Consider the following 112,876-nt stretch of genomic DNA (forward strand, 5'->3'; position numbering starts at 1 on the left):
GTCGCCGGGCGGGACCACGGAGGACGACTACGTCGACATGCTCATGGACCACGCGGTCGACGGCATCGTCTTCGTCTCCGGCCTGCACGCGGACACCCAGGCGAGCCACGAGCGCTACGAGCGCCTGCGCAGCCGGGGCATCCCGATCGTCCTGGTCAACGGCTTCGCCGAGGGCATCGACGCCCCGTTCGTCTCGCCCGACGACGTGGCGAGCGTCGAGCTGTCCGTGCGCCACCTGGTCTCGCTCGGGCACCGCAGCGTCGGCCTCGCGATCGGCCCGGACCGCTTCGTCCCGGCGCAGCGCAAGCTCGCGAGCTTCGCCGAGTCGCTCGTGCGGCACGGGCTCGTGGCCGACGAGGCGGAGGCGGCGCAGCACGTCGTCGTGACGCTCTACACGGTCGAGGGCGGCCAGGCCGCGGGCGGCGAGCTCATCGACTCGGGTCACACCGCGATCGTCTGCGGCTCCGACCTCATGGCGCTCGGCGCCATCCGCGCGGCACGCTCGCGCGGGCTGCGCGTGCCGCAGGACGTCTCGGTGCTCGGCTACGACGACTCGCCCCTCATCGCCTTCACCGACCCGCCGCTCACCACCGTGCGCCAGCCGGTGAGCGCCATGGCGCACGCCGCCGTGAGCGCGCTGCTCACGGAGATCGCGGGCGAGCGGGCGCCGCGGACGGAGCTCCTGTTCCAGCCGGAGCTCATCGTCCGCGACTCGACCGGGGCCGCACCGGCCCGCGCGACGTCCGCCCCGGACGCGAGCACGGCCGCCGCGGCGGGCTCGCCGACCGCCTGAGACCGGCACCCGCCCACCTCGCTGCGGGTGGCCGTCGACCCTTGTCGGCACCGCACCGCAAGCGCTTACACTCGACGAAGGGTCGGCGACACCCCGCTCCGCCAGCCGAGTGTTCATCACCGGAAGATCCCCTGAAAACCCCAGCACCACGTACGTGAGGACCGACAGCTCGATGACTCGTATCGATTCGACGCCGACCGCCACCGCGCCCAGCACCGGACTGGCAACGGCCACCGCCCCGGCTCCCTTCAGCACGGGCGCGCTCGTGCACACCGGGCCGGGCGAGGCCCCCGAGTGGTGGCGCGACGCCGTCATCTACCAGGTCTACCCGCGCTCCTTCGCGGACGGCGACGGCGACGGCGTCGGCGACCTGCCCGGCATCACCTCGAAGCTCGACCACCTCGCCGAGCTCGGGGTCGACGCCGTCTGGCTGAGCCCGTTCTACCGCTCGCCCCAGAAGGACGCGGGCTACGACGTCGCCGACTACCGCGACGTCGACCCCCTGTTCGGCACGCTCGCCGACTTCGACGAGCTCCTCGCCCAGGCGCACGCCCGCGGCATCCGCATCATCGTCGACCTCGTCCCGAACCACACGTCGGACCAGCACGCCTGGTTCCAGGCGGCGCTCGCGTCGCCCGAGGGCTCGCCGGAGCGCGCGCGCTACATCTTCCGCGAGGGCGAGGGAGAGCACGGCGAGCTGCCCCCGAACAACTGGCAGTCGATCTTCGGCGGCCCCGCGTGGACCCGCGTGACGGCCGGCGCGAACGCGCGCCCCGTGACCGGCGCCGAGGGCGAGACGCCCGGGCAGTGGTACCTGCACCTCTTCGACTCGACCCAGCCGGACCTCGCGTGGGACAACCCCGAGGTGCGCGAGGAGTTCGAGCAGGTCCTGCGCTTCTGGCTCGACAAGGGCGTGGACGGGTTCCGCGTCGATGTCGCGCACGGCATGATCAAGGCCGACGGGCTGCCCGACTGGGACGGCACCGTCTCGATGGTCGAGGGCACCGAGGCCGGCGAGGAGGGCACCGACCCGGGCGCCCCCGAGGACGGCTCGACGGGCGCCGGGAACTCCGGCCCGATGTTCGACCAGGACGGCGTCCACGAGATCTACCGCGCGTGGCACCGCGTGCTCGCCGAGTACGACGGCGACCGCGCCCTCGTCGCCGAGGCCTGGGTCGAGCCCCTCTCGCGCCTCGCGCGCTACGTCCGCCCGGACGAGATGCACCAGGCGTTCAACTTCTCGTTCCTCACCACCGGGTGGGCGGCCGCGCCGCTGCGCACCGTGATCGCGGCGTCGCTGCACGCGAACGACGAGGTCGGCGCCCCCACGACGTGGGTCCTGTCGAACCACGATGTCGTGCGGCACGCGTCGCGCCTCGGCCTGGCCGACCCGGGCCTGCGCCCCAACGGCATCTTCGCCCACGACCCGCAGCCCGACGAGGAGCTCGGCCTGCGCCGCGCCCGTGCCGCCTCTCTGCTCATGCTCGGCCTGCCCGGGTCGTCGTACCTCTACCAGGGCGAGGAGCTCGGCCTCCCCGAGCACACCGCCCTGCCCGACGACGTCCGCGAGGACCCGGCGTTCTTCCGCACCCAGGGCGCCGAGGCGGGCCGCGACGGCTGCCGCACCCCGCTCCCCTGGACCGCGGACGCCGAGGGCTTCGGGTTCGGCCCGTCCGGGAAGACGTGGCTCCCCCAGCCGGAGTCGTACGGGCGCTACGCCGCGGACGTCCAGCGCGGCGTCGAGGGCTCGACCTACGAGACGTACCGCACGGCCCTCGCGACGCGTCGCGCGGAGCGCCTCGGCGCGGGCACGCTCGCGTGGGTCGAGGAGTTCGCCGGCTCGGCGGACGTCGTCGCCTTCCGCAACCGCGACGTCGTCGTGCTCGCCAACCTGGGCACCGAGCCCGTGCTGCTGCCGCGCGGCGCGGAGGTTCTCGTGGCCTCCGGCCCGGTGCTGACCGACCGCTCCGCGGACCCGCAGGTCCGCGTCCCGTCGGACACGACGGTCTGGCTGCGCGCGCACTGACCGACGCCGCCGCGTCCACGACGGCCGGGACCCCCACGGGGGTCCCGGCCGTCGTGCTTCTCGTCCGGTCGGCGCAGGGCCGGGGTCGGGCGGAGGAGGAGGAAGCGGCTGCGGTCAGCCGCCGGAGACGCTCAGCTCGGCCTCGCGCAGCCGCTCCTCGTGCTCGGCGTCGAGCTCGCGCGAGTCGAGCCAGCCGTAGGGCAGGTGCGGCGTCTTGGGCGAACCCGCCCGGCCGCGCTGGCCCTCGGCTGCCTCGCCGGGGTAGGGGGCGTCCTGGTCGAGGTCGTCGAGCAGCGCGCGCAGCTCCGCGAGCGTCGAGACCATCGCGAGCGCGCGGCGCGCGTCCCCGCCCACGGCGTAGCCCTTGAGGTACCAGGCCATGTGCTTGCGCAGGTCGCGCACGCCCTTGCCCTCGTCGCCGTCGAAGTACTCGATCATGAGCTCGCCGTGGCGGTAGATCGTGCCCGCCACCTCGCGCAGGCCCGGGCGCACGCGCTCGGGGCGGCCCGCGAACGCCGCGGCGAGGTCGGCGAACAGCCAGGGCCGGCCCTGGCAGCCACGCCCGACGACGACGCCGTCGCACCCGGTCTCACGGACCATGCGGACGGCGTCCTCGGCCGACCAGATGTCGCCGTTGCCGAGCACCGGGACGCTCGTCACGGCCTCCTTGAGACGCGCGATCGCGGACCAGTCGGCCGTGCCGGAGTAGTGCTCGGCGGCGGTGCGGGCGTGCAGCGCGACCGCCGCGACGCCCAGGCCCTCGGCGATGCGACCCGCCTCGAGGTAGGTGAGGTGGTCGTCGTCGATGCCCTTGCGCATCTTCACGGTGACGGGCACCCCGTACGGGCGGGCGGCCTCGACCGCGCCCTGCACGATGGCGGTGAACAGGTCGCGCTTCCAGGGCAGCGCCGCTCCCCCGCCCTTGCGCGTGACCTTGGGCACCGGGCAGCCGAAGTTCAGGTCGACGTGGTCGGCACGGTCCTCGGCGACGATGATGCGCACGGCCTCGCGGACGGTCGCCGGGTCCACGCCGTACACCTGCGCGGACCGAGGGGTCTCGTCGGCACCGAACGTCACGATGCGCAGCGCCTCGGGGTTGCGCTCGACGAGCGCGCGGCTCGTGACCATCTCGGCGACGTAGAGGCCGGGGTCGTCGCCGCCGGACGCGCCGGCCTCGCGGCACAGCGTGCGGAACGCGCGGTTCGTGACGCCGGCCATCGGGGCGAGGACCACCGGGGTCCGGACGACGATCGGGCCGATCCGCAGCGGCGCCACGAGCGGACCGGTCCCCGGGTCGGGGCGGTCGGTCGTCGCGCTGAGGGCAGGAGCGGGTGCAGTCACGCGCTCCATTGTCCCACCCGGCACGCGCTGCACGGCGAGCCCCGTTTCGACGAGCGAGCAGCGGACGGTCGTGGCAGTGTTGAGGAGGTCCGGCAATACAGGCCGGACACGGACGAAAGGGACGACATGCCTCTCTGGCTCATCCTGGTCATCGTCGGCGCCGTGCTCCTCATCCTCGGCGTCGCCATCGAGGCCGCGAAGATCCTCATCTGGATCGGCATCATCGTGCTCGTCGTGAGCCTGGTGATCGGCCTGCTCAACAGGGCTAAGGGGGCGGCCCGCTAGCGCGAGGCCGCCGGGGGCGACGCGTCCCGACGAGACGCGACAGGAGGGGCGGGACCGTACGGTCCCGCCCCTCCTGCGTGCCCGGCACCGGCGCGCCGGGCGGTGACGCGTCAGGCGCCGAGCAGGTGCCCGGCGAGGTACTCGGTGACCTTGTCGAGCGCGACGCGCTCCTGGCTCATCGAGTCGCGGTGGCGGATCGTCACGGCCTGGTCGTCGAGCGTGTCGAAGTCGACCGTGATGCAGAACGGCGTGCCGATCTCGTCCTGGCGGCGGTACCGGCGGCCGATGGCGCCCGCGTCGTCGAAGTCGACGTTCCAGTACTTGCGGAGCTCGGTCGCGAGGTCCTTCGCCTTGGGCGAGAGCTGCTCGTTGCGGCTCAGCGGGAGCACGGCGGCCTTGACCGGCGCGAGCCGGTGGTCGAGGCGCAGGACCGTGCGCGTGTCCACGCCGCCCTTCGCGTTCGGCGCCTCGTCCTCGGTGTACGCCTCGACGAGGAACGCCATGAGGGAGCGCGTGAGGCCCGCGGCCGGCTCGATGACGTAGGGCACCCAGCGCTCGTTCTTCGTCTGGTCGAAGTACGACAGGTCCTTGCCGGAGTGCTCGGCGTGCGTCTTGAGGTCGAAGTCGGTGCGGTTCGCGATGCCCTCGAGCTCGCCCCACTCCGAGCCCGAGAAGCCGAAGCGGTACTCGATGTCGACCGTGCGGGTCGAGTAGTGCGAGAGCTTCTCCTGCGGGTGCTCGTACAGGCGCAGGTTGTCGCGCTGGATGCCGAGGTCGACGTACCAGTCGGTGCGCGTGTCGATCCAGTACTGGTGCCACTCGGCGTCCGTGCCCGGCTCGACGAAGAACTCCATCTCCATCTGCTCGAACTCGCGCGTGCGGAAGATGAAGTTGCCCGGCGTGATCTCGTTGCGGAACGACTTGCCGATCTGGCCGATGCCGAACGGCGGCTTCTTGCGGCTCGCACCCATGACGTTGGCGAAGTTCACGAAGATGCCCTGCGCGGTCTCGGGGCGCAGGTAGTGCAGGCCCGACTCGTCCTCGACGGGGCCGAGGTGCGTCTTGAGCATCATGTTGAAGTCGCGCGGCTCGGTCCACTGCCCGCGCGTGCCGCAGTTCGGGCAGACGATCTCGGCGAGGCCGCCCTCGGGCGCACGGCCCTTCTTCTCCTCGAACTCCTCGATCATCTGGTCCTCGCGGAACCGCTTGTGGCAGTGCAGGCACTCCGTCAGCGGGTCGGTGAAGACGCCCACGTGACCCGACGCGACCCACACCTGGCGCGGCAGGATCACGGACGAGTCGAGGCCCACGACGTCGTCACGACTCGTGACCATCGCGCGCCACCACTGCTTCTTGATGTTCTCCTTGAGCTCGGTGCCCAGGGGCCCGTAGTCCCACGCGGAGCGGGTGCCGCCGTAGATCTCGCCCGAGGGGAAGACGAACCCGCGCCGCTTGGCGAGGGAGACGACGGCGTCGAGACGGGCGGTGGGTGAGGGCGCTGCGGCCACGGACATCACTCCTGGTGCTCACGGCCCCGCACGTGGCTCGTGGGGGCTGGACGGGTGGGCGACGCCCGCACGGGCGCCGACCGACCAGCGTACCCGGCCGTGACCCGGCTCACCGGGAACGGTTTTGACATTCATTCTCAAGAAGGCGGAGACTGGTGGTCATGCACCGCTCCCCCGCCCGGCGCCGTCGCGCCCTCGCCACCACCGCCGCCCTCGCCACGGCCGCGCTCGTCGCGGCGTGCTCCCCCGGTGCCGGCGGCTCGGGAGGGGGCGGCGACGACGGCCGGCTCCAGGTGCTCGCGTCGTTCTACCCGCTCCAGTACGTCGTCGAGCAGGTCGGCGGGGAGCACGTCGACGTCTCGAACCTCACGCCGCCCGCGGCCGAGCCGCACGACCTGGAGCTCGCGCCCGCGCAGGTCCGCGCGATCGGCGACGCCGACCTCGTCGTCTACCTCTCGGGGTTCCAGCCCGCGGTGGACGAGGGCATCGAGCAGCGGGCGCCCGAGCACGTGGTCGACGCCGCGGCGTCGGCCGGGCTCGAGGAGCACCCCGGCGGCGAGGGCGACCACGCCGACGAGACCGCGGAGGAGCACGCCGAGCACGCGGACGAGTCCGGGGACGGCCACGACCACGGCCCCACGGACCCGCACTTCTGGCTCGACCCGACGCGCCTGGCCGCCGTGGGCGACGCCGTCGCCGACGAGCTCTCCGCGATCGACCCCGACCACGCGGACGACTACGCGGCCGGCGCCGCCGCCCTCACCGCGGACCTCGACGACCTGGACGCGGAGTTCGCCGCGGCGCTCGCGCCGTGCGCGGGCGCGACGCTCGTCACCTCGCACGAGGCCTTCGGCTACCTCGCCGAGCGCTACGACCTGCACCAGGTCGGGATCTCCGGGATCGACCCCGAGGCGGAGCCCTCCCCCGCGCGCCTGCGCGAGGTCGGCGAGGTCGTCCGGGAGAACGGCGTGGCCACGCTCTTCTTCGAGACGCTCGTCAGCCCGAAGGTGACCCAGACGCTCGCCGACGACCTCGGCGTCCGGACCGCTCTGCTCGACCCGCTCGAGAGCCTCGCGGAGGGCGCGACGGACTACCGTGAGGTCATGGAGTCCAACCTCGAGGCGCTCACGGCCGGCCTCGCGTGCGCATGACCGGCGCACCGGAGCTGATCGCCGCGCGCGACGTCCACGTGACGCTCGGCGCGAGCGAGATCCTGCGCGGCATCGACCTCTCGGTCCGCGCGGGCGAGGTCGTCTCGCTCCTCGGCGCGAACGGCTCGGGCAAGTCGACCCTGGTCCGCGCGCTCGTCGGGATCGTGCCGCTCTCCCGCGGCTCCGTCGACCTCTTCGGCACGCCGCTCGGTCCGCGGCTGCCGTGGCGGCGGCTCGGGTACGTGCCGCAGCGCGTGAGCGCGCCGTCGGGGATGCCGTCCACCGCGTCGGAGGTCGTCGCGTCCGGGCTCCTCGGCGGGGGCCGCCTCCGGCTCCCGCGCGGCTGGCGCGACCGCACGGTCGAGGCGCTCGAGCTCGTGGGCCTCGCGGACCGCGCCGACGACTCGACGGCCGAGCTCTCGGGAGGGCAGCAGCAGCGCGTGCTCATCGCGCGCGCCCTCGTCCGTCGGCCCGACCTGCTCGTCCTCGACGAGCCCGTCGCGGGCGTCGACAAGCCGAGCCAGGAGGCGTTCGCCGCGACGATGACGCGGCTCGTGGACGACGGCCTCACCGTCCTCGTGGTGCTCCACGAGCTCGGGGCGCTCGCCCCGCTCGTCGAGCGCGCGGTCGTCCTGCGGCACGGGCGCGTCGTGCACGACGGCGCCCCGCCCCGCGCGTCGTCCACGCACGCGGGCGCGACGCACCAGCACCTGCACCCGCACGAGCCCGTGGACGGCGACAACCGCCCCGCGGGCCCGGAGACGGGCCTCACCGACACCCTGAACCCCGACCTCTCCGCAGGCCACGCACCCAGGACGGCCTCATGACCACCCTGTTCTCCGAGATCTCCCTGCTGCTCACCGACCCGCTCATGCAGCGCGCCCTCCTCGCGGCGCTGCTCGTCGGCGTCAGCGCCCCCGTCGTCGGCACGTACCTCGTGCAGCGCAAGCTCTCGCTGCTCGGCGACGGCATCGGGCACGTCGCGCTCACCGGTGTCGCGCTCGGGTGGCTCGTCGGCGCGGCGATGGGTGTCGTGCCGAACGACGCGCTCGCGATCCCCGGCGCGGTCGTCGCGGCGGTGCTCGGCGCCGTCGCGATCGAGGTCGTGCGCGAGCGCGGCCGGACCAGCGGCGACCTCGCGCTCGCGCTCCTCTTCTACGGCGGCATCGCGGGCGGCGTCCTGCTCATCGGCCTCGCGGGCGGCTCGTCCGGCAGCCTCATGCAGTACCTGTTCGGCTCGATCTCGACGGTGACGTCGTCGGACCTCGTCCTCACGGTCGTGCTCAGCGCGGTGATCCTGCTCGTCGGCGTCGGCCTGCGGGCCGCGCTGTTCTCGGTGAGCCACGACGAGGAGTTCGCGCGCGCGTCGGGCCTGCCGGTGCGCACGCTGAACATCGCCGTCGCCGTCGTCGCCGCGCTCACCGTGACCGTGTCGATGCGGGTCGTCGGGCTGCTGCTCGTCAGCGCCCTCATGATCGTGCCCGTCGCGGTCGCCCAGCTCGTCACGCGCTCGTTCCGCCGCACGATGCTCGTCGCATCGGTCGTCGGGGTGGTCGTGTGCGTCGTCGGGCTGTCCTTCACGTACTGGAACAACGTCTCGCCGGGTGCGACGATCGTCGTCCTCGCGATCGCGACGTACCTCGTCGTGGCCGCGCTGCGACCCCTCTGGGTCCGACGGCGGCCGCGCGTCGCCCGGGACCCCCACCCGGACATCCCCGACGACGTCGAGCTCGACCTCGTACCCTCGGGGTCGACCCACCGCACCACCGGAGGTGACCCGTGCAGCGCATGACCCGCCAGCGCGCCGCCGTCTCGGACGCGCTGGAGGACCTGGAGGACTTCCGCAGCGCCCAGCAGCTCCACGAGATCCTGCGCACGCGCGGCGACAACGTGGGGCTCGCGACCGTCTACCGCACGCTGCAGAGCCTCGCGGACGGCGGCGACGTGGACGTCCTGCGCACCGAGGAGGGCGAGAACCTCTACCGCCGGTGCGAGCGCCGCGAGCACCACCACCACCTCGTGTGCCGGGCGTGCGGCCGGACCGTCGAGATCGACGGCCCGACGGTCGAGGCCTGGGCCAACCAGGTCGGCACCTCGCACGGGTTCGTCGACATCCAGCACACCATCGAGCTGTTCGGCACGTGCGCGGTCTGCGCGCGGGCCACCGCCGTCCAGGGCTGAGCCGTGCCCGACGCGCTGGACGGCGCCCCGTTCGCCGCGCTCTTCGCCTTCTTCTTCGCGATCGCGTTCGTCCGGACGCAGGCGACCTACTGGATCGCGCGCCTCGTCACGACGTGGACGCTCGACCGCACGCGCCCCGTCAAGCCCTGGGTCGCGCGCGTCCACGCCTGGCTGTCCGGCCGCTCGGCCGCGCGCGGGATCGAGACCGTGCGGCGGTGGGGCGTCCTCGCGGTGCCCGCGTCGTTCCTCGCGACCGGGACGAAGACCGTGATCAACGCCGCGGCGGGCGTCGTGCGCATGCCGTTCGGGCGCTACCTCGCGGCCATGACCCTCGGATGCATGGTGCACGCGACGATCTACGCGACCGTCGGGTGGGCGGTGTGGACGGCCGCGTTCGCCGCCGCGACGGGCTCGCCGACGGGGGTCGCGGTGCTCGTCGCGATCGTGGTCGCGGTCGTCGTGGCGGTGGTCCTCACGGTCCGGCGTCGGGCTGCCCGCCCGGGCGGTGGCCCCGCGGTCGTGCCGACCGCCGCCTCCGTCGGGGACGGCCCCGGGGAGGGCGCCGGGCCAGGCCTCTCCCGCGACGAGGACACGCCGCGCGCCGACCGATGAGATGACGGGCGCCCGGCCGTCCGAACCCCCATGACGACCTTCCTCCTGCTGCCCGGCGCCGGCGGCGACCCCGCGTACTGGGACCTGCTCGTGCCGGAGCTCGACCGGCTCGGTCACCGAGCCGTCGCGGTCGACCTCCCCCAGCACGACGAGGGCCACGGCTGGGCGGACCTCACCGACGTCGCGGTCACGACGCTGCACCGGGCGGCGGCCCCCGCCGAACGGGGCGACCTCGTCGTCGTCGCCCAGTCCATGGGCGCGTACGTCGGGCCGCTCGTGTGCGAGCGCGAGCCGGTCCGCCTGCTCGTGCTGCTCAACCCGATGATCCCGCGCCCGGGCGAGAGCGGCGGCGACTGGTGGCGCGCGACCGACCACGCCGCGCGTCGTACCGCCACCGGCCTGGGCCCGTTCGACCCCGTGGACGACTTCTTCCACGACGTGCCGGAGCACGTCGCGGCCGTCGCGCAGCGCAGCGACCGGCAGCCGTCCGAGCGGTCCTTCGCCGAGCCGTGGCCCGCCCGCGCCTGGCCGGGCGTGCCCACGGTCGTGCTCCAGGGCGACGACGACCGGCTCTTCCCGCTGCCCTTCCAGCGCGCCGTCGCGCGCGAGCGGCTCGGCGCCGAGGTCGAGACGATGCCGGGGGGACACCTCGTGGCGCTCAGCCGCCCGGCCGAGCTCGCCGCCCGCCTCGACGCGCTGGCGCGCTGAGGGGCCGCCCTGACGGGACGGCCACCGCCTCAGCCGACGGTCGTCGCCGACGCCTCGGGCGCCCCCACGCAGAACTGGTTGCCCTGCGGGTCGGCGAGCACGGTCCAGCCGAAGCCCGGCATCGTGTGCTCCCCGACGACCGTCGCGCCGTCCGCCACGAGCGCCGCGACGTCCGCCGTGCGGTCGGACGTGCCGAGGTCGAGGTGCAGCCGGTTCTTGCCCGGCGTCGGGTCCTCGACGCGCTGGAACCCCAGGACCGGAGCCGTCACCCCGTCGGCGGGAACCACCTCGAGGAACCAGCCGTCCGCCTCGTCGACGACCCGCCCGCCGAGGTGGCGCGCCCACCACTGGGCGAGCGGTCGCGGGTCGGTGGAGTCGACGGTCACCATGCCGATGCTCAGAGTCATGCCGCGCACGCTACCGGCCGCCTCCCACGGCGTCCCGGCGGCAGGCGCGCGCCGCCCCGCGCCGGGTGTCAGGCAGTGCCGCCCGCCGTCCCGCCGGCGTCGCCCACCGCGTCGACCGCACCTCCGTAGCGGCGGTCGCGGCGCGCGTACTCCTCGACGGCGCGCCACAGCGAGCGGCGGTCCACGTCGGGCCAGGGCTCCGGGAGGAACACGAGCTCCGCGTACGCCGCCTGCCACAGCATGAAGTTCGACGTGCGCTGCTCGCCCGAGCTGCGCAGGAACAGGTCGACGTCCGGCAGGTCGGGCTCGTCGAGGTGCTGCTGGACGGTCCGCTCCGTGACCTTGCGCGGGTCGAGCCGCCCGGCGGCGACCTCGCGCGCGATGGCGGCCGCGGCGTCGGCGATCTCGGCCCGACCCCCGTAGTTGACGCACATCGTCAGCGTGCAGACGTCGTTCTGCCTCGTCTGCTCCTCCGCGACCTCGAGCTCCTTGATCACGGACGCCCACAGCCGCGGACGGCGCCCCGCCCACCGCACGCGCACGCCCCACGAGTCCATCTCGTCGCGGCGACGCCGGATGACGTCGCGGTTGAAGCCCATGAGGAAGCGGACCTCGTCGGGCGAGCGCTTCCAGTTCTCGGTCGAGAACGCGTACGCGGACACGTGCTTGACGCCGATCTCGATCGCGCCCGCGACGACGTCGAGCAGCGCCGCCTCGCCGGCCTCGTGACCCGCGGTGCGCGGCAGCCCGCGCGCGTTGGCCCAGCGGCCGTTGCCGTCCATGACGACGGCCACGTGGTTCGGCACGAACTGCGCCGGGATCGCCGGGGGCCGGGCACCGCTGGGGTGCGGGAACGGCGGCTGGTACGTGCGCCGCGCCATCAGGCGTCCGCCCCGGCACCGGCGCGCGGGTCCGCGGAGGCAGCGGCCTCGTCGGCGTGCGGGGCGGCGGGGACGTGCGGAGCGGGGGCGTCCCGCTCCACCATGCGCAGTGATCGCAACGTTCTCTCCAGGTGGTATTGGCTGTAGGCGGCCACGAGGCCGCTCGCTTCCTTGCGGTGCCGGGCGTCCGACGCGTCGGCCGCGTCCCACTCCCCCGCGAGCAGCGCGGCGAGCAGGGCGAAGGTCTGGGGGGCGGGCGCCGTCGAGCCCGGCGGGCGGCAGCGCGAGCACACGGCCCCGCCCTGCGCGACGGCGAAGGCGTGGTGCGGGCCCGGCTCCCCGCAGCGCGCGCAGTCGACGAACGACGGCGCCCAGCCCGCGACGGCGAGCGCGCGCAGGAGGTAGGAGTCGAGCACGAGCCCCGGCGCGTGCGCGTGCTCGGACAGCGCCCGCAGCGCGCCCGCGAGCAGCCAGTACTGCTGCACGGCAGGCTCGCGCTCGTCGGCGACGAGGCGCTCCGCGGTCTCGAGCATCGCGGCGCCCGCCGTGTACAGGCCGTAGTCCTCGCAGATCCGGCGCGCGTAGGGGCCGATCGTCTCCGCCTGCGTCACCGTGTCCAGCGACCGGCCCGCGTAGAGCTGGACGTCCACGACCATGAACGGCTCGAGCCGCGCGCCGAACCGGGACGACGTGCGGCGCACGCCCTTGCCGACGGCGCGCACCTTCCCGTGCTCGCGCGTCAGGAGGGTGACGATGCGGTCCGCCTCGCCCAGCTTCTGGGCGCGCAGCACGATCGCGTCGTCTCGGTACAGCACCACGCCCCTATTGTCCGTCACGCCGCCGACACGGCGCGCACCACCCGCCGACGGCGGTGGTCACGCCGGCGCGAGGCACCCGAGGACGGCGCGCACCCGGGCCAGCGTCGTCTCCGCGTCCTCGCCGGCCTCCACCTGGCGCGCCGCGGCGAGCACCACCGCGTTGACGAGCTCCGCGGAGCGCGCGGCGTCGGGGACGCCGAGCTGCTCCAGCGCCTCGACGAGCGGGACGAGGATCGTCGCGTGCATCGCCGCGCTCTGCTCGGCGAGCGCCTCCCGGCTCGCCTCGGCGCGCAGCGCGGCGACGACCGCGTGCTCGCCCTCGGCGACGAGGAGCAGGTTCTCGCGCGCGTAGGCGACGATCGCGCCCTCCGGGGACGCGGCCGTCGCGACGGCCGCCGTGATGCGCGCCGACCAGCGCGGCACGACGTCCGCGACCACCGCGTCGAGGAGCTCCTCGCGCGACCGGAAGTACTGGTAGACGCTCGACCGGGCGAGCCCGGCACGCGCCGCGACGGCGGCGAGGGTGAGCCCGCTCCCGTCCTCGCGGATGAGGTCGCGCGCGGCGTCGAGCAGGGCCCGGAGCTGCGCGGCGCGGTGCTCGGCCACCGTCGGGGCGGCGATCTTGGGCACGATGGTCCTCCTTCCCGGAGCGCTCTCGGAGCACTCCCCCGGGAGCACGACGGCCCCGGCCGGACCATCATGCCCGACCGGGGGCGCGTGGGCGGCTCTCCCGGAGCCGCCCACCGGCGTCAGCCCGTGACGGCGGGCAGGCCGAGCCGGCCGTCGACCATCTCGACGACCCGGTGGCAGTGCTCGAGCACGTCGTGGTCGTGCGTGACCATGAGCGCCGCGGCACCGTAGGCCTCGACCTCGCGGGCCAGGAGGCTCACGACCTCGTGGCTGCGCGCCCGGTCCAGCGCGGCCGTGGGCTCGTCGACGAGCAGGAGCGCCGGGCTCGCGACCAGCGCGCGGGCGATGCCCACGCGCTGCCGCTCGCCGCCCGAGAGCTGGTCCGGACGACGGTCGGCACGGTGGCTCATGGACACGGACTCCAGGAGCTCTCGGGGGTCGCGGGCGCGCGCGTCGCGCTCGTCGATGCCCGCGATCCGCAGCGCGAGCCGGAGCTGGTCGACGCTCGTGAGCGCCGGCAGGAGGTTGCCGGACTGGAAGACGAACCCGATGCGCTCGCGCCGCAGGCGCGCACGCTCACGCTCGCTCGTCGCGCCGAGGTCGACCCCTTCGAGGCGGACGGTCCCGGACTCCGGCGCCGTGAGCGCACCGGCCACCGCGAGCAGGCTCGACTTGCCGGAGCCCGACGGCCCGACGACACCGACGAGCTCGCCCGCGGCGACGCTCAGGCTGACCTCGTCGAGCGCGACGACCGTGGTGTCGCCGTCGCCGTGGCGGACGGTGGCGCGGTCGATCTCGAGCACGGGCGTGGCGGGGGTGGTGGTGCTCATCGCTGCCCTCCCAGGGCGGTCAGGGGGTCGACGGAGGTGATGCGCGCGACGGCGACGGCCGCTCCGGCCATCCCGAGGACGAAGAGCAGGACGCCGGCCAGGACGAGGTCGGGCGCCTGGAGCGCGAACGGCATCGGGGTGGCACCGAGGCCCGCGCCCGCCGCGATGCCGAGGGCGAAGCCCAGGCCGATCGAGGCGAGCAGGAGCACGGCCGCCTGGCCGAGCGAGTCGGCGAGCAGGAAGCGACGCCGCGCCCCCATGGCGCGCATGACGGCGATCTCGTGCCGCCGCTGGATGACCCACACGGTGAAGAACGCGCCCACGACGAGCGCGGAGATCGCGTAGAGGAACACCTGGATGAGCAGGAGGGTGGCGGTCTCGGCCGTGTATCCGGGCGACGCGTCGAAGGACTCGGTGAGCGTGCGCGTCACCGTGCCCGACGCCGCGTCGGCGGCCTCGCGGTCGAACGAGCCGGGGTCGGTGCGCAGCGCGACCGCGGTCGCGACGTCCGGGACGTCGGCTCCCGGCTCCTCGGCACCGGCGAGCAGCTCCTGCCACGTGCCGAGCGGGAGGTACGCGACGTCGACGTGGCCGAACGTGTGCTGGTCCTCGAGGACGCCCACGACCGTGAGCGTGCGCTCGGGCCGCGCGAGGGTCACGGTGTCCCCGACGGCGAGCCCGTCGTCGGCGGCGGTCGCGGAGACGACGATCCCGTCCTCCGCACCGACCAGGCTCCCCTCCGCCACGGCGGTGGGCGCGACGAACGAGCCGGGCTCGACGCCGACGAGGGTGAGGTCGACAGGTGAGCCGTCCTCCTGGTGCGCGTTCGCCAGGAGCAGGCCGTACGGCGCGGCCTCGAGCACGCCCGGCTGCTCGGCCATGGTGCCGACCTGGTCCGTCTCGATGACGGACCGGGTGAACGCGGCGTCGGTCCCGGTGCCCTCGTCGAACGCGAAGTCGGTGACGGGCGTGCGCTTGAGGCCGGAGACGCCGTCGTTGACGAGGCCGGCGGACAGCCCGGAGAGCAGGACGACGAGGACCGCGACGAGCGCGACGACACCGCCCATGAGCAGGAAGCGGGTGCGCGCGAAGACGAGCTCGCGCAACGCGAGGAACATGAGGAGCCTTCCAATGTTGTCGACAGTGCGTCGGTATCTTACCAACACTGCGTCGACAAAACGCCGACGGCCCGGACGACGAGGTCGTCCGGGCCGTCGGCGAGGTCGGCGTGGCAGCGGTCAGCCCTGGGCGCGCTCCGCGCGGTTCACGGCGGACACGATGGCCTTGAGCGAGGCCGTCGTGATCGACGGGTCGATCCCGACGCCCCACAGGACGTCGTCGCCCACCTGGCACTCGACGTACGCCGCAGCCGTCGCGTCACCGCCCTCCGAGAGCGCGTGCTCCGCGTAGTCCAGGACGCGGACGTCGACCCCCACCTGGGCGATCGCGTCGACGAAAGCGGCGACCGGGCCGTTGCCCGTGCCCTCGAGCGTCAGCTCCTCGCCGCGGTCGACGACGTCGACGCTCAGGGTGTCCGGGCCGTCCTCGCTCGACGACGCGCGCGTGGAGCGCAGCTTGAGCCGGCCCCACGGCTCCAGGCCGGAACCGGGCTCGACGGGCAGGTACTCGTCCGAGAAGATGCGCCAGATGTCCTCGCCCGTCACCTCGGTGCCGTGCGCGTCGGTGTGCTGCTGCACGGACTGCGAGAACTCGATCTGCAGGCGACGCGGCAGGTCGAGGTGGCGCTCCGACTTCAGCAGGTAGGAGATGCCGCCCTTCCCGGACTGCGAGTTGACGCGGATCACGGCCTCGTACGAGCGGCCGACGTCCTTGGGGTCGATCGGCAGGTACGGGACGGCCCACGTGATGTCGTCCACCGTGGCGCCCTCCGCCTCCGCTCGGACGGCCATCGCGTCGAAGCCCTTCTTGATGGCGTCCTGGTGCGAGCCGGAGAACGCCGTGAAGACCAGGTCGCCCGCGTAGGGGTGCCGCTCGGGGACGCCGAGCTGGTTGCAGTACTCCACCGTGCGGCGCACGTGGTCGATGTCGGAGAAGTCGATCTGCGGGTCCACGCCCTGGCTGAACAGGTTCATGCCGAGGGTGACGAGGCAGACGTTGCCGGTGCGCTCGCCGTTGCCGAACAGGCAGCCCTCGATGCGGTCGGCCCCGGCCTGGTAGCCGAGCTCGGCGGCCGCGACCGCCGTGCCGCGGTCGTTGTGCGGGTGCAGCGACAGCACGACGTTCTCGCGGTGGTGCAGGTGCCGGTTCATCCACTCGATCGAGTCGGCGTAGACGTTCGGCGTCGCCATCTCGACCGTGGCGGGCAGGTTGATGATGACCTTGCGGTCGGGGCGGGGCTCGAAGACCTCGAGCACCTCGTTGCAGATGCGGGCCGCGAACTCGAGCTCCGTGCCGGTGTACGACTCGGGCGAGTACTCGTAGTAGACCGTCGTCTCGGGGACCGTCTCCTCGAACTTCTTGCACAGCCGCGCGCCGTCGACGGCGATCGCGATGATGCCGTCCTCGTCCGAGCGGAACACGACCTCGCGCTGCAGGACGGACGTCGAGTTGTAGAGGTGGACGATCGCCTGCTTCGCGCCCTTGATCGCCTCGTACGTGCGCGCGATGAGGTGCTCGCGGGACTGCGTGAGGACCTGGATGACGACGTCGTCCGGGATGCGGTCCTCCTCGATGAGCATCCGCACGAAGTCGAAGTCGGTCTGCGAGGCCGAGGGGAAACCGACCTCGATCTCCTTGTAGCCCATCTCGACGAGCAGCTCGAACATGCGCAGCTTCCGCTCCGCGTTCATGGGCTCGATGAGGGCCTGGTTGCCGTCGCGCAGGTCGACGGCGCACCAGCGGGGCGCGGTCTCGATGCGCTTGTCCGGCCACGTGCGGTCGGGCAGAGAGACGTCGATCTGCCGGTGGAACGGCAGGTACTTGTGGATCGGCATGCCCGACGGCTGCTGCGGGTTCGGGTCCGTAGCGGTGGGCGTCGAGGCGGGGGCGGAGGCGTTCATCGTCGGTCCTTCGGGGTCGTCCTGATCGGTGTCAGCCGGCACACCAACCACCGCGACGAGGAACCGGCTAGAGGGCCTCGCCGCGGCAACGAAGGAGGAGCTGCCGCATCAGGTGCACGACGCCACTGTACTCCTCCGTCGCCGGCGCGCCCGGGACGTCCGCTCCTCGGGCACGCCGTCCGGGGCACCCGGCCGCGCCGCGGGCGAGGAACGCCCGGCCGGCCCTCGCGCGGAGGACCGGCCGGGCGTCGGGGTGCGTCAGCCGCGCCGCGAGCGCAGCGCCGCGTCGACCGCGGGGTCGCCGAGGTTGCCGAGCCACTCGAGCAGCGCCGGGTACGTCGACGGGTTGGCCGCGACCTGGGGCCGCAGGTGCGGGGCGTCCTGGACGATCTGCGCCAGGACCTCGAGCGGCGTGCCCGGGTCGAGCGCCTGCGCCGCGGTGAAGCCCGCCGGCTGGGCCGGGGGCGCGTACGACGGCTGCTGCGCCGCGGGCTGCTGGGCGTACCCCTGCTGACCGTAGCCCTGCTGGTCGTAGCCCTGCGGCGCGTAGCCCTGCTGGCCAGCCCCGGAGGTCGGGTACCCCTGCTGCTGGCCGTAGCCCTGCTGCTGGTACCCCTGTCCGGGCTGCTGGGCGGTCGGCTGCGGGCCGGTGCCCGGCTGCTCCTCCTGGTAGGCGGGCAGCACCGCGGTCGACGGGCCCTCGTCGGGCGTGAGACCGGGACGCGCGGCGTACCCGCTGCGCTCCGGCTCGACCGGCTGGACCGGCAGCACCTCGGTCGCGTCGGACCCCGCGGCGAACCGGCGGTCCGGGGCCTGCTGCGTCGGGACCGGCCCGGTGTGCCCGGCCGGCGGGTAGGCGCCCGTCGGTCCGGTGGCCGGGTAGGCGCCCGCGCCCGGGTAGGGACCCGTGTGCCCGGTCGTCGGGTGCGCGCCGGTCGGCGGACCCGACGGGGCGGGCGCGGGCCGGGCCGGCTTGGGCGGCTTCGGCGCGGGCGGCTGCCACACGTAGGCGCGTGCCGCCTCGGCACCGGTCGCCGCAGGCACGGGACGGTGCTCGGCGAAGTACGCACGGACCTCGCGCGGGACGGTCAGTGCCCCGACGACGAGCAGCGGGAGGCCGAACGCGAGCAGCACGTGCTCCACGCCGCCGCCCAGCACGACACGGTTCGACGTCACGACGAGCAGGACGATACCGAGCAGCGCGACGACGCCGGCGCCGCCGAGCGCGAGCGGACGCCCGGTCGCGGCGTCGCGCACGAGCGAGCGGCGGGCGACGAACGCGACGGCCGCGGCGAGGACCCCGACGATCACGGCGAGGACGACCGGGACGCCGCGTGCGCCGTCGGCCAGGGTGAGCACGGCGCTCACGGCGACGTAGCCCGCGACGACGAGCACGAGGTCGAGAGCGTTGACGGCCACGCGCACCCAGGTGGTCACCGGGTCCGCCGCGGCCATCGCGCGGTGCACGGCGGGCGCCGCGGCGACGGCCGCGAGCGCCGGGACGAGCACGAGCCCGAACCGGCCGCCGTGCGTGCTCTCGATCGTCACGAGCCCGTTGTTGCCCGAGCCGAGGACGAACCCGACGGCGAGCATGACGCCCAGCCCGACGAGCGTGAGGCGCGCGGCCTCGGACCGGCGCCACGTGCCGTACGTCGGCAGCCCGGCGAGCGCGAGGACGAACACCGCGGCCACGATCACCAGCAGCACGAACAGGGCGCCGCCGAGGCGCGTGCCGGTAGCGGTGAGGATCACCGTGAGCAGCACGGTGAGGGCGAGGAGCGCCGCGAGCGCGAGGAGCGCCTGGAGCCACCGGTCGGTGACCGCGCGGTCCTGGTCCTGCGGCCCGAGCTCGCTCTCGCGCGGCTGCGCCGCGAGGAGCGCGCCCGCGAGCCCGAGCGCGGCGGCGGAGCCGATCCCGCCCCAGCCGTCGGCGAGGTCGCCGCCGCCCACGACGTCGACGACGAGGTAGACGAGCACGAGCAGCACGTACGGCGCGTTGGCGAGCAGGCGGACCTTGCGGGTGGTGTGCACGGTCCACGTCGTCGGGAGCACGCCCGTGCGTGCGAGGTACGGCAGCGCGAGCGTCAGCAGCGAGAGGATCGTCAGCAGGACGACCTCGATCTTGTCCGACGCGCGGCTCGACACGTCCCACGGCAGCGCCAGGGAGACGAGAAGGAGCAGCGCGGCGACGCCGTCGCGCACGTAGTCGCTCACGGGGATCCCGGCGAAGGGCGACGCCGTGGCGGTCGCGGTCGTGGCGCCGGCGGTCTCGCGCGCGGAACCCTGGTCGCTCTCCCCGGCCCGCGCGGCGCCCGCCGCGTCCGGGTCCGACCCTGCCGAGCCCGTCGCACCGTGCGGTGCGCGCTCGGCCGTGGAGTCCCCGTCACCCGCCGCGGCGCCCTGGGGCGCCGGGGTCGGCCCGGTGCCCGCAGCACCGGGCTGCGGGTCCTCGGCCGGCTCTGTCTGGTTGGTCATCGTGCACTCCCTACGCTGTCGCGCGGTGCCGGTCGCACGCACGCCGGGCCGAGGGGCCCCGACCGTTTCTACCGGTTCATCACGTGCGGCTCAAGCGCCCACGCGGCCCGGCACCACCATCCGGACGGTGCCGACGGCGGCGCAGGGCGTCGCGCCCCCACCGCCTCACGAGACGGCCGTCAGCCCGCCGGTCCCGAGGAGGAAGAGCCGGCCCTCGACCGCGAGCACGTCGTACGTGCCCTCCGGCAGCGTCCACCGCCACTCGACCGCCCCGTCGTCGAGCGCGATCGACACGAGCCCCGGCTGGCGGCGCTGCCGCTCCGTGACGAACAGGGACCGGCCGTCGGTGAGCACCGGCCCAGGCCCACCGTCCTCGAGCGTGACCGCCCACGCCTCCGCGCCCGTGCGGGCGTCGACGCTGCGGTAGGCCGAGTCCGTCTGGACGACGACGCGCCCGTCGACGCGCGCGACGGCGCGGATCCCGGTGCCCGGCAGCGACCAGAGCTCCGAGCCGGTCGCGGCGTCCACGCCCACGATGCTCCCGAACGTGTTGGTGACGATCACGCCCGGCGCAGACCCGTCCGACAGGGGCGCCTCGAGCACGCGGCCGGAGATCCGGAACGCAGGCTCGCCCGTGGCGGTGAACACGGTGGCGGTGCCGCGGCCGTACTCGTTGCCGACGTAGCGCCCGTCCTGCAGCCGGACGATGGTCCACACGTCGTCCTCGACGAGCGACAGGCCGTCCTCCGTGAGCGCCGCCGCCACGCCCGGCGCGAGGACGTCCACGACGCCGCGGCGCACGTCGAGCACGACGTCGCCGCCGCTCCCGAGACCGTCGTGCGCGAGCGACCGCTCCCACCGGACCTCTCCCGTCGCGGCGTCCTCGCGCACGACCACCACCTCGTCGCCTCGCCACCACGCCCGCACGACGTCCGTCGCGCCGACCGGCACCACGGACAGACGCCCGGCCGTCTCGGCCGTGCGCTCCCCCACGACCTCGCCGGTCGTCGCGCGCACGGTCGTGAGCCGGGCCACCTGCTCGCGCCACCCCGTCGGGACGGCGCACACGACCACCTCGCGCGCGGGCTCGCCCGAGGCCGGCAGGCACGTGGCGCGGTCGCCGAGGCGCTCGGACCGCCAGAGGACCGTCCCGTCCGCGACGGAGTACGCGGTGAGCGCCCCGTCGACGGTCACGACGGCGCCGACCGCGGGGACGACCTCGGTGCCGGGCTCGACGGGGACCGTCCAGCGCGGCTCCGGCGAGTCGTCGAGCGGGCGCAGCCCTCCCGCGAGCGCGGTGACGTCGACGGGTCGCGCGTCCTCCGTCGACGCGGTGAAGGCGACGGAGCCGGCGAACGCGACGGCGACCGCGAGCGCCACCCACGGGACCGGGTGCAGGTACCAGGGTCGCCGCGTCGCGCGCCCGTCCGGGGGCTCGCCGACCTCGGCGGACCGGGGCGGCCGGCGGACGTCGGACCGCGGCGGACGGGGCGCGGCGGACGCCGCGGGCGTGCCTCGGCTCGCGCGCTCTCCGCGCGGCAGCGGCAGCACGTCGCGGGCCGCCCGGCCGGGGTGCCGTCCCCGGACGGCGGTCGTCGTGGCGTCGTCCCGGGGTCGTGGCTCGTCGCGCGCAGGACGGGAGGGGGCCTCGGCGGAGCCGCCGAGCGCGGCATCGAGGGCGGCGTCGAACCGGTCGTCGGTCCGTAGCTCGGCCGGCAGGAGCTCGAAGCCGCCGGTCGGCGTCCCGGCACCGTCCGTCGTCGGCTCGTGGGTGGCGTGCCCGGCACGAGCCGCCCGGTCCTGCGCGAGCCGACGGCGCCTCACCCGTCCACGATACGCACGCCCACCGGGCCGCGCCGGGCGAGCGGCGGCACGACCGCCTCGGCCCGGACGACGGCGCACCGGCGCGGTCAGATGCCGAGCTGGTAGACGCCCCAGTACGCGAGGATGACGAGCAGGACCGTGGCGCCCGCGACGACGCACCACAGCATGACGCGCGGGGTCACGCCCCGCGCGACCTGCAGCGCGCTCGCGCCCTCCTCCGCGGCGACCACCTGGTCGGTGCCCCGGCGCTCGTCGTGCGCGCGGCGTGCGGAGCGGACCTCGGCCGCCCGGTTCACCAGCAGAGCGCCCGCGACGAGCGTCGCGAGACCGACGAGCCGCACCCCGATCCAGCCGCCCTGCACGACCCACGCGTCCTTCTCGTAGTCGAGCGCGAGCCGCGCCGTCGCCACGAGGTACACGACGAGCGCGACCGTCGTCGCGAACGCGCCGACCCCGAGGCCCAGCAGCGGTACCCGGAAGCCCGGGGCGAGGCCGGCGGGGGCGCCCGGCCGGCCCGCCACCCGCCGCAGCCGGCGCACGAGACCGCCGACGAGGCCGACGAGCGGGCCGAGCACGAGCAGCCCGACGGCGGCGAGGACGAGGCCGACGAACAGGTCGCCGTTGCCCAGCCAGCGCGGCGACGGGACCGGCCCGGCGAGGTACTGCTGCGTGGGCTCCGCGCCCGCGACCTGCGGCAGCGCGGTCGCGCTCGCGGGCAGGGACGTCACCCAGGCGCTCACGTCCCGCGGGAAGTCGGGAACGAGCACGTCGTCGATCTTGATCCCGTGGTTCGCGTCCGCGTAGTAGCGCACGGTGACGTCCGCCCCGCCCGGCACCTGCGACGACGGCCCGGTGGCGTCGAGGATCTGCCGCGCCCCCTGCTCGACGGGCATCGACGGGTCCGCCGTGCCGTACACGACGAGCACCGGCTGCGTGAGCCGCTCGAGGAACGGCTCGACGTCGAAGTCCGCGTACTCGAACCCGCCGCCGGGGATCGCCATCCCGACGGCTCGCGGGATCGCCCGGAACACCCCGTGGGGCACGTCGGTGTTGCGCAGGTAGCTGTCGACCGCGAACGCGGCCTGCTGGCGCGGCGGCACGACGGGCGCAGACACCAGGACGGTGAACGCGATGGTCGGGTCGTCGGCCGCCATCACGGGCACGATCCACGTGCCCTCGGACTCCCCGTACAGCCCCACGCGTCCCGGGTCCACTCCCGGGCGGGCGCGCAGGAGGTCCACGGAGTGGGCGTAGTCGCGCGCCATCGCCTCGTAGTCACGGTGACGCGTGGTGTAGGTGTCCAGGCGCTTGTCCGGGACGAGGGTCACGACGCCCGCGCTCGCGAGGTCGGTCGCGACGTCCACGAACGCCTCCGACGCCAGGCCGGTCCCTGCCCCGTGCACGAACACCATGCCCGGGAGGTCGTCGCCCGCGTCGACGGGCTCGCGCAGCACGCCCCCGACCGTCGCGCCGTCGAGCCGGACCGTCACGTCCGTCTCGCGCACGTCGTAGGTGCCGACCGGGGCGGCCCCGCCGGGCGGCTGCCCGCCGACGGTCGTGTCGGGCGTCTCGGGGACGAGGTGCTCGGTCACGGGCACCGGGTCCCACTGCGGCCCGGTGACCGCTCCGACGATCGCGAGGACGATCGCGAGGGCTGCCGTCGTCGCGGCGGTCCGGAAGATCACCGAGGAATCGTACGTCGCGGGCCGCCGGCCGGTCCCTGATGCCGTCCCGACGACGGCACGGGGGACGTCCCCCCGCGTCAGAAGCCGAGCCGGTGGAGCTGCTTGGGGTCGCGCTGCCAGTCCTTGGCGACCTTCACGTGCAGGTCGAGGTAGACCCTCGCCCCCAGCAGCGCCTCGATGCCGTGCCGTGCGCGCGTCCCGACCTCGCGCAGCCGCGACCCGCCCCGGCCGATGACGATCGCCTTCTGCGAGTCGCGCTCGACGAAGAGGTTGACGCGCACGTCGAGCAGCGGCGGGCGCCCCGCGGTCTCGTCGCCGCTGCCCTCGCGGGGCACGATCTCCTCGACCTGGACCGCGAGCGAGTGCGGCAGCTCGTCGCGCACGCCCTCGAGCGCCGCCTCGCGCACGAGCTCGGCGACCATGACGGCCTCCGGCTCGTCCGTGAGCTCGCCGCCCGGGTAGAGCTCGGGGCCCTCGGGCAGGTGGGAGACGAGGACGTCGGTGAGCACGTCGACCTGGTAGCCGTCCTGGGCGGAGACGGGCACGATGTCGGCCCAGCCGCCCGCCGCCTCCCCCAGCCGGTCGACCGCCAGCAGGTGCGCGGCGAGCGTGCCGCGGTCCACGAGGTCGGCCTTCGTCACGACCGCGACCACGGGCGTGCCGCGGCGACCGCGCATGAGCTCCGCGAGCTCGTTCGCGATGAAGCGGTCGCCCGGGCCGATCTTCTGGTCGGCGGGCAGGCAGAACGCGATGACGTCGACCTGGGTGAGGGTCTCGCGCACGAGGTCGTTGAGACGCTCCCCGAGCAGCGTGCGGGGGCGGTGCAGCCCCGGGGTGTCCACGAGGACGAGCTGCGCGTCGGGGCGGTGCACGATCCCGCGGATCGTGTGGCGCGTCGTCTGGGGGCGCCCGGAGGTGATCGCCACCTTCTGGCCGACCAGCGCGTTCGTCAGGGTCGACTTGCCCGCGTTGGGCCGCCCGACGAGGCAGGCGAAGCCGGAGCGGTGCTCGGGGGTGGTCGTGCTCACGGGGTGTCCTTCACGGTGGGGAGGGGCTGACGGGTGTCGGCCGCGGGGTGGGGATCGTCCGGCTCGGCGTCCGGGGCGTCGGGCGAGGTCGCGGCGGAGACGAGGACGGTCGCGAGCTGCTTGCGGCGGCCCTGGACGCGGTCGGCCTCGAGGCGCACACCGTGGACCTCCGCCACGGAGCCGGGCAGCGGGACCTTGCCGAGCGCCTTGGCGAGCAGGCCGCCCACGGTGTCCACGTCGTCGTCGTCCAGGCCGAGGCCGAAGAGCTCGCCGAGCTCCTCGACGCCGAGGCGGGCGGGCACGCGCAGGACGCCGTCGCCCAGGTCCTCGACCTCGGGCTCCGGGCGGTCGTGCTCGTCCGTGAGCTCGCCCACGATCTCCTCGAGCGCGTCCTCGATCGTCACGAGACCCGCGACGCCGCCGTACTCGTCGACGACCATCGCGATGTGCGACGACGACGCCTGCATCTCGCGCAGCAGGTCGTCCACCGGCTTGGACTCGGGCACGAAGATCGCGGGGCGCGCGACCTCGCCCACGGGCCGCGCGTCGGTCCCGGGGCCGCCCTGCAGGACGCGCACGACGTCCTTGAAGTAGGCGACGCCCACGAGGTCGTCCGCGGAGGTGCCCGTCACCGGGATGCGGGAGAAGCCGGAGCGCAGGAAGAGCGAGAGGGTCTTGCGCAGGGGCGTGTCGCGCGACGTCGTGACCATGTCGGTGCGGGGCACCATGACCTCGCGCGTGAGGGTGCTCCCGAGCTCGAACACGGAGCGGATGAGCTCACGCTCCTCCTCCTCGATGACCTCGGACTCGTTGACGCGGTCCACCATGTCCTGGAGCTCGCGCTGGTGCGCCCCCTCGTCGGGCGCCGGGGCGAGCCGCGTGAGCCAGCGCGTGGCCCCGACGACGACCGCGAGCAGGCGCGACAGGCTCAGCAGGACGCGCACGGCGTGCCGACGACCCAGCGACCGCGGGCTCACGCGCACCACGAGGAGCCCGACGACGACGCTCACCGCGAGCGCGACGAGCAGGACCTGCCACCACGGCTCGAGCCACGCCGCGACGAGCAGCGTGAGGCACGTGACCGCCGCGACCTCCGCGACGACGCGCACGAAGCCGACGGAGCGCACGGTCGCCGCCGGGTCCGCGAGCAGCGCGAGCGCCCGACGGCCCTCCGGGCGGGCGGGCACGGACGCGTCGTCGCCCAGGGCTGCCTCCGTGACGGCGGCCCGCGTCACGCGCAGCACCGCGGCCTCGCCCGCGCTCAGCGCGGCCGCGAGCACGACCGTCAGGACGGTCAGGGCCGCCAGGAGCGCGACGGGTTCGCCGCTCACCGGCCTGCGAGGAAGGTCAGGAGCAGCTTGCGCTGCAGCGCGAACATCTCCTTCTCCTCCTCCGGCTCGGCGTGGTCGTAGCCGAGCAGGTGCAGGATGCCGTGCGTCGTGAGCAGGAGCATCTCCTCCGCGGTCGAGTGGCCCGCCGTCACCGCCTGCTGGGCGGCGACCTCCGGGCACAGCACGACGTCGCCGAGCTGGCCGGGGCCGGCGACCTCGCCGTCGCGCCCGGGCCGCAGCTCGTCCATGGGGAACGACAGCACGTCCGTCGGGCCGGGCTCGTCCATCCAGCGCACGTGCAGCTCGCTCATGACGTCCGTGTCGACGAAGAGGATCGACAGCTCGCTCTGCGGGTGCACGCGCATCGCGTCGAGCACGTACCGTGCCAGCGCCGCGAACTCGGCCTCGTCGACCTCGGCCTCGGTCTCGTTGTTGACCTCGATGCTCACGCGTCGTCCCTCGTCCGTCGGTCTCGTGCCGCGGGGCGTCCGCGGCGGTCGTCGTCGCGGCGGCGGGCGCCGCCGCTCGTCCCCTGTCGCGACGCCGGCGCCGTCGCGAGGTCCCAGCGCGCGTACGCGTCGATGATGTCGCTCACCAGCCGGTGCCGCACCACGTCGGAGGACGTGAGGCGACAGAACTCGACGTCGTCGACACCGGTGAGGACGTCCTCGATGACGCGCAGCCCCGACTGTGTGCCGCCCGGCAGGTCGACCTGCGTCGCGTCGCCCGTGATGACCATGCGGGACCCGAAGCCGAGGCGCGTGAGGAACATCTTCATCTGCTCGGTGGTCGTGTTCTGCGCCTCGTCGAGGATGATGAACGAGTCGTTGAGGCTGCGCCCGCGCATGAACGCGAGCGGCGCGACCTCGATCGTCCCGGCCTCGATGAGCTTGGGGATCGAGTCGGGGTCGATCATGTCGTGCAGCGCGTCGTACAGCGGGCGCAGGTACGGGTCGATCTTCTCCGTCAGCGAGCCGGGCAGGAACCCGAGCCGCTCCCCCGCCTCGACGGCCGGGCGCGTGAGGATGATGCGGTTGACCTGCTTCGACTGCAGCGCCTGCACGGCCTTCGCCATCGCGAGGTACGTCTTGCCCGTTCCCGCGGGGCCGATCCCGAACGTGATGGTGCTCGCGTCGATCGCCTCGACGTAGCGCTTCTGCCCCACGGTCTTCGGCCGGATGGTGCGGCCACGGCTCGACAGGATGTTGAGCGTCAGCACCTCGGCCGGCCGCGACACCGTCGCGGCGGTGAGCATCGCGATGGACCGCGAGACGACGTCGGCCGTGAGCTGGGTGCCGGCCTCCACGACCTCGACGAGCTCGTCGAGCAGGCGCGCGGCGAGCGCGACGTCCCCCGGGGGCCCGCCGACCGCGATCTCGTTGCCCCGCACGTGCACGTCGACGGCGGGGAACCCCTCCTCGACGGCCCGGAGCACGGAGTCGTGGCTACCGAGGAGCGCCACCATCGGCACGTGGTTCGGGATGACGATGCGGTGCTCGACCCGGTGCGACGAGGGGTCGGGTTCTCGGGACAGAGAGGTCATGAGCCGGCTTGCGCCGCTGCGCTCCTTCGGTCGGGCAGTGGGTCCGGGACGGCCACCGCCCCGCAGATCGCTTCCATCGTACCGAGAGCGGCCGGGCGTCACACGCGCTTTCGCGCAGGGCTCAGGCGGGCGACCAGCCGAGCTCGGCGCCCGCGATGACGTGGCCGTGCACGTGGAACACGCTCTGGCCGGCGCGCGGCCCCGAGTTGAAGATGAGCCGGAACTGGCCGTCGGCCAGGTCGCCCGCCACCTCGTCCGCGAGCGCGACGACGTCGCCGAGCAGCTCCGGGTCCGCCGCCGCGAGCTGCGCGATGTCGCCGTGGTGGTCGCGCGGGACCACGAGCACGTGCACGGGAGCCTGCGGGTCGATGTCGCGGAACGCGATCGAGCGCTCGCTCGTCGCCACGACGTCGGCGGGCACCTCCCCCGCGACGATGCGGCAGAAGAGGCAGTCCGGGTCGGTGCGCAGGTCGGTGCTCGTCATGACCCCGAGGCTAGACCACGCGTCCCGGCCACGCCCCAGCGGCCGAGCCGCTCGGCGAGCAGCGCCACGGCCACCGGACCGGCGGTCGAGGTGCGCAGGACGTGGGGCCCGAGCCGCGCCGCGACCGCGCCGGCCTCCGTGAGGTCGGCGAGCTCGCGGTCGGAGATCCCGCCCTCCGGGCCGACGACGACCAGCACCTCGGGCGCGGGCGCGCCGTCCGTGGCCGGACCGGCGGGCAGGGCGACGTCGGCGAGCGGCGTCGTCGCCTCCTCGTGCAGGACGATCGCGCGACCGCCCGCGGCGACGACGTCGACGACCCGCGCCGCGAGGCCGCGCGAGTCGAGCGCGACCTCGACGCGGGGCAGGCGCGCGCGCCGGGCCTGCTTGGTCGCCGTGCGGACCGTCGCGAGCCACCGCGCGCGGGACTTCGCCGCGCGCTCGCCGCGCCACACGACGACGGAGCGCTCCGCCTGCCACGGCACGACCACGTCGACGCCGATCTCCGTCGCCGCCTCGATCGCCATCTCGTCGCGGTCGCCCTTGGCGAGCGCCTGGACGAGCGTCACGACGACGTCCGGCGCCGGCTCGCGGTCCACCTCCTGCACGAGGAGCGTCACGCGGCCCGACTCGGCGTGCTCGACGACGCACCGCAGCCGGAGCCCGTCGCCGTCGACGACGTCCACGCGCTCGCCCGCGCCGCGGCGCTGCACGACGCCCGCGTGCCGGCCCTCCGCGCCGTCGAGCACGTACCGGTCGCCGGGCGCGACGCCGTCGGTCCCCGTCTCGGCGAGGAACACCGGAGCACTCATGCGCGCGCCCCGCTCAGCGGCCGGACAGCTTGTCGCGCAGGCGCGAGAAGACGCCCGGGTGCGCGGCGGCGAGCCGGGGCTCGGGGCGCTCCTCGCCGCGCAGCGCGGCGAGCGAGCGCAGGAGCTGCTCCTGCTCGGGGTCGAGGGCCGTCGGCACCTGGACCTCGATGTGGACGTTGAGGTCGCCGCGCCCGCTGCCGTGCAGGTGCCCGACGCCGAGGTTCTTCAGCGTGACGATCTGGTTCGGCTGCGTGCCGGGGCGCAGGTCGATCTCCTGGAGCCCGTCGAGCGTCTCCAGCTCGAGCACGGTGCCGAGGGCGGCCGCCGTCATCGGCACCTGGAGGGTGCAGTGCAGGTCGTCGCCGCGGCGCACGAACGTGTCGTGGTTGCGCTCGCGGATCTCGACGTACAGGTCGCCCGCGGGGCCGCCGGCCGGGCCGACCTCGCCCTGCGCGGTGAGCTTGATGCGCGTGCCCGTGTCGACGCCCGCCGGGACGTTGACCGTGATGCTGCGGCGGCTGCGCACGCGGCCCTCGCCCGAGCACTCCGCGCACGGCTCGGGGATGACCGTGCCGAAGCCCTGGCACGCGGCGCACGGCGCGCTCGTCATGACCTGGCCGAGGAACGAGCGCGCGACGCGCTGGACCGTGCCGCGGCCGTGGCACACCTCGCACGTGCGCGGCGAGGTGCCCGGGCGGCAGCAGGTGCCGCCGCACGTGCCGCACACGACCGCCGTGTCGACCTGGAGCTCGCGCTGCGCGCCGAACGTGGCCTCGGAGAGGTCGATGTCGAGCCGCACGAGCGCGTCCTGGCCGCGGCGGGCGCGCGGGATCGGGCCCTGCTGCGCCTGGGCGCCGCCGAAGAACGTCTCGAAGATGTCCTGGAAGCCGAACCCGCCGCCCATGGGGCCGCCGCCTCCGCCACCGGGGGCGCTGGGGTCGACGCCGAGGTCGTACTGCTGGCGCTTCTCCGGGTTGGACAGCACCTCGTACGCGCGCGCGACGTCCTTGAAGCGGTCGCCCGCCTCCTCGCCCGCGACGTCCGGGTGCAGCTCGCGCGCGAGCTTGCGGTACGCCTTCTTGATCTGGTCCTGGCTGGCGTCACGGGCCACGCCGAGGATCTCGTAGTAGTCGCTCACACGTCACTCTCTGCTGGTGCGGGTCGTGAGGCCGGCGCGGGGCCGGTCGGGAGGGGTCGGGGGTGGTCGTCGAGCGGGCCCGCCGCGGGCGGGGAGACCGCGGGGCTCACGTGCCGAGCACCCGTGACAGGTAGCGCGCGACCGCGCGCACCGCCGCGATGGTGCCGGGGTAGTCCATGCGGGTCGGCCCGATCGAGCCGACGAGCGCTACCGTGTCACCGTCGTTACCGTAACCGGTCGTCACGACGGAGGTCTCCGCGAGGCCCTCGAGCTGGGTCTCGCGACCGATCCGGACGCTCACGCCCGACTCGGCGGCCATCTCGGTGAGCAGCCCGAGCAGGACGACCTGCTCCTCGAGCGCCTCGAGGACGGGGCGCAGCGCGTGCTCGAACCGCATGCCCGCGCGGGCGAGGTTCGCCGTGCCTGCGAGGACGAGGCGCTCCTCGCTCTCCTCCGCGAGCGTCTGGGCGACGAGGTCGCCCACCGCGCGGACGAGCGGGGCGTCGTCGGGGTGGAAGCTCTCGGTCACGGCGGCCAGACCGGGCGCGAGGTCCGAGAGGCGCTTGCCCGCGGCCGCGGCGTTGAGCCGTGCGCGCACCTCGACGAGGGTCCCCTCGTCCGGCAGGCTCGCGACCTCGAGCGTGCGCTGCTCGACGCGGCCCGTGTCCGTGATGATGACGACCAGGAGGCGCGACTCGCCGACGGGCACGAGCTCGAGGTGGCGCAGGCCCGACCGGCTCAGCGAGGGGTACTGCACGACGGCGACCTGCCCGGTGAGCTGCGCGAGCAGCCGCCCGGCGCGCGCGATGACGTCGTCGAGGTCCACGCCCTCGGACAGGAAGGTCTCGATGGCGCGCTTCTCCGGTGCGGACAGCGGCTTGACGCCCGAGAGGCGGTCCACGAAGAGCCGGTAGCCCTTGTCCGTCGGGATGCGGCCCGCGGACGTGTGCGGCTGCGCGATGTACCCCGCGTCCTCGAGGGCGGCCATGTCGTTGCGGATCGTGGCGGGCGAGACGCCGAGGCTGTGGCGCTCGGTGAGCACGCGCGACCCCACGGGCTCACGCGTCAGGACGTAGTCCTCGACGATGGCCCGCAGCACCTCGAGCCGGCGCTCCTCGCTCACGTCCACCTCCCGCGTGCCGCACCGTCGCCGCCCGGGCGGGCGGGCGGGCGTCGGCACTCTCGACCTCCGAGTGCCAATCCTACGCGTCCGCGCGGCCCGTCCGGCGGTCCTCCGCTCGTCGCGAACGCAGGTCGAGGAGCCCGACGGCGAGCGCGACCGTGACGAGGCCGATCGTTACCAGGAGGGCGCGCCCGGTCGCGTCCGCCGCCGAGTCGCCGCCCGCGAGGCCGCCGTAGTACACGGACAGGACGACGGAGATCCCGACGGCCGACCCGATGCGCTGGCCGAGCTGCAGCATGCTGCCCGCCACCCCGGCCCGGCTCACCGGCACCTCGGACAGCGTGAGCGTCTGGTTCGGCGCGATGACCGTCCCGCTGCCCGCACCGGCGACCAGCAGCGCGACCGCGAGCGCCGGGCCGACGGCGCCCGGGTCGTTCCCGAGCGTGCGCACGACGACCTCCGCGGCGACCACCCCGACGAGCACGAGCACCACGCCGACGACGACGAGCTCGCGCCCCCAGCGCGCGACCCAGCGGCCCGAGAACCACGCCGACACGCCCGACGCGACCGCGAACGGCGTGCCGACGAGTCCCGCCTGCAGCGGCGTGTACCCGAGCTCGTCCTGGAGGTAGAGCGTGACGACGAGGAAGATGCCCGTGAACCCCGCGAAGTACGCGAGGCCGAGCAGCGCGCCGTTGCGGAAGGACCCGAGCCCCACGACCTGCGGGTCGAGCACGGCCTCGCCCGTGCGGCGCTGGTAGCGCCGCTCCCACGCGACGGCGGCCACGAGCGCGCCGACGGCCGGCACGAGCCACCACCAGCGGGACGCGTCGTCGCCGCGGCCCGTCGTCGTGACGAACGGCATCATCACGCCGAGGGTCGCGGCGCCGAGCAGGCCGAGCCCGACGAGGTCGAGCCGGCGCGGCCCGCGCGCAGCGCCCGAGCCGGTGCGCGGCGGCCCGGGCACGAGGCGCCACGCGAACGGCAGGAGCACGGCGACGACGGGGATGTTGACGAGGAACACCCAGCGCCATCCCGTCTCGGGGCCGGCGGCCGCGATGATGAGGCCGCCCAGCAGGGGCCCGAGCGCGGTCGAGACACCGATCGTCGCACCGAACATGCCGAACGCGCGCCCGCGCTCGTACCCGCGGAACTCCTGCTGGATCAGGCCGACGACCTGCGGGTTGAGCACCCCGGCGCTCACGCCCTGGAGCAGGCGCGCGACTCCCAGCCACGTGTCGGTGGGCGCGAGCCCGCACGCGAGGCTCATGAGCGCGAAGCCCACGAGCCCGGCGATGAACAGCCCGCGCCGAGCGCCGGCGTCGCCCAGGCGCCCGGCGGGCACCAGGGCGAGCCCGAAGGCGAGCGTGTAGCCCGCGACGACGAGCTGCAGCTCCGTGGGACCCGCGTCGAGCGACGACTCGATCGACGGCAGGGCCACGTTGACGATCGACACGTCGAGCGTCGTGATGAAGCCGACCGCGAGGCAGACCGGCAGCACGCGCCAGCGGTTCGGGTCCGGCTCGGCGCGCTCCTGGCTCATCGGTCCGTGGTACCACCCCGCCCCGGGAGCGCGCGCGCCGGGAGCCGTCGCCCGAGGTCGGCCCGAGGGTCCGAGGTCGGCCCGAGGGTCCGAGGTCGACCCTCGAGAGGCCGATCCGGCGACGCACGGGGCGATCTCGGCGGCGCACGGCGGACGCTGGCCTAGGGTGACGCCGTGTCCTTCGACCGCTACGGCTCCGACGTCCTCGGCGGCACGCCCGCCCCCTCCCACCACCGCGCGCGACCCTTGTCGCGCCCGCAGCCCGCGGAGCGCGGCCTCGTCGTCGAGGAGGTGCAGACCGGGTGGGTCGGCGCCGTCGTACGGGTCGAGAAGTCGGGCGGGATGCACGTCGTCGTGCTGGAGGACCGTGCGGGCCGGACCCGCACGTTCCCGCTCGGGCCCGGGTTCTGGGTCGACGGCGCGCCCGTCGAGCTCACCCCGCCCGTCACCTCCCGCGCCCCCGCCGCCCCGACGCGCACCGCGTCGGGCTCGCGGGCCGTCGTCGGGCAGCGGGCGCGCGTCGCGCGCGGGAGCCGCATCTGGGTCGAGGGCAAGCACGACGCCGAGCTCGTCGAGAAGGTGTGGGGCGACGACCTGCGCGTGGAGGGGGTCGTCGTCGAGCCGCTGCACGGCGTCGACGACCTCGCGGCCGCGCTCGCCGGCTTCGGCCCGACGCCGCAGCGGCGCGTGGGCGTGCTCGTGGACCACCTCGTGCCCGGCAGCAAGGAGCGACGGATCGCCGACGAGGCGCTGCGGCGCTCGCCCGCGGGCACGGTGCTCGTGCTCGGGCACCCGTACGTCGACGTCTGGCAGGCGGTGAAGCCGGCCCGGATCGGCCTGGAGCGGTGGCCCGTGATCGAGCGCGGCACCGAGTGGAAGCGCGGGATCCTGCGCGAGCTCGGCTGGCCCGCGGAGACCCCGGAGGACGTCGGCCGCGCGTGGCAGCGCATCCTCGGCACGGTGCGCACGTACGCCGACCTGGAGCCGTCGCTGCTCGGGCGCGTCGAGGAGCTCATCGACTTCGTCACCGCGCCCTGACCGGTCGCCCGGCGCCCGGGACGCACCCCGCCCGAGACGCACCGCGCCCCGGCACCGACGGGCGGCACCGGGGCGCGGCGAGGGCTGCGGCCGGGTGTCAGGCGGCCGGCGCCCCACCCGTGAGACGGCGATAGGCGTAGCCGACGGCGACGTAGCTCAGCGGGATCGTCACGAAGAGCCCGAGCCCGCACGGGATCGCGCCGAGGATGTTGATCCCGACGAGAGCGAGCAGGAGCAGGAACACCTGCCCGAAGTTCTTCGCGACGAGCGAGAAGCTCGTGCGGATCGCCGTGATCGCGTCGACGCCCTGGTCGAGCGCGACGTAGTACACGAACGCCGAGAACAGCAGCATCGCGAGCCCGGGCAGGACGCACAGGAAGAACCCGATCCCGGACAGGACGCCGACGATGAGGGCGGCGAGCAGCACGTTGAGCACGTTGCCGATGCGGAAGAACGCGGCGACGTCGGGCCGACGCCCGTCCACCTCGTCGAGCGCGCCGCGCGTGAAGAACGCGGTGATGAGATAGCCGATGGCGGTGCCGACGATCCCGAGCAGCACGCTCGTGAAGGTGAGCCCGCCGAGGGCGGCGAAGTTCGTGTCGGAGTAGTCGAACTGGTCCTGGAACTGGTCGAACCCGCCCGTGATCCAGCTCCACGCGACGTTGACCGCGAGGAAGATCAGCGCGACGAGGATCCACGGCCCCAGGTTCGACGTGACGCGGCGCCACCCGTAGGAGATCGCGTCGCCGACGCCGAACGCCGGGCCCGTGTAGCCCGGTTGGCCGCCGTACCCTCCGGCGGCGCCCGGGTACGACCCGGGCGGCGGCGGGTACCCCCCGGCCGGGGGCGGGTATCCGCCGGCGGGCGGCGGGTACGCGCCGGACGGGGGCGGGGACGCGCCCGGCGGGGGTGCGGTCGGTCCCCCGGTCGCGCCGCCCGGCGCACCGGACGGGGCGCCGTAGGCACCCGGTGCCCCGTACGCGGGCGGGCCCGACGGCGGGGCGGCCGGGTCGTGCGGGGCGGCCGGGTCGCGCGGGGCTCCACCGCCCGGGCCGTACGGCGAGGCGGGTGGCACGTCGCCCCCGGACGGGGCGGCGTCGGGCCGGTCGGGGCCCGGGCCCGACGGCGGCGTGGCGTCCGGCGGCGGGCCGCCCGCTCCGTCGGCGGGGGTGTGCTCGTCGTCGCGGGGCGGCTCGCCGCCCGGGTTCGTGGGGTCGGTCATCGTGCACCTCGTTCCTCGTCGTCACGTGCTGCGGGCCGCACGCTCCGTCGACGTGCTGGGTCCACCTTGGCGGTTCGTGGCCAGGACCGCGCGGCGAGAGCCGGCAGCACGGCACGACGCCGGGCCCGCCGCCGCCGTCGCGCACCGGTGGTCGCCGAGCGCGTGCCGGGTCGAGGCGGCCCCCGCACCGACGTCACTCGTCCGTGATCGCGCGCACCACCGTGTCGGCGAGCAGCCGCCCCCGCAGGGTCAGCACGGCACGGCCGGTGACCGCCGCGCGGCCGTCGAGGAGCCCGTTCGCGACGAGCCCGGCGACCGCACGCCGGCCGGACGGGGAGAGGACCGCGAGGTCGAGACCCTCGCGCAGCCGCACGCCGAGCATCGCCTGCTCGAGCCGGCCCTCCGCCCGCGTGAGGAGCTCCCGTCCCGCCGCCGGGCTCGTGCCCGCCTCGAGCAGCGCCGCGTACCGGCGCGGGTGCTTGACGTTCCACCAGCGCACCCCGACCCGGGCGTCCTCGGGCGACGTCACCGCGGACCCGGCACCGGTCGCCGCGACGTAGGAGTGCGCGCCGGGACCGATCCCCCACCAGTCGTCGCCGCGCCAGTAGGCGAGGTTGTGGCGGCAGCGGTCGGCGTCGGTGCGCGCCCAGTTGCTCACCTCGTACCAGGTGAGGCCCGCCGCCGTGAGCAGCTCGTCGGCGAGCTCGTACTTCGTGGCCTGGTCGTCCTCGCTCGGGAGCGCGACCTCGCCGCGCCGCACCTGGGCGGCCATCTTCGTCCCTGCCTCCACGACGAGCGCGTACGCGGACACGTGGTCGACGCCGGTCGCGAGCGCGGCCTCGAGGCTGGCCCGCCAGTCGTCGAGGCTCTCCCCCGGCGTGCCGTAGATGAGGTCGAGCGAGACCTGGAGGCCGGCGTCGCGCGCCCAGCGCACGACGTCCGGGATGCGGCGCGGGTCGTGCGTGCGCTCGAGCGTCGCGAGCACGTGCGGCACGGCGGACTGCATGCCGAACGACACGCGCGTGAACCCGGCCGCAGCGAGCTCGGCGAGCGACTCGGGCGTCACGGAGTCCGGGTTCGCCTCCGTCGTCACCTCGGCGTCCGCGGCGAGCCCCCACGCCTCGCGGACGCCGTCGAGCAGGCGGACGAGGTCGCCCGCAGGCAGGAGCGTGGGCGTGCCGCCGCCGACGAAGACCGTCGAGACCGGACGCGCGGGCAGCCCGGCGTCGTGCAGCACGCGCGCGGCGAGGTCGATCTCGCGCAGCGCCGTGCTCGCGTACGACGCCTGGCTCGCACCCCCGCCGAGCTCGGACGCCGTGTAGGTGTTGAAGTCGCAGTACCCGCACCGCACCGAGCAGAACGGGACGTGCAGGTAGACCCCGAACCCGCGGGCCGCGGGCTCCGTGCCGCCCGTGCCTCCCCCGACCCAGGAGGGCAGCGAGCCGTCGGGCGGGACCGGCTCGCCCTCGGGCAGCGCCGGGCTCACTTCTTCGACTTGTCCTTGGCGTCCTTGCCGCCCGCGGCGTCGGAGGAGAGCGCGGCGATGAAGGCGTCCTTCGGGACCTCGACGGACCCGATGTTCTTCATGCGCTTCTTGCCCTCCTTCTGCTTCTCGAGCAGCTTGCGCTTGCGGCTGATGTCGCCGCCGTAGCACTTCGCGAGGACGTCCTTGCGCATCGCGCGCACCGTCTCGCGCGCGATGACGCGCGCGCCGACGGCCGCCTGGATCGGCACCTCGAACTGCTGGCGCGGGATGATCTCCTTGAGCTTCGCCGTCATCATGACGCCGTAGTCGTACGCCTTGTCCTTGTGCACGATCGCGCTGAACGCGTCCACCTGCTCGCCCTGGAGCAGGATGTCGACCTTGACGAGGTCGGCCACCTGGTCGCCCGAGGGCTCGTAGTCGAGCGACGCGTACCCGCGCGTGCGGGACTTGAGCTGGTCGAAGAAGTCGAACACGATCTCGGCGAGCGGGAGCGTGAAGCGCAGCTCGACGCGGTCCTCGGACAGGTAGTCCATGCCGAGCATCTGGCCGCGACGGTCGTTGCACAGGCCCATCACGGTGCCTACGAACTCGCTCGGCGCGAGGATCGTCGCCCGCACGACCGGCTCGCTGACCTGCTTGATCTTGCCGCCCGGGAACTCCGACGGGTTCGTCACGTTGACGAGCGTCCCGTCCTCGAGCGTCACGTCGTAGACGACGTTCGGCGCGGTCGAGATGAGGTCGAGGTCGAACTCGCGCTCGAGCCGCTCGCGCACGATCTCCAGGTGCAGCAGGCCGAGGAACCCGACGCGGAAGCCGAAGCCGAGCGCGACCGACGTCTCCGGCTCGTAGTTGAGCGCGGCGTCGTTGAGCTTGAGCTTGTCGAGCGCGTCGCGCAGGACCGGGTAGTCGGTCCCGTCGATCGGGTACAGGCCCGAGAAGACCATGGGCTTCGGGTCCGAGTAGCCGCCGAGCGCGTCCGCGGCGGGCTTCGCCGCGTTCGTCACCGTGTCGCCGACCTTCGACTGGCGCACGTCCTTCACTCCCGTGATGAGGTAGCCGACCTCACCGACGCCGAGGCCCTTCGTGACGATCGGCTCCGGCGAGATGACGCCGATCTCGAGCAGCTCGTGGGTCGCGCGCGTCGACATCATGACGATGCGCTCGCGCGGGTTGAGGTTGCCGTCGACGACGCGCACGTACGTCACGACGCCGCGGTAGGTGTCGTAGACCGAGTCGAAGATCATGGCGCGCGCCGGGGCGTCGGCGTCGCCGACCGGCGCGGGCACGCGCTCGACGATGCGGTCGAGCAGCACCTCGACGCCCGCGCCCGTCTTGCCGGAGACCTTGAGCACGTCGTCCGGGTCGCCGCCCACGAGGTTCGCGAGCTCCTCCGCGTACTTCTCGGGCTGCGCCGCCGGGAGGTCGATCTTGTTGAGCACGGGGATGATCTCGAGCTCGTTCTCCATCGCGAGGTACAGGTTCGCGAGGGTCTGCGCCTCGATGCCCTGCGCGGCGTCGACGAGCAGCACCGCGCCCTCGCACGCCGCGAGCGACCGCGAGACCTCGTACGTGAAGTCGACGTGCCCCGGGGTGTCGATCATGTTCAGCGCGTGCGGTGTCTCCACGCCGTCCGCCACGACGGCCCACGGCATGCGGACGGCCTGCGACTTGATCGTGATGCCGCGCTCGCGCTCGATGTCCATGCGGTCGAGGTACTGCGCGCGCATGGCGCGCGGCTCGACGACACCGGTGAGCTGCAGCATGCGGTCGGCCAGGGTCGACTTGCCGTGGTCGATGTGCGCGATGATGCAGAAGTTCCGGATCAGCTCGGGCGGCGTGGCCGCGGGCTGGATGCGGGTGCTCAGCTGGGCACTGGGGATCGGGGACAACGCGGGTGCGCTCCTGGGAGTGGCGTGCGGGTCGGGGCCGCGCGCTCGGGGGCGGCGCGCCGACGGTCGCTCTCGGGCGGGCGGGAACGACCATTGTCCCACGTCCGGCGTCGGGCACCCGCCCGCCCTGCGGGGCGCCGCGAGCCGACCTAGCGTGGAGGACCGGCCGGCCGCACCGGGTCGACCGGCGACGAGAGGAGCGCTCATGGCCCAGGACACCGAGCACCGCACCTCCGGCCGCCCCGGCGGGCGCCGCGTGCTGGCGATCGTGACGAACTACGGCGTCGAGCAGGACGAGCTCGTGGTCCCGCTCGAGCACCTGCGCGGCGAGGGGGTGGAGGTCGACGTCGCGGCCACGTCCGCCGACGACGTGCAGACCCTCGTGGGCGACAAGGACCCCGGCCGCACCGTGACCCCGAACCTCACGCACGCCGAGGCCGACCCCGCCGAGTACGACCTGCTGCTCGTGCCGGGCGGGACGATCAACGCCGACGCGCTGCGCCTCCAGGACGACGCGGTGAGCCTCGTGCGCGCGTTCACGGCCGCGGGCAAGCCGGTCGCGGCGATCTGCCACGGCCCGTGGGCGCTCGTGGAGGCGGCCGCCGTCGAGGGCAAGACCCTGACGAGCTACGCGTCCCTCGAGACGGACGTGCTCAACGCGGGCGGCGCCTGGGTCGACCGGTCCGTCGTGCGCGACGACGAGGGGTACACGCTCGTCACGTCGCGCGACCCCGGGGACCTCGACGACTTCCTGCGCGAGGTGGACGCGGTCCTGGCCGGGTGACGCGCACCGTCCGCGCCGGGTGACCCGCACCGGCGGGTCATCCGCCGCGCGCCGCCCAGGTAGAGCCCCGGCCCCGCGAGGTGGAGCCCTGGTTCCGCGAGGCAGAGCCCTGGTCCGGCGAGGTGGGGTGACCACGGCTCTACCTCGGCGCGCCAAGGTCCGGCCGGCCGGGCGTCCGGGGCACCCGGGCGGACGCGCGTCTGCCCGGTAGGGTGCGCGCGTGGCACGCAACCGATGGCTGGGACTTCTGACCGACGCGGCGCGCGCCGTGGTCTCCGGGCTCACGCGCTCGCAGGGCGCGGGGCAGGGTGGCGCGAGCCAGGGCACCGCGGCGACGCGGGCCCCGGGGCGCGAGCGGACGCCGTCGGGCCGCGGCCGCGGCCGCGGCGACCGCACGCCCTCTCCGCGGCCCGGGCCGCGCCCCGGTGCTGCACCAGGTCCTCGCCCCCGCCCCGCGGCGGGCGGGCGACCGGGGTCGACCGGCGGCCGGGGCGCCGCCGCGGGCGCCTATCCGGGCGACTTCGAGGGCGTGGTGCGCGCGCGGTACGCGCCGCGGCCCGACGGCGACCCGGACCCCGGTGAGATCGTCTGGACGTGGGTCCCGTTCGAGGAGGACCACTCGCAGGGCAAGGACAGGCCGGTGCTGCTCGTCGGATCGGACGGCGCATGGCTCCTCGGCGTGATGCTCACGAGCAAGGACCACTCGCGCGACGCCCAGGACGAGGCGCGCTGGGGACGGTACTGGCTGGACATCGGGTCGGGACCGTGGGACGCGAAGGGGCGCGACAGCGAGGTCCGGCTGGACCGCGTGGTGCGCGTCGACCCGGACGCGGTGCGCCGCGAGGGGGCCGTCGTCGGGCGCGACGTCTTCGACCGCGTGGTCGACGGGATCTCGCGACACCGCTGAGGCGGTGGCCCCGGCTCTTGAGGTGGTAGCCCCGGCTCTCGCGCCGGCCTCCGGGCCTCGCGCGGGGCCGCACGGCGACGGCGCGGCGGCCGCGCGGGACGATTAGGGTCCCGACCAGACCGCTGGTATTCTTGATGGCTGCGTGTCCGCCCAGGTCGGCGGGCACAGCTCCAGCACCTCTCCACGGGTTCCCCACCCCAGTCCCGGAGCTGGAGTCGCCCTCTACGACCTATCCGCTCGCTCCGGCGAACAGAACCAGAAAGTCCACACGTGGCCAACATCAAGTCCCAGATCAAGCGCATCCGCACGAACGAGAAGGCTCGTCTGCGCAACAAGGCAGTCAAGTCCGAGCTCAAGACGTACGTGCGCCGCGTGCGCGAGGCCGTCGCGGCGGGCGACAAGGACGCGGCGACCACCGCGCTCCAGGCGGCGTCCCGCAAGCTCGACAAGGCCGTCTCGAAGGGCGTCATCCACGCGAACCAGGCCGCGAACCGCAAGTCGGCCATCGCGAAGTCCGTCAACGCTCTCTGAGCGCACGGTTCGCCCGCGGTGTCGTGACACGCTGATCGTCGCGACGCTCGCACAGGTTTCCCACGAGGGGCGCCGACCCGCACGGGTCGGCGCCCCTCGTGCGTCCGGCGCCGGGTGTCCGGCCCGGGCCGACGCCGTCGTTGGGCGTGACGACGGTCGCGAGCGGGAGCGAAGCCGGGCGCCTCGTCGGATCCCCGACGCCGCGCGGCGCCGGGGGCTCGAGCCCGGTACCCGGTCGCGCGGCTGCTGGGTCAGCGGCCGTGGGCCCGCGCGATCGTCAGCACCGCGCGCTCGACGGCGAACACCGGGTCACGCCCCGCGCCCTTGACCTCGGCGTCGGCCTGCGCGACGGCGCTGATCGCGGTCGCGAGCCCCTCCGGGGTCCAGCCCGCGAGCTCGCGGCGCGCGCGGTCGACCTGCCAGGGTGCGAGCCCGAGGTCCTTCGCCGCGACCCCGCCACGGCCGCGCATCGCGCCGACCTTCGCGAGGGCGCGGAGCTTCATCGCCAGCGCCGCGACGAGCGGCACCGGGTCCGCGCCCGTCGCGAGCGCGTGCCGCAGGAGCGCCACGGCCTCCCCCGCGTTCCCGGCGACGGCGGCGTCCGCGACCCGGAACCCGGTCGCCTCGACCCGGCCGCCGTAGTACCGGTCCACCACGGCCTCGCTCACGGTGCCGTCGGTGTCCGTGACGAGCTGGCTGCAGGCGGCCGCCAGCTCCCGCAGGTCGTTGCCGAGGGCCTCGACGAGGGCTCGGACGCCCGACGCGTCGATGCGGCGACGGGCCCTGCGGAACTCGGCGTTGACGAACGCCACCTTGTCGGAGTCCTTCTTGATCGCCTCGACCGTGACGACGGGCGCGCCGCTGCCCTTGATCGCGTCGAGCATGCGCTTGCCCCGCACTCCTCCCCCGTGCACGACGACGACCGTCGTCGCCGGGTCGGCGACCGGCACGTAGTCCACGACGTCGGCGACGAGCGCGTCGGTCGCCGACTCGGCGCCCTCGACGACGACGACCTTCGCCTCGCCGAACAGCGACGGGCTGGCCGCCACCGTGAGCATCCCGGCCTGGTACGTCGCGGCCTCGATCGTCACCTTCTCGACCTCGGGGTCGCGCTCCCGCGCGAGGTCGGCTATCGCGTCGACGGCGCGCTCCGCGAGGAGCGACTCGGGCCCCTGGACGAGCACCACGGGCGCGAGCCGGACGTCGTCCCAGGCGAGGGACGAGCCGGCGGACGGACGGGCGGTGCGGGTCGGCGCGGGCATGGCACCAGCCTGCCACGAGCCGCCCACCCGCCGTGCCGTCCGACGCGCACGGCACCGTCACGCGCACCCCGCGGCGGAGAGGACGCCGTCACGCACGACGAGCGCCACGGTGCCGCACGCGTCGGTCCGCAGCACGGTGGCCCCCACCCCGCGGTAGAGGTCGAGCGCCCGGTCGGTGGGGTGCCCGTAGGTGTTCTCGCCCGAGCTGACGAGCGCGACCGTCGGTGCCAGGAGCTCCGCGAGGCGGTCCGACTGCGTGGCCGAGCCGTGGTGCGCGACCTTGACGACGTCGACCGGGCCCGTGCCCTGCCCGTCCAGGGTGCGCGCGAGCGAGGCCTGCCCTGCGTCCTCCAGGTCGCCGAGCGCGACGACGTCCAGTCCCGCCACCCGGACGAGGAGCGCCACGCTCGCGTCGTTCGCGTCGCCCGGTCCAGCCTGCAGCACCTCCCACGAGACGCCGTCGTCGAAGGTACCGCCGCCGTCCGCCCGGCCCGCCGCACCGGCGTCGCCCGGTCGCGCGACCTGCACCGGGACGCCCGCGTCCGCGAGGTCCCCCAGCACGCGCTCGGCCTGCGCCTCGGGCTCCGCGGCCGGGCTCACGAGCGCGCGCTCGACCTCTCGGCCGCGGAGCGCCGCCTCCAGACCGCCGACGTGGTCCGCGTGGAAGTGGCTGAGGACGAGCAGGTCGACCCGCTCGACCCCGAGGTCGTCGAGGCACGATCCCGCCGCAGCACCGGCGGGGCCTACGTCCACGACCACCGCAGCGCGCGGCCCGGAGCGGATGACGAGCGCGTCGCCCTGCCCCACGTCGCACGCCACGACCGCCCAGTCCGCAGGGACCGGGCCTGCGGCCACGCCGAGCGGCCGGAGCACCACGACGAGGAGGACGCACATGGCGACGACCGCGACGACCACGGCCACGACGCGGACACGAGCGTGCGGTCGTCCCTGTCCCTGTCCCTGTCCCTGTCCCTGTCCCTGTCCCTGTCCCTGGGGCGACCGGACCTGACGCGAACCCGCAGCCTGTCCGACGCGACCGTCCCCGACGCCGGACGACCGGGTGGCGCGACGCCACTGCCCGGTGAGGCGCGCCCGCAGCGGCGGCGACGTGGCGCGGCGCAGCGTGCGACGCTCCCCCGCGTCCTGCAGGGCGCGCGAGCGGAGGACCACGGCGAGCCCGACGGCGGTCAGCGCGGCGAGCAGCGCGGCTCCTCCGACACCTCCCGGCCAGGGCGCCCGCGCGCCGGGCGTGGCCGCGAAGACCTGGGCGACACCCGCGATCCAGCCCGTGAAGAGACCCGCCGTCCAGGCGAGCGCGGTCGCGGCACCGGGCCACCACGGCGCGACGAGGGTCGCGAGGACGCCGAGCACCGTCGCCGGCCCCAGTGCCGGCGCCGCCACGAGGTTCGCCGGGACGGCCCACGTGCTCACGCTCGGGTCGAGCAGCACGACGATCGGGGCGCACGCCGCCTGCGCTGCCACCGGTACCGCGACGACGTGCGCGGCCGCCCGCCCGCACCACGGCGCCAGACGCCGGGCGATCGGCGCCGTGAGCAGCGCCAGCCCGGCCGTCGCGGCGACGGAGAGGACGAAGCCGTACGACCGCGCCAGCCACGGGTCGACGACGAGGAGCACGACCACGGCCGCACCGAGAGCCGCCACCGCGCGGGACGGGCGCCCGAGCGCGATGCCCACCACCCCGACCACCCCCATGGCCGCCGCCCGCAGCACGCTCGGTTCCGGGTGGACCAGCGCCACGAACCCGACCATCACCGCGCCCGTCACGACGACGCGGACGGCTCGCGGCGCGCGCAGCAGGACGCACAGCGCCGCGACGCACGCGACGACGATGACGAAGTGGCCGCCGGACACGGCCGTGACGTGCGTGAGCGACGTCGTGCGCATCGCCTCGTCGAGCTCCGGGTCGAGCCGCGAGGTGTCCCCCACCGCCACCCCCGGCACGAGCCCGCGTGCCTGCGGGCTGAGCCCGTCCGTCGCGTCGAGCAGGCTCTGCCGCATGGTGTGCACGCCCTCGAGGAACCGGTCGGGGTCGTCGACGACGCGCGGCGCGGCGTCCGCGCGCAGGAACGTCCGGTCCCCCTGCACGTCGAGCCGACCGGTGACCACGACGTCCGCCCCGTAGGCGAGGTCGGTCCAACCGTCCCCCGCCCCCGCCACGACGACCGGCCCCGCTGCCGGGACGGTGGCACCGCGTGCGGTGAGGTGATCGACCGTGACGCGCACCTCGTGCCGGTCGGTCGATCCCGACCACGGGTCGGTCCGCGGCTCGACGGCGGAGCGCACCGTCCCGACGAGGGTCGCCGTCGCGCGCTCGTCAGCCAGCGCCCCGAGCGGGGCCCGCGCGGCGAGCTGGACCCCGCCCGAGAGGAGGACGGCGGTCACGCACGCCAGGACGACCACCACCTGCCCGACCACGCGCACGCCGATCGGTGACCCGGCCCGTGACCCGACCGGCCCTCCGGCCCGCGGCCGGACGGGTGGGCCGAGCCGCGGTCCGTCCGCTCTCCGGGTGCTCGAACCGGGCTCCGGGCCGCAGGGCGCGGCGACGACGTCTGCGCCGGACATCCCGGAGAAGGCCGCAGCGCGGCGCAGCGCGACGAGGCCTGCGACGAGCACGACGCCCAGCACGACGGCCGTGGCACGGGCCACGAGCAGCGTGTCCGCCGCCGAGGCCCCGACGGCGACGAACCCAGTGGCCCACGCCGCGAGCGCCGCCGGGACGAGCCGGAGGTCGGTCACACGCGGACGAGGTCGCGCACGTCCTCGAGCACGGCGGGGCCGATGCCGCTGACCTCGCCGAGCTCGTCGACGGCGGTGAACGGCCCGTTCTCGTCGCGCCACGCGACGATGCGCTCGGCGAGCACGGGGCCGATACCGGGCAGCGTGTCGAGCGCGGCGGCGTCGGCGGCGTTGAGGTCGACCACCGCGCCACCCGCGCCCCCGGTACCCGCGGAGGCCGCCCCCGGGGCGGCGGACGGCGGTGCGGCGACCGCCTCGCCCGGCCGAGGGACGTGGATCTGCTCGCCGTCGGTCACGGCGCGCGCGAGGTTGAGCGCTGCGAGGTCGGCGTCGGGGGTCGCTCCCCCGGCCGCGTCGAGCGCGTCGGCGACGCGGGCGTCCGTCGCGACGGTCACCAGGCCGGGCGCCGCCACCTGCCCGACGACGTGCACGACCACCCCGCCCGGCGCCGCGGCCGCCCCGCCAGGACCGGGCGCGGGCTGGGCCTCGACGCCGTCGGCGGCCGACGCACCCGCCGCGCCGGGCGACGCGTCGGCGTCGGCCGCGACCCCATCGCCCGATGCCGCCGCGGCGGGAGAGGCAGCGGCGCCCACGCGCGCCACGGGCTCGACGCCCCCGGCCGGCGCCCGCAGCACGACGACACCGGCCGCGAGGAGCAGCACGACGACGAGCGTGACGACCGCGGTCCGCGGTCGTAGCGCCCACCGCCTGCCGCCCTCCTCAGCGAGGTCACCGAACCCGGAGTGGGCCGTCGGGTGCCCGTGCGCGGCCGTGTACGCGCTCGCCGCGGTCTGCGCCGCGCGCCGCCGGAGGCGATCCACCTCCCCCTCCACGTCGGCGTCCGCCACGGTGTCGAGCGCCTCGTCGTCGGACCACGCCGTACCCCCGCTGGGGGCGAGACCGGCGGCCTCGTCCGCCTTCGGCACCTCGGACGGCAGGGACGGCGCACGCTCCTCCGGCTCCGGCCGCGACGGCAGCCAGCCGTGGGCGCCGGGCGAGCCGGGGTCGCTCGGCGCTCCGGGGCGCCGGTGCCAGGACGGGACGGCGTCCGGCGCGGGGCCGTCCACCACCTCCGGCTGTTCCCACGACCATCGCTCGTCTCGCGTCGGTGTCGCGCCCGGCGGGTCGACCCGGGGCAGCGCGGCGGTCGCCGGGTGCCACGCGAGGGCGGGCCGCCCGGACCCGGCCACCGCCCGCAGGCGTTGCCGGACGACGGCGCCGTCCCTCCCGGGGTCGCGGCCGGGGCGGGCGTGCTGTCGGGGCTCGTGCCGAGGTGTGCTCACGCCGTGGACGCTAGGGCGCGGCCGGTGCACCCTGCCGACGCCGCTGCCCGGCCTGTGGAGGAGGCGACCAGGTGCGCGGCTGTGCACGGCCACGCACCGGCGCCCCTGGCGTCGGGGACCTCAGATCGTCGCCGAGAGGTCTCCCACCCCGGAGCCGCGGTCGGCGAGGTCCGCCACCACGACGGCGAGCACCCCCGGGCCGACGTGCGCCCCGAGCACGGCGCTCACGGGCGTCGCGACGACGTCCAGGCCGGTGCGCTCGGTGAGCGTCACCGCCAGACGGTCGGCGCCGTCGTCGTCCCCCACGTGGTGGACCGCGAGCGCGGGCCGCGCGCGGCGGGCCGCGGACTCCACGGCGACCGCCGTGAGCCGCTCGACGGCGGCGGACCGGGTCCGGACCTTCTGCACGACCTCGATCCTGCCGTCACGCACCGTCAGCAGCGGACGGACGCCCAGCACCGTCCCGAGCGCGGCCGAGGCCGCGCTGAGCCGGCCGCCCCGGCGCAGGTGGTCGAGCGAGTCGACGAGGAAGACGGCACGGCTCGCGTCGGCCACCTCGATCGCCCGCCGCGCGACCACGTCCGTCCCGGCCCCGGCTGCCGCTGCCGCCGCGGCCTCGCGCGCGGCGAAGCCGAGCCCCATCGCGACGGTCCGCGAGTCCACGACCCGCACGGGGACCGGCGCGTCGGCGGCTGCGAGCGCCGCCGCGTGCACCGTGCCCGACAGCTCGCCCGAGAGGTGGACGGAGACGATCTCGCGCGCGCCTGCGGCGGCCGCCGCAGCGTACGCCTCGCCGAACGCCCGCGGCGTCGGCTGCGAGGTGGTCACCCGGTGACCGGCCTGGAGGTGCGCCGCGACGTCCTCGGCGGTGAGGCCGACGCCCTCCAGGTACGACTCGTCGTCGACGACGACGTGCAGGGGGACGGCACGCAGCCGCTCGTCGGATCCTGCGGGCAGGGAGGCCGTGGAGTCGGTGACGACGTGCACGCGGTGGTCGGTCATGGCCGCGCCACCTTACGGCGACCACGCGTCGTCGCGCACCCCGGCCACGCAGGGACGCGACCGGCCCGCGACGCCGGAGCGGCGCCGCGGGCCGGTGGCCGGTGCGTCAGGCCGAGGTGGCCGCGACGCCCGCGGGCACGGCCTGCTCCGCAGGACGCGGCGCAGGCCGCTCCGCGGCGAGCCGACGGTAGGACGCGTGGTCGACGTACAGCTCGTCGCGCAGCGGGTTGCGACGCCGCGAGACGATCACGTACGCCTGGTAGACCGCGACGGCGACGTTCGCGAGGAGCGAGACGAGGCTCACCACGAAGAGCGCCGTCGGGTCGTGGGAGGACTGCACCGCGAACGGCGAGTCGGAGACGAACGCCGGGACGGCCATGGTGAACATCATCCAGAACGCGAGGGTGTGGGCACGGTGCTGGAGCCAGGCACCCTTGCGCAGGAAGAAGGCGGGGATGGTGCACGAGATCAGCAGGGCGGCACCGGCGTAGAACGCGTGGTCACCGACGCAGTTGTAGACGTAGGCGAAGTTCCAGAGGTCGTAGGCGATGATCCAGAACCACATCATGTCGGGCCAGATCATGTCCTGGAACCGGTCACGGGTCACGAAGATCCCGACCCACCCGCAGATGGTGACGAGGTTGAGGATGCCGGCGACCCCGTTCATGACGTTCCACGGGCCGCCCACCATGACGACGCCGTCGACCACGCCGTCCATCCCCGTGACCTGGAAGTCCCGGATGACGGCCTCGAGGATGTTGAGCCCGAGGATCGCGGGCGGGAACAGCAGGGCGTACCGCATGGCGCGCAGCCGAGGGCTGTAGCGCAGGAGCATGAAGCCGATGCAGCCCGCGAGGGCCGAGTAGACCTTGACCCAGTGGAACCACGTGCCGGTCGAGGAGCCGGCGCCCGCCGTCTGCGGCCAGACGAAGATCGTCAGCACCACGGGCAGGACCACGAAGATCCCGACGGCCGCGGTCTTCGACCAGCGCACGAGCTCGTTGAGCGCGATGAGCGCGGCCAGCACGACGAACCACATGACGGCTGCCTGCCACGGGATCGAGTCGAACAAGAACATGTCGTCTTCTCCTGGGGGACGACCGGGCGGTCCCACGCCGCCCGGGGACGGTGCGCGCTCGGAGGGCTTCCGGGTCCCGGCGCGCCGGAGGACCCGGGATCACCCGTCCGAGGAGCTCTCCTCGTCCAGGTGCAGCGTCTGACGCACGATCGTCGCGAGGACCGCGTCGTCCACGTCCGGGGAGCTCCGGACGAGTCCGACGAGCCCGTAGACGAGCACGTAGAACGTCTCCGCGACGTGCGTGATCCGGACGCGGTGCCGTGCCGCGTAGGCCTCGACCGTGGTGGCCTCCAGGCTCGCGACGACCGCGCGGACGGCGCGGTCGAGGAACCGGTCGTAGAGCCCACCGTTCTCGGGGCGCCGGAGGTCGTCGCGCAGCGGGTCGATCGCGCGCAGGTAGGTGCGGAACATCGCCACGCAGTCGACGAGCGCGGTGTCGATGTCGCCCGTCTCGCGAGCGGCGTCCCAGGCGCGGACCGCCGTGGTGAACTCCTCGACGTACTCGTCGAGCACGGCGTCGACGAGCGCGTCCTTGTCCGCGAAGTAGTAGTAGACGAGCCCGCGCGCCACGCCGGCGCGCTCCGCCACGTCCGTGGTGGACGTCTTCGCGATGCCTCGCTCGACGAAGAGCTCACGGGCGGCGCGGACGATCTCCTCGGCCCGCACCTCGGGTGCGGACCGACGTCGCCGCGTCGGTGTCGTGGCGCTCATGGAAGCTCCTTCGTCAGGGGGACGTCTTCACGCTAGGACCGCTATTGACACATCGTCAATAAAGCCGGGCGCCTCGGGGACGAAGGTCCCCGAGGGTCGTGACGACCGTCCGGGCGCGGCCGGGCGGCCGCCCGCGCCGCGCCCTAGGATCCGAGGCATGGGCGACGACGCACCGACCGACCCGGAGATCCTGGCCCTGCGCGCGGCCGCCGCGCAGGCCGCCGCGGAGGCCGCCGAGGCCCGCGCCGCCGCGGCGCGGGCGGCGCTCGAGGCCGCCGAGGCGGCGGCGCGCGGCGACGCCCCCGAGCGGGACGCCCCCGCTCCCCCGGCCTCCGCTCCCCCGACCGACGCGACCCCTGCCGACGCGACGCCCGGGGACGCTCCCGCGGCCGAGCCGTCCCCGACGGACGCACCGCCGGAGCCGGCGCCGACCGGCCCCGCCCAGGACGCGCCGTCGTCCCCCGGCGACGGGTACGCCGCGCAGGTGGCGGCGGGCTACGCGTACGCCGGTGGCACGCTCCCGCTCGGCGCGCTGCTGGAGGGCGCGGAGGGTGGCGACCCGTCCCCCCGCGCCGACGTCCAGGTGGGGTTCGCGCTCTCGATGCTCAACCGGCACGGGCTGGTGGCGGGCGCGACGGGGACCGGCAAGACGAAGACGCTGCAGGGCATGGCGGAGGGCCTGTCGGCGGCGGGCGTCCCGGTGTTCCTCGCCGACGTCAAGGGCGACCTGTCGGGGCTCGCCGTCGCGGGGACGTCGTCCGCGAAGATCGTGGAGCGCTCGGCGTCGATCGGCCAGGACTGGAGCCCGACGGCGTACCCCGTCGAGGTGTACTCGCTCGGCGGCCTCGGCACCGGGGTGCCGATCCGGACCACCGTGACGGACTTCGGCCCGCTCCTGCTCGCCAAGGTGCTCGGCCTCAACGAGACGCAGGAGTCGAGCCTCGGCCTCGTCTTCCACTGGGCGGACGCGCAGGGTCTCGCGCTGCTCGACCTCAAGGACCTCCAGGCGACGCTCGCGTACCTGACGTCCGACGAGGGCAAGGCCGAGCTCCGGGGCATCGGCGGCGTGTCGACCGCGACGGCCGGCGTGATCCTGCGCGAGATCGTCGCGCTCCAGGCGCAGGGCGCGGACGTGTTCTTCGGCGAGCCGGCGTTCGCGACGTCGGAGCTGCTGCGGACGACGGCCGACGGGCGGGGCGTCGTCTCCGTGCTCGAGCTCCCCGCGGTGCAGGACCGCCCGGCGCTGTTCTCCACGTTCCTCATGTGGCTGCTCGCCGACCTCTTCCAGGAGCTGCCCGAGGTGGGCGACGTCGAGAAGCCGCGGCTCGTGTTCTTCTTCGACGAGGCGCACCTGCTGTTCACGGGCGCGTCGAAGGAGTTCCTCCAGCAGGTCGTGCAGACGGTGCGCCTGGTGCGGTCCAAGGGCGTCGGCGTGTTCTTCGTGACGCAGAGCCCGAAGGACGTCCCCGCCGACGTGCTCGCGCAGCTCGGGAACCGCGTCCAGCACGCGCTGCGCGCCTTCACGCCCGACGACGCCGCGGCCCTGCGGGCGGCCGTACGCACCTATCCCACGTCGCCGTACGACCTCGAGCGGCTGCTGCAGTCGCTCGGGACGGGCGAGGCCGTCGTCACGGTGCTCACCGAGAAGGGCGCGCCGGCCCCGGTGGCGTGGACGCGGGTCCGCGCGCCGCAGTCGTCGATGGACCCCGCGCCGGCGTCCGTGCTCGAGGGCATCGTGGCGGCGTCGCCCGCGACGGCCCGGTACGGCACCGCCGTCGACGCCGAGTCCGCGTTCGAGCTCCTCCAGGTGCGCGTCCAGGAGCAGGCGGCGGCGCGCGCCGCCGCGGAGGCCGCCGAGGTCGAGGCCGCCGCGCAGGAGAGGGCGGCGAAGGAGGCCGCCAAGGAGGCCGAGCGCGCGGCGAAGAAGGAGCAGGCGGAGCTCGAGAAGATGCGGGCGAAGCTCGAGCGCGAGGCCGCGACGGGGCGCCCGCCGTCGTCGGGGTCGTCACGCTCGCGGTCGTCGAGCCCGCTCGACTCGTTCCTCCGCTCGGCGGGCACCCAGCTCGGCCGCGAGCTCACCCGCACCATCTTCGGCACCCGCCGCCGCTGACCCCGCACCGCGGGCACCCGCTGAGTGCACGAGATCGTCGCGCCTGAGGGCCTCGGACGCGACGATCTCCCGCAGTCAGCGTGTCGGGTCGTCAGACGACGATGTTGACCAGCTTCGGGGCGCGGACGATCACCTTGCGGACCTCGGCGCCGTCGATCGCGCGCACGACGTTCGGCTCGGCGAGCGCGGCGGCCGTGAGGTCCTCCTCCGAGATCGACGGCGGCACTTCGACCCGCCCGCGGACCTTGCCCTTGACCTGCACGATGCACGTCACGGTGTCCTCGACGAGGTAGCGCTCGTCCGCCGTCGGGAAGGGCTCGTGCGCGAGCGAGCGGTCGTGCCCCAGGCGCTCCCACAGCTCCTCCGCGATGTGCGGCGCGACGGGCGCGGTCATGAGCACGAGCGGCTCGACGGCCTCGCGCGGCACGCGGTCGAGCGACGTGAGGTGGTTGTTCAGCGTGATGAGCTTCGCGATGGCCGTGTTCGGGCGCATGTGCTCCATCTCGACGCGCACGTCCGCGATCGCACGGTGCACGGCGCGCAGGGTCTCGGGCGACGCCGGCTCGTCGACGACCGTCACCTCGCCCGTCTCCTCGGAGACGACGTTGCGCCACAGGCGCTGCAGGAAGCGCTGCGACCCGACGACGGCGCGCGTCTCCCACGGGCGCGACAGGTCCAGCGGGCCCATCGACATCTCGTAGACGCGGAACGTGTCGGCACCGTACTCGGCGTACATCTCGTCGGGCGTGACGACGTTCTTGAGCGACTTGCCCATCTTCCCGTACTCGCGCTGCACGACCTCGCCGTTCCAGCGGTACACGACCTCGCCCGAGCCGTCGGGCGCGGGCTCCTCCGTGACCTCCGTGGCGGGCACGTACTGGCCGCGCGCGTCGGTGAACGCGTACGCCTGGACGTAGCCCTGGTTGAACAGCTTGTGGAACGGCTCGACGCTCGACACGTGGCCCAGGTCGTAGAGGACCTTGTGCCAGAACCGCGCGTAGAGCAGGTGCAGCACGGCGTGCTCGACACCGCCCACGTACAGGTCCACGCCGCCGGCGCGGCCCGCGCTCGGGTTGTGCTCCGGGCCCATCCAGTAGCGCTCGAGCTCCGCGTCGACGACCGTGTCCTGCTCGCCGCCGTCCCACTGCGGGTCGAGGTAGCGCAGGTAGTACCAGCACGACCCGGCCCAGTTGGGCATCGTGTTCGTGTCGCGGCGGTACTGCTTCGGCCCGTCGCCGAGGTCGAGCGTGACGTTGACCCACTCGTCGTTGCGGCCCAGCGGCGCCTCGGGCGACGAGTCGGCGTCGTCCGCGTCGAACGTGCGGGGCGCGTAGTCGGGGACGTCCGGCAGGTCGACGGGCAGCAGCGCGTCGGGGATCGCGACGGGCTGGTCGTTCTCGTCCCACACGATGGGGAACGGCTCGCCCCAGTAGCGCTGGCGGCTGAACAGCCAGTCGCGCAGGCGGTACGTCGTGGTGCCCGCGCCGATGCCCTTGCCCACGAGCCACTCGGTGATGCGGCGCTTCGCCTCGGGCACGTCGAGCCCGTCGAGCGAGATCTCGTCGTTGGCCGAGCCGACGACCACGCCGTCGCCCGTGTACGGGCCGGTGAAGTCCTCCGGCAGCCCGTCCGCGGGCTCGACCGTGCGCACGACCGGCAGCCCGAACGCCTCGGCGAACGCGAAGTCGCGCTCGTCGCCGCCGGGGACTGCCATGATCGCGCCCGTGCCGTAGCCCATGAGCACGTAGTCGGCGGTGAAGACCGGGATCGCCTGGCCGTTCACCGGGTTCACCGCGAGGTGCCCCGTGAACATGCCCGTCTTCTTGCCCGCGTCGGCCTGCCGCTCGACGGCGGTCTTCGCGGCGGCCTCGCGCCGGTACGCCGCGACGGCCTCGACCGGCGAGCGGTGCCCGCCCGTCCACGCGCTCGACGTGCCGTCCGGCCAGTGCGCCGGGACCTCGTCGAGCAGCGGGTGCTCGGGCGAGACGACCATGAACGTCGCGCCGAACAGCGTGTCGGGGCGCGTCGTGAAGACCTCGACCTCGGCGCCGGACTCCGCCGCGGCGTCGTTCGCGCCGTCGGGCGTGCCGAGCACGGGGAACCGCACGAGCGCGCCCTCGCTGCGCCCGATCCAGTTGCGCTGCATCGCGGTGACCTTCTCGGGCCAGTCGATGAGGTCCAGGTCGTCCGCGAGGCGGTCGGCGTACGCCGTGATGCGCATCTTCCACTGGCGCAGGCTGCGCTGGAACACGGGGAAGTTGCCGCGCTCGGAGCGGCCGTCGGCGGTGACCTCCTCGTTCGCGAGGACCGTGCCCAGGCCGGGGGCCCAGTTCACCGGCGACTCGTCCACGTACGCGAGACGCTGCGAGTCGACGACGGCCCGGCGCTGCTGGGGCGTGAGCGTCGCCCAGTCCGCACCCTCCTCGACGTCCTCGACGCCGCCCGGCACCGGCCGCGCGCCCGACGCGAGCTCGGCCTCGAGCTCGGCGATGCGGCGCGCGCGACCACGACCGCCGTCGGGACGCAGGGCCTCCGGGTCGTACCAGGAGTCGAAGATCTGCAGGAAGATCCACTGCGTCCAGCGCACGTACTCGGGGTCGATCGTCGCGAACGAGCGGCGCGAGTCGTGCGCGAGCCCGAGGCGGCGCAGCTGCCGACGCATGTTGGCGATGTTCGCCTCGGTGGTCACGCGGGGGTGCTGTCCCGTCTGCACCGCGTACTGCTCGGCGGGCAGGCCGAACGCGTCGTAGCCGAGGGCGTGCAGCACGTTCTCGCCGCGCATGCGCCGGAACCGGCCCACGACGTCCGTCGCGATGTACCCCAGGGGGTGCCCGACGTGCAGGCCCGCGCCCGACGGGTACGGGAACATGTCCATGATGAAGTAGGGGCTCGCGCCCTGGGGCCGGTCGCCGTCGCCGTCCGTGAGGTCGCCGGTGGGGTTCGCGGCCCAGAACGTGCCGCGCTGCTCCCAGAGCTCCTGCCACTTGAGCTCGATCTGCTCCGCGAGCGCCGGCGTGTAGCGGTGGGCGGGGCCGCCCGCGGCGGGGGCGTCCGGGGCGTGCGGGATCGAGGTCGTGTCAGGCGTGGTCACCCGGCCGAGTTTACCGGCCGCCGCGCGGCCCGACGGCGGCCGTCCGCCCCGTGCGAGGATGTGCGGCGTGATCATCGTGACGACCAACGACGTGCCCGGCTACCGCATCGACGCGGTGCTCGGCGAGGTCATGGGCATGACCGTGCGCAGCGCCAACCTCGGGGCGAACTTCGTCGCGTCCTTCCGCTCGATCGGCGGCGGGGAGGTCAAGGAGTACACGCAGCTCGTCTACGAGTCGCGGCAGGAGGTCATGCACCGCATGGTGCAGGAGGCGCAGCGCCGCGGGGCCAACGCCGTCGTCGGGATGCGCTTCGACACGGGCGAGATCGCGGCGTCCTTCTCGGAGGTGTGCGCGTACGGCACGGCCGTCGTCGTCAGCCCGCTCGCCGCGGGCCAGCCCGGCGCGACGGCGCAGTCCGCCCACCAGGCCCAGGGCGCGCCGTCCGCCCCGCAGCCGGGCGGCCAGGCCTTCCCGCAGGACGCCGCGCCGGACCAGCCCGCCTGGCGCTGACGCGACCCGACACCCCGGCCCGGCACCACCGGCCGAGGGACGCCCGTCAGAACAACGAGACGATGATGGGGCCCTTGACCAGCAGGATCCACGCGACGAGCGCGACGTAGCCGATCGCCAGGAACAGGTGCCGGTTGCCCACGAGCGTGCGGCGCACGCCGGCCCCGGCGGGCAGGTAGCCCTCCTGCACCGCGTGGACCACCTGGTACCAGAACAGCGGGATCATGGCGAACCACACGACCATGCAGTAGGGGCACATCGCGGAGATCGCGTACATCGTCGTCCACATGAGGAAGACGATCAGGCCCATGCCGAGCGTCGTCCCCGCGAGGAGCGCGAGCCAGTACCAGCGCGGCAGGCGGGCGCCCGCGAGCAGGACGACGCCCGTGGTGATGACCACGGGGAACGCCGCGATGCCGAGCAGCGGGTTGGGGAAGCCCAGGAGCGCGCCCTGCCACGAGTCCATCGCGTCGCCGCAGTCGAGCAGGGCGTTGACGCTGCACGAGGCGACGTGGCTCGGGTCGGCGAGCTTGAGGTACTTCTCGATCGCGAGCGCCGCCGAGCCGGCGAGGCCGATCGCGCCCAGCACGACGAGCAGCCAGCCCATCGTGCGCGGGCTGATCGGGCGAGGGCCGGACGCGGGCAGCAGCTCGTCGTCGGGCTCGGCGGACACGTTCGCACCGGCGGTGGCGCTCTTGCTCACGGGGACGCTCCTCGTGGGTCACCGGCTCGCGCCGGACGTGACGGCGCGCACGGCGGTGCACGCACGGCACAACCTACCGCGCCGCGCTGGGACCCGGCTGGGAGCCGCCGGACCTCCGCACGCGCGCGACCTGGAGCGAGGCGGGGACTACCGCGGCGGCGCGGCGGCCGCGGAGGGCGAGCGCGCGCCGTCGGGCAGCGTGGCGACGACGACGCCCGCGGGGCGGCGCCCGACGACGAGGATGATGGCCAGGCCGGCCACCGTGAGCACGACCCCCGTCCAGGCGGGGGCGAGGTAGCCCCAGCCGGCGGCGATGACGAGCCCGCCGAGGAACGCCCCGTTGGCGTTGCCGACGTTGAGCGCGGAGTGGCACAGCGCCGCGCCGAGCGACGGCGCGGACGGCGACAGGTCCATGAGCCGCGTCTGGAGCGACAGGCCGAGGATCTGCGACGTCACGCCGAGGAGGAACAGCGACAGCACCGCCGGGACGGGGTGCTGCCCCGTGAGCGCGAAGAGCGCGAGCATCGCCCCGGTCGACACGAACCCGAGGTACACGGTGCGCATCACCGAGCGGTCGGCGAGCCGGCCGCCGATCACCGTCCCGACGGTCATGCCGACGCCGAAGATCGCGAGCACGAGCGGCACCGCACCGGACGCGAGCCCGGTGACGCGCGTGACGGTCGGCTCGACGTAGGAGTACACGGCGAACATGCCGCCGAACCCGATCGCGGCCCCCACGAAACCGGTCCACAGCGGGCCGTTGCGCAGGGCGCCGAGCTCGCGCCGCACGCTCGTGTCCTCGTTGCCCGCCCCGGCGGGGATCAGCCGCCACAGCGCGAGGAGCGTCACGAGCCCGAGCGCGCCGACCACGACGAACGCGGCCCGCCAGCCGAGCTGCTGCCCGGCGAACGTGGAGAGGGGCACGCCGACGACGTTGGCGATCGTCAGGCCGGCCATCATCGTCGCGACGGCGCGGCCGCGGCGGCCGGGACCGGCGACGGCCGCGCCCACCGCCGCCCCGACGCCGAAGAACGCGCCGTGGGGCAGCCCGGCGAGGAAGCGACCGGCGACGAGGGTCTCGATGCTCCCCGCGGTGGCGGAGAAGAGGTTCCCGAGCGTGTAGAACGCCATGAGCGCGACGAGGAGCGTCTTGCGCGGCACGCGTGCCGCGGCGACGGTGAGGAGCGGCGCGCCCACGACGACCCCGACGGCGTACGCCGTGATCGCGTGACCCGCGGTCGGGATGGACGTGCCGAGGTCGGTCGCGATGTCGGACAGGAGCCCCATGGTCGCGAACTCGGTCGTCCCGATGGTGAAGCCGCCCATCGCGAGCGCGAGCAGCGCGGGCCCGGCGCCGCGCAGGCGGCCGGTGTCGCGGGGCGTGGGGTCGTCCGACGGCGGTGCGGGCGGGGTGGCGTCGGTCATGGTGTCCTCGTGCGTCGGTCGGGCGGGGCGGTCGAGCGGCTCGGACCGGGTGTCGAATCGATTCGAGCCAGGTCGGCGACATCGGCGACGAGAAGTCGGGGCAGGCGGCCAGTCTAGGCGGAGACGGGCTCCGCGCGCACGACCCACACGTGGTCCGCAGCGCGCAGGCCGAGCTGGGCGGGCGGCGCCGGGCGAGCGTCCGGCGCCGGTGCGACACCCTCCGCGGGCGGCGACCAGACGACCGAGAGGATGCCCGCGTACTCGCGGCGCTCGCGGACCTCGACCCCCGTGTCGAGGCCGACGCCGATCTCGGCGAGGTAGCGCAGCACGTCCGGGTCGGCGTCGGAGATCCGCACCACGGTGCCGCGGTCCCCCACGACGAGCTCCGCGAGCGGGACCGCGGGCGGGCGGACGACGGTCCCGTCGGCGCCGGGGATCGGGTCGCCGTGCGGGTCGCGCGTGGGGTGCCCGAGGCGCGCGTCGATGCGCTCGATGAGCAGGTCGGAGACCGCGTGCTCGAGCACCTCCGCCTCGTCGTGGACCTCGTCCCACCCGAAGCCGAGCTCGGACACCAGGTACGTCTCGAGGAGCCGGTGGCGGCGCACCATCGCGAGCGCGAGGCTGCGGCCGCGCTCGGTGAGCGTGATCGCGCCGTACGGCGCGTGCTCCAGCAGGCCCTGCGCGCTGAGCCGCCGGACCGTCTCGGAGACCGTGGACGCCCCGACGCCGATCCGCTCGGCGAGGAGCTTCGTCGTCACGCGCTCGTCCGCCCACTCCTGAGCGGCCCAGACGACCTTGAGGTAGTCCTGGGCGACGGGCGTCAGGTCGGTCGGGTGGTCCACCCGACCACCCTAGGTCACCAGGTCAGGCGGGGGCTCAGGGGGTCGCGGACCGGACGAGCTCGAGCCGCACCTCCACCGCGCCCTGGTCGCGCACCTGCACGGGGGCGTCGGGCGGCACCGCGATCCCGAAGTCGGAGAAGCGCACACCGATCGCCCCGGTCGCGAGCACCCCCTGGCCCGACCGGCGGACGTCGAGCGCGACCGTCACGGGCTGGGTCTCGTCGCGGATCGTCAGCGCCCCTGCGGCCTGGAGCCGGACCGCCTCCCGGGTGGACGCCAGCTCGCTCACGTCGAGCGGCGACGTGAGGGAGAAGAGCGTGGTCGGGTACAGGTCCGCCTCGAGCGCCTGCTGGAGCTGGCGGTCCGCCACGGACGACCCGGTGCGGAGCGCGGTCGTCGCGACGGTCACCGTCGCGGTCTCCAGCTCGCCGTCCACGACGCGCAGCGTGCCGGTGACGTCCGGCGTGGTGCCGAGGAGCACCGCCTCCTCCGCCGGGACGTCGAGGACGTCCGCGCGGAAGCCCGCCTCGGAGCCCGGCGCGACGACCCACTCCCCGTCCACGTCGAAGGGCCCCGGCTCGGCGGGAGCGGCGGACGCCGTCTCCTCCCCCGGCGACTGCAGACCCAGCGGGGGCGGCGTGCGACCCTCCTGCACCTCGGAGTACACGAACGGGGCGAGGAGCACCACGACGAGCGCGAGGACCACCGACACGACGATCCAGCGCGTCGACCTGCTCATACGCCCATCCTGCCGTGCCGGGCAGCGCGCGGCGAGCACCGACGCGCAGCGGCTCAGCCCTCGCCCTCGGGCTCGTCCCCGACCGAGGCGCCCGCGGGTGCGTCGCCGCCGGGCAGGTCGCCCTCGGTGCCGTCCTCGGTACCGACCTCGTCGGGCTCCTCGACGACCGGCTCCCCGGACGGCGTGGGCCACGCGATCCGCGGCCAGACCTTCGCGGACTCGTCCGTCCCGATCTGCACGAGCTGCCAGTCGACGATGCGCCGTCGCTCGGGCTCGAAGCGCAGCACCGTCATCTCCGCGGTGCCCTTGAGGGGGCCGATGCGGAGCTGGTCCTTGACCGCGCCCGCGGTGCTCCCGCTCACGTACCGGACGCCGCCGCCCGTGCGCTCCGGCCCGGACCGGGTGTGCATGTGCCCCGAGACCTGGTTCGGGACGCAGCCGGAGTCGAGCGCCTCGTTCCCCATGCGGGGCGTGTGGATGAGGAGGAGGTCGATGCCGTCCCCGTCCTCCTGCTCGGTGCACGCGACCTCGGCGAGCCGGGCCGCGTACTCCTCCGGCGTCTCCTCGCGGGGCGGCTGGCTGCCGAGCCCGAGCCGCGTCTCGAGCGGGTCGCGGTCGCCGAGGATGCGGATCCCCTCGACCTCCACGACCTTGCCGTCCAGCACGGTCTGGCCGTTCGCGCGCTCCTGCGCCGAGGTCTCGACGCTGTCGTGGTTCCCGTCGGCGACGACCATCGTCACGCCCTTCGGCACCGCGGACGCGAACGAGTCGACGCAGAACGACTCGACGGCCGTGCCGTTCATCGTCGTGTCGCCGGCGTTGAGGACGACCGACGCACCCGACCGCTCCACCGCGGTCCGGATGAGCGGGGACATGCCGGTGTTGCAGTGCAGGTCGCTCACCACGAGGAGCGTGACGAGGTCCTCCTCTGCCGCGGGGGCGGGCTGCGGCGTCGGCGCGTCGCGCGCCTCGTCGCCGTCCTCGGTGTCGGACGCGCCGTCGGGCGCGCCGGGCTCCTCGGCGCCCGCGTCGGGCGCGTCGTCGGCGCCCGACGACGGCGCGTCCGTCGCGTCCGGGGCGTCACCCGTCGCGTCGGGGGCGTCGGGCGACGCACCGTCGGACGGCTCGCCGGACGGCCGGTCGTCGGACGTGGCCGCCGCGGCGGGCCGCGGTGCGGTGAGGCGCTGGATCCGGTCGCGCCGGTCCCAGGCTGCGACGAGGTTGGCGTCCGCGCGCGCGTAGAAGTCCTCGTTTTCGCGGTAGAGGTCGATGAGCATCGCGCCGTAGGTGTCGACGACGCCCGCGAGCCGTCCGGTGATGCGCGCGCCCTCGAGCGGGGTCCCGTCGAACACCGCGGACGCGCGCTGGGCCGGCCCGGACGTCGTGCCCGGGTCGCTCGCGACGAGCGACGCACCGACGAGCGAGACGAGCACGACGCCCGCGGTGATCTCGTACGTCCGCGGCGCGACCCGCTCGCTGAGCTCGCGTCGGCGCGGCGGACCGAGCAGGAGGTAGAGACCGGCACCGACGGCCGCGACGACGAGGACCGCGAACCCCGTGCGGCGCAGCGCGTCGACGACGAGGGCGCGCGCGACGGAGCCGATCGTCTCCTGCGGGCCGCCGAAGAAGCGCAGGTAGTCCTCGAGGTCCTGGGACAGGCCCTCGAGCGTGTCCGCCTGCCCCACGGCCGTGAGGTCGGCGGGGATCTCCTCGACCGTGACGTCGGCGCCCAGGCCGAGCGGCAGCGGCGAGTCGATCTGGATGGTCCCGAGCGGGCCGAGGTCGACGGTGACGAGGCCGTTCGTCGTGACCTCGTACAGCGCCTCGTGCGGGCCGAGGCTGCGCTCGGCCGTCGCCGTCGTGACCCCCCACACGACGCACGGCACGAGGGCGAGCAGGATGCCGAGGGTCCAGCGGACCCAGCGGGGCGGGGTGCGGTGCGGACGGCTCATCACCGCACAGCCTTGCCGATCCGGCGCTCCACCGCCAACCGCGGGCGCCGTGCGCCCCGCCGGTCGGGACCGGCGGGGCGCACGGAGCGGCGCGGCGTCAGGACCTGGCGCCGCGGAGCGTGACGAGCGCCACGCCCGCGGCGACGAGCATGAGCACCACGCCGATGAGCGACGTCGTGCCGACGCCGCTGCCGAACGCGGCGTGCGCGGAGTCGAGCAGCGCCTGCGCCTGCCCGGCAGGCAGGGTCGAGGCGACCTGGGTCGCGCCGCCCAGCGTCTCGGCCGCAGCGACGGCGTCGGCCGCGGGGACGCCCGCCGGGACCACGACGTTCGCGTGGTACGACGCCGTGAGGATGCTCCCCAGGACGGCCGTGCCGAGCACGGCGCCCACCTCGTACGCGGTCTCGGAGATCGCCGACGCGGCACCCGCCTTCGCGGCGGGGACGGACGACACGATGAGGTCGTTCGACACGGTCTCGGCCGCGCCCACGCCGAGCGAGAGCACGACGAACGCGACCATGAGCAGGGCGAGCGTGCTCTGCCCGGCGCCCGCGGCGACGATCGCGTAGCCCGTCGCGGAGAACAGCAGCGCGACGGCGACGACGTGCGCCGGGCGCACGCGCCGCACCACCCGGACGACGCCGAGCCCGGCGACGATCATGACGACCAGCCCCGGCAGGAGCGCGACGCCCGCCTGCATCGGGCCGAGCCCGAGCACGAGCTGGACGTCCTGCGACACGAAGAACAGGAAGCCGACGAGCGAGAACACGGACAGCAGGTTGACGAGCACCGCGCCGCTGAAGGCACCGCGCGTGAACAGGCGCACGTCGATCATGGGGTTGGACCGGTGGAGCTGACGGCGCACGAACAGCACGCCCGCGGCGAGCCCGACGGCGACGCTCACGAGCGCGACCACGCTCGGGCCGGACTTCGCGAAGGTCTTGATGCCGTAGACGACCGGGGTCATGGTCGCCATGACGAGCACGATCGACAGGACGTCGACCCGGCCCGGCGCGGGGTCGCGCGACTCGGGCACGAAGAACGGCGCGAGCGCGAGCAGCAGCACGAGCACCGGGACGGCGAGGAGGAAGACCGAGCCCCACCAGAAGTGCTCGAGGAGGAAGCCGCCGACGATCGGCCCGAGCGCGGACCCGGCCGCGAACCCGGCGGCCCAGACGGCGATGGCGAGCCGTCGCTCCTCGCGGTCGGTGAAGACGTTGCGCAGGATCGAGAGCGTCGACGGCATGAGCATGGCGCCGAAGAAGCCGAGCGCGGCGCGCGACGCGACGAGTGCGCCGGCGCTGGGCGCGTAGGCCGCGACCACGGAGACGGCGGCGAAGCCCACCGCGCCGGTGAGGAGCAGCCGACGGCGGCCGACGCGGTCGGCGAACGAGCCCATCGGCACGAGCAGGCCGGCGAGCACGAGCGGGTAGATGTCGATGATCCACAGCAGCTGCGTCCCGGTAGGGCGCAGCGACTCGGAGATCTGGGGCAGCGCGAAGCTGAGCACGGTGTTGTCGACCGACACGAGCAGCACCGGGAGCATGAGCACGGCGAGCGCGAACCAACGGCCGGCGGCGCCGCGCGCGGGTCCGCGCGTCGCGGGCTCGTGCTGGGCGGCGGTCCCGGTCGGGGTCGTCGTCACGGGGGTCGTCACGGCGAGGGTCCTTCCACGTCTTCCGGGCGGCCGGGGCGACGCGGTGGCGCCGAACTTCCAGACCGTCCAGACGGTATAGTAACGACGAGACAGGCCACCGTCATCCCGCCCGCGATTGTGACGCTCCGCACCGCGTCGCCTCCCCCGTTCGGCGTCCCCGCGCCGGCCGCGGGCTCGCCGCCCACCGGCCTGCGGGTCCGCGCGGGCCGACTACCCTCGGTGCCATGCCGCCGCCCCCCGCTGCTCGCGCCAAGGTCCTGCGGGCGTTCGCGTCCCTGCTCGTCGAGCAGGGCGAGCGCGCCGCCACGCTCGAGGCGGTCGCCGAGCGCGCCGGGGTGTCGAAGGGCGGGCTGCTCTACCACTTCGGCTCCAAGGACGCGCTCGCCGACGGCCTCACCGAGCACCTCCGGGAGCTCACCGCCGCCGACGTGGAGGCCATGCGCGCCGCCCCCGCGGGGGCCGTCGACTACCTCATCCGCACCTCGACGCTCGTCGACACGGAGTTCGAGCTCGTCTACCTCGCCGTGTCCCGGCTCGCGCAGGGGTCGTACCCGCGCGCCCGTGCCGCGCTCGACGGCGCGCACGACGCGTGGACCCGCGCCGTGCTCGACGAGGTCGGCGACCCCGTCGTCGCCCACGCGATCGTCCTGCTCAGCGACGGCCTCTACGCGCACGCCGCGCTGAGCAGCGACGTGCTCGGCCGCGTCACGGGCGGCGACGAGGGGGACGACGGCGACGGCACCCCGGGCGAGGATCTCGCCTTCCGCGGCCCCCGCCCCGGCGACGACGTGGACGACCTCCTCGGCCTCATCGGCGAGCTCGTCGCGCTGCGACGCCCGGGCGGAGCGCGGTAGCGCCAGAGATCCTGACTGACTCCTGGCCCTGCCGACGAGCGCCACGAATCCCCGGCGCCCCGCCCAGCGGAAGTCCCGCGATCCGGTGTGACACCAGAACTCTCGGTGTTACTCTCGATCCATGCCCACGCTCAAGCCGCGCCACGCGATCACGGAGACGGACGCCGTCGCCCGCGCGCTGGCGGTCGCCCGACGCCGGTGGCCCGGTGAGCCCGCGACGCGACTCCTCACCCACCTGATCGAGGAGGGAGCCTCGGCCCTCGAGCACGAGGACGACGTCGCCGAGGCCGAGCGCCGCCGGGCAGTGGCGGCGCTCACGACGCTCTCGGAGCACTACGCGGCGCCCGACTACCTCGACGACGTCCGGGCGGGCTGGGACGAGTGATCGTCGCCGACGCGAACGTCGTGATCGCTGCGTCCAACCCTTCCGACGTGCACCACACCGAGGCGACGTCGCTCGTCCTCGAGCACGGACAGCACGGGATCGTCCTCCACTCCCTCACCCTCGCCGAGGTGCTGGTCGGTCCGGCGCGAGCAGGCGCCCAGGCACAGGCACGTCACCGCCTGGAGGCGGCCGGGTTCGGCCTCTCCGCGCAGGGCGAGCCCACGCCCGACGACCTCGCGCTCGTCCGTGCCACCGCCGCGCTGAAGATGCCCGACGCCTGCGTGCTCGCGCTCGCCGAGCTCCTCGGTGTCCCTCTCGCCACCTTCGACTCCCGCCTGGCGAACGCCGCTCGGGCGCGCGGTGTGACGGTCCTCGGCCTCAACCCGTGAAACGCGGCCCCGGGCCGTCCCTGCCCGACGCGGCCTGACCCGGCTCAGCCCTCGTAGGCGGCGCGCAACGGCACCAGGTCGAGCTTGGACTGCGTCATCATCACGTCCACGACGCGCTGCACGCGCGCCGGGTCGGGGTCCTGCAGCATCGCGAGGAACTCGAGCGGCACGACTTGCCACGACAGCCCGAACCGGTCCTTGAGCCAGCCGCACTGCGACTCCTGGCCGCCGTCGGTGAGCGCCGCCCAGTACTCGTCGACCTCGTCCTGGGACTCGCACTCGACGACGAACGACACCGCCTCGGTGAAGGGGAACTGCGGACCGCCGTTGATGGCGTCGAACCGCTGGCCGGCGAGCTCGAAGTCCGCCGACACGGCGGTGCCGTCGGGCTGGCGGAACACCTCGCCGACCTTCGCGTCGGGGAAGACGCTCGAGTAGAAGGTGATGGCCTCCTCGAGGTTGCCGTCGAACCACAGGCTGGGCACGATCGCGCGCATCGTCGTCTCCTTCGCAGGGTCTCGCGGGCGGCCGGTCGACCGCCCACCGGTTCCGACGGGCGCCGGGTGCGGAACTCATCGCGCGCCGGCCCTCGTCCAGCGCGGCGCAGGTCGCGCCGTGCGCGCCCCGCCCGCGGCCTGGCTCTAGGCGGACGCCTTCTTCCGGGTGGTCTTCGAGGTCGTCGCCTTCTCCTTCGAGGAGGCGGCGCGGCTCGTGCTCTTCTTCGCGGCCGGCTTCGACGGCGACTTCTCCTTCGCGCCCGAGCTCTTGCTCGCGCTCGTCGACCGGGAGCCGCTCGAGCCCTTCCCCGACGACGCGCTCGCGCGGCCGGAGCCGGACCTCGCCGTCGACCCGGACCGGGACCCTGAACCTGAACCTGAACCCGAGCCCTTCCCCCCGCCCGCACGCGAGCTCTTCGACGACGCGACCGACTTGCGCAGCGCCTCCATGAGGTCGATGACCTCGGCGCCCTCGCTCTCCTCGGGCTGCTCGCCGAACGTCTCGGCGGTGTCGAGCGCGTCGCCCTGCTCGAGCTTCGCCTCGATGAGCTGGCGGAGCTGCGCCTGGTAGTCGTCCTCGTACTCCTCGGGGGTGAAGTCGGCCTCGAAGCTCGCGACGAGCTGCGCCGACATGGCGAGCTCCTTGTCGGTCACCCTCGCCTCGTCGTCGAGCGACGGGAACGCGGCCTCGCGCACCTCGTCGGCCCACAGCAGCGTCTGGAGGACGAGCACGTCGTCGCGCACGCGCAGCGCCGCGAGCCGCGTGCGCTGGCGCAGCGCGAACTTCACGATCGCCGTGCGGTCGGTCTCCTCGAGCGTGCGCCGCATGAGCACGTACGCCTTGTTGGACTTCGAGTCGGGCTCCAGGTAGTAGCTGCGGTCGAGCAGGAGCGGGTCGATCTGCTCGCTCGGGACGAACTCCACGACCTCGATCTCGCGGCTGCGCTCGGCGGGGAGCGCGGCGAAGTCCTCGCTGGTCAGCACGACGGTCCGCTCGCCGTCGTCGTACGCCTTGTCGATGTGCTCGTACGGCACGACCTCGCCGTCGATCTCGCACACGCGCCGGTAGCGGATGCGGCCGCCGTCCTTGTCGTGGACCTGGTGCAGCGGCACGTCGTGGTCCTCCGTCGCGGAGTAGACCTTGACCGGCACGTTGACGAGGCCGAACGTGATCGCGCCCTTCCAGATGGCCCTCATCCGTCCATGGTGGCGTCACCGGCGTCCGCCCGCGAGGGGTACGGCGGCGTACGGCGTGCGCCCGGCGCCCGGGCCGCCCCGGCGAGCGCGCGACGACGGCACCCGCGTGTGGGTGGCCCGCGGCACGATGGTGGGGTGGCGGGGACGAGGTTCGAGTTCGAGGCCGAGCTGTGGCGGTGGGAGGCGCGCACCGACAGCTGGGTGTTCGCCGCGCTCCCGGAGGACGTGAGCGACGAGATCGCGGAGCTGCCGCTCCCGCCCGCCGGGTTCGGCTCGGTCAAGGTCGAGGTGACGCTCGGGGCGCAGCGCTGGTCCACGTCGGTGTTCCCCGACGCGCAGCGCAAGACGTTCGTCGTGCCCATCAAGGCCGCGGTCCGCCGCGCCGAGGGCGTCGACGTGGGCGACCGGGTGCGGATCGGCGTCGAGACGCTGGTCTGAGCGGCCCGACGCCGTCGCGCCCGCGCGGGAGCGGCGCCTCAGCCGTCGTGGCGGCGCTCGTGGAACGCCTCGTCGGCGACCTGCGCCGTCCGCATGAAGCTCTCCAGCACCTCGCGCGGTGTGGCGAGCTCGTCGGTGTTCTCGACCGGCTCGGGCACGCCGTCGAGGCTGCGCACCTCGTCGTGGATGCGCTCCATCGTGGTGTCGAGGGTCGCGGCGACGTCCGCCGCGAGCTTGAGCGCGTCCGTCAGGTGCTGGGGCACGTCCCGCTGGTACTTGTAGTAGATCTTGTGCTCCAGGCTCGCCCAGAAGTCCATGGCGATCGTGCGGAGCTGGATCTCGACCACGACGTCCTCGACGCGGTCGGACAGGAACACGGGCACCTGGACGATGAGGTGCAGGCTCTTGTAGCCGTTGCCCTTCGGGTGCGCGATGTAGTCGCGCTCCTCGAGGACCGTGAGGTCGCGCTGGCCCACGAGCAGGTCGCGCACGCGGTAGATGTCGGAGACGAACGCGCACGTGACCCGGACGCCCGCGACGTCGAACATGTTCTCCCGCACGCCCTCCGGGGTGAGCGGGATCCCCTTGCGCCGCGCCTTCGCGACGATCGACTCGAGCGACTTCAGGCGCGAGCCCAGGTGCTCGATCGGGTTGTCGTCGTGCACGTGCCGGAACTCGTCGCGGAGCACGGTGATCTTCGTCATCACCTCGTCGATGCCGAACTTGTAGTTCATCATCAGGCGACGGAACTCGCGGACGCGGGGACCGATCTCCGCAGGGAGCGGGACGTCGTCGGTCGTCAGGTGCGTCACGGTGATCCTCTCGGTCCGGCATCGACCCCGGGCGGGCTGCCCGGCCGGTCGGACAGCCTCCCCCAGTGTCCACGGTCGAGGACGCCGAGAAGTTCCCGCCACGGCGGGCGACGCCGTCGGGCCCGCGCCACGATGGGCCCATGGCCACCACATCCAGCCGGGCGGGCGAGACGGTGAACGTCGGTGGTCACCGCCTGCGGCTCACCAACCTGGACAAGGTCCTCTACCCCGCCACCGGCACGACGAAGGCCGACGTCCTCGCGTACCTCGCGGCCGTCGCCGACGTCATGCTCCCCCACTGCGCCAACCGTCCCGCGACGCGCAAGCGCTGGCCCGACGGCGTCGACGGCCAGGTGTTCTTCCAGAAGAACGCGGGCCAGGGCGTCCCGTCCTGGGTGCGCACGCGCCGCATCCAGCACAAGAGCAGCTCCAACGACTACGTGCTGGTCAACGACCTCGCGACCCTCACGTGGCTCGGCCAGACGGCGTCGCTCGAGCTCCACGTGCCGCAGTGGCGGTTCGGTCGTACCGGGGTCCACCTCGACCCCGACCGGCTGGTCCTCGACCTCGACCCCGGCCCGGGTGCCGGGCTGCCCGAGTGCGCGGAGGTCGCCCGCCAGGCGCGGCAGATCCTCCAGGGCATGGGCCTGGACCCCCTGCCGGTGACGAGCGGGTCCAAGGGCATCCACCTGTACGCCGCGCTCGACGGCAAGCAGGACGCGGCGGCCGTCTCCGCCGTCGCGCACGAGCTCGCGCGCTATCTCGAGGCCGAGCACCCCGACCTCGTCGTGAGCGACATGAAGAAGTCGCTGCGCGGCGGCAAGGTGCTCGTGGACTGGAGCCAGAACAACGGCAACAAGACGACGATCGCGCCCTACTCGCTGCGCGGGCGCGAGCACCCCACCGTCGCCGCGCCACGCACCTGGGAGGAGCTCGACGACCCGGACCTGCGCCACCTCGACCTCGACGAGGTCGTCGAGCGTGTGCGCACCCTGGGCGACCCGCTCGCCGCGCTCACGCAGGGGCACCTCTCCGCGCTCGAGCCCACGCCCGAGCGCATGGCGACGTTCGAGCGGAAGGGGGGCGCGGCGTCGGGCAGCGGCACCGCGGACGGCGGGCCGGACGACGACGAGCGGCCCGACCGCCTGCACCGGTACCGCTCCATGCGCGACGCCGGGCGCACGCCCGAGCCCGTCCCGGACGAGCCGCCGCCGCCGAGCGCGGGCAACAGCTTCGTCATCCAGGAGCACCACGCCCGCCGCCTGCACTGGGACTTCCGGCTGGAGCACGACGGCGTGCTCGTGAGCTGGGCGCTGCCCCGCGGCGAGCCGACCGACCCCAAGAAGAACCACCTCGCGGTCCAGACCGAGGACCACCCGCTCGCGTACGGGTCGTTCGAGGGCACGATCCCGAAGGGCGAGTACGGCGCCGGCGAGGTGACCATCTGGGACGCCGGCACGTACGAGCTGGAGAAGTGGCGCGACGGCGAGGAGGTCATCGTCACGCTCCACGGCGAGCAGCACGGCACCCGCCGCCTCGCGCTCATCCACACGGGCGGCCGCGACGGCCGCGACGAGGACAACTGGCTGATCCACCTCATGGCACCGAGGCCGAGCCGTCCGGGCGAGAGCGCGCGGGGCCGGGGCGCCGGGGGTGGGGAGGAGGCGCCGGATCGTGGCGGGTCCGCCGGGAGCGCCGACGAACGAGGCGCGGACGACAGACCCGGCGCGAGCACCGCACCCGCCACCCGACGCGACCACGAGCAGCGCACGGACCACGACGGCACCCCGGAGCCGCGACCGGCGCGGACGGACTGGCGGCCGATGCTCGCGTCGCCCGCGTCGGCGGGCGACCTGCACGACGGCGACGCGTGGGCGTTCGAGATGAAGTGGGACGGGTTCCGGACGCTCGCGCACGTGTCGCAGGGGCGGGTGCGGCTCGTGAGCCGCTCGGGCAAGGACATGACGGTGACGTACCCGGAGCTGCAGGCGCTCGCGGAGCAGGTGCCGGCCGACGCGCTGCCCGTGGTGCTCGACGGGGAGATCGTCGCGCTCGACGCGCGGGGGCGGCCGAGCTTCCGGCGCCTCCAGCAGCGCGCGAACATCGCCAAGCCCGGGGACGTCGCCGCGGCACGGCGGCGGGTCACGGTCGACCTCATGGTGTTCGACGTCCTGGAGACCGGCGGGCGGTCGCTCGCGAAGCGCCCGTACGACGAGCGGCGCGAGGTGCTGGAGGACGTGCTGCGCGACGCCGTCGCCCCGGTGCACGTGCCGCCCGTCTTCGACGGGGACCTGGAGGCCGCGATGGAGACGTCGAGGCGGCTGGGGCTCGAGGGCGTCGTCGCGAAGCGGCGCGACGGGACGTACTCGTCGGGCCGCCGCTCGGCGCTGTGGCTGAAGCTCAAGCACGCGCAGTCGCAGGAGGTCGTCGTGGTGGGGTGGCGGCCGGGCCACGGCGAGCGGACGCACCTCGTCGGGTCCCTGCTGCTCGCCGTGCCCGACGACGGCCGGCTCGTCTACGTGGGCCGGGTCGGGTCGGGCTTCACGGACGCCGAGCGGCGCGACCTGGTCGCCGAGCTCGACCGGATCGGGCGCACGACGCCGCCCGCGGTGGGCGTCCCGCGTGAGGACGCGCGCGACGCGCACTGGGTGTCACCCCGCCGGGTCGCGGAGGTGGTCTACGCCGAGTGGACGGGCGCCGGGGAGGGCGAGGGCGACGACGTCCCGTTCGGCAAGCTGCGCCACCCCGTGTGGAAGGGATGGCGCCGGGACAGGTCGCCGGACGAGGTCGTGCTGGAGGCGCCCGCGACGCTCGACGGCTGACCGGCTCCCTCGCGCGCTGGGGAGAGCAGCGCCCGGGACACGGAGAGCGATTGGTATACCATTTGGCCATGGTCGCCCCTCCCTCCCTCCGCGGTGCCGGCCGGCCCCGTATCCGTCGGCCGCGACGTGCGGCGGCATGGGTCACCGCGCTCGGCGTCGCCGTCCTCGCCGCGTGCACGCCCGGCGGAACGGGCGCGGACGCCACGCTCTCCGCACCCCGGAGCCCGGCCGCCTCCGCGCAGGCACCGGAGACGACGCCCGGGGACGAGCCGACGACACCCGTGCCCGACGCCCCTGCCGGCACCACCCCCGCCGCCGAGACCTCGCGGTTCCTGCTCGCGACCGAGGCGGAGTCCGACGGTCTCGCGGTCGTCGACCCGACGATCCGGGAGGGCAGCGCCGTCGTGGACCGCATCGAGGTCGGGGCGGCGCCCTGGGGCGTCGCCGTGCACGCCCCGACGATGCGCGCCTACGTCTCGACGGCGCAGGGCGTCGCCGTCGTGGACCTCGCGACGCGCGCGCGGGTCGACCTCCTCCCCTACCGGGACGCGCCCGCGCGCGTCGCGTTCGGCGAGTACCGCCGCGGTGGCATGGGAATCGCCGTCTCGCCCGACGGCACCCGCGTCCACGTCGCCGTCCACCGCGGCGACTCGTCGACGCTCGAGACGATCGACGTCACGTCGCGCGAGGTCGTCGCGAGCACCCCCGTGGGGCTGCGGCCGTTCGACGTGCTCGTCGCCGCCGACGGCCGCGAGGTCTACACCGTCGACCACGACGCCTTCTCCGTGCACGTCGTCGACACCACGACGTTCGGGGCCCGGCGGATCGAGGTCGCGCCGTTCGGCACGGACGGCGGCCTGGCGTCGTTCGAGAAGCCCCACTACGCGGTGCTCGACGACGACGGCTCGCTCCTGCTGCCCTACCAGGGCCGCGTGCTGGTCCGCCTCGACCCGGCCACCGGCACGACGACGACCGTGGCCTCGGCCGCGGACAGCCACCAGCACGGCGTCGCGCGCGCTCCCGACGGCCGCGTCGTCGTCGTGGGCAACGGCCCGTTCGGCAACGCCACGGGCGGGCCGAACGTGACGGTGCTCGACCCGGCGACCGGCACCGAGGAGGTCACCCCGCTCACGCGCCGCCACGAGACCGTGACGACGTGGACCGACCCCGCGACCGGCCGACCGAGCGCCGTGCTCGCCGGTGGGTACACGCAGGCCGAGGCGTGGGACGGCGCGACCGTCGTCGACCTCGCCACGCTCGACACGTACGAGATCCAGATCCCCGGGCGACCCCAGGTCGTCGTCCCGCTCCCGGAAGGACCCGCCGCATGACCACCGCCCGCACCCCCGAGACCGTCACCGTCCTGCGCGACGTCCGCCCCTGGGGCGGCGAGCCGGTCGACCTGCACGTCGCGGACGGCCGCATCGCGGCGGTGACGCCGCACGACCCGGCCGCGTCCGCGCCGTCGGTCGCACCCGCGTCGTCGGGCACGGCGACGGACGACGGCGTCGTCGACGGCCGGGGCCTGCTCGCGCTCCCGGGCCTCGTCAACGCCCACGCGCACGTCGACAAGAGCTGGTGGGGCCGGCCCTGGGTGAGCTACGGCGGCGAGGCGACGACGCAGGGCCGCATCGCGCACGAGCGCGCGCACCGCGACGAGCTCGGCATCCCGGGCGTCGACGTGACGCTCACGGTGCTGCGCGAGCTCGTGCGGCACGGCACGACGGCGATCCGCACCCACGTCGACGTCGACCTCGGCCTGGGGCTGCGCGGCATCGAGGTGGTGCGCGAGGCGCTCGCCGCGCTGGACGGCGCCGTGCACGCCGAGATCGTCGCGTTCCCGCAGGACGGCGTGCTGCGCCGACCCGGCGTGCTGGACCTGCTCGACGCGGCCGCCGCCGCGGGCGCCGAGCACGTCGGCGGGCTCGACCCGGCGTCGATCGACCGCGACCCCGTCGGCCAGCTCGACGGGCTGTTCGCGATCGCCGAGCGCCGCGGCGTCGGGATCGACGTGCACCTCCACGACGGCGGCGACCTCGGCGCGTTCCAGGTCGAGCTCATGATCGACCGCACCCTGCGCGCCGGCCTCCAGGGCAAGGTCAACGTGGCGCACGGCTTCGCGGTCGGCGAGGTCCCCCCGTCACGGCAGGCGGACCTCGTCGCCGCGATGGGCGAGGCGGGCATCACCATGACCACCGTCGCGCCGATCGGCGCCGCTCCCCTCCCGGTGCACGCGCTGCGGGCGGCGGGCGTCGCCGTGGGGCTCGGCACGGACGGGATCCGCGACCTGTGGTCCCCCTACGGGACCGGCGACCTCCTCGCGCTGACCACCCAGCTCGCCCGCCTCTCGCGCTTCCGGCACGACGACGAGCTCGTCACCGCCGCGCGCGTCGCGACGTCCGACGCCGCGCGCTTCGTCGGCCGCGACGTCCACGACCTCGTCGTCGGCGCGCCCGCGGACGTGGTGCTCGTCGACGCGGAGAACGTGCCCGACGCCGTCGTGCGCGCCCCGCGCCGGGCGCTCGTCGTCGCGGGCGGCCGGGTCGTGGCCCGTGACGGCGACGCGCTCGTCTGAGCCGTGCCGGAGCGGGGCGTCGCCCGGTCGCGGCCACCGCGCGGCCGGGCGATGAGTTCCCGGGCGGGCCGTCGTCTACCCCGACGACACCCGCACCGGGCGACCCGCCCGCCACTCCGGAGGACCGCATGAGCACCCAGATCTTCGTCAACCTGCCCGTCCACGACCTCGAGGCGGCCAAGACGTTCTACACCGCGCTGGGGTACACGGTGGACGAGCAGTTCACGGACGAGAACGCGTCCTCGATCATCCTCAGCGACACGATCTACGTGATGCTCCTCACCGCGGAGTTCGCGCAGCGGTTCACGAACAAGGCGATCGCCGACGCGACCGCCACGACCGAGGTCATCAACGCGCTGAGCGTGGGCTCGCGCGCCGAGGTCGACCGGCTCGCCGACGCCGCGTTCTCCGCCGGTGCGACGGCGGTCAAGGACCCGCAGGAGGAGGGCGGTTTCATGTACTCGCGGAGCTTCGCCGACCTCGACGGGCACCAGTGGGAGGTCCTCTTCATGGACCCCACGGCGTTCGAGGGCTGACCGCGCCGCGGGAATCCGTCGAGCGTCCGCGGGGTTGCCGCCCGTATGCGAGCCATCACCTACTCCCGCTACGGCGGCCCAGACGTCCTCGAGACGACCGACCTCCCGACCCCCAAGGTCGGGCCCGACTCCGTCCTCGTCCGCGTGCGCGCGGCGAGCGTGAACCCGGTGGACTGGAAGGTCCGCGAGGGATATCTCGACCAGGTCATGGACGCGGTCTTCCCCGTCGTGCCCGGCTGGGACGTCGCCGGCGTCGTCGAGCGCGTGGGCCTCGACACCCCCGAGCTCCAGGTCGGCGACGAGGTGTACGGGTACGTGCGCAAGGACGTCGTGGGCGGCGAGGTCTCGGGCGGCACGTTCGCCGAGCTCGTCGCGGCGCCCGTCCGGACGCTGGCCCGCAAGCCGGCGGCGTGGTCGTTCGAGGAGGCGGCGGCCGTCCCCCTCGCAGGCCTCACGGCGTACCAGACCATCCGGCGCACCGGTCTCGCCGCGGGGCAGACGGCGCTCGTGCACGCCGCCGCCGGCGGGGTGGGGTCGTTCGCCGTCCAGATCGCGAAGGCGCTCGGGGCGCGCGTCCTGGGGACGGCGTCGGAGCGCAACCACGACTTCCTGCGGTCGCTCGGCGCGGAGCCGGTGACCTACGGCGACGGGCTCGCGGAGCGGGTCCGGGCGCTCGCCCCCGACGGCGTGGACGTCGTCCTCGACTACGTGGGTGGCGACGCGCTCGACTCGGTCCCGCAGGTGCTGCGCGACGGCGGCACGGTCGCCTCGATCACGGACGCCCGGGCACGCGACGAGCTGGGCGGGCACTACGTGTGGGTGCGCCCCGACGCGGCCGACCTCGCCGAGCTCGCGCGGCTCGGCGACGAGGGCCTGCTGCGCCCGGAGGTCGCGGAGGTCTTCGACCTCGTCGACGCCGCAGACGCGCACCGCGCGAGCCAGTCCGGGCACGTGCGCGGCAAGGTCGTCGTCCGGGTCTGACCCCGCGAGATCGGCCCGAGCGTCGCCCGATCGACCCGCCGCGGGTCGATCTCGCCCGCTCGGGTCGATCCGGCGGCGGCCGTCAGGCGGTCCGCGGCTCGCCCGGCAGCTCCCGCAGCGGCGACGTGAGGTCGCCGCCCGCGTCCCCCGTGTTGACCGTCCCCTGCCGCTCGACGAGCACCGCGGAGGTCTCGACGGCGGCGCGCGGCCGGTGCTCGACGCCCCGCGGCACCACGAACAGGTCGTGCGGCCCCAGCACGACCGCCCGCTCGACGCCGCCGTCGCGCAGGTCGATCGTCAGCTCGCCGTCGAGCACGAGGAACAGCTCGTCGGTCTCGGGGTGCGTGTGCCAGACGAACTCGCCCAGCACCTTCACCACCTTGACGTCGGCGTCGTTGAGGCTCGCCACGCGGTGCGGCTGCCAGTGCCCGTCGAACGTGTCGAGGGCGGCCAGGAGGTTGCGCACGTCGGTCATGCGACCAGCCTGCCACTCGCAGGACCGACCGGGACCCCGACCGAGACCGACCTGCCCACGACGAGCCCGGCCGTCCGAGCAGACCGAGAGCGGGCCGACGTCGGGGTGGCTCGGGTCGATGTCGGCGGCGCGCGGTGCCACGCTGGGCTCATGTCGAGCACCGATGCCGCACGTCCGGGGGCCGCGTTCGGTCCCGAGGTCTACGCCGCGCGCCGCGAGCGCGCCGCCGCGCACGCGCGGGAGGCCGGGCTCGCCGGGCTGCTCGTCTCCCCGGGCCCCGACCTCGCCTACTTCACCGGGTACGCGCCGCCGGAGACGGAGCGGCTGACGCTGCTCACGATCCCCTCCGAGGGGACCGGGACGGCCGGCGGCGCGTCCGTCGTCGTGCCGCTGCTCGAGCGGGGCGACCTGGCCTCCGCCCCGGGCGCGGAGGGTCTCGACGTCGTGACGTGGCGCGACGGCGAGGACGAGCACGACGCCGCGGCGCGCCTCCTCGCCAGGGACGGTGCCTACGCCGTCTCGGACGCCACGTGGGCGCTGCACGTGCTCGGGCTCCAGCGCGCGCTGCCCGGCGCCCGCTTCACCGCGTTCTCCGACGCCGTCCCGACGCTGCGGGCCGTCAAGGACGCCGCGGAGGTGGAGCGCCTCGCCGCGGCGGGCGCGGCCGCCGACGCCGCGTTCGCGGACGTCCTGGGCGTCGCGTTCGCGGGCCGGCGCGAGCGAGACGTCGCGGCCGATCTCGACCGGTTCCTCCGCGAGCACGGGCACGAGCAGGTCGACTTCACGCTCGTGTGCTCCGGCCCGAACGGCGCCGACCCGCACCACGACGCGGGCGACCGCGTCATCGAGCCCGGCGACCTCGTCGTGCTCGACTTCGGCGGGCTGCGCGACGGGTACGGGTCGGACACCTCCCGGACGGTGCTCGTCGCGGGCGGCACGGACGACGGCCTCGCGGCCCAGCAGCGCGAGGTCTACGACGTCGTCCGGCGCGCGCAGCAGGCCGGGGTCGACGCGGTGCGCCCGGGCGCGACGTGCCAGGACGTCGACCGCGCCGCGCGCGCCGTCATCGTCGACGCGGGCTACGGCGAGCAGTTCGTGCACCGCACCGGTCACGGCATCGGCACGACGACGCACGAGCCGCCGTACATGGTGGAGGGCGAGGACCGCCCGATCGAGCCCGGCATGTGCTTCTCCGTCGAGCCGGGCGTCTACCTGCCCGGCCGCTTCGGCGTGCGGATCGAGGACATCGTCGTCGCGTTCCCGCCGGACGTGCCCGACGGCGCACGTCGCCTCAACACCTCGACCCACGACCTGCAGACGGTGCGCTAGCCGACGGCACGGGCCCGAGACCTCGAGTCGGCACCCCGCCTCAGCCGCTCCCGGCCTGCCCGGCGCCGGCGGCGCGCACGCGGTCGTTGCGGATGCCGACCCAGCTGAGCACGCCGCCGAGGACGAGCAGGGCCGCCGTGACGAGGAGCGAGCGGTGGAAGCCGTCGAGGTCGAGCACGCCGCCCACGATCACCCCCGCGAACGCGATGACGACGAGCCCCGCGACGCGCGAGACCGCGTTGTTCACCGCAGAGCCGATGCCGGCGTCGGCTGCGGGGATCGAGCCGAGGATCGCCGACGTCAGCGGTGCGACCGTCATCGCGAGGCCGAGGCCGAAGAGCACGAGGCCCGGCAGGACCTGGGTGACGTAGACGGCGTCGTCGGTCGTCGTGAGCAGGAGGAGGTAGCCCGCACCGCCGACGATCGGGCCGAGCGTCATGAACAGGCGCGGGCCGTAGCGGCCCGCGAGCGCCCCGAACCGCGTCGAGAGCGCGAGGAGCACGAGCGTGACGGGGAGCTGGGCGAGCCCGGCGGCGGTCGCGCTGTACCCGCCGACCTGCTGGAGGAAGAGCGTGACGACGAACCCGCCGAAGTACAGCGCGCCGTAGATCGCCGCGGTCGCGAGGTTGCCCCACGCGAAGTTGCGCACCCGGAACAGGCGCGGCGGCAGCATCGGGTCCGGAGCGCGGCGCTCCCACCCCACGAACGCGGCCAGGCACACGACCCCGAGGGCGAACGGCGCCCACACGACGGGGCTCGCCCACCCGAAGCGGCCCTGCTCGATGAGGGCGAACACCGTCCCCGCGAGCCCGACGGCGGCGAGCGTCGCCCCGAGCGTGTCGATGCGCCGTCGGCCGCCCGGGCCGACCGCGGCGCCCGGCTCCTCCGCCGCGGACCGCGGGACGCCGCGCAGCAGCCACAGCGTGACCGCGACGGGCAGCACGTTGATCCAGAAGACCCAGCGCCACGAGATCGCGTCGATGAGGATGCCGCCGAGCAGCGGCCCGACGAGCGACGCGGTGCTGGTCCACGCGGTCCAGGAGCCGATCGCCCGGGCCTGCCGCTCGCCGTCGAACGTGGAGATGATCATGGCGAGCGAGCTGGGCACGAGCAGGGCGCCCGCGACGCCCTGGAGGCCGCGGGCGACGACGAGGACGAGGCCGTCGGGTGCGAGCGCGCACGCCACGGACGTCACGGCGAACCCGACGAGCCCGATCGCCATGATGCGGCGTCGCCCGTGGACGTCGGAGAGCGACCCGGCCAGGAGGATGAGCGCGCCGAGCGTGATCATGTAGGCGTCGACGACCCACTGCTGCAGCGCGAGACCCGTGACCGGCCCGGTGGTGAGCTCGGCGGAGATCGCGGGCAGCGCGACGTTGACCACCGAGCCGTCCAGGAACGACACGAACGACGCGAGGACCGCGACCACCAGCACCCGCTGCTGCACCGTCACGGACCCACCGTACGACTCGGTCCCGCTGCCGTCCCGACCGAGGGACCACGGGCTCCGTGCTGCCTGTGGGACGCCTCGTCGGCTCGACGCCATACCTTGAGGTAGGTATGGTGCTCGCATGACGTCGACCGACGCCCGGACGCGCCTCGTCGCCGCCGCGCAGGAGCTGTTCTGGGCCCAGGGCGTCGGCGCGACGAGCCCGCGTCAGGTCCTCGCCGCGAGCGGCGTCGGGCAGGGCAGCCTCTACCACCACTTCCCCACGAAGCACGACCTCGCCGCGGCGGCCGTGCACGCCACGACGACCGCGGGCCTCGACGCAGCGCGGCGTGACCTCGGCGCGGAGGGCTCCGCCGTCGAGCGTCTCGTCCGCTATCTCGAACGGCCGCGGCCCGCGCTCGCCGGCTGCAGGGTCGGGCGCCTCGTGAGCGACCAGGCCGTCATGGACGACCCCGCGCTCGCCGCAGAGGTCCGCACCTACTTCCGCGGGCTCGTCGACCTGGCCGCCGCCGTCCTCGTCGAGGGCGGGCTGCCCGACGACGCGGCGCGCGACCGCGCGCACGCCGCCGTCGCCGTCGTGCAGGGCGGGTACGTCCTCGCGCGCGCCCTCGACGACCCGGGCGCGATGTCCGCCGCCGCGCGGGGCTTCGCCGCCCTGCTCGACCCGCTCCCGACCACCCCGGAGGACGCATGACCGACGCCGACCGCCCGTCCCTGCGCGAACGCCTGCGGGCCCTGCCCGTCTTCGGCCCCGACCTCCCCGGTCTCGACGTCGACGCCGCACCCGACGAGCCGGGCGCACTCTTCGTCCGCTGGCTCGACGACGCGATCGACGCCGGGCTGCCCGCGCCGCACGCCGCCACGCTCTCGACCGCCGACGCGAGCGGCCGGGTGGACGCCCGGACCCTGATCCTCAAGGACGTCGACGGCGACGGGTGGGTCTTCGCCACGCGCGCCGACTCCCCCAAGGGCGTCGCGCTCGCGCAGAACCCGAACGCCGCGCTGACGTTCCTCTGGCGCGAGCACGGGCGACAGGTCCGCGTGCGCGGACCCGTCGTGCCCCTGGACGCCGAGACGTCCGCCGCGGACTTCCGGGACCGGTCCGACTTCTCCCGCGCGACCGCCCTGGCGGGGTCGCAGAGCACCCCGCTCCCGTCCCGCGCCACGTACCGCGAGGCGTGGGACGCCGCCCTCGACCGCGTGCGGGCGCAGCCCGGGCTCGTCCTCGACGCGTGGACCGCCTACGCGCTCGAAGCGACGAGCGTGGAGTTCTGGGCGTCGTCGGGCGCGGGCCAGACCCGCCTGCGCTACACCGCGGCGTCCGGCGCGCCGACCACCTGGACGAAGGAGCTGCTGTGGCCCTGACCGACACCCCCGCCCTCACCCCGCCCGACGTCGAGGAGGTCCGGAGCGACGCGCGCGCCGCTCTCGACGCGGTGACCGACGCGGCGCGCGGGCTCGACGCCGCCGGGCTCGACGCGCCGTCGGCCCTGCCCGGGTGGTCGCGCAGCCACGTGCTCGCGCACGTCACCGCCATCGGCGAGGCCATGGCACGGCAGGCCGAGCGCGCCGCCGACGGTGAGCTCGTCGAGGTGTACGACGGCGGCGCGGCCGGGCGTGAGGACGGCATCCGGGCGGGCGCACTGCGCTCGGGCGCGCAGCACGTCGCGGCGCTCGACGCGCTGGCGGACCGCCTCGACGCCGCGTGGCCCGCCGCCGGGTCTGCCGGGTGGGCCGCGCCGGTGACCTACCGCGACGGCACGGTCACGGACGCGCTCGTGGCCTGGTGGCGCGAGGTGCGGATCCACGCCGTCGACCTCGACGCGGGCGTCGGGCTCGACACGTGGCCTCCCGCGCTCGGTCTCCACCTGCTCGACTTCCTCGGGGTGCGGCTCGCGGACGACGTCGTGGTCGAGCTCGCCGGAGAACCGGGAGAGCTCGTCGTGGGCCCCGGCGGTCTCCGTGTGGGACCGGGCGGCCTCCGTGGGGGACCGGACGGCCTCCGCATGGCTGCCGAACCCGGGCCCGGGGCCGTGTCCGGGGCGGCGTCCGCGCCCGGCCGGAGCGCCGTCGTCGTCCACGGCAGCCTCACCGACGTCGCCGCCTGGCTCGCCGGCCGGGCTCCCACCACCGAGCCCACCGCCCGCCTCGCGGGCGAGCCCGTGCGCCTCCCCGAGATCGGCCTCTGGCCCTCTCCGTACTCCCCGCAGCAGGACGCCCCCGCCCCCGCGAGGTAGAGCCTCAGTGCACCGAGGTAGAGCCGTAGTCGACTCACCGAGGGAACCGCGGCTCTACCTCGCGGGACCAGACCTCTACCTCGCGGGACCAGGGATCTACCTCGCGGGACCAGGGCTCTACCTGGGCGGACGCGGCGGATCGCGCGGTACGAGACGTCCGACCTGCCCGGGTCGGGACCGAGGTCCCGCGAAAGTGTGACGCACGCCCGTGACGCACCGCACAGTTAGTGCACTCTTTCACAAGCGTAGGATCGACATGTGTCGAGTCGAGCGAGCAACCCCGCAAGCAGCGCAGACCAGATCGACGTAGCCCTCATCGGCGGTGGCATCATGAGCGCCACGCTCGGGGCACTCCTGAAGGTCTTGGAGCCCACCTGGACGGTGCGCATCTACGAGCGCCTGGACGCCGTGGCGCAGGAGTCGTCGAACCCGTGGAACAACGCCGGGACGGGTCATGCCGCCCTGTGCGAGCTGAACTACACGCCGGAGAAGCCGGACGGCTCGATCGACATCACCAAGGCGGTGAAGATCAACGAGCAGTTCGAGGTGTCGCGCGAGTTCTGGCACCACCTGCTCACGACGGGCGCCCTGCCGCAGCCCGCGAGCTTCATCTCCCGCACCCCGCACATGACGTTCGTGCGCGGCGCGGAGAACGTCGACTACCTGCGTCGCCGCTTCGAGACCCTGCGCCGCCACCCGCTGTTCAGCGAGCTCGAGTTCACGGACGACCCGGCGGTCATCGCCGAGTGGGCCCCGCTCCTGGTCGCCGAGCGCGACGGTGACGAGCCGGTCGCGGCGACGCGCGCGACGAGCGGGACGGACGTCGACTTCGGCGCCCTCACCGAGCAGCTCGTCGACTACCTCGTCTCGGAGGGCACGCAGCTCTACCTCGAGCACGAGGTGAAGAACCTCAAGAAGACGAAGGACGGCCGCTGGCGCCTGACGGTCAAGGACCGCTCGTGGAACGCCCCGAAGCGCCGCTCGACGGTCGAGGCCCGGTTCGTGTTCGTCGGCGCCGGCGGCGGCGCGCTGCCGCTCCTCCAGGCGGCCGGCATCCCCGAGGCGAAGGGCTACGGCGGCTTCCCGATCAGCGGCGAGTTCCTCCGCACGGACGACCCGGCGCTCGTCGCCCAGCACCAGGCGAAGGTCTACGGCAAAGCCGACGTCGGTTCGCCGCCCATGTCGGTCCCGCACCTGGACACGCGCGTCGTCGACGGCAAGACGTACCTCATGTTCGGCCCCTACGCCGGGTTCAGCCCCAAGTACCTCAAGAAGGGCAAGTACCTCGGGCTGTTCACGTCGCTGCGCCTGCACAACCTCGGCTCGATGGTCGGCGCGGGCCTGAAGAACCTCGACCTCACCCAGTACCTGGTCGGCCAGCTCCTCGCGAGCCCGGAGACCAAGTTCACCGCGCTCCAGGGCTTCATGCCGACGGCGCACCCCAAGCACTGGGAGACGATCACGGCGGGCCAGCGCGTCCAGGTGATCAAGAAGGACAAGGACGGCAAGGGCGTCCTCGAGTTCGGCACCGAGGTCATCGCGGCGGCCGACGGCTCGATCGCCGGCCTGCTCGGCGCCTCGCCGGGCGCCTCGACGGCCGTCCCCGCGATGATCGACCTGCTCGAGCGCTGCTTCCCCGCCCGCTTCACCAAGTGGCGCCCCGAGCTCGCGACGATGATCCCGAGCCTCGGCCACGCCCCGTGGGAGGCGCACGAGCTCGAGGGCCTGGACCAGCTCACAGGCGACGCGGACGTCGACGCGGTCGGCTCGCGCGCCTGACCAGAGCGCTACCCTCTCCCCCACGAACGGCCCGGACCTCCACGAGGTCCGGGCCGTTCGTGCGTCCGGAGACGCCGCACGCGATCGAGCGGCGCGTGGCCGCGCCGCTGCGCACGCGGGGACTCAGCGCGCGAGCGGCGTTCCCCGGGTCCCCGGCCGCCGCGGCGCGGCGGGCGCGTTCGCCCCGGGACGCCCGCCCGGCACGGCAGGAGCGGCGCGCACGCCGTCGCGCACGGCGGGGTTCGGCACGACGCGCCGCAGCACGACCTCGGCCGCGACCTCGTGCGGGTCGACGACGGCCCCCGGCTCGACCGGGCGCGACGCGGCGGCGCGCAGGTCGGCGTCGAGCCGCTGCGCGTCGCGGTCCCAGCGTTCGCCGTGCACCGACCGGTCCCCGCGAGCGTCCCACGCGGCACCACCGGGCCACGCGCCGTCGGACCCGGCGGGGAACCACGGACGGGCCGGGTCCTCACGCCGGACCGCGAGGGCCGCGACCGTCGGGCCGACGACGAGGAGAAGAACCATCACACCCCAGAAGATGTCCATGGCTCCACCCTCCCGGCGCACGAGCGGACCGACGAGTGGCAGCACCGACACCTCTCGACAAGATCCTGCCAGCGGCGTAGCGTGCCGAGCATGGTGCGATCCGTCGCGGCCGTCGTGTGCGACGGCCTGGCCCCGTTCGAGTTCGGCGTCGTGTGCGAGGTCTTCGGCCTCGACCGCAGCGACGACGGCGTCCCGTCGTTCGACTTCCGCGTGTGCGGGCCGGTCGCGGGACGCCCGGTCCGCACGTCGGTGGGCGCGCACGTCGTGCCCGACCACGACCTGTCCGCGACGGACGACGTCGACCTCGTCGTCGTGCCCGCGATCCGCATCGGGACCGCCTACCCGCCCGAGGTGCTCGACGCCGTCTGCCGCGCGTCGGACCGCGGCGCCCTGCTGCTCAGCGTGTGCTCGGGCGTGTTCGTGCTCGCGGCCGCGGGCGTCATCGAGGGGCGGCGGGTGACGACGCACTGGATGCACGCCGACGAGCTGCGCCGCCGCTACCCGAGCCTCGACATCGACCCCGACGTGCTCTTCGTCGACGACGGCAACCTCATCACGAGCGCAGGCACGGCGGCGGGCATCGACGCGTGCCTGCACCTCGTGCGCCGCGAGCTCGGGGCACGGGTGGCCAACACGATCGCCCGGCGCATGGTCGTGCCGCCCCAGCGCGACGGCGGGCAGCGCCAGTTCATCGAGCGCCCCGTCCCGGAGTGCGAGGAGGACTCCTTCGGGGAGCTGCTGGAGTGGATGACCGAGCACCTCGACGAGCCGCTCACGGTGCGCGACCTCGCCCGCCGGGCCCACACCTCCGAGCGCACGTTCGCGCGCGCGTTCGTCGCGCAGACCGGGACGACCCCCCTCGCGTGGCTCACGTCGCAGCGCGTGGCGCACGCACAGTCGCTGCTCGAGGAGTCGTCGCTGGACCTGGAGGAGGTCGCGCGCCGCAGCGGCTTCGGGTCGGCCGCGCTCCTGCGGCACCACTTCCGCCGGGCGGTCGGGATCACGCCGACGGAGTACCGCCAGACCTTCCGGTTCGCCGCCTGACGCCGTCGGAGACGTGTCGCTCCTTCGCGACTCCTTCACCCGCCCCCCTCGCGCGCGCAACCTACGGTCCCGTAGGGTGGGGTCATCTGCACGACGGGCACCTGCTCACCTCCGCGGCTGGGAAGTCGACACCGACACCCCTGCGAGGACACATGACCTCTGCCGCAGTGCGCCCGGGCTTCCGGGCCACCCGCCCCCGGACCGACGAGCCCGGCGCCGTCACCAGCACCTACAGCGCGCTGTCGCGCACGGTGCGCGACGCGGGCCTGCTCCGCCGCACGCACGCCTACTACCTGTGGACCCTCGGGATCCTCACGCTCGCGCTCGGCGGCGCCGTCGCCGGGTTCGTGCTCCTGGGCGACTCGTGGTTCCAGCTCCTCGTCGCCGGGGCGCTCGGCCTGATCCTGACCCAGTTCGCGTTCGTCGCGCACGAGGCGTCCCACCGCCAGGTCTTCGCGTCCGGCCCGGCGAACGACCGCCTCGGGAAGGTGCTCGCCAACGGCGTCGTCGGCATCAGCCACTCGTGGTGGATGAGCAAGCACACGCGCCACCACGCGAACCCGAACCGCCGCGGCAAGGACCCGGACATCGCGCCCGACGTCGTCGTGTTCCTCGAGGAGGACGCGGAGGTCGCGAAGGGCTTCCGGGCGGTCATCAACCGCTACCAGGGCTGGTTGTTCTTCCCGCTCCTGACGCTCGAGGGCGTGAACCTGCACGTGCAGGCGTTCCGCTCGCTCCTCGCCGGCGGCCGCGCGCGCGGCGACGTCCGCACGCGCGTCATCGAGATCGTCACCATCACGCTGCGCCTGTCGCTCTACGTCGGCGCGGTCGTCTGGTTCCTGCCGCTCGGCCTCGCGGCCGCCTTCCTGGGCGTCCAGCTCGCCGTCTTCGGCGTCTACATGGGGGCGTCGTTCGCCCCCAACCACAAGGGCATGGCGATCATCCCCGCCGACAGCAAGATCGACTTCCTGTCCAAGCAGGTCCTCACGTCGCGCAACATCCGCGGCGGCTGGTGGATGAACATCCTCATGGGCGGGCTCAACTTCCAGATCGAGCACCACCTGTTCCCGAGCATGCCGCGCCCGCACCTCGCCCGGGCACGCGAGATCGTGCGCGAGCACTGCGCGCACCTCGGCCTGCCGTACACGGAGACGAGCCTCGTGCAGTCGTACGCGATCGTCGTCCAGTACCTCAACCGCGTCGGTCTCTCGGCGCGCGACCCGTTCGACTGCCCCATGTTCCGTCAGCTCCGCCGGGTCTGACCGACCCGTCCCGCCGCACGACGACCCGACGCGCGACGGTGCGCGCGGGTCCCGTCAGGCGGACGCCGCGTGGCCGTGGCGCCAGTACCCGACGAAGTCGACGTGCGCCTTCGGCACGCCCCGGTCGTTGACGAGGTGGCGGCGCACGCCCGTCGCGAGCCCCGACTCGCCGACCGCGTACGCGTAGACGGGGCCGCCGGGCAGATCGGCCGACCGCACGGCGTCGAGCGCGAGACGGCCCGGAAGCAGGTCGTGGGGGTCGCCGCCCGCGGGTCGGGCACCGTCCCGCGGGAGCCAGCGGAGCTCGACGCCCGCGGGCACGCGGAACTCCTGGACGTCCGCAGCCTCCGGGACCTCGACCACCGCGAGGCCGCGCGCGTCGTCGGGCAGGGACTCGCAGATGCCGGCGACCGCGGGCATCCCGGTCTCGTCCGCGACGAGGAGCGTCCAGTCGTGCGGAACGCGCGGGTGGTAGCCGATCCCCTGGTCGAGCAGTCCGACCCGGTCCCCCGGCTCGGCGGACAGCGCGAACGACGACGCGGGACCCGCGTCTCCGTGCACGACGAAGTCCACGTCGAGCTCGCGCAGGTCCGGGCGCACGGCGCGCACGGTGTAGTTCCGCACCCAGGGCCGCCGCGCCTTGGGCGTCGCCAGGTACTGGACGTACCAGAGGCCCGACGCGCGGGTCGGCAGACGCAGCGCGTCCTGGTCCTCGCGCGGGAGGAAGAGTCGGAACCACTGGTCGAACCCCAGCGGGGTGAAGAGGTCCAGCTCGGGTCCCCCGAGCGTGACGCGGACGACGTTCGGGCTGACCCGTTCGCTCCCGACGACGCTCAGCGTGACGACGTGCGCGTCCTGGGGCTTGACCGTCTTGACGGACACGGGCGGCTCCTCGTGCGGCGCCCGGGTCCCCGGGCGGAACGGCGGCCCCGCGAGCGCGTCGACCAGGGGCAAGGTTAGCCTCACCTCACGGTCGCGTCGATGTGCTGGATCCCACACCCTGCCCGCGGTCGCCCCGACCGAGGCCCCCGCCGCCGCCTGGCATGCTCGGGACGTGGAGATCCCCGTCGTCTGGTCCGTGGTCCTGCTCGTCACGGCCGCGTGGAACCTGCTCATCTGGCCGCGCTTCCTCCAGCGCATCGCCAAGGACCCGCGCTCGCGCGACGCCGAGGGTCGCGCGACGCGCTTCCTCACCGTGCACGTCGTCCTCATCGCAGTCTCGCTCCTCCTCGCCCTCGCGGTCGGCGTGCTCGGCGTCCTCACGCTCGTCTGAGCGACCCGCCCGCGCCTGGGCGCCCGCGCCGGGTCGCCCGAGACGGTCGCCGGGCCGCGCCGTCGGCGGACGACGGACCTACGCCGGGTCAGCGCCCGGCCGCCGCGGCGGCAGCGACGGCGGCCGCGGCCGTCGACGCCGTGATCGCCGCGGCCGTGCGCGCGACCGCCGTGGCGACGGCCTCCGGCCCCCACTGGCCGCGCTGGAGCTCCTGCGCCCGCGCCGCGGTCACCGAGTTCCACGGCAGGGGCGGCCGGAGCGACGGGAGCGCCCCGCTCGCCGAGAGCAGCCCGACGATCGCCGCCGTGCGCGCGTCGGGCGCCTCGCCGTCCTCCAGCACGCGCCGGACCCGGGCCCGCAGACGCGCCTCGTGCTCGGCGTCCGCCGCGGGCCACCGCGTCGTGCGGAAGAGCCCGAGCACGGTGCGCTCCTCCCGGCGGACGAGGCCCCGCGCGACGAGCCGCTCGATCACCTCGCGCCACAGGTCGGCGCCGAGCGCGACGAGCAGCGGCTGCACCCGCTGGGTCTTCGCCGCGACCGTGTCGAACGCCGCCTGCAGGAGCGGGTCGGGCAACGGTCCGTCGCCGACCGGGGTGACGCGTGGCCCGTTGAGGACGCCCGTGCCGTCGACCTCCACGCGCCCGAGCAGCGCGAGCTCGGTGAGCACCGCCCCGCCGAGCGTGTAGTACAGCGTCCCGGCCGCCTGGATCGACGCACCGTCGTCGTCCAGGAGGAGCAGGAAGAGGTCGTCGACGACGAGCAGGTCGTCGCGGGCGGCTCCCCCGGCCGGGTCGGCCGGGTCGGCGGGAATGGCGGGTACAGGGCGGGGCGTGCGGTCGTCCATGGTGCGTCCTTCCGTGCAGGATGTCGGCGAGCGACGGGTCGTCGGGCGAGGCCGCGAGCGCCGGGTGCGCGCACGGCCGAGATCGGTCCGGAGCGGTCAGCGTCGCGGCTCCCAGCGGAACATACGGCCCGCGAGCGCGACGGCCACGACGACCCACGCGAGCGTGGGAGCGAGCAGGAGGAGCGAGTCGGAGAGCGCGGCGCCGCCGTTCCAGGCGTCCACGACGAGCTCGGTCGCCGCGCCCCCGGGCAGGAGCCGCTTGAGCAGCGGCAGGCTCTCCGTCCCGGTGATGCCCACCCAGCTCGAGACCACCACCGTGCCGAGGCTCAGGGGCAGCGTCGTGACCTGGGCGTGCTCGGGCGAGGTCGTGATCCCGGCGGTCGCGACACCGAGGGCGAGCAGCATCGCGAACGTCGCGAGGACCGCGACCACGAGGAGGGGCGCGTCGTGCGGCGCGCCACCGACCGCGGCGAACACCGCGAGGATCACGGTCACCTGGACGACGGCGATCGCGCTGACCGGGAGCACGAGGCCGGACAGGATCGCCGCGTCCCCCGCCGCGGTCGAGCGCAGCCGCTTGAGGAAGAGGTTCTGACGCCGCGAGGCCAGGGTGGTCACGGTCGTCGCGTAGAGGCTGAACGCCGCGATCGTCATGACGAGCACGGCAGCGACGTAGCCGAGGCTGCCGATGCGGGCGAAGACGTCGCGAAAGCCGATGAAGAACACGCTCGCGGCCACGGGCATGAGCAGCGACGTGACGAGCACGGGACGGTTGCGCACGAGCTGGACCAGCTCGCTGCGCGCGATGGGGAGCATGGGTACGGGTCCTCTCGGGTTCGGGGGGCGCGCCGTCAGGAGGACGACGACGCCGGGTCGGAGGTGACGGCGCGGAACACGTCGTCGAGACGGGTCGGTGCGGCGGACAGCCCGTGCAGCTCGACGCCGCCCGCGTCCGCCCAGTCGAGGAGCTGCTTGAGGTCGCGCTGGAGCTCGAACGTCTCGATCGCCCACGACCGGTCCGCCAGGGGCGCCGCCTGCCGGGGTGGCGTCGGCGCGTCGGCCGGCAGCGAGAACCGGATGGAGGCGGGCAGGGTGCGCGTGAGCTCGTCGACCGTCCCCTCGTGTCGCAGCCGGCCGCGGTGCATGAGACCGACCCGGTCGGCGCGCTGCTGCGCCTCCTCCAGGTAGTGGGTCGTCAGGACGACAGTCGCGCCGTCGTCGCGCAGCTCCTGCACCGCGGCCCAGAGCGCGTCGCGCGACGCGATGTCGAGACCGGTCGTGGGCTCGTCGAGGAACAGCAACTCGGGGCGGCCGTAGACGGCGGTCGCGAAGTCGAGCCGTCGCTTCTCCCCGCCGGACAGCTGCGCGACGCGCGTCCGCGCCGCGCGGCGCAGGTCGACGAGCCCGAGGACACGGTCGACCGTGTCGGAGCGGCCGGAGAGCCGACCGACCAGCGCGACGGTCTCGGTGACGGTGAGGTCCGGGGAGAACCCGCTCTCCTGGAGCATGATCCCGGTGCGGGGACGCACGGCACGACGGTCGGTGGGGCTGGACCCCAGCACGCGCACGGAGCCCGACGACGCCGCGCGGTGCCCCTCGACGACCTCGAGGGTCGAGGTCTTGCCGGCGCCGTTCGTGCCGAGCAGCGCGTAGAGCTCGCCGGGCTCGACCTGGAACGAGAGGTGCGTGACGGCGTCGACGTCGCCGTAGCGCACGCCGAGGTCGTCCACGTCGATGACGGGGTGGGAGGTCATGCGTCCATCACACCCACGCGGGCGGCGCGCGCCCAGTGCCGTGCCGTCAGGTCCGGACCGTGACGTACTGCCCCCTCGGGCATGACACGGTGTCACTGGCCGAGGCCCCGGCACCGCCCGGATACTGGGAGCCAGACCCAGCCTCGACCTGCGAGCCGCCCATGGACGACCTGCCCGCGCCGCGCGCGCCCTCCACGGCGCGCCCCGCGCCCGGTCCGGCCCGTCCGACGGGACCGCTGCCGCCGGCCACGCCCCGACCCGCACTGCGCGGCACGCCGCACCGGTTCCGCCGCCTCAACCTCGTCACCCTGCTGCCCGTCCTCGTCGTCGTCGGCGTGCTGCTCGTGGCTCGGCAGGCGCAGACGTGGGAGCAGGCGCTCGTCCTGGCGCTGGGGGTCGTGGCGGTGGTCGTCGCGTTCGAGCGGTGGACGGCGGGCGACCTGGGTCGCGTCGCGGTGCCGTGCCTCGCCGTCGCCGCCGTCGTCTGGCCGTACGGGGTGCTCGTCGTGGGCGGCGAGGTGCAGGCGGCGTACTACGCCGTCACCGTGGTGGGCTGCCTCGTGGTCCCCGAGCTGCCCCGGCACCGGGCCGGGGCCGCCGTCGGCCTCGTCGTGTACGTGGCGGGCGTCGGTGCCTGGGGGCTGCTCGCGGCGGGCTCGGTGACGACCGACGGGCTGGTGTCCCTCGTCATCGTCCCGACGGGTCTCACGGTGGTGGTCGTGGCCCTGCGGTTCCCCAACAAGGGCTTCTACGACCTCGTGCGCGAGCTCGAGGAGGCGCGCGAGCGCGAGGCGGAGCTCGCCGTCGTCCGCGAGCGCATGCGGTTCGCGAGCGACCTGCACGACATCCAGGGCCACACCCTCCACGTGGTGAAGCTCAAGATCGCGCTCGCGCGCCGCCTCGTCGGGACGGACCCGGCGCGGGCGGAGGAAGAGCTGCGCGAGACGTACGCGCTCGTCGGCGACACGATCGCCCAGGCGCGCGACCTCGCCTACGGGCAGCGCCGGCTCAACCTCTCCGCCGAGCTCGAGAACGCCCGCCGGCTGTTCGAGGCGGCCGGGATCCAGGTCCGCGTCGACCGGGGCGCGGACGTCCGCGACGAGGCGGACGACCTCGTGAGCCAGGTGTTGCGCGAGACGACGACCAACGTGCTGCGGCACGCGCGCGCGACCCTCGTGCACGTCGCGCTCAACGAGCGCGGCATCACGATCGTCAACGACGGCGTGCCGACGGACGACCCGCCGACCCTGCGGGGCCTGTCGACGCTCGCGCGGCGTGTCGCGGGCGCGGGCGGTGTCCTCACCGCAGAGGTGGCGGACGGCAGGTTCCGCACGGCCGCGACGTTCTCGCCATCGGACCGAGGCGGGCTGCCAGGTCCCGGAGGTGCGTCGTGACGACCGTCGTGCTGGCCGACGACGAGGCCCTGCTGCGCCGCGCGCTCGCCGCGCTGCTCCCCCTCGAGGGCGACGTGACGGTGCTCGCGGAGGCGGTCGACGGCGCGGACGCCGTGCGCGCTACGCTCGCCCACCGCCCGGACGTGCTGGTCGTCGACCTGGAGATGCCCGGCGTCGACGGCCTGGCCGCCGTCGCAGAGGTCCGCCGCTCGCTGCCCGACCAGGTCGTGCTCATGCTCACGCGCCACGCGCGCCCGGGCGTGCTGCGCAAGGCGCTGCGGCTCGGTGTGCAGGGGTTCGTCAGCAAGTCGGCGGACCCGACGCACATCGCCGAGGTCGTCGCGGCGCTGCACGCGGGTCGGCGCTGGGTCGACCAGGACGTGTCGACCGCCGCGCTCATCGACGACGTGCCCCTGACGGACCGCGAGCTCGACGTGCTCCGCGTGACGCGGGACGGCTACTCCGTGGCGGAGATCGCCACCCGCCTGCACCTCGCGCCCGGCACGGTCCGCAACTACCTCTCGAGCGCGATGCAGAAGACGCAGACGCGCACGCGGCACGAGGCGGCCCGCTACGCCCGCGAGCACGACTGGATCTAGCGACGTCGGACGAGGTTCGCGAGCGGCGAGTGGCGCGGCACCCACCGCGCGAGCGCGGCCGCGGAGCCCGCGCCGAGCGCCGCCGTCGCCCAGACGCCCGCGGCGAGCGACCCCAGCGCCGCACCGGCCGACAGCACGAGCGGACCGAGGGCGTCGCCGGTGTCCTGGAACAGGCGCCACACGCTGAGGAAGGTCGGGCGCACGTCCGCGGGCGCGACGTCGGCGCCGAGCGTCATGACGATGCCCGAGCCCATGCCGTTCCCGACCCCGAGCACCGCCGCGACGACCGCGAGCGCGGGGGCGGTGTGCGCGAGCGGCAGCACCGCGAGACCGACGGCCATCGTGAGCATGGACGGCACGGCGACCCACAGGCGCCCGAACCGGTCCATGACCTTGCCCGCCGGGTAGAAGAGCAGCATGTCGAGCGCACCGGAGACGCCGAAGATCAGCGACGTCACCTCGGCGTCCAGCCCCAGGTGCTCGCCCCACAGGGGGATGACGGTCTGTCGGGCCCCACGGACCGCGCTCACGAGGAGGATCGCCACGCCGAGCGTCGCGAACAGGTGGCGGTGGTCGCGCGCCACGCGGACGATGCCGACGCGCGGCACGGCCCGCGCGCCGCGCTGTCGCGCACGCCCGGCCTCCGCGGGGTCCGGCCGCACGACGGCGAGCACCACCACCGCGGTGAGCGCGGCGCCCGTCCCGAGCCAGTAGGCGCCGCGCACGTCGGTCGCGGCGATGACCGCCGCGCCCGCGAACGGGCCGAGGAACAGCCCGATGCGGTGCACGCCCGCGAGCGTGGACAGCACGCGCGCCCGGCGCAGCGGGGGCGTGATCTCCGTGAGGTACGCCTGGCGGGCGAGGTTGAAGACGGCGGTCGACGCGCCCAGCGCGAGGACCCCTGCCGCGAGGCCCCCCAGGCTGGGCGTGAGAGCGATCGTCGCGAAGGCGACCGCCGCGACGCCACCGGCGAGCAGCATGGCCGTGCGGTCGCCGAGGCGCTGGGCGAGCGCCCCGGCGGGCAGGTCGAAGAGGATCTTGCCGATCGGCACGAGCGCGGCCACGAGGCCGGCGACCGTGAGGCTCGCGCCCCGGCCCGTGGCCGTGACCGCGACGACCGGCAGCATGGCCCCCACACCGATCTCGAGGACGAGCGTGGGCAGGAAGGCGCCGAGGACGACGCTGCGCAGCGGGAAGAGTGGTGCGTCGGTGCCCGCGGGGGCGGTCACCGGGCCTCCGCCACGGCCTCGACGGCAGGGCTCGGCGCCTCGACGGCAGGGTTCGGCACCTCGACGCTCTCGCGCGACGCGGCGGTGTCGGCCCGGGCGACCTCGACGCCGCGGCACGCGGGGGCGTCCGCGAGAAGCTCCAGGAGCTGGGGCGCGGCCGAGGCGCCGCGGTCCCAGCCTCCCGTGACGACGGAGACGACCCAGCTCGGCGCGCCACCCTCGGGCAGCGCGAGCGTCACGAGCCGCTCGGCCTGCGGCTTGCCCGCGACGTGGCGGGGCACGAGCGCGATGCCGAGCCCGCGGTCGACGAGCTCGAGGAGCGTGTGCACGTCGTTGACCGAGCACCGCACACGCCGGTGGACGCCGTGCGCGGCGCACGTCGCGTCGTTGACCTGCCGTGCGCCCCACGAGGGGTCGAAGTCGACGAACTCCTGGCACGCCAGGTCGGACCACTCGACCCGGCCCTTCCCGGCGAGCGGGTGCTCGGGTGCGCACACGAGCACGAGCGGCTCGCTGCCCAGGACCGTCTGGGACAGCGGCCCAAGGTGCTCGGTGGTCGCGACGAACGCGACGTCGAGGTCGCCGTCCCGCACGCGCGCGAGGAGGTCGTGGGAGCCCGCCTGCGCGAAGTGGATCTCCACCTGCGGGTACCGGCGGTGGAAGCGCTCGAGCAGGGCGGTGACGTCGAGGACACCGAGGCACTGCTCCGAGCCGACCCGCAGCGAGCCGGACAGCGCGTGCGTCGCCCGCACGACCGCGTCGCGAGCGGCGGCCGCCTGCGCGAGCATGGAACGGGCGTGCGGCAGCAGCGCGAGACCGGCCTCGGTGGGCTCGACGCGCCGCGTCGTCCGCGTGAACAGGCTCGCGCCGAGCTCCTCCTCGAGGCTGCGGACCGCGGCGGAGAGCCCCGACTGCGAGACGCCGACGAGCTGGGCGGCCCGCGTGAACTGGCGCTCGTCCGCGAGCGCGACGAGGTACTCCATCTGTCGAAGATCCATTGACCACTCACAGTTCTCTATATGACAACTACTAGTTGTTGGACTTCTAGGTTATCGCTTCCTAGGCTCGAGCAGCCCCGACCGGCCCTCCGGACCACCCGGCACGCCGCCCCCGGGCAGGACCGCCTACCCCGCGAAGGAGCTCCACCGATGAAGACCTTCACCCTGACCGGCACCGACCTCGTGGTGCCGAACGTCGTGCTCGGCCTCATGCGCATCCAGGAGAAGACCGACGACGAGGTCCGCACCCTGGTGCGCACCGCGCGCGACGTCGGCATCACGTTCCTCGACCACGCCGACGTCTACGGCTCCGACCTCCACGGCTGCGAGCGCCGCTTCGCCGAGGCGCTCGACCTCTCCCCCGCCGAGCGCGCGGAGTGGGTCATCCAGTCCAAGGCCGGCATCGTCCCTGAGGGCCCGTACTTCGACTTCTCGTACGAGCACCTCGTCGCGTCCGTCGAGGGCTCGCTCGAGGCCCTGCGCACCGACTACCTCGACATCCTGCTGCTGCACCGCCCCGACGCCCTCGTCGAGCCCGAGGAGGTCGCGCGCGCGTTCTCCGACCTGCACGCCGCGGGCAAGGTGCGAGCGTTCGGGGTCTCGAACCACACGCCGGGGCAGATCGAGCTGCTGCGCCGGTACGTCGAGCAGCCGATCGTCGCGAACCAGCTCCAGCTCTCCGTCACGCACGCTCCGCTCGTCGCGCAGGGCGTCGCGGCGAACATGCAGGCCCTCGACCAGTCGGTCAGCCGTGACGTCGGGACGCTCGACTACTGCCGCCTGCACGACATCACCGTCCAGGCGTGGTCGCCGTTCCAGGCGGGGTTCTTCACGGGCGTGTTCCTGGGCTCGGACGAGTACCCCGAGCTCAACGCCGTGATCGACCGGCTCGCCGCCCGGTACGACGTGCCGCCGATCGCGATCGCGACCGCGTGGATCACGCGCCACCCGGCACGGATGCAGGTCGTGCTCGGCACGACGAGCCCCGACCGGGTCGCCGGCGCCGCGCTCGGTTCGGAGGTCCCGCTCACGCGCGCCGAGTGGTACGAGATGTTCCGCGCCGCGGGATACACCGTGCCCTGATCCACGGGCACCCAGGGCCCGGCGCGAGCGCGTGCGGAAGGTCACGCGCCCGTCGTCCGAGGGGTCCCGCGGGGCGGTCTAGGCTCGTGCCGTGGCAACCTTCTCGGCAGTGACCCGGCAGCACATCCTCCAGGCCCTCGCGGACTGGGACGACCGGGGCCGGGACGCGTTCCTCGGGGTCTACGGGTTCACCGCGTCCCCCGGCACCCCGCTCGTCCACGAGGACCGCGTCTACGACGCGCAGGCGATCCTCGGCGTCGCGCACCGGTACGCGACCGGCCGTGTCGCGACGGCCGAGGAGTTCCGCAGCAGCCCCGTCGGCGTCGCGGACCTGCTGCGCAAGCGCGGGTTCGACGTGCCCGGTGCCGCCCCCGCGGCGGCGTCCGCACCCGCGCGTCGGGCCACGGCGAAGGCCGCGCCCGCGACGCGCACGCCGCGCCGCACGACGGCCCGCTCCGCGGAGCCGGAGAAGCCGCCGGCCGTGTGCCCCACGTGCTTCACGGTGCTGCCCGCGACGGGCATCTGCGACGAGTGCGGCTGAGCCGACCTTCCACCTGCGCACGACGAGGGGCGCCGTCCGACCGGACGGCGCCCCTCGTCGTGCGTGCTGCCTCGCGGGAGTCCGCAGGCGACCGGGTCAGTTGACCTCGGACGGGTGGGCGCTCACGCGGCCCGAGCCGTCGCCCGTGTCGAGGGCGTCGATCGCGGCGACCTCGTCGGCGGTGAGCTCGAACCCGAAGAGGTCGAAGTTCTCCGCCATGCGCTCCTTGCGCGACGACTTCGGGAAGACGATGAAGCCGCGCTGCAGGTGCCAGCGCAGCACCGCCTGGGCGGGCGTCACGCCGTGGGCGGCCGCGGCGTCGACGACGGCCTGCTTCTCGAAGAGCGGGTACTTGCCCTGCCCGAGCGGGCCCCACGCCTCGATCTTCATGCCGTTCGCGTCGGCCCACGCGAGCACGTCGCGCTGCTGGTAGGCCGGGTGCAGCTCGATCTGGTCGACGGCGGGGACGACGCCCGTGGCCGCGACGATCCGGTCGAGGTGCTCGGGCAGGTGATTGGAGACGCCGATCGAGCGCGCGAGGCCCGCGTCGCGGATCTCGACGAGCTTCGCCCACGCGTTCGTGTACTGGTCCTGCTCGGGCGCGGGCCAGTGCGTGAGGTACAGGTCGACGTGGTCGAGGCCGAGCTTGTCGAGGCTCTCGCGGATCGCGTCGTGCGGCTGCTCGCCCGCCTGGCGGTCGTTCCAGAGCTTCGTGGTGACGAAGAGCTCGTCGCGGGGAATCCCGCTCTTCGCGATGGCGGCGCCGACGCCCTCCTCGTTGCGGTAGATCGCGGCGGTGTCGATGTGTCGGTAGCCGACCTCGAGGGCCTCGCTCACGGCCTTCTCGGCCTCGTCCGGCGGCACGAGGAAGACGCCGAAGCCGAGCTGCGGGATGGAGTGACCGGAGTTGAGCGTCACGGTCGGTACAGAGGGAACGGTCATGCTTCCAGCGTAGGAACCCGCTCCGGACGCGTCCAACGACTGCGGCGCATACGACTCAGCGCTGCCGCTCATGAGTCGAACGTGTGCGCTGCGCCGAATGTCCGACTGGACTTCTCAGATCACGGTTTGGTTACATTGGCGCGTCCTACCCACGAAGAACCGGAGCGCACCATGTCCCGAGGCCGCCACAGCGCAGCCCCCGCCACCGCGCGCTCCTTCCGGCTCCCGGCGCTGCCGACGCTGCCGGTCCGGTCGCTCAAGCTCCCCGCGCTGGCGCTCGTCACGCTGCTGGGCGCGGGCGCCGTGGGCGCGGGCCCCCAGCCCGCCGAGGGCAACCCCGACCTCGCTCCGCTGAGCGTCGAGCCCACCGCCGGGGCGAGCGTCGAGCGTGGCACGGGAGCCGCCAGCCGCTCGTCCGAGCGCGTCGCGCCCCCCACGGCGCCCCAGGAGCCGCCGGTCGTCGAGACCGCGGCCGAGATCGCCGTCGTGCCGGCCGCGCAGGCCGCCCCGACGCCGCCGCCCCTGCCGCCCGTCACCGGCCAGCTCTGGACCACCGAGGCCGTCAACGTGCGCTCCGCACCGTCCGCGGACGCCGAGCGCGTCGCGACGACCGAGTTCGCCGCTGCGGTCGACGTCACGGGCGTCACCGAGGGCGACTGGAGCCAGGTCGTGTGGGACGGCGCGGCTGCCTGGATCAAGTCGAGCTTCCTCGCGCAGTCCCAGCCCGAGGCGCCCCAGGTCGCCGCCGCGGCGGCGAGCGGGTCGAGTGCCGGGGGCGTCTCGGACGCCGCGTGCTCGGTCAGCACCGGGATCGAGTCGTCGCTGCGCGCCAACGCGCGCGCCGTCTACCGCTCCGTGTGCGCGAACTTCCCCCAGGTCACCACGTTCGGCGGCATCCGCCCCGGCGACGACGGCGACCACGGCACGGGCCGCGCCGTGGACATCATGATCAGCGGCGAGACGGGGTGGGACATCGCGCGCTACCTGCAGGCCAACGCAGGCTCGCTCGGCATCACGTACCTCATCTACCAGCAGAAGATCTGGATGGCCGGCGACCCGGCGAGCGCGTGGTCCGGCATGGAGGACCGCGGCGGCGCGACCGCCAACCACTTCGACCACGTGCACGTCAGCACGTCGTAGTCCCCGCTCTCCCGCACGCACGCCCGGCCGGCACCTGCCGCGCCGGGCGTCGGCGTCCTCCGGTCAGGTCGTGGCCGGCACGGGCCGGTACCGCACCGCGACGGCGCCCGAGCGCAGCTCCTGCCGGTCCACCAGCTCGAGCGTGACGTGCTCGCGCAACCCCGACAGCAGCGTCGGCCCGTGCCCCGCCAGGACCGGCTGCACGAGGAACGCGTACTCGTCGACGAGCCCGAGGTTCGCGAGCGCGAGCGGCAGCGTCACGCCACCGACGAACAGCGGGCCGCCCGGCTGCTCCTTGAGCCGCCGCACCGCGTCCCCCAGGTCGCCCTCGACGAGCTCGGCGTTCCAGTCGACCTCGCGCAGCGTGCTCGACACCACGTGCTTCCTCGCCCCGTCGATCGCCTCGGCGAACGGGACGTCCCGCTCCCCCATCCAGTCCGGCCACGCGCCCGACGCCGGACGACGCCACGCCGCCTCCATCATCTGGTACGTGACCCGCCCGAACAGCAGCGCGTCCGCGCGCTCCGTCTCCTCGGTCCAGAACCGCATCGACTCCTCGTCGGGCGGCAGGCCCGCCTCGTGGTGGCAGCAGCCGTCGAGCGTGACGTTGATCGCGTAGCACAGTGGCCTCATCGCGTGCCCCTCCCCCAGGTACCCGCGCGACGGGCGGAGCGCCGTCGCACCGCACCAGCGTGGCAGGCGCGGGAGGCCGCGCCAAGACCCGCGCCCCGCCTGCACGCGCGCGGGGCGGCACGCAGGGCGCAGAAAAGCCCGACGGGAGCTCGCCCATCTCTCGATGGTGCGTGCTCCCGTCCGGCTCTACGGGTGGAGCTGAGGGGACTCGAACCCCTGACCCCCTGCATGCCATGCAGGTGCGCTACCAGCTGCGCCACAGCCCCGTGGATCCGTGAAGATCCAGGTCATGCACTCCTCCGGGCGGTTTCCCGTCCTGCGGAGCGTCGCTAGTCTACGCAGAAACCGGCTCCAGATTCCAATCCGGCCCCGCGTTCCACTCGTCGAGCGGGAATCCCGCCCCGACGTTGTGCGCCACGAGGCGCCACGCGGGCGTCGCGGCGGGCGCCGAGCGGTGCAGGTGGGACCAGTGGACGTTGTGCAGCCCGGAGATCCCGCGCCAGCCCTCCGGGTCGAGGCCGAGCAGCGCGGTGACCGCGAGCGTGATCGCGGCGCCGTGCGAGACGACGACGAGCGTGTCGTCCCGCTCGAGCGACTCGACGTGCTCGGTGACGGACGCGACGAGGCGCGCCGCGACGTCGGCCTTGGACTCCGCGCCCGCGCGTGCGGGCTCCTCGCCCTGGCGCCACGCCGCGTACTCCTCGGGCCAGCGCTCCGCGATCTCCGGCCCCGTGAGGCCCTCCCACTCCCCGAAGCCGCGCTCGCGCAGCCGGGGGTCGTACGCGACGTCCGCGCCGATCGCGGCCGCGTAGGCGCGCGCGGTGTCGGCGGCGCGCACGAGGTCGGACGCGACGACGCGCGTCGCGCGGTGCGCGCTCGCGAGGGCCTTCGCGCCCTGCTCCGCCTGCCACTGCCCGACGGCGTCGAGTGGGATGTCGACCTGCCCCTGCAGGCGCATCGACGCGTTGTACGCGGTGCGACCGTGGCGCAGGAGGACGAGGGTGCCGGCGCTCACGCCAGGGGCTCCCCCGAGAGGCGGATGGCGCCGTCGCCGCGCGTGGTGTCGTCGGTGTCGTCGGCCGTGCCGTCGCCGCCGCGCGCGTCCTCCGGCAGCTCGACGACCGGGCAGTCCTTCCACAGGCGCTCGAGCGCGTAGTACACGCGGTCCTCGGCGTGCTGCACGTGCACGACGACGTCCCCGAAGTCGAGCAGGACCCAGCGGGCCTCCTGCTTGCCCTCGCGGCGGATCGGCTTGGACCCGGCCTTGTGCATGGCCTCCTCGACGGCGTCGACGATCGCCGAGACCTGGCGCTCGCTCGACCCGGAGGCGATGAGGAACACGTCCGTGAGGACGAGCTGCTCGCTCACGTCGAGCGCGATGATCTCCTCGGCCTTGCGGTCGGACGCCGCCCGGGCGGCGATGACGGCGAGCTCGAGGGCTCGGTCGGTGGCGGTCACGTGTCTCCGTTCGTGGTGCGGCCGCTCAGCGGCCGGTGTCGAGGGTGCCGGGGTCGTCCCACGTCCGCACGGCGGCGGCCGAGGCGCTCGCGTCCTCCACGGCCAGGCCCGGGTCGTCGCGGGACACGAGCGTCCAGACGAGCAGGCCGAGGACGAACGCGACGGCGACGAGGATCAGGTAGTGCAGCCACGTGTACGACGGGCCCCGCCGCTCGTCCTCGAGGTCGTCGTCGTCCGACTCCTCGGGCTCGGCGGCACGACCGCGCACGCGGGGGAAGAGCTCGTCCGACCCGCCGGCGGGAGCGGGTGCGGTCTCGCGTACGCCGCCGAAGGGCGACGTCTGCGGCGCCGCGCTCGCGGGCTCGGGCGCCGAGCCGGCCGTGATCGCCGACCACGGCAGGGCCGCGCCGGCCGCCTCGGCGGGCGGCGCGGGAGCGGGGGTCCGCTCGGGAGCGGGCGCAGGCGTGCCTCCCCACGGGAACGCCCGCGCCGGCGCCGGCGCGGGCGTTCCCGGCGGGGCCGGGCTGGTCGGCGGGGCCGAGAACGCCGACAGGCGCGGCGGCTGCGTCGGCTCGGGGCGCGCGGCACCCGCGCCGAGGCCGCCGACGGGCGCGGACGGCGTCGCGGGACGCACGGGCCCGGGGGCGCCGGGCACCGACGGGCGCGGGGCCCCGGCAGGCGGGCGGGAGGACGTGCGCGTCGGCACGACCGGCGTCGGGGCCGGGGGGCGGATCGCGACGCGCTCGGCGGTCTCCTGGACCGGCGTGAGGCGCCCGGTCTCGTCCAGGCCGCGCATGCCGCCCGAGGCGGCCGGTGGCCGCACGACGGAGGGCTGCGGCGGGTGGTCGGCGGGGCCGGTCGTCTCGCGCAGGGTGCGGCGCGACGGCGGCGGGCCGGACGGCGCCGCGGGGCGCGCCGACTGCTGCCAGCCGCCCGCACCGGGTGCCGGGGCCGGCGGGGGCGGGGCGCCCTGCCCGGACCGCTCGGCGGCCGCCGCCTGCTCGCGCTCGCGCATCTCGCGCCGTGTGAGCGGGCGGACGGGCTGCATGTTGCTGCCGTTGTCACTCATCGTGCTGACCTCGATACAAACCGTGCTTGGCGATGTACTGGACCACGCCGTCCGGAACCAGGTACCACACCGGCTGTCCGGCCTCCGCGCGCCGACGGCAGTCCGTCGACGAGATCGCGAGGGCGGGGACCTCGAGCGTCGTGACCACGCCCGGAGGCAGGCCCTCGACGCTCAGCTGGTGACCCGGGCGGGAGACAGCCACGAAGTGTGCCATCTTCCACAGCTCGTCGGCATCCTTCCAGGTGAGGATCTGCTCGACGGCGTCCGCACCCGTGATGAAGAACAGCTCGGCGTCCGGTCGCGCGGCCCGCAGGTCGCGCAGCGTGTCGACCGTGTAGGTCAGCCCGGGGCGGTCCACGTCCACACGGCTCACCGTGAACCGCGGGTTCGACGCGGTCGCGATGACGGTCATGAGGTAGCGGTGCTCCGCCGGGCTGACGGTCTGGTGCTGCTTGAACGACGGCTTGCCCGTGGGCACGAACACGACCTCGTCGAGGTCGAACCGCGCCGCGGCCTCGCTCGCGGCGACGAGGTGGCCGTGGTGGATGGGGTCGAACGTGCCACCCATCACCCCCAGGCGGGGCCGGCGCGGGATCATCGACGCGTCATCGGTCGTGGGCGCTTCCGTCGTCCGGGGCGGGTCAGTGCCGCGTGCCGACGCTGCGGAACGCGTAGGTCACGAGCAGCAGGGCCACGAGCCCGCTGAACCCGAGCAGCCCGTAGGCGAGCGGCGGGATGGGCAGGTGCGACGCGGCCTCGGCGCCTTCCTCGGCGGCCAGCACGACGGCAGAGATCACGACGTCCTCCTCGAAGGTCGTCCCCGGGCCGGACGGGCACGTGCCGCAGGCCGGGGTGGTGCGATGGAACGGTACGCCCGCCGGGACCGGCCCGACGGCGGACCGGACGGGCGCCGGTCGCCGACCAGTCTCTCACGACCGTCCGGGGACCTCGTCCGGCGGGTATCAGGTACCCGCCGGCGGCCGTGCGTCAGGGGCGGACGTGGCCGTCCCCGTGCACGACCCACTTCGTCGTCGTGAGCTCCGCGAGGCCCATGGGGCCGCGCGCGTGGAGCTTCTGGGTCGAGATGCCGATCTCCGCCCCGAGGCCGAACTGGCCGCCGTCGGTGAAGCGGGTCGAGGCGTTGACCATGATGGCGGCGGAGTCGAGCTCCGCGACGAAGCGCTCCGACGCCGCCAGGTCGCGCGTGACGATGGCCTCGGTGTGCCCCGACGTCCACGTGCGCACGTGCTCGATCGCGGCGTCGAGGTCGTCGACCACGCGCACGGCGATCTCCGGCGCGAGGTACTCGGTCGCCCAGTCCTCGTCGGTCGCGGGGAGCACGTCGGTCCCCGCGGGCGCGAGGCCGGCCGTGCGGTCGTCGCCGTGCACGACGACGCCCGCCTCGGTGAGCGCGGCGAGCGCGGCGGGCAGGAACTCGGGCGCGGCGTCCGCGTGCACGAGGAGCGTCTCCGCGGCGTTGCAGACGCCGACGCGCTGCGTCTTGGCGTTGAGGAGGATCTCGAGCGCCATGGCCCGGTCCGCGCTCGCGTCGACGTACACGTGGACGTTGCCGACCCCGGTCTCGATGACGGGGACGGTCGACTCGCGCACGACGGTACGGATGAGGTCCGCCCCGCCGCGCGGGACGAGCACGTCGACGAGCCCGCGCGCGTGCATGAGCGCGACGGCGCCCGGGCGCCCGTGCCGGTCGATCGACTGCACGAGGTCGCCGGGGAGCCCCTGCGCCTCGAGCGCGCGGGCCAGCACGTCGACGATCACCTCGTTGGAGCTCGCCGCCGCGGACCCGCCGCGCAGGATCACCGCGTTCCCGCTCTTGAGCGCGAGGCCCGCGGCGTCCACCGTCACGTTGGGGCGCGCCTCGTAGATCATCCCGACGACGCCCATGGGCACGCGCAGCTGACGCAGGCGCAGGCCGTTCGGGAGCGTCGAGCCGCGCACGACCTCTCCCACCGGGTCCGGCAGGCCCGCGAGCGCGCGCAGCGCGTCGGCGATCGCGGCGACGCGCGGCGCGTCGAGCGCGAGCCGGTCGAGCAGACCCTCGCTCATGCCGTGCGCGCGCTCGCGCTCCAGGTCGACGGCGTTCGCGGCCACGATCTCGTCCGTCGCCGCGACGAGCGCGTCGGCGAGCGCGAGGAGCGCGGCGTCCTTCGTCGCGCGGGTCGCCGTCGCGATCGTGCGCGACGCGACCTTGGCACGGCGCGCGACGTCCTCGACGGCCGTCGCGACGTCGGTCTGAGCGTCGGCCGTGGCGGCGGTCGCGGTGGCTGCGGCAGCTCCGGCGGTCCCGGTCTCGGCGGCGCCCGCGACGACGGGCGCGTCCTCGGTGGTGGTCATGGTCCGAGCCTACGTCCGGGACCGCCGCGCCGGGAGCGCCGTCCGGACCGCGGTCAGCGCGGGCGCCGGCGCACCAGGACGAGGTCGTCGCGGTGCACGACCTCCCGGTCGTAGCCCTCGCCGAGCTCGGCCCGCAGCTGCGTGGTCGAGCGGCCGAGGAGCTCCGGGATGTCGCGCGACTCGAACGCGACCAGGCCCCGGGCGACCACGCGACCGTCGGATGCGACGAGCTCGACCGGGTCGCCGGCGTCGAACTCCCCCTCGACCGCCGTCACCCCGGCGGGCAGCAGCGAGGCGCGCCCGCCCTGCACGGCCCGCACCGCGCCGTCGTCGAGCACGAGGCGGCCGCGCGTGCGCGCGGCGTGCGCGAGCCAGAGCCGGCGGCGGGTCGTCCGCTTGCCCGTCGCGGCGAACCAGGTCCCGACCGGCTCGCCGGCGAGCGCCGCGGCGGCGTGCTGCGCCTTCGTGAGCACCACGGGGATGCCGGTTCCGGTCGCGATGGAGACGGACTCGAGCTTGGTGAGCATGCCGCCCGTCCCGACCGCGCTCCCCCGTCCCGTGACCTCGACGCCCTCGATGTCGGCCGGCGAGCGCACCTCGGCGATCCGCCGCGTGCCCGGGCGCGACGGCGGGCCGTCGTACAGGCCGTCGACGTCCGTGAGCAGGACCATGGCGTCCGCCCGCACGAGGTGGGAGACGAGCGCGGCGAGCCGGTCGTTGTCGCCGAAGCGGATCTCGTCGGTCGCGACGGCGTCGTTCTCGTTGACCACGGGCACGACGCCGAGGTCGAGCAGGCGCTCGAGCGAGCGCTGGGCGTTGCGGTAGTGGCCGCGGCGCACCGTGTCCTCCGCGGTGAGCAGCACCTGCCCGACGCGCAGCCCGTGCCCCGCGAAGGCCTCGGCGTACCGGGCGACGAGCATCCCCTGGCCGACCGACGCCGCGGCCTGCGCCGTCGCGAGGTCGCGCGGCCGGCTCGCGAGCCCGAGGGGGCCGATCCCGGCGGCGATGGCGCCGGACGTGACCAGCACGACCTGGCCGCCGGCCGCGCGTCGGGCCGCGAGGACGTCGACGAGCGCCCTCAGGGCGGCGAGGTCGAGGTGGCCGTCGGCGCCCGTGAGCGACGACGAGCCGATCTTCACGACCACGCGGCGGGCGGAGGCGATCTCGGAGCGGGAGGACAGCGCGTTCACGCGCCCATCATCGCCGCCGGAGGGCCGCCGCCGCGCACGATTTCACGGACCAGGACGCCTGCGCCCGCGACCGGCCCGTGCCCCGGCCCGCTCCCGGGCCCGCTCCCGGGCCGCGCCGACGGGGCCCCGGGCGCGGGCGAGGGCCCGGTCCCCCGCGGGGAACCGGGCCCTCGGCAGCGCGGACGACGCCGGGTCAGTCGGACTCGGGGTCCGTCCAGGTGCCCGCCTGGCGCTCGGTCCACAGCTCGCGCCGCGCCTCCGCCTTGGCGTCCATGCGCTCGTGGTGCTCGCGCCGCTTCTCCGACCGGGTCGGGCGCAGGCTCTCGTCGAGGCGGTTGTCGGAGCCGCGGGGGCCGCCGAGCAGCTCGGAGCCCGTCATGAGCGTCGGCTCCCAGTCGAAGACGACCGCGTTGACGTCGCTGCCGATGCGCACCTCGTCGCCTGCGACGGCGCCCGCCTCGAACAGCTTGTCCTCGACGCCCAGGCGCGCGAGGCGGTCCGCGAGGTAGCCCACGGCCTCGTCGTTGGAGAAGTCCGTCTGACGGACCCAGCGCTCCGGCTTGGCACCGCGCACCTCGAACCAGTAGTCGGTCGCCCCGCCCTTGCGCTTGACCGTGAACCCGGCCTCGTCGACCGCGCGCGGCCGCAGCACGACGCGCGTGGGCTCGGGGGCGGGCGCCTCGGCACGCGCCTTCTCCACGAGCTCGGCGAGCGCGTACGTCAGCGGGCGCAGGCCCTCGTGGCTCGCGGTCGAGATCTCGAACACGCGCAGGCCGCGCGCCTCGAGGTCGGGCTTGACGAGCTCGGCCAGGTCGCGCGCCTCGGGGACGTCGATCTTGTTGAGGACGACGAGGCGCGGACGCTCGGTGAGCGGCACCCGCCCGCCCTCGATCTCGAGGTCCTGCGCGTAGGCGGCGAGCTCCGCCTCGATGACGTCGAGGTCGCTGATCGGGTCCCGGCCGGGCTCGAGCGTCGCGCAGTCGAGCACGTGCACGATCACCGCGGTGCGCTCGATGTGGCGCAGGAACTCCAGGCCGAGGCCCTTGCCCTCGCTCGCGCCCGGGATGAGGCCGGGGACGTCCGCGACGGTGAAGCGCGCCGAGCCGGCCTGCACGACCCCCAGGTTGGGCACGAGCGTCGTGAACGGGTAGTCGGCGATCTTGGGGCGCGCGGCCGAGATGGCGGCGACGAGCGAGGACTTCCCCGCGCTCGGGTACCCGACGAGCGCGACGTCCGCGATGGTCTTCAGCTCGAGGACGACGTCCCGCTCCTCGCCCGGCTCGCCGAGCAGGGCGAAGCCCGGCGCCTTGCGGCGCGGGGACGAGAGCGCCGCGTTGCCGAGACCGCCGCGGCCGCCCTCGGCCACGACGTACTCGGCGCCCTCGCCGACGAGGTCGGCGAGCACCGTGCCGTCGGGCGACTTGACGACCGTGCCGTCCGGGACGCGCAGGACGAGGTCCTCGCCGTTGGCGCCGTCGCGGTCGTCGCCCATGCCCTGGGTGCCCGACGTCGCGTGCCGGTGCGGCGAGTGGTGGTACTCGAGCAGCGTCGTGGTCTGCGCGTCGACGACGAGCCGGACGGTGCCGCCGTCACCGCCGTTGCCGCCGTCGGGGCCGGCGAGCGGCTTGAACTTCTCGCGCCGGACCGAGGCGCACCCGTTCCCCCCGTCGCCGCCGGAGACGTGCAGGACGACACGGTCGACGAAGCTGGCCATGGAGGGATCCTCTCAGAGGTGGTTCGTGCGGTGCCGCGGTCGCGGCGGGTGGTGCGGCCCGCGGGGGCGGGCGCCGGAAACGGCAGGAGGGGCGCACCGCGTCGGTGCGCCCCTCCTGCTCGAAGCCTCTGTGGCTGTCGCTCAGCCCTCGGCGGAGACGATGTCGACGACCTTGCGGCCGCGACGGGTGCCGAACTGGACCGCGCCGGCGGCCAGGGCGAACAGCGTGTCGTCCTTGCCGCGGCCGACGTTCTCACCGGGGTGGAAGTGGGTGCCGCGCTGGCGGACGATGATCTCGCCCGACTTGACGACCTGCCCGCCGAAGCGCTTCACGCCGAGGCGCTGGGCGTTCGAGTCGCGACCGTTGCGCGAGGAGCTCGCGCCCTTCTTGTGTGCCATGACGAACCTGCTTTCGTGCTGGTCTGCTGAGGGAGGGTGCCGTCGGCGCGGCGCGGCCCGGGGCCGCTAGCTCGCGCCGGGCGAGATCACTTGATGCCGGTGACCTTGAGGCGGGTCAGCTGCTGACGGTGACCCTGGCGGCGGCGGTAACCGGTCTTGTTCTTGTACCGCAGGATCGTGATCTTCGGACCCTTCTCGTCCCGCACGACCTCGGCGGTGACCTTGACCTTCGCGAGCTTCGCCGCGTCGGTGGTCACCTTCTCCCCGTCCACCAGCAGGAGAGCGGGCAGCTCGAGGGACTCACCGGCCTTGGCGGACACCCGGTCCACCACGACGATGTCGCCGACGGAAACCTTCTCCTGCCGGCCACCGGCCTTGACGATCGCGTACACCACGTTGCTGCTCATCTCTCCTAGTCTTGGCGTGCTCGTCACGGCGAGTTCGTCTTGGAGACTCCGACCACGCCGCGGCGTGCGAGTGCGAGTCGTCCGTGGGCACACGGGACCGGCGCGCCTGGGCGCGCCGACGTCCAAGATTACGGACCGCAGGGCGTCCTGGTCAAATGGCGCCCACGGGTCCCGGCGCGGGCGACCGCTCCGGGGCCCGTACCAGGCGTCGCGCCGAGGACCGCGGACGGCGGCGCCTCCGCGCGACGAGGCCGTCGGCCGACCCTACTCGAGGACGAACGTGACCTCCAGCACGACCTGCCAGGCCGTGATGCGGCCGTCGGCCACGTCCACCTTCTGCTCCTTGACCCACGCGCCCGAGACGTTGCGCAGCGTGCTCGCGGCGCGCTCGACGCCGATCCGCACGGCGTCCTCGAAGCTCGTGTCCGACCGCGCGCTGATGTGCGTGATCCGTGCCACCGTTCCGCTCATGCCGGCTCCCCGGTCCAGGGCGGGCGCACCGGCGCGCCCGCGCACCCGTCGAGCATCCCGCCGTCCGCGCGGCCGCGCCACCGGGACGCCTCCCGCTCCGGACCCGGCCCGGCCCACCCGGGCGCGCGGGTCCGCCGTCGTGCCTACGCTGGCGGTGGAGGTGGTCGCATGCACCCCGCGGTCCCGCCCGACGACGCGCGCCCGGACGACGCCGTCGCTGCGGCGATGCGCGCGGTGGACCGCCGCGGCTTCCTCCCCCGCGCGCAACGGCGCTGGGCCGCGCAGGACCGACCGCTCGCCATCGGCCACGGCCAGACCAGCTCGCAGCCGTCGACGGTGCAGGCGATGCTGCGCCTGCTCGACGTCGTCCCCGGTGCCCGGGTGCTCGACGTCGGCGCCGGGTCGGGCTGGACGACGGCGCTGCTCGCGCGGCTCGTCGGACCGACGGGGCACGTGCTGGGCGTCGAGCGCCACGCCGACCTCGCCGCGTGGGGCGGGGCGAACCTCGCCGCCGTGCGCGCGCCGTGGGCGCGCCTCGTCCTGGCGACGCCCGGCGTCCTCGGCACGCCGGGCGAGCAGTACGACCGGGTGCTCGTGTCCGCCGCCGCCGACGCCCTCCCCCGCGCCCTCGTCGACCAGCTCGTGCCCGGCGGGCGCATGGTCGTCCCGGTGCGGCACACGATGCTCGTCGTCGTGCGCGACCCCGACGCCCCGGACGGGGCGCGGGTGAGCGAGCACGGCTCCTACTCGTTCGTCCCGCTCGTCGAGGACACGCCGGGGCCCGGGTCGCCGCCGCTCTGAGGGCGCCACGGCGCGGCCGGGAGGTGCACCCGGCAGCGCGCCTCATAGCTCTCCGCGCCGCCCACGTGCTCCGCGACGGGCGCGAGAGGGTCACCCGGCCCGCGGCCGTCGGGATCCGGCTCCCGGACGACGCGCACGTGGAACGCGGCGTCCTCGCCGCACACCGCGCACACCGCCGTGAGCTTGTCGACGCGCTCGGCGAGCGCCGCGAGCGTGGGCAGGGGCTCGAACGGTCGCGCGTCGAACGTGATGTCGAGCCCCGCGACGACCACGACGAGCCCGCCGTCGGCGAGCCGCTGGACGACGTCGACGAGCCCCGGCCCGAAGAAGTGCGCCTCGTCGACGGCGACGAGGTCGAGCGCCCCGGCGCCGCGGACGATCCGCTCGAGGTCGGGCGCGTCGCGCGCCGTGCGCGAGGGGATCGCGAGGCCCGAGTGCGAGCTCACGGTCCCGGTGCCGCGCCGCGTGTCGAGGACGTGCCCGACCACCTCGACGCGGCGCCCGGCGACCTCGGCGCGCCGGACACGGCGCAGGAGCTCCTCCGTCTTGCCGGCGAACATCGGGCCGCACACGACCTCGACGCGCCCGCCGGGGCGGGCCGTCGGGACCTGCCCGTCACCGGGACCGGATGCGGTGTCCGTGACGGTCCCGGGGCTGACCGGGCGTGCCGCGTCGCTCATGCGAGCAGTGAACCACCGGCTCAGTGGTGGCGCGCGCCACCGTTCGACGACGGCCGGACCGGCAGCGGCTTCGGCTCGCCGGCCGGGCCGAGGACGGAGACACGGTCCGGGGCGCCGGGCCGCGCGTCCCGGCGGCTGAGGAGCGTCGTGCCGGACGGGGCGGGAGTACCCGCGTCGGCCGGGGCGTCTGCCCGCTCGCCGGCGGACGCCTCCGGGTCGGCGTCGCCGTCGTCGGCCCGGGCGACCGGTGCCCCCTGCTCCCCCTCCGGCACGGGCTCGGGCGCGGGCTCGACCGTCGGCGAACCCGCCGCGATCCCGGCGAGCCCGGGCCCGCCGATCCCCGGGACGGACCGGACGAGCGGGAGCTCGCGCGTCCCGGTGCCCGACGGGCGACCGGCCTGCTCGGGCCGCTCCTCGGCCGGCTCGCTCGGCTTCTCCCCGGCCGGCTCGCTCGGCTGCTCCCCGGCCGGGCCGCGGCCCGGCCGCTCGTCGTCCGCGTCGCGCTCCGCCGACGCGCCGGGCGCGGGCGGGGTGGCCGCCTCGCGGCGACCGGGCGCGGGCGGCGCGACGTCGGCCGCGCGCGTCGGCCGCGCGTCGAGGGCCGGGTCGGTCGGCAGCACGCCGCGGTTCAGCTCGCCGTACGGCACGTGGACCGACGGCGCGACCCGGCGCGCCGCCTCGACCACGGCGCGCTGGTCGTCGAAGAAGATGTGCGGCCGCAGCACCTCGAGCACGCCGCCCTTGTCCACGCCCCCGAGGAAGAACGCGTCGTCGACCGTCACGCCCCACGAGGAGAGCGTCGCGACCGCGCGCTCGTGCGCCGGGGCCGAGCGGGCCGTGACGAGCGAGACGTGCACGCGCGGCCGGTACGACGGGTCGGCTGCGTGCCGCTCCCGCTCGACGACCTGCACCCGGTGGATGCCGACGAGGAGCTCGCGCAGCGGACCCCGGCCGAGCGGCACGTCGGCGTTGAGCGCCTCGTGCTCGCGGAACGACGCGAGCCCGCCGTCCTGGTAGCGGCGCTCCGAGGAGTCGTCGGCGAGGACGCCGTCGAAGTCGAACGCGATGCGCAGCTCGTCACCCTCCTCGTCCGCGAAGGTCGGGTCGAGCACGTACCCCGCGGGCAGGCCCAGGTCGACGGCGTCGCGCACGGAGCGCTCGTCGGCCGAGAGGAAGAGGTCCACGTGCAGGGGACGGATGAACTCGTGCGGGCTGCGCCCCTGGCGGAACACGGCGCGCGTGATGTCGAGGTCGTGGTGCCGCACGGAGCGCATGACGCGCAGGCCGGTCTCCGGGGAGTTGCGCGACATGACGATGACCTCGACGAGCGGGTCGTCGGCGGAGGGCGCGAGGTCGTTGAGCGCGAGCAGGCGGCGCACGAACCCGAAGGCGACGCCGGGGGCCAGCGCGTCGTCGCGGTGGCGCTCCTGGAAGTCGCGGTACGCCGCCTCCCCCTGCGTGCGGAACACGCGGTCGGACTCGGTGAGGTCGAACAGTGCGGACGAGGCGACGCCGACGACGAGGCGGCCCGAGAGGTCGTAACCCATGCGCGCATGATGCCAGGTGCGGGTGACGTGCACGAAGACGGCCCGGGACGGGCGCCGGGGGGAGCGTTCCGCCCCGCTCCCCCCGGGAGAGGGTGCGGCAGGACCAGCCGGGGAGACGCCGCAGGGGCGGGGGTCCGCAGACCCCCGCCCCTGCCGCACCGCTCAGCTCTCGGCCGGTTCCGACCCGCCGTCGTCGCCCGCCACCGGTGCGGCCTGCGCCGAGCCGTCCGCCGGCGCCTCGGCGCCGTCGTGCTCGTGGGCGTGGGCCGCGGCCGCCGCGATCGTCGCGAGCGTGGCCTTGACCGCGGCCCGCGCCTCCGACGTGACCTCCGGCAGGACCGGGACGGCCGGCTGCGGGAGGGTGATCCCGGTGTCCTTCGGCGCCGCGGCGACCGAGCCGGAGCCGGAGCCGCGCTTGCGGCGCGACCGCGAGCGGCCGCCCTCGGCGGGCTCGTCGGCGGCGGCACCGCCCCCGCTGCCCCCGGCGTTGCCGTTGCCGTGGTTGCCGTGGTCGTGGTTGCCCCGGTTGCCGCCCGACTTCTCGATCGGGTCGGTGTGCACGATGAACCCGCGCCCGTGGCAGTGCTCGCACGTCTCGCTGAACGCCTCGACGAGGCCCTGGCCCACGCGCTTGCGCGTCATCTGGACGAGGCCCAGCGACGTGACCTCCGCGACCTGGTGCTTGGTCCGGTCACGGCCCAGGCACTCGACGAGGCGGCGCAGCACGAGGTCGCGGTTCGACTCGAGCACCATGTCGATGAAGTCGATGACGATGATGCCGCCGATGTCGCGCAGCCGGAGCTGGCGGACGATCTCCTCGGCCGCCTCCAGGTTGTTGCGCGTCACGGTCTCCTCGAGCGTGCCGCCCGAGCCGGTGAACTTGCCGGTGTTGACGTCGACGACGGTCATCGCCTCGGTGCGGTCGATGACGAGCGACCCGCCCGAGGGCAGCCAGACCTTGCGGTCCATGCCCTTCGCGAGCTGCTCGTCGACACGGTGCACCGTGAAGACGTCCTGCGTGCCCGTCCACTTCGAGACGCGCTCGCGCAGGTCGGGAGCGAGCTCCTCGACGTACGTCGAGATCTCCGACCACGCCCCGTCGCCCTCGACGACGAGCGAGCTGAAGTCGTCGTTGAAGATGTCGCGGACGACGCGGATCGCGAGGTCCGGCTCGCCCTGGAGCAGGGCGGGCGCCGACGCGCTCTTCGACTTCTTCTCGATGGCCTCCCACTGGCCGCGCAGGCGCTCGACGTCGGCGCGCAGCTCCTCCTCGCTCGCGCCCTCGGCGGCGGTGCGCACGATGACGCCCGCGCCGTCGGGCACGACCTCCTTGAGGATCTTCTTCAGGCGGTTGCGCTCGGTGTCCGGGAGCTTGCGGCTGATGCCGGTCATGCCGCCGCCGGGGACGAACACGAGGTAGCGGCCCGCGAGCGTGATCTGCGACGTGAGGCGTGCGCCCTTGTGCCCGATCGGGTCCTTGGTGACCTGCACGAGCACGGAGTCGCCCGACTTGAGCGCCTGCTCGATGCGGCGCGGCTGGCCCTCGAGCCCGGCCGCGTCCCAGTTCACCTCGCCGGCGTACAGGACGGCGTTGCGGCCCTTGCCGACGTCGATGAACGCGGCCTCCATGCTGGGCAGCACGTTCTGGACGCGGCCCAGGTACACGTTGCCCGCCATCGACGCCTGCGACTGCTGCGAGACGTAGTGCTCGACGAGCACGCCGTCCTCGAGCACGGCGATCTGGGTGCGACCGTCGCGCTCGCGCACGACCATCGACCGCTCGACCGACTCGCGGCGCGCGAGGAACTCCGCCTCGGTGATGATCTGACGACGACGACCCGCGTCGCGGCCCTCGCGGCGGCGCTGGCGCTTCGCCTCCAGACGCGTGGAGCCCTTGAGCGCGGTGACCTCGTCGGCGAGGCTGCGCTCGCGCGGACGCGAGCGCGTCGTGGTCGCCTCGCCCTCGCTCCGGCTGCCCCGGCGGCGACGGCGACGGCGACGGCTCCCGCCGGCCTCGTCGTCGCCCTGGTCGGCGTCCCCGGGCTCCTGGTCGCTCTCCTCGGCGTCGGCCGACGCGCCGGCGTCGACCGGCTCGTCGTCCTGCGCGGACGGCGTGGCGTCGTCCTCGTCCTGGTCGCGCTCCTGCTCGCGGTCCTGGTCGCGCGCCCCGTCCGGACGACCACGACGCCCGCGGCCACCACGGCGTCGACGGCGGCGCGGGCCGGACTCGGCGTCGGCGTCGTCGGCCGACGGCTGCTCCTCGGGCTCCTCGGCCTCGTCGAGCTCGACGAAGTCCTCCGGCCCGAACGCGTCCTCGGGGACCTCGACGCCCTCGGCGACGAGCTCGGACTCGATGGCCTCGATCTCCTCGACCGCGGCCGCGTCCTCGCCCGTGAGGACGATCTCGGCGGCGGTGGGCTCTGCGGCCGGGGTCGACGGCTCAGCAGCCGTCCGCGACTCGGCCGCGCGGGACTCGGGCGCCGACGCCTTCCGGCCCCGGCGGCCGCGGGTCGCGGTGGCGGGCTCGGGCGTCGCCGTCGGCTCCGTCGCTGCGGTCGGCTCAGCCGCGGTCGGCTCCGTCGTCGCGGGCGCCGAGGCGGCGGGCTCGACGTGGCGCGGGGGCCCTGCCGGGCTCTGCGCACGGCGCGGCCGGCGCGGCGCGGCGGCCGGGTCGGGCGCCTGGAACAGCAGCGCGGTCGTCGCGAGGCGCGGGGTGCTGGTCCCCGCGCCCGTCGCGGCGGGCGACGCCGGGCCGTCGGCCGGGGCCGACGACGCGGGCGCAGCCGGGCTCTCGGACGCGGCCGGGCTCTCGGCCGCGCCGGTCGCCTCCGGTGCCGCCTCGGCGGCGGGCTTCGAGGTGGCGCGGCGCGAGCGGCGCGCCGGCTTCTTCGCGGGCTCCGCGGAGGTCGGCGCCTCCGCCTCGGCAGGCGTCGGCTCAGCGGCCGACGGCGCGTCCTCCACCGCCGGGGCCGGGGCCTCGGCGGCCGGCGCCTCGGGGGCCGGAGCCGCCGCGGAGGTCGCGCGGCGCGACCGGCGCGCGGGCTTCTTCGCGGCGGGAGTCTCGACCGGCTCGGCCGCCGTGGGCTCGGTGACAGGCGCGGGCTCGGTGGCCGACGGCGCAGCGTCGGCGGTCAGCGCGTCCGGCTCCGTGACCGGCGCGGCCTCGACGGCCGGGGCGGACGTGGTCGTGCGCGTCGCGCGGGTGCGCTTGGCGCGGCGCGGAGCGTCTGCGGCGCCCAGCAGGGCGTCGGCGTCGGGCGCGACGGCCGGGGCGGGGGCCTGCTCGGCAGCGGGCGGTGCGCTGAGGCCGAACTCGGAGAGGACGTCGAGCGGCGCGTCGGCCGCCGGGGCCTTCGCCTTCTTGCCGCCGGTCTGGGCGCGGCGCGTCGTGCGGGCGCGCGGGGCGGGCTCCGTCGCCGACGGTCCCGCCGGGACGTCGCCGGTCGCCGGAGCCGCCGCAGCGGCGGGGGCCGCGTCGGCCACCGGAGCGGCGACGGACGGCGTGGTGCGGGTCGCGCGGCGCGACCGGCGCGCGGGCTTGGTCGCGGCCTCGGCCGCCGGGGCGTCCACCGGGGCCTCGGGCGCAGGGGTCGCGTCGACGGCGGATGCCGCCGTGGGCGTGGCGCCGTCGGAGGCGGCGGGCGCGGCCGCCGGCGCAGGCGGTGTCTGCGGCGGTGCCGCGCTGCGCGTCGCGCGACGGCGCGCGGGCTTGCGCGCCGGGGTCGTCGGGCTCTCGGCCCGGTCCGCGACGGAGTCCGCCGTCGGCTCTGAGGGGGTGCTGTCGGAGGTGCTGTCGAGCGTCACGCGTCGTGCTCCTGCTGCCACAGGGACCGCCCCGCACCGTGCGGCCCGTCGGGCGGTCGGTCGTCGCTCGGGACGAGCGCACCGGAGCGCGTCGTCCGGCGACGGAAGTCGTCGGTCACGGCCGCGGTCCGCGTGCGCGGCGCGGGCGCCTGCCACCGGGCCCTTCGCCCCGGTCGGCGCGCCGACTGCCGCGGTCCGCTGGTGCCGCGATCTCGTGCTCGCCGGGTGAGCGATGCGGAGCCCTCCCGGCTCCGCCCAGTATCGCACAGGGGTACGGACGAACCCGGGCGACACGCACCGCGCCCCGGGCCGCCGGTCCCGTCGGCCCGGGACCAACGTCCCGGGACCTTGTGAACATAGTCACAAGCGGCGTGTTTTCAGCACTCAGCGTCATTTCCGCGCCTGCCGATGCGGCAGATTGGAACTACCGTCGGAGGAGACGGCCGGTCGCCCGACCGCCTGCTCCGACAACACTCCCCAGACTCCGTTGTCCTTCCCCGACCCGGTCGGGCCCCCCGAGGAGCGCACGTGGATGCCCTAGCCCTGGCGCGGTGGCAGTTCGCCATCACGACCGTCTACCACTTCATCTTCGTCCCGCTGACGATCGGCCTGTCGCCCCTCGTCGCGATCATGCAGACGGCGTGGGTCCGCACCGGCAACGAGCGGTGGCTGCGCCTGACGAAGTTCTTCGGCAAGCTGCTGCTCATCAACTTCGCGCTCGGCGTGGTGACCGGCATCGTGCAGGAGTTCCAGTTCGGCATGAACTGGAGCGAGTACTCGCGCTTCGTCGGCGACGTGTTCGGCGCCCCGCTCGCCATGGAGGCGCTCGCCGCGTTCTTCATCGAGTCGACGTTCCTCGGCCTGTGGATCTTCGGGTGGGACCGTCTCAACAAGAAGGTGCACCTCGCGTGCATCTGGGCCGTCGCGATCGCGACCAACCTCTCCGCGTTCTTCATCCTCGCCGCGAACTCGTGGATGCAGCACCCGGTGGGCGCGATCTACAACCCCGAGACGGGACGCGCCGAGATGAACGACATCGGCGCCGTCCTCACGAACAACACCCTCTGGGCCGCGTTCCCGCACCAGATCACGGCCACCTTCCTCACGGCCGGCACGTTCGTCACGGGCATCGCCGCCTGGTGGATGGTCCGCCTCGTGCGCACCCGCAAGGCGGAGAACGTCGAGCTCGCGCGCGACGTCTACCGCCCGGCCGTCACCCTCGGCGTCGTCGCCATGCTCGTCGGCGGGCTCGGGGTCGCCGTCTCCGGCGACATCCAGGGCAAGATCATGTACGAGCAGCAGCCCGGCAAGATGTCGTCGGCCGAGGCGCTGTGCCAGGGCTCGGAAGGTGCCGCGTTCTCCATCCTCACGATCGGCGACCTGTCGAACTCGTGCGAGAACGTCACGCACCTCATCGAGATCCCCGGCCTCGCGTCGTACCTCGGCACGGGCCACTTCTCCGGACCGGAGTCCTACCTGCCCGGCGTCGAGGACGTCCAGGAGCAGATGACCGAGCGCTACGGCGACGTCACCGCGTCCGGCGACCCCGTCACGTACACGCCGAACCTCGCGATGACCTACTGGTCCTTCCGGCTCATGATCGGCATGGCGGCCGGCTCCGTGCTCCTCGCGCTCATGGCGCTGTGGCTCACCCGCAAGGGCCGGGTCACGGACAACAAGTGGTTCGCACGCGTCGGCCTCATCGCCATCCCCATGCCGTTCCTCGCGAACTCGTTCGGCTGGATCTTCACCGAGATGGGCCGCCAGCCCTGGGTCGTCGCGCCGA

Annotated in this window: 105 protein-coding genes, 1 tRNA gene and 1 pseudogene (2 of these 107 only partly in view); 39 read left to right on the forward strand and 68 right to left on the reverse strand. The window is 74.8% G+C overall.

Annotated elements, in window-relative coordinates:
- Together ACZ4MO_RS06100 and ACZ4MO_RS06105 are read left to right on the forward strand one after the other, a co-directional pair.
- Positions 1-793, forward strand: the 3' portion of a protein-coding gene (locus ACZ4MO_RS06100) for a substrate-binding domain-containing protein (protein ID WP_186810386.1). It extends 284 nt beyond the left edge of the window; 793 of the gene's 1,077 nt are visible here — the last part of the coding sequence; its start codon lies beyond the left edge, outside the window; it ends in the stop codon at positions 791-793.
- 172 nt (positions 794-965) lie between these two features.
- Complete coding sequence (locus tag ACZ4MO_RS06105; RefSeq protein ID WP_175008377.1) at positions 966-2,819, forward strand: alpha-amylase family glycosyl hydrolase; 1,854 nt, start codon at positions 966-968, stop codon at positions 2,817-2,819.
- A gap of 114 nt (positions 2,820-2,933) precedes the next feature.
- On the opposite strand, the gene dusB is transcribed toward ACZ4MO_RS06105, so the two are convergent.
- On the reverse strand, positions 2,934-4,160 hold the full coding sequence (gene dusB / locus ACZ4MO_RS06110) for a tRNA dihydrouridine synthase DusB (protein WP_499278646.1): 1,227 nt from the start codon (positions 4,158-4,160) through the stop codon (positions 2,934-2,936).
- Between the two features lie 126 nt (positions 4,161-4,286).
- On the opposite strand from dusB, the gene ACZ4MO_RS06115 reads away from it, so the two are divergent.
- On the forward strand, positions 4,287-4,445 hold the full coding sequence (locus tag ACZ4MO_RS06115) for a hypothetical protein (protein ID WP_021483859.1): 159 nt from the start codon (positions 4,287-4,289) through the stop codon (positions 4,443-4,445).
- A gap of 110 nt (positions 4,446-4,555) precedes the next feature.
- Here ACZ4MO_RS06115 and ACZ4MO_RS06120 read toward each other — a convergent pair whose 3' ends face one another.
- Positions 4,556-5,953, reverse strand: coding sequence for a glycine--tRNA ligase (locus tag ACZ4MO_RS06120; RefSeq protein WP_233140187.1), 1,398 nt, complete (start codon positions 5,951-5,953; stop codon positions 4,556-4,558).
- Positions 5,954-6,114: 161 nt separating this feature from the next.
- Here ACZ4MO_RS06120 and ACZ4MO_RS06125 point away from each other — a divergent pair, with 161 nt between their 5' ends.
- Genes ACZ4MO_RS06125 through ACZ4MO_RS06150 form a run of 6 tightly spaced genes read left to right on the forward strand, consistent with a single transcriptional unit; the run spans position 6,115 to position 10,605 of the window.
- Positions 6,115-7,104: a metal ABC transporter solute-binding protein, Zn/Mn family gene (locus ACZ4MO_RS06125; protein WP_175008375.1), complete on the forward strand. Its 990-nt coding sequence runs from the start codon at positions 6,115-6,117 to the stop codon at positions 7,102-7,104.
- A complete protein-coding gene (locus tag ACZ4MO_RS06130; protein WP_175008374.1) occupies positions 7,101-7,931 on the forward strand; it encodes an ATP-binding cassette domain-containing protein in 831 nt (276 codons plus the stop codon). Before ACZ4MO_RS06125 ends, ACZ4MO_RS06130 begins: the two co-directional genes overlap by 4 nt.
- Positions 7,928-8,896, forward strand: coding sequence for a metal ABC transporter permease (locus ACZ4MO_RS06135; RefSeq protein ID WP_108048469.1), 969 nt, complete (start codon positions 7,928-7,930; stop codon positions 8,894-8,896). Before ACZ4MO_RS06130 ends, ACZ4MO_RS06135 begins: the two co-directional genes overlap by 4 nt.
- The gene (locus ACZ4MO_RS06140) at positions 8,893-9,285 is read left to right on the forward strand and encodes a transcriptional repressor (RefSeq protein WP_175008460.1); all 393 of its coding nucleotides are present in this window, start codon (positions 8,893-8,895) and stop codon (positions 9,283-9,285) included. Before ACZ4MO_RS06135 ends, ACZ4MO_RS06140 begins: the two co-directional genes overlap by 4 nt.
- Positions 9,286-9,288: 3 nt before the next feature.
- Positions 9,289-9,897: a hypothetical protein gene (locus ACZ4MO_RS06145; RefSeq protein WP_186810385.1), complete on the forward strand. Its 609-nt coding sequence runs from the start codon at positions 9,289-9,291 to the stop codon at positions 9,895-9,897.
- A 30-nt stretch (positions 9,898-9,927) separates the two neighbouring features.
- A complete protein-coding gene (locus tag ACZ4MO_RS06150) occupies positions 9,928-10,605 on the forward strand; it encodes an alpha/beta fold hydrolase (RefSeq protein ID WP_175008373.1) in 678 nt (225 codons plus the stop codon).
- A 29-nt stretch (positions 10,606-10,634) separates the two neighbouring features.
- Here ACZ4MO_RS06150 and ACZ4MO_RS06155 read toward each other — a convergent pair whose 3' ends face one another.
- The 19 genes from ACZ4MO_RS06155 to ACZ4MO_RS06245 form a co-directional block, all read right to left on the reverse strand.
- Positions 10,635-11,012, reverse strand: coding sequence for a VOC family protein (locus ACZ4MO_RS06155; protein WP_175008372.1), 378 nt, complete (start codon positions 11,010-11,012; stop codon positions 10,635-10,637).
- Between the two features lie 68 nt (positions 11,013-11,080).
- Positions 11,081-11,893, reverse strand: a complete 813-nt coding sequence (locus tag ACZ4MO_RS06160; RefSeq protein ID WP_175008371.1) for an isoprenyl transferase — start codon at positions 11,891-11,893, stop codon at positions 11,081-11,083.
- Positions 11,893-12,711: a DNA repair protein RecO gene (recO, locus tag ACZ4MO_RS06165; protein ID WP_175008370.1), complete on the reverse strand. Its 819-nt coding sequence runs from the start codon at positions 12,709-12,711 to the stop codon at positions 11,893-11,895. Before recO ends, ACZ4MO_RS06160 begins: the two co-directional genes overlap by 1 nt.
- 57 nt (positions 12,712-12,768) lie before the next feature.
- Positions 12,769-13,341 carry a TetR family transcriptional regulator gene (locus tag ACZ4MO_RS06170; protein WP_175008369.1) on the reverse strand — a complete coding sequence of 191 codons (573 nt, stop codon included), beginning with the start codon at positions 13,339-13,341 and terminating at the stop codon, positions 12,769-12,771.
- Positions 13,342-13,460: 119 nt separating this feature from the next.
- Positions 13,461-14,171 carry an ATP-binding cassette domain-containing protein gene (locus ACZ4MO_RS06175; protein WP_175008368.1) on the reverse strand — a complete coding sequence of 237 codons (711 nt, stop codon included), beginning with the start codon at positions 14,169-14,171 and terminating at the stop codon, positions 13,461-13,463.
- The gene (locus tag ACZ4MO_RS06180) at positions 14,168-15,289 is read right to left on the reverse strand and encodes an FtsX-like permease family protein (RefSeq protein ID WP_175008367.1); all 1,122 of its coding nucleotides are present in this window, start codon (positions 15,287-15,289) and stop codon (positions 14,168-14,170) included. Before ACZ4MO_RS06180 ends, ACZ4MO_RS06175 begins: the two co-directional genes overlap by 4 nt.
- Before the next feature lie 120 nt (positions 15,290-15,409).
- Entirely contained in the window at positions 15,410-17,191 is a 1,782-nt protein-coding gene (leuA, locus tag ACZ4MO_RS06185; RefSeq protein ID WP_175008366.1) for a 2-isopropylmalate synthase, read from the reverse strand.
- 258 nt (positions 17,192-17,449) lie between these two features.
- Positions 17,450-19,666 (reverse strand): DUF7937 domain-containing protein, encoded by a 2,217-nt coding sequence (locus ACZ4MO_RS06190; protein ID WP_186810384.1) that lies wholly within the window; start codon positions 19,664-19,666, stop codon positions 17,450-17,452.
- 165 nt (positions 19,667-19,831) lie between these two features.
- Entirely contained in the window at positions 19,832-21,490 is a 1,659-nt protein-coding gene (locus tag ACZ4MO_RS06195) for an outer membrane protein assembly factor BamB family protein (RefSeq protein ID WP_175008365.1), read from the reverse strand.
- Positions 21,491-21,576: 86 nt separating this feature from the next.
- Positions 21,577-23,175 (reverse strand): acyl-CoA thioester hydrolase/BAAT C-terminal domain-containing protein, encoded by a 1,599-nt coding sequence (locus ACZ4MO_RS06200; RefSeq protein ID WP_175008364.1) that lies wholly within the window; start codon positions 23,173-23,175, stop codon positions 21,577-21,579.
- 77 nt (positions 23,176-23,252) lie between these two features.
- On the reverse strand, positions 23,253-24,203 hold the full coding sequence (gene era, locus ACZ4MO_RS06205) for a GTPase Era (protein ID WP_175008363.1): 951 nt from the start codon (positions 24,201-24,203) through the stop codon (positions 23,253-23,255).
- A complete protein-coding gene (locus tag ACZ4MO_RS06210; protein WP_175008362.1) occupies positions 24,200-25,534 on the reverse strand; it encodes a CBS domain-containing protein in 1,335 nt (444 codons plus the stop codon). The genes era and ACZ4MO_RS06210 overlap by 4 nt, the downstream gene beginning before the upstream one ends.
- Positions 25,531-25,983, reverse strand: coding sequence for an rRNA maturation RNase YbeY (ybeY, locus tag ACZ4MO_RS06215; RefSeq protein ID WP_021482948.1), 453 nt, complete (start codon positions 25,981-25,983; stop codon positions 25,531-25,533). The genes ACZ4MO_RS06210 and ybeY overlap by 4 nt, the downstream gene beginning before the upstream one ends.
- The gene (locus tag ACZ4MO_RS06220; RefSeq protein WP_175008361.1) at positions 25,980-27,077 is read right to left on the reverse strand and encodes a PhoH family protein; all 1,098 of its coding nucleotides are present in this window, start codon (positions 27,075-27,077) and stop codon (positions 25,980-25,982) included. Before ACZ4MO_RS06220 ends, ybeY begins: the two co-directional genes overlap by 4 nt.
- Positions 27,078-27,198: 121 nt before the next feature.
- A complete protein-coding gene (locus tag ACZ4MO_RS06225; RefSeq protein WP_021482946.1) occupies positions 27,199-27,561 on the reverse strand; it encodes an HIT domain-containing protein in 363 nt (120 codons plus the stop codon).
- Complete coding sequence (locus ACZ4MO_RS06230; protein ID WP_175008360.1) at positions 27,558-28,370, reverse strand: 16S rRNA (uracil(1498)-N(3))-methyltransferase; 813 nt, start codon at positions 28,368-28,370, stop codon at positions 27,558-27,560. The genes ACZ4MO_RS06225 and ACZ4MO_RS06230 overlap by 4 nt, the downstream gene beginning before the upstream one ends.
- Before the next feature lie 13 nt (positions 28,371-28,383).
- A complete protein-coding gene (dnaJ, locus tag ACZ4MO_RS06235; RefSeq protein WP_043651775.1) occupies positions 28,384-29,508 on the reverse strand; it encodes a molecular chaperone DnaJ in 1,125 nt (374 codons plus the stop codon).
- Positions 29,509-29,614: 106 nt separating this feature from the next.
- Positions 29,615-30,631 carry a heat-inducible transcriptional repressor HrcA gene (gene hrcA, locus ACZ4MO_RS06240; protein WP_175008359.1) on the reverse strand — a complete coding sequence of 339 codons (1,017 nt, stop codon included), beginning with the start codon at positions 30,629-30,631 and terminating at the stop codon, positions 29,615-29,617.
- A gap of 79 nt (positions 30,632-30,710) precedes the next feature.
- Positions 30,711-32,174, reverse strand: a complete 1,464-nt coding sequence (locus ACZ4MO_RS06245; RefSeq protein ID WP_175008358.1) for an MFS transporter — start codon at positions 32,172-32,174, stop codon at positions 30,711-30,713.
- Positions 32,175-32,348: 174 nt separating this feature from the next.
- Here ACZ4MO_RS06245 and ACZ4MO_RS06250 point away from each other — a divergent pair, with 174 nt between their 5' ends.
- Positions 32,349-33,212 (forward strand): DUF3097 family protein, encoded by an 864-nt coding sequence (locus ACZ4MO_RS06250; protein ID WP_175008357.1) that lies wholly within the window; start codon positions 32,349-32,351, stop codon positions 33,210-33,212.
- A gap of 97 nt (positions 33,213-33,309) precedes the next feature.
- Here the strand turns inward: ACZ4MO_RS06250 and ACZ4MO_RS06255 are convergent, their stop codons facing one another.
- From ACZ4MO_RS06255 to lepA, 3 genes are all read right to left on the reverse strand, one after another.
- The gene (locus ACZ4MO_RS06255; protein WP_186810383.1) at positions 33,310-34,434 is read right to left on the reverse strand and encodes a DUF2189 domain-containing protein; all 1,125 of its coding nucleotides are present in this window, start codon (positions 34,432-34,434) and stop codon (positions 33,310-33,312) included.
- A gap of 193 nt (positions 34,435-34,627) precedes the next feature.
- Positions 34,628-35,920: a radical SAM family heme chaperone HemW gene (gene hemW, locus ACZ4MO_RS06260; protein ID WP_175008356.1), complete on the reverse strand. Its 1,293-nt coding sequence runs from the start codon at positions 35,918-35,920 to the stop codon at positions 34,628-34,630.
- Positions 35,917-37,773: a translation elongation factor 4 gene (lepA, locus tag ACZ4MO_RS06265; RefSeq protein WP_186810396.1), complete on the reverse strand. Its 1,857-nt coding sequence runs from the start codon at positions 37,771-37,773 to the stop codon at positions 35,917-35,919. The genes hemW and lepA overlap by 4 nt, the downstream gene beginning before the upstream one ends.
- A gap of 241 nt (positions 37,774-38,014) precedes the next feature.
- On the opposite strand from lepA, the gene ACZ4MO_RS06270 reads away from it, so the two are divergent.
- The 3 genes from ACZ4MO_RS06270 to rpsT all read left to right on the forward strand — a co-directional run bounded on the left by ACZ4MO_RS06270 (position 38,015) and on the right by rpsT (position 40,031).
- Complete coding sequence (locus ACZ4MO_RS06270; protein WP_175008355.1) at positions 38,015-38,593, forward strand: DJ-1/PfpI/YhbO family deglycase/protease; 579 nt, start codon at positions 38,015-38,017, stop codon at positions 38,591-38,593.
- A gap of 220 nt (positions 38,594-38,813) precedes the next feature.
- Positions 38,814-39,500: a type II toxin-antitoxin system PemK/MazF family toxin gene (locus ACZ4MO_RS06275; protein ID WP_175008354.1), complete on the forward strand. Its 687-nt coding sequence runs from the start codon at positions 38,814-38,816 to the stop codon at positions 39,498-39,500.
- 270 nt (positions 39,501-39,770) lie between these two features.
- The gene (gene rpsT, locus ACZ4MO_RS06280; RefSeq protein ID WP_043659362.1) at positions 39,771-40,031 is read left to right on the forward strand and encodes a 30S ribosomal protein S20; all 261 of its coding nucleotides are present in this window, start codon (positions 39,771-39,773) and stop codon (positions 40,029-40,031) included.
- Between the two features lie 251 nt (positions 40,032-40,282).
- Here the strand turns inward: rpsT and holA are convergent, their stop codons facing one another.
- From holA to ACZ4MO_RS06310, 6 genes are all read right to left on the reverse strand, one after another.
- Positions 40,283-41,293: a DNA polymerase III subunit delta gene (holA, locus tag ACZ4MO_RS06285; protein WP_175008353.1), complete on the reverse strand. Its 1,011-nt coding sequence runs from the start codon at positions 41,291-41,293 to the stop codon at positions 40,283-40,285.
- A gap of 57 nt (positions 41,294-41,350) precedes the next feature.
- Complete coding sequence (locus ACZ4MO_RS06290; RefSeq protein WP_499278647.1) at positions 41,351-44,053, reverse strand: ComEC/Rec2 family competence protein; 2,703 nt, start codon at positions 44,051-44,053, stop codon at positions 41,351-41,353.
- Entirely contained in the window at positions 44,050-45,336 is a 1,287-nt protein-coding gene (locus ACZ4MO_RS06295; RefSeq protein WP_255437084.1) for a ComEA family DNA-binding protein, read from the reverse strand. Before ACZ4MO_RS06295 ends, ACZ4MO_RS06290 begins: the two co-directional genes overlap by 4 nt.
- A gap of 120 nt (positions 45,337-45,456) precedes the next feature.
- On the reverse strand, positions 45,457-46,338 hold the full coding sequence (locus ACZ4MO_RS06300) for a DegV family protein (protein ID WP_175008352.1): 882 nt from the start codon (positions 46,336-46,338) through the stop codon (positions 45,457-45,459).
- A gap of 106 nt (positions 46,339-46,444) precedes the next feature.
- A complete protein-coding gene (locus ACZ4MO_RS06305; RefSeq protein ID WP_171468086.1) occupies positions 46,445-47,416 on the reverse strand; it encodes a DUF5692 family protein in 972 nt (323 codons plus the stop codon).
- A gap of 99 nt (positions 47,417-47,515) precedes the next feature.
- Positions 47,516-48,127 (reverse strand): TetR family transcriptional regulator, encoded by a 612-nt coding sequence (locus ACZ4MO_RS06310; RefSeq protein WP_175008351.1) that lies wholly within the window; start codon positions 48,125-48,127, stop codon positions 47,516-47,518.
- A gap of 157 nt (positions 48,128-48,284) precedes the next feature.
- Here ACZ4MO_RS06310 and ACZ4MO_RS06315 point away from each other — a divergent pair, with 157 nt between their 5' ends.
- Positions 48,285-50,237 carry a helicase HerA-like domain-containing protein gene (locus tag ACZ4MO_RS06315; RefSeq protein ID WP_175008350.1) on the forward strand — a complete coding sequence of 651 codons (1,953 nt, stop codon included), beginning with the start codon at positions 48,285-48,287 and terminating at the stop codon, positions 50,235-50,237.
- A 91-nt stretch (positions 50,238-50,328) separates the two neighbouring features.
- Here ACZ4MO_RS06315 and leuS read toward each other — a convergent pair whose 3' ends face one another.
- Positions 50,329-53,328, reverse strand: coding sequence for a leucine--tRNA ligase (leuS, locus tag ACZ4MO_RS06320; protein WP_499278648.1), 3,000 nt, complete (start codon positions 53,326-53,328; stop codon positions 50,329-50,331).
- 67 nt (positions 53,329-53,395) lie between these two features.
- On the opposite strand from leuS, the gene ACZ4MO_RS06325 reads away from it, so the two are divergent.
- Positions 53,396-53,839, forward strand: coding sequence for a heavy metal-binding domain-containing protein (locus ACZ4MO_RS06325; RefSeq protein WP_175008348.1), 444 nt, complete (start codon positions 53,396-53,398; stop codon positions 53,837-53,839).
- A gap of 46 nt (positions 53,840-53,885) precedes the next feature.
- On the opposite strand, the gene ACZ4MO_RS06330 is transcribed toward ACZ4MO_RS06325, so the two are convergent.
- From ACZ4MO_RS06330 to ACZ4MO_RS06355, 6 genes are all read right to left on the reverse strand, one after another.
- Positions 53,886-54,542: a vitamin K epoxide reductase family protein gene (locus tag ACZ4MO_RS06330; protein WP_255437083.1), complete on the reverse strand. Its 657-nt coding sequence runs from the start codon at positions 54,540-54,542 to the stop codon at positions 53,886-53,888.
- Between the two features lie 147 nt (positions 54,543-54,689).
- Complete coding sequence (locus ACZ4MO_RS06335; RefSeq protein ID WP_175008347.1) at positions 54,690-55,967, reverse strand: MFS transporter; 1,278 nt, start codon at positions 55,965-55,967, stop codon at positions 54,690-54,692.
- Between the two features lie 113 nt (positions 55,968-56,080).
- Complete coding sequence (locus ACZ4MO_RS06340; protein ID WP_175008346.1) at positions 56,081-56,809, reverse strand: iron dependent repressor, metal binding and dimerization domain protein; 729 nt, start codon at positions 56,807-56,809, stop codon at positions 56,081-56,083.
- A 34-nt stretch (positions 56,810-56,843) separates the two neighbouring features.
- Complete coding sequence (locus tag ACZ4MO_RS06345) at positions 56,844-57,548, reverse strand: YceI family protein (protein ID WP_175008345.1); 705 nt, start codon at positions 57,546-57,548, stop codon at positions 56,844-56,846.
- Between the two features lie 53 nt (positions 57,549-57,601).
- A complete protein-coding gene (locus ACZ4MO_RS06350; protein WP_175008344.1) occupies positions 57,602-59,500 on the reverse strand; it encodes a metallophosphoesterase in 1,899 nt (632 codons plus the stop codon).
- 97 nt (positions 59,501-59,597) lie between these two features.
- Positions 59,598-61,157: an MFS transporter gene (locus ACZ4MO_RS06355; RefSeq protein WP_255437079.1), complete on the reverse strand. Its 1,560-nt coding sequence runs from the start codon at positions 61,155-61,157 to the stop codon at positions 59,598-59,600.
- A gap of 224 nt (positions 61,158-61,381) precedes the next feature.
- Between ACZ4MO_RS06355 and ACZ4MO_RS06360 the strand changes: the two genes are divergently transcribed.
- The 3 genes from ACZ4MO_RS06360 (at position 61,382) to ACZ4MO_RS06370 (ending at position 62,785) form a co-directional block, all read left to right on the forward strand.
- Positions 61,382-62,011, forward strand: coding sequence for a TetR/AcrR family transcriptional regulator (locus ACZ4MO_RS06360; protein WP_228485007.1), 630 nt, complete (start codon positions 61,382-61,384; stop codon positions 62,009-62,011).
- Between the two features lie 121 nt (positions 62,012-62,132).
- Entirely contained in the window at positions 62,133-62,396 is a 264-nt protein-coding gene (locus ACZ4MO_RS06365) for a hypothetical protein (protein WP_175008343.1), read from the forward strand.
- Positions 62,393-62,785, forward strand: a complete 393-nt coding sequence (locus tag ACZ4MO_RS06370; RefSeq protein ID WP_222592366.1) for a type II toxin-antitoxin system VapC family toxin — start codon at positions 62,393-62,395, stop codon at positions 62,783-62,785. Before ACZ4MO_RS06365 ends, ACZ4MO_RS06370 begins: the two co-directional genes overlap by 4 nt.
- Positions 62,786-62,829: 44 nt before the next feature.
- Here the strand turns inward: ACZ4MO_RS06370 and ACZ4MO_RS06375 are convergent, their stop codons facing one another.
- Positions 62,830-63,282: a VOC family protein gene (locus tag ACZ4MO_RS06375; protein WP_175008341.1), complete on the reverse strand. Its 453-nt coding sequence runs from the start codon at positions 63,280-63,282 to the stop codon at positions 62,830-62,832.
- A gap of 144 nt (positions 63,283-63,426) precedes the next feature.
- A complete protein-coding gene (ku, locus tag ACZ4MO_RS06380) occupies positions 63,427-64,479 on the reverse strand; it encodes a non-homologous end joining protein Ku (protein ID WP_175008340.1) in 1,053 nt (350 codons plus the stop codon).
- Positions 64,480-64,614: 135 nt separating this feature from the next.
- Here ku and ACZ4MO_RS06385 point away from each other — a divergent pair, with 135 nt between their 5' ends.
- Positions 64,615-64,917 carry a DUF1905 domain-containing protein gene (locus ACZ4MO_RS06385; protein WP_031315545.1) on the forward strand — a complete coding sequence of 101 codons (303 nt, stop codon included), beginning with the start codon at positions 64,615-64,617 and terminating at the stop codon, positions 64,915-64,917.
- 38 nt (positions 64,918-64,955) lie between these two features.
- Here ACZ4MO_RS06385 and ACZ4MO_RS06390 read toward each other — a convergent pair whose 3' ends face one another.
- Complete coding sequence (locus ACZ4MO_RS06390) at positions 64,956-65,729, reverse strand: GTP pyrophosphokinase (protein ID WP_499278649.1); 774 nt, start codon at positions 65,727-65,729, stop codon at positions 64,956-64,958.
- A 140-nt stretch (positions 65,730-65,869) separates the two neighbouring features.
- Between ACZ4MO_RS06390 and ACZ4MO_RS06395 the strand changes: the two genes are divergently transcribed.
- The 5 genes from ACZ4MO_RS06395 (at position 65,870) to ACZ4MO_RS06415 (ending at position 72,643) form a co-directional block, all read left to right on the forward strand.
- Entirely contained in the window at positions 65,870-68,551 is a 2,682-nt protein-coding gene (locus ACZ4MO_RS06395; protein WP_175008339.1) for an ATP-dependent DNA ligase, read from the forward strand.
- 68 nt (positions 68,552-68,619) lie between these two features.
- Positions 68,620-69,882 (forward strand): YncE family protein, encoded by a 1,263-nt coding sequence (locus tag ACZ4MO_RS06400; protein ID WP_255437078.1) that lies wholly within the window; start codon positions 68,620-68,622, stop codon positions 69,880-69,882.
- A complete protein-coding gene (locus ACZ4MO_RS06405) occupies positions 69,879-71,126 on the forward strand; it encodes an amidohydrolase (protein ID WP_175008338.1) in 1,248 nt (415 codons plus the stop codon). Before ACZ4MO_RS06400 ends, ACZ4MO_RS06405 begins: the two co-directional genes overlap by 4 nt.
- 128 nt (positions 71,127-71,254) lie before the next feature.
- Positions 71,255-71,662, forward strand: coding sequence for a VOC family protein (locus ACZ4MO_RS06410; RefSeq protein ID WP_175008337.1), 408 nt, complete (start codon positions 71,255-71,257; stop codon positions 71,660-71,662).
- Between the two features lie 45 nt (positions 71,663-71,707).
- Positions 71,708-72,643: a zinc-binding dehydrogenase gene (locus ACZ4MO_RS06415; RefSeq protein ID WP_175008336.1), complete on the forward strand. Its 936-nt coding sequence runs from the start codon at positions 71,708-71,710 to the stop codon at positions 72,641-72,643.
- An 82-nt stretch (positions 72,644-72,725) separates the two neighbouring features.
- Here ACZ4MO_RS06415 and ACZ4MO_RS06420 read toward each other — a convergent pair whose 3' ends face one another.
- Positions 72,726-73,118 carry a cupin domain-containing protein gene (locus ACZ4MO_RS06420; protein WP_175008335.1) on the reverse strand — a complete coding sequence of 131 codons (393 nt, stop codon included), beginning with the start codon at positions 73,116-73,118 and terminating at the stop codon, positions 72,726-72,728.
- Positions 73,119-73,268: 150 nt separating this feature from the next.
- Between ACZ4MO_RS06420 and ACZ4MO_RS06425 the strand changes: the two genes are divergently transcribed.
- Positions 73,269-74,447, forward strand: a complete 1,179-nt coding sequence (locus ACZ4MO_RS06425; RefSeq protein WP_175008334.1) for a M24 family metallopeptidase — start codon at positions 73,269-73,271, stop codon at positions 74,445-74,447.
- A 40-nt stretch (positions 74,448-74,487) separates the two neighbouring features.
- On the opposite strand, the gene ACZ4MO_RS06430 is transcribed toward ACZ4MO_RS06425, so the two are convergent.
- Positions 74,488-75,900 carry an MFS transporter gene (locus tag ACZ4MO_RS06430; RefSeq protein WP_255437077.1) on the reverse strand — a complete coding sequence of 471 codons (1,413 nt, stop codon included), beginning with the start codon at positions 75,898-75,900 and terminating at the stop codon, positions 74,488-74,490.
- Positions 75,901-76,018: 118 nt separating this feature from the next.
- Between ACZ4MO_RS06430 and ACZ4MO_RS06435 the strand changes: the two genes are divergently transcribed.
- The 4 genes from ACZ4MO_RS06435 to mqo all read left to right on the forward strand — a co-directional run bounded on the left by ACZ4MO_RS06435 (position 76,019) and on the right by mqo (position 79,913).
- Positions 76,019-76,591, forward strand: coding sequence for a TetR family transcriptional regulator (locus tag ACZ4MO_RS06435; protein ID WP_175008332.1), 573 nt, complete (start codon positions 76,019-76,021; stop codon positions 76,589-76,591).
- The gene (locus ACZ4MO_RS06440; RefSeq protein WP_175008331.1) at positions 76,588-77,262 is read left to right on the forward strand and encodes a pyridoxal 5'-phosphate synthase; all 675 of its coding nucleotides are present in this window, start codon (positions 76,588-76,590) and stop codon (positions 77,260-77,262) included. Before ACZ4MO_RS06435 ends, ACZ4MO_RS06440 begins: the two co-directional genes overlap by 4 nt.
- A complete protein-coding gene (locus ACZ4MO_RS06445; RefSeq protein ID WP_186810380.1) occupies positions 77,253-78,134 on the forward strand; it encodes a maleylpyruvate isomerase family mycothiol-dependent enzyme in 882 nt (293 codons plus the stop codon). Before ACZ4MO_RS06440 ends, ACZ4MO_RS06445 begins: the two co-directional genes overlap by 10 nt.
- 258 nt (positions 78,135-78,392) lie before the next feature.
- Complete coding sequence (gene mqo / locus ACZ4MO_RS06450) at positions 78,393-79,913, forward strand: malate dehydrogenase (quinone) (RefSeq protein WP_175008329.1); 1,521 nt, start codon at positions 78,393-78,395, stop codon at positions 79,911-79,913.
- A 123-nt stretch (positions 79,914-80,036) separates the two neighbouring features.
- Here mqo and ACZ4MO_RS06455 read toward each other — a convergent pair whose 3' ends face one another.
- Positions 80,037-80,459 (reverse strand): hypothetical protein, encoded by a 423-nt coding sequence (locus ACZ4MO_RS06455; RefSeq protein ID WP_175008328.1) that lies wholly within the window; start codon positions 80,457-80,459, stop codon positions 80,037-80,039.
- 90 nt (positions 80,460-80,549) lie between these two features.
- On the opposite strand from ACZ4MO_RS06455, the gene ACZ4MO_RS06460 reads away from it, so the two are divergent.
- Both ACZ4MO_RS06460 and ACZ4MO_RS06465 read left to right on the forward strand, forming a co-directional pair.
- Entirely contained in the window at positions 80,550-81,503 is a 954-nt protein-coding gene (locus ACZ4MO_RS06460; protein ID WP_175008327.1) for a helix-turn-helix domain-containing protein, read from the forward strand.
- A gap of 152 nt (positions 81,504-81,655) precedes the next feature.
- Positions 81,656-82,765 carry a fatty acid desaturase gene (locus tag ACZ4MO_RS06465; RefSeq protein ID WP_175008326.1) on the forward strand — a complete coding sequence of 370 codons (1,110 nt, stop codon included), beginning with the start codon at positions 81,656-81,658 and terminating at the stop codon, positions 82,763-82,765.
- A 54-nt stretch (positions 82,766-82,819) separates the two neighbouring features.
- Here ACZ4MO_RS06465 and ACZ4MO_RS06470 read toward each other — a convergent pair whose 3' ends face one another.
- Entirely contained in the window at positions 82,820-83,647 is an 828-nt protein-coding gene (locus tag ACZ4MO_RS06470; protein WP_255437076.1) for a siderophore-interacting protein, read from the reverse strand.
- Between the two features lie 172 nt (positions 83,648-83,819).
- On the opposite strand from ACZ4MO_RS06470, the gene ACZ4MO_RS06475 reads away from it, so the two are divergent.
- Positions 83,820-84,038, forward strand: a complete 219-nt coding sequence (locus ACZ4MO_RS06475; RefSeq protein WP_074809782.1) for an SCO4848 family membrane protein — start codon at positions 83,820-83,822, stop codon at positions 84,036-84,038.
- An 88-nt stretch (positions 84,039-84,126) separates the two neighbouring features.
- Here the strand turns inward: ACZ4MO_RS06475 and ACZ4MO_RS06480 are convergent, their stop codons facing one another.
- The 4 genes and pseudogenes from ACZ4MO_RS06480 to ACZ4MO_RS06495 all read right to left on the reverse strand — a co-directional run.
- Positions 84,127-84,882, reverse strand: coding sequence for a GPP34 family phosphoprotein (locus ACZ4MO_RS06480; protein WP_175008324.1), 756 nt, complete (start codon positions 84,880-84,882; stop codon positions 84,127-84,129).
- Between the two features lie 96 nt (positions 84,883-84,978).
- Positions 84,979-85,698, reverse strand: a complete 720-nt coding sequence (locus tag ACZ4MO_RS06485; protein WP_175008323.1) for an ABC transporter permease — start codon at positions 85,696-85,698, stop codon at positions 84,979-84,981.
- 35 nt (positions 85,699-85,733) lie between these two features.
- Positions 85,734-86,636 carry an ATP-binding cassette domain-containing protein gene (locus tag ACZ4MO_RS06490; protein ID WP_175008322.1) on the reverse strand — a complete coding sequence of 301 codons (903 nt, stop codon included), beginning with the start codon at positions 86,634-86,636 and terminating at the stop codon, positions 85,734-85,736.
- Positions 86,637-86,696: 60 nt separating this feature from the next.
- Positions 86,697-86,894 (reverse strand): annotated as a pseudogene (locus tag ACZ4MO_RS06495) (hypothetical protein); the annotation flags it as partial.
- Between ACZ4MO_RS06495 and ACZ4MO_RS06500 the strand changes: the two are divergent.
- The gene (locus ACZ4MO_RS06500) at positions 86,798-88,030 is read left to right on the forward strand and encodes a sensor histidine kinase (protein ID WP_499278650.1); all 1,233 of its coding nucleotides are present in this window, start codon (positions 86,798-86,800) and stop codon (positions 88,028-88,030) included. The pseudogene ACZ4MO_RS06495 and the gene ACZ4MO_RS06500 sit on opposite strands and share 97 nt — an antisense overlap.
- Entirely contained in the window at positions 88,027-88,629 is a 603-nt protein-coding gene (locus ACZ4MO_RS06505) for a response regulator (RefSeq protein ID WP_175008320.1), read from the forward strand. The genes ACZ4MO_RS06500 and ACZ4MO_RS06505 overlap by 4 nt, the downstream gene beginning before the upstream one ends.
- Here the strand turns inward: ACZ4MO_RS06505 and ACZ4MO_RS06510 are convergent.
- Both ACZ4MO_RS06510 and ACZ4MO_RS06515 read right to left on the reverse strand, forming a co-directional pair.
- Complete coding sequence (locus ACZ4MO_RS06510) at positions 88,626-89,858, reverse strand: MFS transporter (RefSeq protein ID WP_175008319.1); 1,233 nt, start codon at positions 89,856-89,858, stop codon at positions 88,626-88,628. The two genes, ACZ4MO_RS06505 and ACZ4MO_RS06510, sit on opposite strands and share 4 nt — an antisense overlap.
- A complete protein-coding gene (locus ACZ4MO_RS06515; RefSeq protein ID WP_175008318.1) occupies positions 89,855-90,856 on the reverse strand; it encodes a LysR substrate-binding domain-containing protein in 1,002 nt (333 codons plus the stop codon). Before ACZ4MO_RS06515 ends, ACZ4MO_RS06510 begins: the two co-directional genes overlap by 4 nt.
- Before the next feature lie 150 nt (positions 90,857-91,006).
- Between ACZ4MO_RS06515 and ACZ4MO_RS06520 the strand changes: the two genes are divergently transcribed.
- Both ACZ4MO_RS06520 and ACZ4MO_RS06525 read left to right on the forward strand, forming a co-directional pair.
- Entirely contained in the window at positions 91,007-91,939 is a 933-nt protein-coding gene (locus ACZ4MO_RS06520; protein ID WP_175008317.1) for an aldo/keto reductase, read from the forward strand.
- Between the two features lie 91 nt (positions 91,940-92,030).
- Entirely contained in the window at positions 92,031-92,480 is a 450-nt protein-coding gene (locus tag ACZ4MO_RS06525; RefSeq protein ID WP_175008316.1) for a ScoMcrA-related endonuclease, read from the forward strand.
- Between the two features lie 96 nt (positions 92,481-92,576).
- On the opposite strand, the gene ACZ4MO_RS06530 is transcribed toward ACZ4MO_RS06525, so the two are convergent.
- Positions 92,577-93,422: an aldo/keto reductase gene (locus ACZ4MO_RS06530; RefSeq protein ID WP_175008315.1), complete on the reverse strand. Its 846-nt coding sequence runs from the start codon at positions 93,420-93,422 to the stop codon at positions 92,577-92,579.
- A 171-nt stretch (positions 93,423-93,593) separates the two neighbouring features.
- On the opposite strand from ACZ4MO_RS06530, the gene ACZ4MO_RS06535 reads away from it, so the two are divergent.
- On the forward strand, positions 93,594-94,562 hold the full coding sequence (locus tag ACZ4MO_RS06535) for a VldE C-terminal domain-containing protein (protein ID WP_175008314.1): 969 nt from the start codon (positions 93,594-93,596) through the stop codon (positions 94,560-94,562).
- A 63-nt stretch (positions 94,563-94,625) separates the two neighbouring features.
- On the opposite strand, the gene ACZ4MO_RS06540 is transcribed toward ACZ4MO_RS06535, so the two are convergent.
- The 13 genes from ACZ4MO_RS06540 to ACZ4MO_RS06600 all read right to left on the reverse strand — a co-directional run bounded on the left by ACZ4MO_RS06540 (position 94,626) and on the right by ACZ4MO_RS06600 (position 104,258).
- Positions 94,626-95,195 carry a dihydrofolate reductase family protein gene (locus tag ACZ4MO_RS06540; protein WP_175008313.1) on the reverse strand — a complete coding sequence of 190 codons (570 nt, stop codon included), beginning with the start codon at positions 95,193-95,195 and terminating at the stop codon, positions 94,626-94,628.
- 193 nt (positions 95,196-95,388) lie between these two features.
- Positions 95,389-95,461, reverse strand: a tRNA-Ala gene (locus ACZ4MO_RS06545).
- A gap of 68 nt (positions 95,462-95,529) precedes the next feature.
- Positions 95,530-96,210: a histidine phosphatase family protein gene (locus ACZ4MO_RS06550; protein ID WP_175008312.1), complete on the reverse strand. Its 681-nt coding sequence runs from the start codon at positions 96,208-96,210 to the stop codon at positions 95,530-95,532.
- The gene (gene rsfS, locus ACZ4MO_RS06555; RefSeq protein ID WP_021482244.1) at positions 96,207-96,653 is read right to left on the reverse strand and encodes a ribosome silencing factor; all 447 of its coding nucleotides are present in this window, start codon (positions 96,651-96,653) and stop codon (positions 96,207-96,209) included. The genes ACZ4MO_RS06550 and rsfS overlap by 4 nt, the downstream gene beginning before the upstream one ends.
- Positions 96,654-96,678: 25 nt before the next feature.
- Positions 96,679-97,722: a hypothetical protein gene (locus tag ACZ4MO_RS06560; protein WP_175008311.1), complete on the reverse strand. Its 1,044-nt coding sequence runs from the start codon at positions 97,720-97,722 to the stop codon at positions 96,679-96,681.
- On the reverse strand, positions 97,715-98,320 hold the full coding sequence (gene nadD / locus ACZ4MO_RS06565; protein WP_175008310.1) for a nicotinate-nucleotide adenylyltransferase: 606 nt from the start codon (positions 98,318-98,320) through the stop codon (positions 97,715-97,717). Before nadD ends, ACZ4MO_RS06560 begins: the two co-directional genes overlap by 8 nt.
- Before the next feature lie 43 nt (positions 98,321-98,363).
- Positions 98,364-98,519 carry a hypothetical protein gene (locus tag ACZ4MO_RS06570; protein ID WP_186810379.1) on the reverse strand — a complete coding sequence of 52 codons (156 nt, stop codon included), beginning with the start codon at positions 98,517-98,519 and terminating at the stop codon, positions 98,364-98,366.
- 190 nt (positions 98,520-98,709) lie between these two features.
- Positions 98,710-100,077, reverse strand: a complete 1,368-nt coding sequence (locus ACZ4MO_RS06575; RefSeq protein ID WP_175008309.1) for a glutamate-5-semialdehyde dehydrogenase — start codon at positions 100,075-100,077, stop codon at positions 98,710-98,712.
- Positions 100,078-100,130: 53 nt separating this feature from the next.
- Positions 100,131-101,258, reverse strand: coding sequence for a glutamate 5-kinase (proB, locus tag ACZ4MO_RS06580; protein ID WP_175008453.1), 1,128 nt, complete (start codon positions 101,256-101,258; stop codon positions 100,131-100,133).
- A 202-nt stretch (positions 101,259-101,460) separates the two neighbouring features.
- Positions 101,461-102,981, reverse strand: coding sequence for a GTPase ObgE (gene obgE / locus ACZ4MO_RS06585; RefSeq protein ID WP_175008308.1), 1,521 nt, complete (start codon positions 102,979-102,981; stop codon positions 101,461-101,463).
- Positions 102,982-103,122: 141 nt separating this feature from the next.
- Positions 103,123-103,380 carry a 50S ribosomal protein L27 gene (gene rpmA / locus ACZ4MO_RS06590; RefSeq protein WP_021482383.1) on the reverse strand — a complete coding sequence of 86 codons (258 nt, stop codon included), beginning with the start codon at positions 103,378-103,380 and terminating at the stop codon, positions 103,123-103,125.
- 86 nt (positions 103,381-103,466) lie between these two features.
- Positions 103,467-103,772, reverse strand: coding sequence for a 50S ribosomal protein L21 (rplU, locus tag ACZ4MO_RS06595; protein WP_286186410.1), 306 nt, complete (start codon positions 103,770-103,772; stop codon positions 103,467-103,469).
- 279 nt (positions 103,773-104,051) lie between these two features.
- Positions 104,052-104,258, reverse strand: coding sequence for a dodecin family protein (locus tag ACZ4MO_RS06600; protein ID WP_021482381.1), 207 nt, complete (start codon positions 104,256-104,258; stop codon positions 104,052-104,054).
- A 168-nt stretch (positions 104,259-104,426) separates the two neighbouring features.
- Here ACZ4MO_RS06600 and ACZ4MO_RS06605 point away from each other — a divergent pair, with 168 nt between their 5' ends.
- Positions 104,427-105,059, forward strand: a complete 633-nt coding sequence (locus ACZ4MO_RS06605; RefSeq protein ID WP_175008307.1) for a protein-L-isoaspartate O-methyltransferase — start codon at positions 104,427-104,429, stop codon at positions 105,057-105,059.
- On the opposite strand, the gene ACZ4MO_RS06610 is transcribed toward ACZ4MO_RS06605, so the two are convergent.
- From ACZ4MO_RS06610 to ACZ4MO_RS06625, 4 genes are all read right to left on the reverse strand, one after another.
- On the reverse strand, positions 105,002-105,739 hold the full coding sequence (locus ACZ4MO_RS06610) for a thymidine kinase (RefSeq protein WP_175008306.1): 738 nt from the start codon (positions 105,737-105,739) through the stop codon (positions 105,002-105,004). The two genes, ACZ4MO_RS06605 and ACZ4MO_RS06610, sit on opposite strands and share 58 nt — an antisense overlap.
- Before the next feature lie 20 nt (positions 105,740-105,759).
- Positions 105,760-107,286 (reverse strand): 5'-nucleotidase, encoded by a 1,527-nt coding sequence (locus tag ACZ4MO_RS06615; protein WP_186810378.1) that lies wholly within the window; start codon positions 107,284-107,286, stop codon positions 105,760-105,762.
- Positions 107,287-107,448: 162 nt separating this feature from the next.
- The gene (locus tag ACZ4MO_RS06620; protein ID WP_255437075.1) at positions 107,449-111,090 is read right to left on the reverse strand and encodes an Rne/Rng family ribonuclease; all 3,642 of its coding nucleotides are present in this window, start codon (positions 111,088-111,090) and stop codon (positions 107,449-107,451) included.
- Positions 111,087-111,209 carry a hypothetical protein gene (locus ACZ4MO_RS06625; protein ID WP_255181389.1) on the reverse strand — a complete coding sequence of 41 codons (123 nt, stop codon included), beginning with the start codon at positions 111,207-111,209 and terminating at the stop codon, positions 111,087-111,089. Before ACZ4MO_RS06625 ends, ACZ4MO_RS06620 begins: the two co-directional genes overlap by 4 nt.
- Before the next feature lie 409 nt (positions 111,210-111,618).
- Between ACZ4MO_RS06625 and ACZ4MO_RS06630 the strand changes: the two genes are divergently transcribed.
- Positions 111,619-112,876 carry the 5' portion of a cytochrome ubiquinol oxidase subunit I gene (locus ACZ4MO_RS06630; RefSeq protein WP_043659283.1) on the forward strand. The gene runs 257 nt beyond the window's last position, so the window shows 1,258 of its 1,515 coding nt (coding positions 1-1,258); it begins with the start codon at positions 111,619-111,621; its stop codon lies beyond the right edge, outside the window.

It is taken from the genome of Sphaerisporangium cinnabarinum, assembly GCF_055567015.1.

Excerpts from the sequence above, each read along its gene's own strand:
- ACZ4MO_RS06105 (WP_175008377.1), top strand. The coding sequence starts at position 966 with ATGACTCGTATCGATTCGACGCCGACCGCCACCGCGCCCAGCACCGGA.
- ACZ4MO_RS06115 (WP_021483859.1), top strand. The coding sequence starts at position 4,287 with ATGCCTCTCTGGCTCATCCTGGTCATCGTCGGCGCCGTGCTCCTCATC.
- ACZ4MO_RS06125 (WP_175008375.1), top strand. The coding sequence starts at position 6,115 with ATGCACCGCTCCCCCGCCCGGCGCCGTCGCGCCCTCGCCACCACCGCC.
- ACZ4MO_RS06130 (WP_175008374.1), top strand. The coding sequence starts at position 7,101 with ATGACCGGCGCACCGGAGCTGATCGCCGCGCGCGACGTCCACGTGACG.
- ACZ4MO_RS06135 (WP_108048469.1), top strand. The coding sequence starts at position 7,928 with ATGACCACCCTGTTCTCCGAGATCTCCCTGCTGCTCACCGACCCGCTC.
- ACZ4MO_RS06140 (WP_175008460.1), top strand. The coding sequence starts at position 8,893 with ATGACCCGCCAGCGCGCCGCCGTCTCGGACGCGCTGGAGGACCTGGAG.
- ACZ4MO_RS06150 (WP_175008373.1), top strand. The coding sequence starts at position 9,928 with ATGACGACCTTCCTCCTGCTGCCCGGCGCCGGCGGCGACCCCGCGTAC.
- ACZ4MO_RS06155 (WP_175008372.1), bottom strand. The coding sequence starts at position 11,012 with ATGACTCTGAGCATCGGCATGGTGACCGTCGACTCCACCGACCCGCGA.
- ACZ4MO_RS06160 (WP_175008371.1), bottom strand. The coding sequence starts at position 11,893 with ATGGCGCGGCGCACGTACCAGCCGCCGTTCCCGCACCCCAGCGGTGCC.
- ACZ4MO_RS06175 (WP_175008368.1), bottom strand. The coding sequence starts at position 14,171 with ATGAGCACCACCACCCCCGCCACGCCCGTGCTCGAGATCGACCGCGCC.
- ACZ4MO_RS06180 (WP_175008367.1), bottom strand. The coding sequence starts at position 15,289 with ATGTTCCTCGCGTTGCGCGAGCTCGTCTTCGCGCGCACCCGCTTCCTG.
- leuA (WP_175008366.1), bottom strand. The coding sequence starts at position 17,191 with ATGAACGCCTCCGCCCCCGCCTCGACGCCCACCGCTACGGACCCGAAC.
- ACZ4MO_RS06190 (WP_186810384.1), bottom strand. The coding sequence starts at position 19,666 with ATGACCAACCAGACAGAGCCGGCCGAGGACCCGCAGCCCGGTGCTGCG.
- ACZ4MO_RS06220 (WP_175008361.1), bottom strand. The coding sequence starts at position 27,077 with ATGACCTCTCTGTCCCGAGAACCCGACCCCTCGTCGCACCGGGTCGAG.
- ACZ4MO_RS06225 (WP_021482946.1), bottom strand. The coding sequence starts at position 27,561 with ATGACGAGCACCGACCTGCGCACCGACCCGGACTGCCTCTTCTGCCGC.
- ACZ4MO_RS06230 (WP_175008360.1), bottom strand. The coding sequence starts at position 28,370 with ATGAGTGCTCCGGTGTTCCTCGCCGAGACGGGGACCGACGGCGTCGCG.
- ACZ4MO_RS06245 (WP_175008358.1), bottom strand. The coding sequence starts at position 32,174 with ATGAGCCAGGAGCGCGCCGAGCCGGACCCGAACCGCTGGCGCGTGCTG.
- ACZ4MO_RS06255 (WP_186810383.1), bottom strand. The coding sequence starts at position 34,434 with ATGACCGACCCCACGAACCCGGGCGGCGAGCCGCCCCGCGACGACGAG.
- ACZ4MO_RS06270 (WP_175008355.1), top strand. The coding sequence starts at position 38,015 with ATGGCCCAGGACACCGAGCACCGCACCTCCGGCCGCCCCGGCGGGCGC.
- holA (WP_175008353.1), bottom strand. The coding sequence starts at position 41,293 with ATGCCCGCGCCGACCCGCACCGCCCGTCCGTCCGCCGGCTCGTCCCTC.
- ACZ4MO_RS06300 (WP_175008352.1), bottom strand. The coding sequence starts at position 46,338 with ATGACCGACCACCGCGTGCACGTCGTCACCGACTCCACGGCCTCCCTG.
- ACZ4MO_RS06305 (WP_171468086.1), bottom strand. The coding sequence starts at position 47,416 with ATGTTCTTGTTCGACTCGATCCCGTGGCAGGCAGCCGTCATGTGGTTC.
- ACZ4MO_RS06310 (WP_175008351.1), bottom strand. The coding sequence starts at position 48,127 with ATGAGCGCCACGACACCGACGCGGCGACGTCGGTCCGCACCCGAGGTG.
- ACZ4MO_RS06315 (WP_175008350.1), top strand. The coding sequence starts at position 48,285 with ATGGGCGACGACGCACCGACCGACCCGGAGATCCTGGCCCTGCGCGCG.
- ACZ4MO_RS06335 (WP_175008347.1), bottom strand. The coding sequence starts at position 55,967 with ATGACCGACGCCACCCCGCCCGCACCGCCGTCGGACGACCCCACGCCC.
- ACZ4MO_RS06345 (WP_175008345.1), bottom strand. The coding sequence starts at position 57,548 with ATGAGCAGGTCGACGCGCTGGATCGTCGTGTCGGTGGTCCTCGCGCTC.
- ACZ4MO_RS06350 (WP_175008344.1), bottom strand. The coding sequence starts at position 59,500 with ATGAGCCGTCCGCACCGCACCCCGCCCCGCTGGGTCCGCTGGACCCTC.
- ACZ4MO_RS06360 (WP_228485007.1), top strand. The coding sequence starts at position 61,382 with ATGCCGCCGCCCCCCGCTGCTCGCGCCAAGGTCCTGCGGGCGTTCGCG.
- ACZ4MO_RS06365 (WP_175008343.1), top strand. The coding sequence starts at position 62,133 with ATGCCCACGCTCAAGCCGCGCCACGCGATCACGGAGACGGACGCCGTC.
- ACZ4MO_RS06375 (WP_175008341.1), bottom strand. The coding sequence starts at position 63,282 with ATGCGCGCGATCGTGCCCAGCCTGTGGTTCGACGGCAACCTCGAGGAG.
- ku (WP_175008340.1), bottom strand. The coding sequence starts at position 64,479 with ATGAGGGCCATCTGGAAGGGCGCGATCACGTTCGGCCTCGTCAACGTG.
- ACZ4MO_RS06395 (WP_175008339.1), top strand. The coding sequence starts at position 65,870 with ATGGCCACCACATCCAGCCGGGCGGGCGAGACGGTGAACGTCGGTGGT.
- ACZ4MO_RS06400 (WP_255437078.1), top strand. The coding sequence starts at position 68,620 with ATGGTCGCCCCTCCCTCCCTCCGCGGTGCCGGCCGGCCCCGTATCCGT.
- ACZ4MO_RS06405 (WP_175008338.1), top strand. The coding sequence starts at position 69,879 with ATGACCACCGCCCGCACCCCCGAGACCGTCACCGTCCTGCGCGACGTC.
- ACZ4MO_RS06410 (WP_175008337.1), top strand. The coding sequence starts at position 71,255 with ATGAGCACCCAGATCTTCGTCAACCTGCCCGTCCACGACCTCGAGGCG.
- ACZ4MO_RS06415 (WP_175008336.1), top strand. The coding sequence starts at position 71,708 with ATGCGAGCCATCACCTACTCCCGCTACGGCGGCCCAGACGTCCTCGAG.
- ACZ4MO_RS06420 (WP_175008335.1), bottom strand. The coding sequence starts at position 73,118 with ATGACCGACGTGCGCAACCTCCTGGCCGCCCTCGACACGTTCGACGGG.
- ACZ4MO_RS06425 (WP_175008334.1), top strand. The coding sequence starts at position 73,269 with ATGTCGAGCACCGATGCCGCACGTCCGGGGGCCGCGTTCGGTCCCGAG.
- ACZ4MO_RS06435 (WP_175008332.1), top strand. The coding sequence starts at position 76,019 with ATGACGTCGACCGACGCCCGGACGCGCCTCGTCGCCGCCGCGCAGGAG.
- ACZ4MO_RS06440 (WP_175008331.1), top strand. The coding sequence starts at position 76,588 with ATGACCGACGCCGACCGCCCGTCCCTGCGCGAACGCCTGCGGGCCCTG.
- ACZ4MO_RS06455 (WP_175008328.1), bottom strand. The coding sequence starts at position 80,459 with ATGGACATCTTCTGGGGTGTGATGGTTCTTCTCCTCGTCGTCGGCCCG.
- ACZ4MO_RS06460 (WP_175008327.1), top strand. The coding sequence starts at position 80,550 with ATGGTGCGATCCGTCGCGGCCGTCGTGTGCGACGGCCTGGCCCCGTTC.
- ACZ4MO_RS06465 (WP_175008326.1), top strand. The coding sequence starts at position 81,656 with ATGACCTCTGCCGCAGTGCGCCCGGGCTTCCGGGCCACCCGCCCCCGG.
- ACZ4MO_RS06480 (WP_175008324.1), bottom strand. The coding sequence starts at position 84,882 with ATGGACGACCGCACGCCCCGCCCTGTACCCGCCATTCCCGCCGACCCG.
- ACZ4MO_RS06485 (WP_175008323.1), bottom strand. The coding sequence starts at position 85,698 with ATGCTCCCCATCGCGCGCAGCGAGCTGGTCCAGCTCGTGCGCAACCGT.
- ACZ4MO_RS06490 (WP_175008322.1), bottom strand. The coding sequence starts at position 86,636 with ATGACCTCCCACCCCGTCATCGACGTGGACGACCTCGGCGTGCGCTAC.
- ACZ4MO_RS06500 (WP_499278650.1), top strand. The coding sequence starts at position 86,798 with ATGGACGACCTGCCCGCGCCGCGCGCGCCCTCCACGGCGCGCCCCGCG.
- ACZ4MO_RS06515 (WP_175008318.1), bottom strand. The coding sequence starts at position 90,856 with ATGGATCTTCGACAGATGGAGTACCTCGTCGCGCTCGCGGACGAGCGC.
- ACZ4MO_RS06520 (WP_175008317.1), top strand. The coding sequence starts at position 91,007 with ATGAAGACCTTCACCCTGACCGGCACCGACCTCGTGGTGCCGAACGTC.
- ACZ4MO_RS06530 (WP_175008315.1), bottom strand. The coding sequence starts at position 93,422 with ATGACCGTTCCCTCTGTACCGACCGTGACGCTCAACTCCGGTCACTCC.
- ACZ4MO_RS06535 (WP_175008314.1), top strand. The coding sequence starts at position 93,594 with ATGTCCCGAGGCCGCCACAGCGCAGCCCCCGCCACCGCGCGCTCCTTC.
- ACZ4MO_RS06540 (WP_175008313.1), bottom strand. The coding sequence starts at position 95,195 with ATGAGGCCACTGTGCTACGCGATCAACGTCACGCTCGACGGCTGCTGC.
- ACZ4MO_RS06560 (WP_175008311.1), bottom strand. The coding sequence starts at position 97,722 with ATGAGTGACAACGGCAGCAACATGCAGCCCGTCCGCCCGCTCACACGG.
- nadD (WP_175008310.1), bottom strand. The coding sequence starts at position 98,320 with ATGATCCCGCGCCGGCCCCGCCTGGGGGTGATGGGTGGCACGTTCGAC.
- ACZ4MO_RS06575 (WP_175008309.1), bottom strand. The coding sequence starts at position 100,077 with ATGACCACCACCGAGGACGCGCCCGTCGTCGCGGGCGCCGCCGAGACC.
- obgE (WP_175008308.1), bottom strand. The coding sequence starts at position 102,981 with ATGGCCAGCTTCGTCGACCGTGTCGTCCTGCACGTCTCCGGCGGCGAC.
- rpmA (WP_021482383.1), bottom strand. The coding sequence starts at position 103,380 with ATGGCACACAAGAAGGGCGCGAGCTCCTCGCGCAACGGTCGCGACTCG.
- ACZ4MO_RS06600 (WP_021482381.1), bottom strand. The coding sequence starts at position 104,258 with ATGAGCGGAACGGTGGCACGGATCACGCACATCAGCGCGCGGTCGGAC.
- ACZ4MO_RS06605 (WP_175008307.1), top strand. The coding sequence starts at position 104,427 with ATGCACCCCGCGGTCCCGCCCGACGACGCGCGCCCGGACGACGCCGTC.
- ACZ4MO_RS06610 (WP_175008306.1), bottom strand. The coding sequence starts at position 105,739 with ATGAGCGACGCGGCACGCCCGGTCAGCCCCGGGACCGTCACGGACACC.
- ACZ4MO_RS06615 (WP_186810378.1), bottom strand. The coding sequence starts at position 107,286 with ATGGGTTACGACCTCTCGGGCCGCCTCGTCGTCGGCGTCGCCTCGTCC.